We start from the raw sequence: 113,859 nt of genomic DNA on the forward strand, positions 1-113,859 counted from the left end.
AGACAACGAGCTGCACGCCGTCCGGCATGGCCTCGATTTCCCGGATGTAGTCGTGCACCAGCGCACGGCCTTCCGCGGTGCCGAGTTCAGGACCCCAGTGATAGCCGGCGTTTTGCGTGATCGCGGCCATCCGCACCGGCGGGCCGCCGGTGTCGCCGGACAGCCTCAGCGCGCCGCCGCCGAGGCTCAGCACCACGATGATTCCGGCCACGGCGCCGGTGCGCAGCCGCGCGGCTCCGGGCGCGCACATCGCGGCGATCGCGCAAGCGGGCAGCAGCACCAGGAATTCGACGCCCCACATTCCGGCCCACGACGCGGTTTGCAGCACGAGCGGCGCGTCGCCCTGGTCGTTGGCGAGGGAACCCATCATCCCCATCGGGTTCAGCACGGTGATCAGGTACACGAGGCTGGTCCACGCCGCAGGCGCGGCCAGGCTGGCCAGCAGCGTCCGGCGGCGGCGCACCAGCGCCCAGAACAGCCACACCGCGAACGTGAACACCAGCGACATCCCGACGTCGATGGCGGTGCCGAACGGCCACAGCGGTTCGTCGCCGGAATGTGCTTGGTAGGCCCACATATTCGCGGTGCCGAGCAGGAAAGCGCCGAACGCGGTGCCCGCCGTGGTCCAGCCGCCGGCGCGAGTCGCCAGCAGCAGCACCGGAAACGGCGCGAGCCAGGTCAGCGCGGCGACCGGGGCGAGCCCGGTGCCGAAGTAGAAGAGCACCGCCGAAGACAGCAGCGCGGCCGGGATCTGCCAGCGGGCATTACGCTTTGAGTCCATCGAAAACCCTCCGGGAAGTACGCCGGCACAGCGCGCGGAACTCGGGCTCCGCGGTCCCCATCCGTCCGGCGAGGTAGTGCAGCACCATGCCTTGCATTTGGGTGCTGACGGTCAACGCGGCTTCCAGCGGATCGTCGGCACGCAGCACCCCGTCGCGCATGCCCTCTTCGATCAGCCGGACCAGTGCGGTGAACGGCGGCGAGCCGGGCTCGCGGAAACCGTCCGGGTACAGCCGGGCGCGCGCCCAGCTGTCGGTCATCAGGAAGCGGTACAGATGCGGCTGGCCGAGCGCGAAATCCAGGAACCCGTCCAGCAGCGCGTCGTACCGGTCGGTCCATTCGCCCTCGGACATCGGGTCCTTCCACGCCGCGCCCAGTTCGCGCCCGGTGGCGTCGGCGACCGCGCGCAGCAGGACCTCGCGGTTCTCGTAATGCCGGTAGATCGCCATCGCGGTGACCCCGGCGGCTTCGGCGACCCGGCGCATGGTCACCGCGGCGGCCCCTTCGGCGGCGACGATCTCGCGCGCCGCCGCCACGAGCCGTTCAGCAGTCGGAATCTCAGCCATGTCTACACTGTAGACCTCGCTGTCTACGCTGTATACCCCGTCGTTGGTCTCTTCCTGACCTGGACGAACGGGCAGCGATACCGCCTTTCGGCCGTTCGCCGTGCACACTACTGCGCTATGCGTGGTACCTTCTCTCGCGCAGGACCGGGGGAGGAACGCCGTGGAGATCAGTCAGCTGCTCAAGGGAGTGCTGGACCTGGCGGTGCTCGCGGTGCTGCGCGACGACGACGGGTACGGCTACGACGTGCTGCGAAGACTTCGTGTCGCCGGGCTCGAAGAGGTCGGGGACGCATCGGTGTACGGCACGCTGCGGCGGCTGTACAAGGCGGGATTGCTGACGTCGTATGTGGTGCCGAGCGAAGAGGGCCCGCACCGCAAGTACTACAGCCTGAACGACCGGGGCAGGCTGCGGCTCGCCGAATCGGCGCGCACGTGGCACAGCTTCGCGTCCATTATGGACAGTTTGGTGAAAGAGCGGGCCTGACCGCGCGGCAGGCGAAACCGCGGCGCGTCCGCGGCACGAATCGGGGAGAGGCAGCATGAGCACGGACAAGCCGACGGCCGCGCGGGTGTACCTGTCGAGGGTGCGCACCGCGCTCGCGGACCTGCCCGCGAACGAGATCGAGGAACTGCTCGAGGACGTCCGGCCGCAGCTGGCCGAGATGGAGGCGGAGTCCGGGGCGGCGGCGCGGGTCGAGGACCTGGTCGCGCGGCTGGGCACGCCGGAGAGCTACGCGGCCGAACTGCGGGCGTCCGGCGGCTACCCGCCCGCTCCGGAGGGAGCGCCGGCCGCGGCGACCGAGGTGCTCGCGACGACGGCCAAACCGAGCCGGATCGGACCTCGGCTTGCCTTGTGGGGCTTGGTGTTCTGCGCGGCCGGGACGGCGCTGGTCGCGTTCTCCGCCGCGGTGCGGTTCGACGCCGAGACGCTGATCGGGATGCTCGTGCTGGCCCCGGTGTTCGCGGTGAGCCTGGCGTTCCTGTTGCTGCGCGGGGTCGACGCGATGCGGGAGCTGCCGGAGGTCGTCCGCGCGCGGGCGATGGTGAAGTCGATGCGGGAGGACCGGTCGGCCGACCGCGCGTTCGGCTACCTGAACTCGCTGAAGCCGGCGTGGTGGGTGGTGTGCGCGTTCGCGCTGCTGGCGTTCGGGCTGCTGCTGATGATCCGGGACCTGCACGCGGTCCTGCTGCTGCCGGTGCTGCTGGTCGCCGCGGGTCTGGTGATGTGGGCGGGCCCGCGGATCAAGGCCGACGGGCGGATGCTGTGGATCGCGGTGCCGGTGTCGGCGTTCGTGGTGGGCAGCGCGTTCGGCGGCCTCGGCGCGGCGGTCAAACTCGTCCGGGACCGCTCGTACTCGTCGAGTTCCACTCCGCCGTACGCCTCGTCGATGTACCAGGACGCCCACGGCAACGAGTCGCTGCGCTACGGCCAGCGCGAACTGAGCAACCTGTACGCCTTCGACGCGAACGGCAAACCGCTCGAAAACGTCTACCTGTACGACGACCGCGGCCGCCCGCTCACGATCACGCGCTACGGCTGCGAGAAGGACTCCGGCACGAGCCAGATCACCGGGCAGGACAACCAGTTCCCGCGCCCGAAGATCACCCTGGGAACGCAGGACGACCGCGGGAACGTCAACGGCTACAACGGTTATCGCAGCTACTGCCGGGAGGACGCGGGGGTGCCGTTCGCGGCGGTGATCCCGAAGCCGACGGCGACCTCGGGGGCGCCCAGTTCGACCAAGGCTGCTCCGCCGACGAGGTAGCGGGCCTCGTGAGTGCCTATCGCGGTTCTAACCGGGATAGGCACTCACGACCCCCCGGCACGAAACCGGGCGCCCAGGCCGCGAACGGCCCGGACGCCCGGGAGGTGAAACTCAGCGCTTCAACAGCTCAGCGTTGCAACGGCTCAGTGGTTGAACGCCGAACGCGCGGCCAGGTCGGCGAGCAGCTGGCGGCCCTTCTCGGCGTTGCGCGGCTGGGACAGCACGTCGTAGCGCTGCGCCACCAGCTGGCTCTGCGAGATGAACCCGCGCTTGTTGCGGTTCGCCGCGTAGCCCAGCGCGCCGAAGGCCACGTTGAACACGACACCCGCGGCGAGGCCGAGCACGATCGACAGCAGCCCCGCGGCCGGGTTGAGCATGCTCAGCACCAGGCCGAGGAACAGGCCGAACACCGCGCCGGACATGGCCGCGCTGCTGAGCATCCGGCTCCAGCTCATCTTGCCCGCGATGCGCTCCACCAGCATCGGCTGCACCCCGACGATCGTGACGTCGGTGACCGGGAAGTCCGCGTGCGCGAGGTGGTCGACGGCCTGCTGGGCCTGTTCGTAGGACTCGTACGACCCGATCGGCCACCCGGTGGGCAGCGTCGGGAGCTGCGGCCGCGCCTGCTGCTGGCTGAACGTGGTCTGCGTGAATGCTTCAGTCATCCCTCTCACCTCTCTTGCCCGGTCCAACGCACGAGGCGGCGGATTTGGTCCCGGACGCACCCGATTCACAGTATCTTCTCAGCCGGGCAACCCGGACATAGCAGGCGCCACGCGGGTGAAGCTCGGCAACCAGGCGTTTAAAGGTCTAAGAAAATACCTTTCAGTGGATTGACCCGCCCGCGACGGCCCGGTAGGAAGAAGCCGCAAAGGACCTGATCCGAACCTTTGGGGCGATGCGATGCCGGCCAGGCGAGGAATGCTCACGCTCGAAGATCTCCGCGAACGGGTGACGGCGGGCACGATCGACACGGTGCTCGTCGCGCTCACCGACATGCAGGGGCGGCTCCAGGGCAAGCGCTGTTCGGCGGAGTACTTCCTCGAAGAGGTGGTCGGCCACGCCACCGAGGCGTGCAACTACCTGCTCGCGGTGGACGTCGACATGAACACGGTCGACGGCTACGACATCTCGTCCTGGCAAAGCGGCTACGGCGACTTCGTGCTCCGGCCGGATTTCGCGACGTTGCGGCAGATTCCGTGGCAGGAGGGCACCGCGCTGGTGCTCGCGGACGTCGAGCGCGTGCAGGGCGGCCCGGTCTCCGTCTCGCCGCGCCAGGTGCTGCGCCGCCAGCTCGACCGGCTCGCTGAGCACGATCTGAAGGCGTACGTCGGCACCGAGCTCGAGTTCATCGTGTTCGACGACTCCTACGAGACCGCGTGGGACAAGCGGTATCAGGACCTGAAGCCGTCCAATCAGTACAACGTCGACTACTCGATGCTCGGCACCGCGCGGATCGAGCCGCTGCTGCGCCGGATCCGCAACGGGATGGCCGGCGCGGGCCTGTATCCGGAGTCGGCGAAGGGCGAGTGCAACCCGGGTCAGCACGAAATCGCCTTCCGCTACGCCGAAGCGCTCGCGACGTGCGACAACCACGGCATCTACAAGAACGGTGCGAAGGAGATCGCCGCGCAGGAGGGCAAGAGTCTCACGTTCATGGCGAAGTACAACGAACGCGAAGGCAACTCCTGCCACATCCACCTGAGCCTTCGCAGCAAGTCGGGCGAAGCGGTGCTTCCCGGCGACGGCGACCACGGCTTCTCGAAGCTGATGCAGCATTTCCTCGCCGGACAGCTGGAAGCGTTGCGCGAGCTGACGTACTTCTTCGCCCCGAACATCAACTCCTACAAGCGTTACGTCCCTGGCAGCTTCGCACCGACGGCGATCGCATGGGGAACGGACAACCGTACGTGCGCGTTGCGCGTTGTCGGGCACGGTGACGGGTTACGCGTCGAGAACCGCGTACCCGGCGGAGACGTCAACCCGTACCTCGCTGTCGCCGCGATGGTCGCTGCGGGGCTGCACGGCATCGAGAACGAACTGCCGTTGGAGCCTGAGTTCGTAGGCAACGCGTACGACTCCGACAAGCCCACAGTGCCCGTCACGCTCGCTGAGGCAGCTGAAGTCCTCGAAGGCAGCCGTATCGCGCGAGATGCCTTCGGCGCCGAAGTAGTCGACCATTACCTCAACGCCGCGCGGATCGAGCGCGAAGCGTACGAGCGAGCTGTGACCGATTGGGAGCGCATCCGTGGTTTCGAACGACTCTGACCCACCTGTCATCGGCCTCAGCACCTATTCGGAACAGGCGAAATTCCTGGCCTGGGACACCGAAGCGACGCTGCTGCACCGGGTTTACGCGGACTGCGTGGTCAAGGCGGGCGGGATTCCGGTGCTGCTGCCGCCCGTCACGGACCAGTACGCCAGCCTGATCGAGCGCATCGACGGTCTCGTGCTCACCGGCGGTGCCGACGTCGAACCTGCCCGGTACGGCCAGGAGCCGCACGAGAAGACCTACATCCGCCCGGAGCGCGACGCGTTTGAGTTCGGCCTGTTCGCGGCAGCGCGCGCGGCGGGAAAGCCGGTGCTCGGAGTTTGCCGCGGGCTGCAGGTGATGAGCGTCGCGCTCGGCGGCACGCTCGCGCAGCACCTGCCGGAAACCCTGGGCGACGCAACGCATCAGCCGGCCCCGGCGACGTTCGGCACCAGCACGGTCAGCCTGGTCGAAGGCACGCGAGCGGCAGCGATCCTCGGCCAGGAAACGAAGGTCCAGTGTTACCACCATCAGGCGATTGACCAGCTCGGCTCCGGGCTGATCGCGTCCGGGCACGCGGCGGACGGCACGGTCGAGGCCGCCGAGGCGCCGGGGGAGTTCGTGCTCGGCGTGCAGTGGCATCCAGAGCAGGACAGCGACGACGTCCGGCTGTTCGCCGCGCTGGTGAACGCCGCGCAGGAGGGGAAATGACGACGTTCGAGGTGCGCAATCCGGCGACCGCGGAAGTGGTGCGCCAGGTCGAGCTGACCACCGAGGCGGACACCGACGCCGCGATCGCCCGCGCGCACGCCGCGTTCCCGGCCTGGCGGGCGGTCGCCCCGGGCGATCGGGCGCGGCTGCTGCGCCGGTTCGCGGACGCGGTCGACGCCGACCTCGACCACCTCGCCCGGCTGGAGGTCGAGAACTCCGGGCACACCATCGGCAACGCCCGCTGGGAAGCGGGCAACGTCCGCGACCTGCTCGAATACTCCGCCGGCGCGCCGGAACGCCTGCTGGGCAAGCAAATCCCGGTCGACGGCGGCGTCAACGTGACCTTCCACGAGCCGCTGGGCGTGGTCGGCGTGATCGTGCCGTGGAACTTCCCAATGCCGATCGCGGGCTGGGGCTTCGCTCCGGCGCTCGCGGCGGGCAACACGGTCGTGCTCAAACCGGCCGAGCTGACCCCGCTCACCGCGCTGCGGCTGGCCGAACTCGCCCGCGAGGCGGGGATCCCCGAAGACGTCTTCCAGGTGCTGCCGGGCAAGGGATCGGTTGTCGGGCAACGGTTTGTCACGCATCCGGCGGTGCGCAAGGTCGTGTTCACCGGGTCCACCGAGGTCGGCAAGCAGGTCATGGCAGGCTGCGCGGCGCAGGTGAAACGGGTGACGCTGGAGCTGGGCGGCAAGAACGCCAATATCGTCTTCGCCGACGCCGACCTGGAGAAGGCCGCGGCGACCGCGCCGTACGGGGTGTTCGACAACGCCGGGCAGGACTGCTGCGCGCGATCGCTGATCCTGGTGCAGGACAACGTTTACGACCGGTTCCTCGAACTGCTGGAGCCCGCCGTGCGGGGCGTGGTCGTCGGCGATCCGGGCGACGAGGCGACCGAGATGGGCCCGCTGATTTCCGCGGACCACCACGCGAAAGTCTCCTCCTACGTCACCGACGCGACTCCGGTCGCCTTCCGCGGCAGCGCGCCGTCCGGACCGGGCTACTGGTTCGCACCGACCGTCGTGCTCCCGCCGGGACTGGACGATCCGCTGGCCCGCGACGAGATCTTCGGCCCGGTCGTCGCGGTGGTCCGCTTCCGTGACGAGGCGGAGGCGGTGCGGATGGCCAACGACACCGAATACGGCCTGTCCGGCTCGATCTGGACTCGCGACGTCGGCCGTGCCTTCCGGGTCGCGCGCGGCGTCGAATCCGGGAACCTGTCGGTGAATTCGCACTCCTCGGTCCGCTACTGGACGCCCTTCGGCGGCTTCAAGCAGTCCGGCCTCGGCCGCGAGCTGGGCCCGGACGCCGCAGCCGCCTTCACCGAAACCAAGAACGTTTTCCTGAGCACGGAGGAATAGATGGTGCAGCGTTTTGACGGCCGCGTCGCGGTGATCACCGGCGGCGCGAGCGGCATCGGCCTCGCGACTGCGAAGCGGCTGGCGAGCGAAGGCGCGAAGGTGGTGATCGGCGACGTCGCGCCGGAGGAGGGCAAGGCGGCCGCCGACGCGGTGGGCGGGGCCTTCGTGCAGGCCGACGTCACCGACGCGGACCAGGTCGAGGCCCTTTTCCAGACGACGGTCGACGAGTTCGGCGCGGTCGACGTCGCCTTCAACAACGCGGGAATCTCGCCGCCCGAGGACGACTCGATCCTCACCACCGGCATCGAAGCGTGGGAGAAGGTGCAGCGGGTCAACCTGACCTCGGTGTACCTGTGCTGCAAGGCCGTGTTGCCGCACATGCAGCGCCAGGGCCGCGGTTCGATCGTGAACACCGCGTCGTTCGTGGCCGTGATGGGAGCCGCGACGTCGCAGATTTCTTACACCGCTTCGAAAGGCGGCGTGCTCGCGATGACGCGCGAGCTGGGTGTGCAGTTCGCGCGGGAGAACATCCGGGTCAACGCGCTGTGCCCGGGGCCGGTCAACACGCCGCTGCTGAAGGAACTCTTCGCGAAGGACCCGGAACGCGCGGCCCGCCGTCTGGTGCACGTCCCGGTCGGCCGCTTCGCCGAGCCGGAGGAGATCGCCGCCGCGGTGGCCTTCCTGGCGAGCGACGACGCCAGCTTCATCACCGCCGCGCAGTTCCTCGTCGACGGCGGCATCTCGGGCGCTTACGTCACGCCGCTGTGACTGTCCGTGAGGGGAACCCTGAGGGAATCAGAGTCCCTCAGGGTTCCCCTCACGGACCTTCGGCAGGGGTGTGGCGTAGGCCGGGCGCGCTAGACTGGCGCGTGAACCACCAGGTAGGGTCGTTCCACCTGCAGCACCCACAACTGAACACAGGGCCGTTCGAGCCGGAGCGGGAGAGTCCCATGCGAGCAGTGGGACACCGAAGGAGCAAACTCCCCGGAATCTCTCAGGTAACCGCTACCGCTTTCGGCGAGGCCACTCTGGAAAGCAGGCGCACCCGCGCCTCACCCAAGGTGAAAGCCGTGCTGTGCGCGCGGTGAAACTCTCAGGTGCCCATGACAGAGGGGGAGTTCCCAGTGCACCGCCGCGCCCGGTGCCCGTCCCGAGGAGCTCCCATCACCTCCACCCCCTTCGACACCCGCCACATCGGTCCCGGCGAGGCCGAGCGGGCGAAGATGCTCGCCGAATGCGGTTACGGAAGCCTGGACGCCCTCGTGGAAGCGGCGGTGCCCTCCGCCATCCACACGGCCGGTGACCTGGCGCTTCCCGCGCCCGCCTCCGAGGAAGAAGCCACCGCCGAGCTGCGTGCGCTCGCCGCGCGCAACCGGCCGATGACGCAGATGATCGGCCTCGGCTACTCCGACACCGTCACGCCGGGCGTGATCCGCCGCAACGTGCTGGAGACCCCGGCCTGGTACACCGCGTACACGCCGTACCAGCCGGAGATCTCGCAGGGCCGTCTTGAGGCGCTGCTGAACTTCCAGACCGCCGTGTCCGACCTGACCGGGCTGGCGATCGCCAACGCTTCGATGCTCGACGAGTCCACCGCGGCGGCCGAGGCGATGACGCTGATGCGCCGTGCGTCGAAGTCGAAGTCCAATGTGGTCGTTCTCGACGCCGAATGCCTTCCGCAGACCATCGAGGTCGTGCGGACGCGCGCCGCCGGCCTCGGCATCGACGTGCAGGTGCGCGACCTGCTCACCGGGCTGCCCGAGGAGTTCTTCGGCGTCATCGTGCAGTACCCCGGCGCGTCCGGCGTGCTGCGCGGACGCGGCTTCTACCACGCGGTTTCCGAAGCGGCGAAGGCCGCGGGCGCGCTGTACACGGTCGCTGCCGACCTTCTGGCGCTCACCCTGATCGCCGCGCCCGGCGAGTTCGGCGCGGACGTCGCTGTCGGTTCTACGCAGCGCTTCGGCGTGCCGCTGGGCTACGGCGGTCCGCACGCCGGGTACATGGCGGTGCGCGCTGGTCTTGAGCGGTCGCTGCCCGGCCGTCTCGTCGGCGTGTCCGTGGACGCGGACGGAAACGCTGCGTACCGCCTCGCGCTGCAGACGCGTGAGCAGCACATCCGTCGCGAGAAGGCGACCTCCAACATCTGTACCGCGCAGGTGCTGCCTGCGGTGCTCGCGGCGATGTACGCGGTCTACCACGGTCCCGACGGCCTGAAGGCGATCGCGACGCGGGTTCACGAACTCGCGGCTGGTCTCGCGAACGCGCTGCGCGCTGGTGGCGTCGAGGTGGCCCACGAAGCCTTCTTCGACACTGTCGTCGCGAAGGTGCCTGGCCGGGCGGCCGAGGTGCACGCGGCTGCGCGCGAGGCGGGGATCAACCTCGGCCACATCGACGCCGACCACGTCCGCATCTCCTGCGACGAGGTCACGCGTCCCGACACGCTCGCGAAGGTGCTTCGCGCCTTCGGCGTCGACGGTGCGTGGGAAGCCGCGCAGGCGCTCCCGAACGGTCTCGCCCGCGAGAGCGGCTACCTGACGCACGAGGTGTTCAGCACGCACCGGTCCGAGACGTCGATGCTGCGCTACCTGCGCCGGCTCGCCGACCAGGACTTCGCGCTCGACCGCGGGATGATCCCGCTCGGCTCGTGCACGATGAAGCTCAACGCCACCGCCGAAATGGAGCCGATCAGCTGGCGCGAGTTCGCCGGCATCCACCCGTTCGCGCCCGCCGAGGACGCCGAGGGCTACCACGAGCTGGTCCGCCAGCTGTCCGGCTGGCTGGCCGAGGTCACCGGCTACGACCAGGTGTCGCTGCAGCCGAACGCGGGCAGCCAGGGCGAACTCGCCGGGCTGCTGGCCATCCGCGCCTACCACCAGGCGAACGGCCAGCCCGAGCGCGACGTCTGCCTGATCCCGTCGTCCGCGCACGGCACCAACGCCGCGTCCGCGGTGCTCGCTGGCATGCGCGTGGTCGTGGTCAAGTGCACCGGCGAGGGCAACGTCGACCTCGAAGACCTGCAGTCCAAAGTGGACCAGCACAGTGCCGACCTCGCCGCGATCATGGTCACCTACCCGTCCACGCACGGCGTCTACGAGCACGGCATCGAGCGGCTCGCCAAGATCGTGCACGACGGCGGCGGCCAGGTGTACGTCGACGGCGCGAACCTCAACGCCCTGCTGGGCCTGGCGAAGCCGGGCGAGTTCGGCGGCGACGTCTCGCACCTGAACCTGCACAAGACGTTCTGCATCCCGCACGGCGGCGGCGGTCCCGGCGTCGGCCCGGTCGCGGCGCGCGAGCACCTCGCGCCGTACCTGCCGAACCACCCGCTGCTGGCGCAGGCCGGACCGGACACCGGCGTCGGCCCGATCAGCGGCGCGCCGTACGGCTCGGCCTCGATCCTGCCGATCTCCTGGGCGTACGTCCGGATGATGGGCGCGCCCGGCCTCACCGAGGCGACGAAGGTCGCGGTGCTCGCGGCCAACTACATCGCCGCCCGGCTCTCGCCGCACTACCCGGTGCTCTACACCGGACAGGACGGCCTGGTCGCGCACGAGTGCATCCTCGACCTGCGCGGCATCACCAAGGACACCGGCGTGACCGTGGACGACGTCGCGAAGCGGCTCATCGACTACGGCTTCCACGCGCCGACCATGTCGTTCCCGGTCGCGGGCACGCTCATGGTCGAGCCGACCGAGAGCGAGGACCTCGCCGAGATCGACCGGTTCTGCGAGGCGATGATCGCCATCCGGCACGAGATCGACGAGGTCGCCGCGGGCCGCTGGACCGCCGAGACCAGCCCGCTGCGCGGCGCGCCGCACACCGCGTCGTCGATCGCCGGCGAGTGGACCGCGGACTACGACCGCGAGCTGGCGGTGTACCCGGTCGGCGTGGCGCGCAAGACCAAGTACTGGCCGCCGGTGCGGCGGATCGACGGGGCGCGCGGCGACCGCAACCTCGTCTGCTCCTGCCCGCCCCTCGACGCGTACGACGCGTGAGCGTGTCCTCCGCTCGCGACAACGAAAGGCTTCCCGTGACGGAAACCCCCCTGCAACAGGTCCACCAGGATCTGGGTGCGCTGTTCACCGATTTCGCCGGCTGGTCGATGCCGGTGCGCTACGCCAGCGAACTGGCCGAGCACAAGGCCGTGCGCGAGGCGGCCGGTCTGTTCGACCTGTCGCACATGGCCGAGATCTACGTCCGCGGCGCGCAGGCCGCCGACGTCCTCGACTACGCGCTGGTCGGCAACCTGACCGGCGTGAAGCCGGGCCGCGCCCGCTACACGATGATCTGCGACGCCGACGGCGGCGTGCTGGACGACCTGGTCGTCTACCGGCTCGCCGACGAGGAGTACCTGGTCGTGGCCAACGCGGGCAACGCCGCCGTGGTCGCGGACGCGCTGGCCGAGCGCGTCGCCGGGTTCGACGCGGTGGTGGAGAACCGGTCCGAGGACACCGCGCTGATCGCGGTGCAGGGTCCGAAGGCGGTCGAGGTGCTCGCCGCGGTAACCGACGCGGACCTCGCTTCGCTGAAGTACTACGCGAGCGTGCCCGCCGTCGTGAAGGGCCACGAGGTCCTGCTGGCCCGCACCGGCTACACCGGCGAGGACGGCTTCGAGCTGTTCGTGCCGGCGGCGCAGGCTCCGGCGTTGTGGGCGCTGCTGACCGAGGCCGGTCAGGAGCACGGCTTGGTCCCGTGTGGACTCGCCTGCCGCGACACGCTGCGCCTGGAAGCCGGAATGCCGTTGTACGGCAACGAACTCAGCCGCGAGCTGAACCCGTTCGCGGCCGGGCTCGGCCGGGTCGTGAAGTTCGAGAAACCGGGCGACTTCGTGGGCCGCGCGGCCCTGGAGGAGCTGAAGAAGGCCGACGTCCCGCGCGTGCGGGTCGGCCTGCGCGGCACTGGCCGCCGCGCCCCGCGGCACGGGTACGCCGTGCTGTCCGGGGATGCCACTATCGGGGAGATCACGAGCGGCGCGCTGTCGCCGACGCTGGGCTACCCGATCGCCATGGCGTATGTAGACCGGGAGCACTCCGAGCCCGGCACCGCGCTGTCCGTCGACATCCGGGGCCGCGTCGAGCCGGTCGAGGTCGTCGCCCTGCCCTTCTACTCCCGAGCCTGAAAAGGACCCCAGCTGTGAGCATCCCCCAGAACCTGTCCTACACGAAGGAACACGAGTGGCTGTCGGTCTCCGACGGCGTCGCGACGGTGGGCATCACCGCGTTCGCGGCGGGCTCGCTCGGCGACATCGTGTTCGTGCAGCTGCCCGGCGTCGGCGACACCGTCACCGCGGGCGAGGTGTTCGGCGAGGTCGAGTCGACGAAGTCGGTCAGCGAGCTGTACTCGCCGGTCAGCGGCGAGGTGGTGGCGGTGAACGAGACCACATCGGACACCCCCGAGGTCATCAACTCCGACCCTTACACCGAAGGATGGCTGCTGCAGGTGCGGCTCTCGGGCGACGTCCCGGAGCTGCTCGACGCGTCCGCGTACGCCGAGCTCACCCAGGAGAACTGATGACCGCCACGTTCGACGCCCGCCTGTCCGAAGTGGACCCCGAGGTCGCCGCCGCGGTGGCCGCGGAGCTGGACCGCCAGCAGTCGACGCTCGAAATGATCGCCTCGGAGAACTTCGCGCCGGTCGGCGTGCTCGAGGCGCAGGGCTCGGTGCTGACCAACAAGTACGCCGAGGGCTACCCGGGCCGCCGCTACTACGGCGGCTGCGAGCACGTCGACGTCGTCGAGCAGCTCGCGCGCGAGCGGGCCAAGGCGCTGTTCGGCGCGGAGCACGCGAACGTGCAGCCGCACTCGGGCGCGCAGGCCAACGCGGCGGCGATGTTCGCGGTGCTGAATCCGGGCGACACCATCCTCGGCCTCGACCTCGCGCACGGCGGCCACCTCACGCACGGGATGAAGATCAACTTCTCCGGCAAGCTGTACAACGTGGTCCCGTACCACGTCGACAAGGAGACCGGGATCGTCGACGTCGCCGAGCTCGAGCGGCTCGCGGTCGAGCACCAGCCGAAAATGATCGTGGCGGGCTGGTCGGCTTACCCGCGCCAGCTCGACTTCGCCGAGTTCCGCCGGATCGCGGACCTGGTCGGCGCGAAGCTGATGGTCGACATGGCGCACTTCGCCGGCCTCGTGGCCGCCGGGCTGCACCCGTCGCCGGTGCCGCACGCCGACATCGTCACCACCACCACGCACAAGACCCTCGGCGGCCCGCGCGGCGGCCTGATCCTGTGCCGCCAGGAACTGGCGAAGAAGATCAACTCGGCGGTGTTCCCCGGCCAGCAGGGCGGTCCGCTGGAGCACGTCATCGCGGCCAAGGCGGTGGCGCTGAAGATCGCCGCGACCGACGAGTTCCGCGAGCGCCAGGAGCGCACCGTGGAAGGCGCGAAGATCCTCGCCGACCGGCTGTCGCGCACCGACTGCGCCGAGGCGGGCGTGCGCGTCCTCACCGGCGGCACCGACGTGCACCTGGTGCTCGTCGACCTGGTGAACTCGCAGCTCAACGGCCAGGAGGCGGAGGACCGGCTGCACGAGGTCGGGATCACCGTCAACCGCAACGCGGTGCCGTTCGACCCGCGCCCGCCGATGGTCACCTCCGGCCTGCGGATCGGCACCCCGGCGCTGGCCACCCGCGGTTTCGCCGCCGAGGACTTCGCCGAGGTCGCCGACATCATCGCCGAGACGCTCAAGCCGGACTTCGACGCGGCCGCCCAGCAGGCGCTGCGGGGTCGCGTGGAGCTGCTGGCCAAGAAGCACCCGCTGTACGCGGACCTCAGCCGATGAGCGCCCAGCCCGAGGGGCGGAAGTTGTTGCGGCTTGAGGTGCGCAACAGCGAGACGCCGATCGAGAAGAAGCCGTCGTGGATCAAGACGCGGGTGCGGATGGGTCCGGAGTTCACTGAGCTGAAGGGCTTGGTGCGCCGGGAGGGTCTGCACACGGTTTGTGAAGAGGCGGGTTGTCCCAACATTTACGAGTGCTGGGAGGACCGGGAGGCTACCTTCCTGATCGGCGGGGACCAGTGCACGCGGCGGTGCGATTTCTGTCAGATCGACACCGGGAAGCCTGCTGCGTTGGACCGTACCGAGCCGCGGAAGGTCGCGGAGTCGGTGCAGGCCATGGGGTTGCGGTACTCGACGATCACCGGTGTGGCCCGGGACGACCTGGCCGACGGCGGTGCCTGGCTGTACGCGGAGACGGTGCGGCAGATCCACTCGCTGAATCCGGGCACGGGCGTGGAGTTGCTGATCCCGGACTTCAACGCCGAGCCGGATCAGTTGGCTGAGGTGTTCGGGTCGCGTCCGGAGGTGCTGGCGCACAACGTGGAGACGGTCCCGCGGATCTTCAAGCGGATCCGCCCCGGCTTCCGCTACGCCCGCTCGCTGGACGTGATCACCCAGGCCCGCGCGGCCGGGCTGGTCACGAAGTCGAACCTGATCCTCGGGATGGGCGAAACCCCCGACGAGGTCACGACCGCGCTGCAGGACCTGTTCGACGCGGGCTGCGAGATCATCACGATCACCCAGTACCTGCGCCCCTCGCCCCGGCACCACCCGGTCGACCGCTGGGTGAAGCCGGAGGAGTTCGTGGAGCACGCGAAGACCGCCGAGGCGATCGGGTTCCCGGGTGTGATGGCGGGGCCGCTGGTGCGGTCGTCGTATCGCGCGGGCCGGTTGTACGCGCAGACCAAGGCCCATCGGGGCGAGGAACTGCCGGAGAACCTGGCCCACCTGACCGCCGAAGGACCGGCGGCGCAAGAAGCCAGCAGCGTGCTGGCGAGGAACTAAGAGAAGGGGCGGATCAATGGCGATCAGCGTCTTCGACCTGTTTTCGATCGGCATCGGGCCGTCCAGTTCGCACACGGTCGGCCCGATGCGGGCGGCCAAGACCTTTGTGGACGGTCTGGTCGAGGACGGCGTGCTGGACCGGGTCGTGCGGGTGGAGGCCGAGTTGTTCGGCTCGCTCGGCGCGACCGGGTTCGGCCACGGCAGCGACAAGGCGGTGCTGCTCGGGCTGTCCGGCGAGCGTCCGGAGGCGATCGACACCGACACTGTGCCCGCCAAGGTGGCGGAGATCCGCGAGTCCGGGCGGCTGACTGTCGGCGGGACTCATCCGGTGGCCTTCACCGAGGACACCGACCTGACGATGCACCGGCGGAAGTCTCTGCCAGCGCATCCGAACGGGATGGTGTTCCGGGCGTTCGCTTCGGACGGTTCGCTGGTGCGGGAGCGGACGTACTACTCGGTCGGCGGCGGGTTCGTGCGCGACGAGTCGTACGAGACCGACACGGTGTTTGTGGAGGACTCCACGCCGGTGCCTTATCCGTTCCGCACTGGAGCGGACCTGCTGAAGCATTGCGCGGATACTGGGCTGCCGGTCAGCGAGATCATGCTGCGGAACGAGCTTTCCTGGCGCAGTCGTGAGGAGATCCGGGAAGGGCTGCTGGAGATCTGGCAGGTGATGGCCGAGTGCGTGCGGAATGGGTACACGCATGAGGGGGTATTGCCTGGCGGGTTGAAGGTGCCTCGGCGGGCTAAGGCGTTGCATGACAAGCTGCTTGCCGAAGACGGTGCTGATGATCCGTTGTACGCGATGGATTGGGTGAGCCTGTATGCGCTGGCGGTGAATGAGGAGAACGCCGCTGGGGGGCGGGTGGTTACTGCTCCGACGAATGGCGCGGCGGGGATCATTCCGGCTGTGTTGCATTACTATCAGCGGTTTGTGCGTGGGGCGTCTGATGATGGGATTGTGACGTTCCTGCTTACTGCTGGGGCTATTGGGTCTATTCTTAAGCAGACTGGGTCGATTTCTGGTGCTGAGGTTGGGTGTCAGGGGGAGGTCGGGTCTGCTTCTGCCATGGCGGCTGCCGGGTTGACTGAGGTGTTGGGCGGGTCGCCTGCTCAGGTGGAGAATGCGGCCGAGATCGGGGTGGAGCATCATCTGGGCCTCACCTGCGACCCAGTGGGCGGTCTGGTGCAGATTCCTTGTATTGAGCGGAATGCCGTGGGGGCGTCCAAGGCTATTCATGCCGCGCGGATGGCTATGCGTGGGGATGGCAGTCACGTGGTGACGTTGGACAAGGCGATTAAGACTATGCGCGAGACTGGGGCGGATATGTCTGTTAAGTATAAGGAAACTGCTCGGGGCGGGTTGGCTGTCAACGTTATCGAGTGTTGATTGTTGCGTGGGGCACCCCGAAGCCCGATTGTGACTACGGCGCGGGGGTGTTTGTCAAGGCGGGAAAGATGCCTTGACAAACACCCCCGCGCCGCGTTGTGGCTTCGTATCGGGGTGCGGGGGTGGTGTGGGTGCCTCGCTGGTTTGGGGTGCCTCGGTGGCGGTTTTGGCGGGGGCGGGGCTAGCGCCCCAATGTGGCATTGGGTGCATCTGACGCAACGAATGCCACATTGGGTGCATGCGACGCAACCAACGCCACATTGGGGCGCACCAGCGGTGGCGGGGTGGTCCGTGAAGGACTCCTTGAGGGAATCTGATTCCGTGAAGGGGTCCTTCACGGACCGACCGAACCGGGCCGGGCTCGGCGAGGGTAGTGAGGGGAACCCTGAGGGAATCTGGGGCTGTGAAGGTGGCCCTCACGGAACGCGGGCGGTCCGTGAAGGGGGCGTTGAGGGAGTTAGGTTCCTTCAAGGAGTCCTTCACGGCGTTTCGGGGTTGCTAGGCGCAGTCCCAGTTCCATGAGCCACCATCCGACGCGCTGCCGGGCGGGCGCGCGGCGAGGGCGGGGAGCGGGAGCGGGGGAGCGGCGGGCGGCAGCTTGCAGTTCGGCATGTCTCGCGGCGGCTCGGGCGGTCAGGAACGGGTCCATCAGGAGGTTTCCTCGTCTTCGGGTTCGGCGGTGGAGCGCGGGAACGCTGCCCAGTGCGTGATCACCGGCTCGTCGCCGGGGGAGGCGGGGCGGCGGTACTGGTCGATCACCGCTTCGATTTCCTGGACCATCCGTCTGGTTTCGTCCGCGGTGAGCGACAGCTGGGCGCTGCTGAGAGTGGCGCTGTCGCGCCAGGCGTCCGACCAGCGCGGCAGTTCGGCGACGAACTGGGCTTGTTCGCGGTAGCGCCGGTCGACGAGCTGGTGCAGGAAGGTCATGAGCGGGCCGGCCATGTGGGGGTCGTCGGCGAAGTCCGTCGTGCTCATGCGCGTCGAGTCTTGCGCGGCGCGCCACCAGCGTTCGCGTTTCGAGCCGCGGTCGGGGTCTTCCACGACCAGGCCGGTTTCGGCGAGCTGCCGCAGGTGCCACGACGTGGTGCCGGAGCTTTCGCCGACGCGCTTGGCCAGGCCGGTCGCGGTGGCGGGGCCGTCGATGGTGAGCAGGTCCAGCAGCTCCATCCGCAGCGGATGCGCCAGCGCGCGCAGGGTCTGTGCGTCGAGCTGGCGGGTGCGGCGTTCGGAAGGCATGTCCCCAATCTAGACCGCAGAGAAACCTTTGCAAAGACTTCTCTGCAATCGGGGCAGCATAGACTCGGACAGGTGGAATCGACCTCGGTGGTGAGCGCGGACGCGGCCCTGTTCCGGCCGGTGCGCGCCGGGAACGCCTTCGAGGAGACCGTCGAGCGGCTGTTGCAGGCGATCCGGCTCGGGGTTGTCGGCGCGGGGGAGCGCCTGCCGTCGGAGCGGGAGCTGGCCGAGCGGCTCGGGGTGAGCCGGGTGACGTTGCGGGAGGCGATCCGCGCGCTGGCCGACGCGGGGTATGTCGAGTCGCGGCGCGGGCGGTACGGCGGGACGTTCGTGAACGAGAAGCTGCCGGACCCGGCGGAGCGGGCGGTCGGCGAGGTGGACGCGGCGGGGCTGGAGGACGCGCTGTGCCTGCGGCATGTCCTGGAGACCGGTGCGGCCGAGGCGGCTGCGGCGCGGACGTTGAGCCCGGCGGACCGGCAGCATCTCACCGGAACGCTCGCGGAGGCGTCGGCGGCCGGTCTCGCGGATTACCGGCGCAAGGATTCCCGGCTGCACCTGGCGATCGCCGAGGTCACCGCGTCGGCGTCGCTGACCAGCGCGGTCGCCGACGCGCGGACCCGGGTCAACCGGCTGCTCGACCGGATTCCGCTGCTCGAACCCAATCTGGAGCATTCGAACGCGCAGCACGAGGCGATCGTCGACGCGATCCTGGCCGGCGATCCGGTGGCCGCGCGGCAGGCGATGGCCGAGCACGTCGAGGGCACCGTGTCGCTGCTGCGCGCTTTCTTATCGTGATCAATTCACCGGGTCGACAGAACCTTGCCACCGGTTCAGTCGTCCACCAATCGTGGAGTCAACCCCGGAGAGCGACGAACCTGCTGGTGTCCGTAGCAAGTGGTGCCGTATCCGGAGAGGTGCCTACTACCTGACCGGGTGCGCGGTCGGCGTGCCGCTGATCGCGTTCTGGATCGCCTACCTGCTGATGGACGTCCGCAGCCCGCAGGACGTGCTCGCCTCGCTCGGCAAGACCGTCACGCTGAAGGCCGCCGACGGCAGCGAGCTGGCGCGCATCGTGCCCCCGGGCGGCGACCGGCGGTTCGTGCCCTTCGACCAGGTCCCGCAGAAGCTGCGCGACGCCATTGTCGCCACCGAGGACCCGACGTTCTGGGCCAACTCCGGCTTCGACCCGACCGGGATCGGCCGCGCGTTCCTGACCGGCGTCGGCGGCGGGTCCGGGATCACCCAGCAGTACATCAAGAAGTCGACCGGCGACGAGGATTCGACGCTCGGCCGGAAGCTGCAGGAACTCGTGCTCGCCACGAAGATCACCCAGGAGCAGAGCAAGGAGCAGATCTTCGAGAGCTACGTCAACATCATCTCCTTCGGCCGCAACACCTTCGGCCCGGCGGCGGCGATGAATGCGTTCTTCGGCCGCCCGCTCGACGACAGCATCACGTGGAGCGAGGCCGCCTTCCTGGCCGGGATGATCCAGTCGCCGTCGGTGCACGACCCGGCGGCGTCCGGCGACGAGCACGCGGCGAAGCGCTGGCGATACGTGCGCGACAAGCTGGTCGAGCGCGGCTACCTGAAGAACACCGACGGCATGGCCTATCCGGGTGCGGAGATCAAGCCGCCCGCGGAGACCCGGGTGAACCTGAACTACGACCAGTACCACCTCAAACAGCGAGTGCTCGCCGAGCTGGAGACCGCCGGCTTCTCGCTTTCCCGGCTGCAGCAAGGGAACCTGACCGTCCAGACCACACTGGACCCGGGGCTGCAGAACGCCGCGCACGCCGCGCTGAGCGACCGGCTGAAGGGCGAGCCAGCGGAGTTCCGCGGCGCTTTGGTGGCGGTCGATCCGACGAATGGCGCGGTGCGCGCGTACGACGGCGGCAACAACGGCGTCCGGGATTATGCGTCGACCGGACACGCGCTCGGCTCGGCGTTCTACCCGTTCACTGCGGCGGCCGGCCTGAAGAACGGGATGTCTCTGGACGAGAAAGTGGCTGCTCCCAGGGAGATTCAGTATCTGGGCGAGAAGTTCGAGTATCCGCCGAAGTGCCCGCAGACCTGCACCTTGCGCAGTGCGCTGACCTCGGGCGCGGACACGCCGTTCATCACGGTGTCCAGAAAGGTCGGGGTCGACGAGGTGAGCGCGGCGGCGCGTTCGGCGGGGATCCCGGACGAAGTGGACGGCACGCCGACGATGCGCGAACAGGACGGCGCGACGATCGGCTCGGGCGTCGTCGTCGGCCGGTATCCGATGCGGCCGCTCGACGTGGCCGGGGCGTACGCGACGTACGCCGCCAACGGGATGCACGCACCGGTGCACCTGGTCGACAAGGTGCTCGACCGGTCGGGGAAAGTCGTGTGGCAGCACGAAACCGAGCCGGTTTCCGCGGTTCCGGCCAACGTGGCGAAGGACGTGACTTCGGCGTTGCGGACGACCTTGCCGGACGGTCGCGAGGCGGCCTTGCGCACCGGCGAGTTCGAGCACGGCAATTCGCGCGACAACCAGGACGCCTGGGCGGTCGGCTACACGCCGCAGCTGGCGACTGCGGTGTGGCTCGGCTCCGACGACGACCGGCGGCTGATCGACGCGAGTGGCAAGAAGGTCACCGGCGAGTCGGTGCCCGCGGACGTGTGGCGGTCGTTCATGGCCCGCCGTTAGCTCAGGCGGCCCGGCGGCTGACCTTCGGGATCACCATCGGGCTTCCGCTCTCCGGGCACTCCATCACCCGGCACGGCAGCTCGAAAATCCGCTCCACGTTCTCCGCCGTCACGACCTCCTCCGGCGTTCCGGTGGCCAGCACCTTCCCGTCGCGCATCGCGATCAGGTGCGTCGCGTACCGGGCCGCGTGGTTGAGGTCGTGCAGCACCGCGACCAGCGTGCGGCCCTGTTCGCTGTGCAGCGTCGCGCAGAGGTCGAGGATGTCGAGCTGGTGCGCGATGTCCAGGTAGGTCGTCGGCTCGTCGAGCAGCAGCAGGTCGGTCTGCTGGGCCAGCGCCATCGCCATCCAGACGCGCTGGCGCTGCCCGCCGGACAGTTCGTCCACCATCCGTTCGGCGAGGTCGTCGACGCCGGTCGCGCGCATCGAATCGGCGACCACCGCCGCGTCGTCGCGGGACCATTGGCGCAGCAGTTTCTGGTGCGGGTAGCGGCCGCGCGCGACGAGGTCGGCCACGGTGATCCCGTCCGGCGCGATCGAGCTTTGCGGCAGCAGCCCGAGCCGGCGCGCGACCTCCTTCGCGCCGTAGCTGGAGATCACCTCGCCGTCGAGGTAGACCGAGCCCTCGCGCGGCTTCAGCATCCGGGCGAGCGCGCGCAGCAGCGTCGTCTTGCCGCAGGCGTTGGGACCGACGATGACCGTGAACGACTTGTCCGGGATGACCACGCCGAGCCGTTCGGCCACGGTGCGGCCGTCGTAGGCCAGCGTCAGGTTCTCGGCGTGCAGTCGGGTCTCTTCGCTCGTGAGTGCCACACAGGTAAGGCTAACCTAGTGACCCCCGTTCGGGGAGTTCCGGAGGTCGCATTAGCCGTACGTGACCGGCCGGTGCCATGATGCGTCCGGGAGAATCCCGGCAGAGCGAGGGTGGGATGGACGACTACCGCGTCGTCGCGGACGAACTCGCCGCCGACATCGAAAGCGGCCGGCTGCGGCCCGGCGACCGGCTGCCGCCGCAGCGGAGGTTCGCGCGCGACCGCGGCATCGCCGGCTCCACCGCCGCCCGCGTGTATGGCGAACTCGTGCGCCGCGGCCTGGCGATCGGCGAGGTCGGGCGAGGCACCTTCGTCCGCGCGGCGAAACCCGGTCCCGAACCGGCGCTGTCCGAACCCGGCGACGCGCGAGTGGACCTCGAACTGAACTTCGCCGTGCTGCCGAACCAATCGGCCAAGCTCGCCCGCGCGCTCGAACCCGTGCTGCGCGCGGACGTCTTCACCGACGCGCTGCATCCGCTCGGCGCGGCGGGCACCAAAGCGGTGCGCGAGGCGGCCGCCACGATGCTCGCCCGCGGTTCGTGGACGCCGGATCCGGATTCGGTGCTGGTCGCGGGCAACGGACGGCAGGGCATCGCGGCCGCGCTCGCCGCGTTCGTGCCGACCGGCGAGCGGCTCGCGGTCGAATCGCTGACGTACCCGGTGGTCAAGGCCGCCGCGACCCGGCTCGGCATCGAACTGGTGCCGATCGAGACCGACGCGTACGGCCTGGTCCCGGCCGCGCTCGCGGCGAGCGCGCCGGTGCGGGCGCTGTACGTCCAGCCGACCCTGCACAACCCGCTCGGCACCACGATGCCGCCGCACCGCCGTGCCGAACTGACCGCGACCGTGCGCGCGCTGGACCTGCCGGTGATCGAGGACGGCATCTACACCTTCCTCCGCCCGGACACCGAACCGCTCGCCGCGCTGATGCCGGAGCGGACGGTCTTCGTGGACAGCCTGTCGAAACGCGTCGCACCCGGGCTCACCGCGGGCTTCCTCGTGGTGCCGCCGGCCTGGGTCGCGCGGCTGGCGAGCGCGATCCGGTCCGGCGGCTGGGCCGCGTCGCGGTTCTCGGTGGAGGCCGCGCGGCGGTGGATCACCGGCGGCGTGCTGGCGGAGGTCGAAGCCGCGAAGCGCACCGACGCCGGGGCGCGCGCGAGGATCGTCGCCAACCGGCTGGCGGGCTTCCAGGTACACGGCGACGCGGCGGCTTACCACCGGTGGTGGGTGCTGCCGGACCAATGGCGCGCCGAGACTTTCGTGGCCGCCGCCGCTCGCCGGGGCATCGCGTTGTCCCCGGCGGCGGCGTTCTCGGTGGTGCCGGGACACGCGCCGAACGCGGTGCGGATCGCGGTGTCCGCGCCGGCGGAGGAGACGCTGGCGAGCGCGTTGGATGTGCTGGCGGCGCTGGCGAACGGGTCGCCGGACGACACGTTGGTGGAGTAGGGACGTCGTGAGTGGCAATCCCGGTTAGAACCGTGATTGCCACTCACGACCCTTTAGGCATTCCTCCGCCACACCAGCCGCGTCAGCGCCCCCGCCACGGCCGCCGACGCAGGCTGCCGAGGCCGGTTCCGGGCTTCCGGCGCGGATTCCGGCATCACCCGGTACACGAGGTGCGCCGCGAATCGCGCGAGGTCCGGGGTCGCGAGCGAGGCCAGTTCCGCGGCTCGGCCCTCGGGCAGGCTCAGGATCTGCGGCCGCCGTTCGATCGCCTTCACCACCAGCGCCGCGGCGCGTTCCGGCGAGCTCGCGGGCAGCCCGCGGTACGAGCCGGTCGGCGCGATCATGTCCGTGCGCACCAACGGCATCCGGACCGACGAGAACGTGACGCCGTCGGACAGCGTCTCGCGTCCGGCGGTCAGGCTGAACTCTTCGAGAGCCGCTTTTGAGGCCAGGTAAGCGGAAAACCGCGGGGTGTCGGTCTGCAGGCCCTGCGTGGTGACGTTCACGACGTGGCCGAACCGGCGTTCGGTCATCGACGGCAGCAGGCCGAGGATCAGCCGCACTGGGCCGAAGTAGTTGATGGCCATGGTGCGTTCGTAGTCGTGGAACCGTTCCGTCGACAGCTGTACCGAGCGTCGGATCGACCGTCCTGCGTTGTTCACCAAGACGTCCACCGCACCGTGGTCGGCGAGGACGGCCTTCACGAGACCGTCGACCGCGTCGCCGTCTGTGAGGTCGCATGGGTACGTCGCTGCTTCGCCGCCTCCTGCGGTGATCTGGCTACGCACGTCTTCGAGCTCTTCGGCACGGCGCGCGACAAGAAGTACCTTCGCGCCGCGACGCGCGAGAGCGAGCGCCGAAGCACGGCCGATGCCCGAGGAAGCACCGGTAATCAGGACAACGCGTCCTTTGATCCCCGGGCGGCGAGCGTGGTCCGGGTCGAGATGCGCGCGCCAGTAGCGGTACAGCGGTTCGGCGTAGTCGCGAAGCTCGGCAAGGTGGACGCCGCTGCCGTACAGCTCCGAAGTGGTGCGCGCGGTGTCGAACTCCACCTCCATGTTCAGGTGCGGGAGTACTTCGAGCGGAATTCCCAGTTCGGTCAACACAGCTGCGCGCGTCGCACGTCCAGTGGGCAGGCGGTCCACAGCGGTCGCGAGGCGGGACGCTGTGCTGCGAAGCAGGCCAGACGGCACCGTCGTGCGTACGCGGGGCGCTCCGGCGACGCGGGCGAAGGCGTTGTAGACCTCGTGAAGCTGCTGCGGTCGCGGCGAAGCGAGGTGATACGTACTGCCCGAAGGCGCTTCGCGGTGCATGAGGTTTTCCATCGCGGCGATGACATAGTCGACCGGGACGAGGTTGGTGGCCCCGAAATCGGGCGCGACAAGGGGAAGCTGCTTCGGCAGCGCGGCGAGCCGCGAAATGGCGGGCAGGAAGTAGTACGGGCCGTCGATCTTGTCCATCTCGCCGGTGCGCGAATCGCCGACGACCGCCGACGGCCGGTAGACCCGGAACGGCACGTCGGACTGCTCGCGGACCAGCTTCTCGGCCTCGAACTTCGTTGCGTGGTAAGGAGAACTGAAGGACTGGCCGAGGTCGAAGTCGGCCTCGGTGAAGCGTCCGGAATGGTCTCCGGCGACGGCGATGGACGAAACGTGGTGCAGCAGCCCGGCACCGGCGGCCGCGGCGAAGGCGAGCAGGTTCCGGGTGCCCTCGACGTTCGCCGCCCGGTTCGCCGCGTCGCCGGCGGTGAAGTCGTAGATCGCGCCGAGGTGGACGACGTGGTCGATGCCGTCGTAGCCGGCCGGGTCGAGGCCGAGCAGCGGTTCGGTGAGATCGCCGACGGCGGGGACCAGGCGGTCGGCGTTCGGCCAGTCCCGCGCGAGGGCGGCGAGGCGATCGCGCGAGGTGTTGCGGACGAGCACGTGGACGGCGGTCGTGTCCCGCCGCGCGAGCAACCGGGCGACCAGGCGCTTCCCGAGGAAGCCCGTCGCGCCCGTGACGAAGTAGGTGGTCATGGCCGGCACCTTTCGGGGTCTGCGGAGGCCGACTCTACCTACTCATGAGTAGGAACGGTAGTTGTCAGTCGGTTCCGGTGCGCCGGGCCGGCGTCGCGGTGGCCACCACGGCGTCGCGCAGGGCCGCGCGCAGCCGCCCGACCTCCAGCGGCCCCAGCACGGCCGCCTCTCCCGGCGGCGCGACCAGGACGACCTTGTCGTCGCTGCTCACGAACACCGTCACGTCCCGGCGCCTTCCCGCCAGGTCCCGGCAGCTGACCGTCCACTCGTTCCGCACCGCACTGTCGTCCCGCGCTGTCACGGTCCTCGCCCTCCGATCACGTAGTCCCCGCGTCCTTCGTGCGGGGGTGTGACCGGGGGCTCCGGGGCGTCTTACGCCGGTTCACCCGAATTGCCTACTGGCCGGTTTTCCACGGGATGTGACCGGCCGGATACCGGAGTAGCGTCGGCCACCGCACGCCGCGGCCACTCGGGAGGACGGATGTCGGAACCTCGGAAGATCGTCGTCGTCGGATCCGGGCTGGCCGGCGCCACCGCGGCGGCGACCGTTCGGGAGCGGAGCTTCGACGGCGACATCCTGCTGCTGGGCGCGGACCCGCACCGGCCGTACGAGCTGCCGCCGCTGTCGAAGGCGGTTCTGCTCGGCCACGCCGACGAACCCGACTGGGTGCGCGAAGAGGGCTACTGGGCCGAGCGCGACATCCAGCTGCTCTCTGGCACCACCGCGACCCGAGTCGAGCTGGGCGCCCGCCTAGTCCTCGACGACGCTGGCGGCGAACACCGCTACGACCGCCTGGTCCTCGCGACCGGCTCGCGCCCGCGGACGCTGAAGGTGCCCGGCGGCGACCTGCCAGGCCTCTACACGCTTCGCACGCTTGACGACGCACTGCGGCTGCGCGAGGCCTTCGAAGCGGCGAAGCGAGTACTGATCGTCGGCGCGGGCTGGATCGGCACCGAAGCCGCCGCTGCCGCGCGTACGCACGGGGCTGAGGTGACTGTGGTCGCTCCAGAGAAGCTGCCGCTCGCGAACGTTCTCGGCGACGAGGTAGCCGGTGCTTTCTACCGCCTGCACGAAGAACATGGCGTGCAGTGGCGTCTCGGCGAAGGCGTCGCAGCGATCACGGGCGACACGGCAGTGACCGGCGTGCGGCTGTCGAACGGCGAAGAGCTGTACGCCGACGTAGTGCTGATCGCGGTCGGCGCGGCTCCTCGCATCGAGCTGGCGCACGCTGCTGGCCTGGAGCTGGCAGACGACGGCGGCGTCGACGTCGATGCCGGTCTGCGTACAGCGGCACCGGACGTCTACGCGATTGGCGACATCGCTTCGCAGTTCCATCCGCGCTACGGCCGCCGCGTACGCGTCGAGCACTGGGCGACAGCGCGTACGCAGGGCGAGCATGTGGCGGCCAACCTCTTTGGCGCGAACGAGCCGTACCTGAACAGCCCGTACTTCTTCTCCGACCAATACGACCCAGACCGCGGTGGTCCGGCGATCGGCTGCGAGTACCGCGGCCTGCCGGTCCTGGACCGCGACCGCGTCGTGGTGCGCGGCGATCTCGCGGCTTACGACTTCACGGCGTTCTGGGTGACCCCGGACGGCGAGGTCTCGGCCGCGATGAACGTGAACCAGTGGGACGACGGCGACGCGCTGCAGAAACTGGTGGACGAACGGATCGCGGTCACCGACGACCAGCTGCGGAACGGGAATCTCGCCGACTTGGGCTGACCGTGAGCGTCGCGAACGACAGCAGCGCGAGCACCCCGAACCCGGCCATCACCGCGGCCATCGGAGCCGCCGTGCCGGGCCCGCCGAGCCCGACCAGCGGCGTCGCGATCCCGCCGATCGCGAACTGCACCACGCCGAGCAGCGCGGACGCCGATCCCGCCGTGCGCGCGTGTCCGGCGAGGGCGAGCGAACTGGCGTTCGGGCCGATGATTCCGATGCAGGAAACCATGAGCAGCAACGGAATCATCAATGCGGGCAAGGGCAGGCGCAGGAGCGCTGCGGCCAGCGTGGCGAGGCCGGCCAGCGTGGACACGGTCAGCCCGGCGCGCAGCAGCGTCCGTTCGCGGAACCGGCCGACGAGCCATCCGTTGAGCTGCCCGGCGAGCACGATGCCGATCCCGTTGAGCCCGAAGATGACGCTGTACTCCTGCGGGCTCAGGCGGTAGACGTCCTGCAGCGCGAACGACGAACCCGAGATGTACGCGAACAGTGCGGCGAAGTTCAGCCCCGTCGTGAGCGCGTAGCCGAGGAACGTGCGGTCGGCGAGCAGCCGTCCGTACGTACGAAGCACTCCGCCGAGCCGAGCCGGATGCCGGCGCTCGACCGGCAGCGGCTCCGGCAGCGCGAACGCGACCGCGCCGAGCAGCACCGTGCCGACCACGGTGAGGACGACGAACACGCCGCGCCAGGACGTGAACGTGAGCAACTGCCCGCCGAGCACCGGAGCGAGGATCGGCGCGAGGCCGTTGACGAGCAGCAGGAGCGAGAAGAACTTCGTCACCGCGGTGCCGGTGTAGAGGTCCCGGACGGTCGCGCGGGCGATCACGATCCCGGCCGCCGCTCCGAGCGCCTGGATGCTGCGCGCGGCGATCAGCACCTCGACCCCCGGGCTCGCCGCCGCCGCGACGGACCCCGCGATGTACAGCACCAGCCCGATCAGCAACGGCCGCCGCCGTCCGAAGGAATCCGACAGCGGTCCGGCGACGATCTGGCCGACCGCCAGCCCGACGACGAACGCGGTGAGCGTCAGCTGGACGGTGGTGTCGGAGGCTTGGAAGTCGCCCGCCATCCGGGGGAGGGCGGGGAGGTACATGTCGATCGAGAGCGGGCCGAAGGCGGAGAGCCCGCCGAGGATGAGAAGAAGCCGGAGCTTGCTCGCGCCGCGCGGTCCGGCTTCCGTTTCCCGCTCAGCGGTACTCACTTCGTCCTCTTCCCCGCCGCCGCGCGAAGCCCTAGCCTCGGCACCAGCCACTGCCCGCCGTCGCGGTCCAGCCGCATCTTCCGGTCCCCTCCCCGCTCGCGCCGCCTCGTCCTCATCATCCTGACCGGACTTCGTCGCCGGGACGAGTGTCCGATATCCCACTCGCCACCCGGTGATCGGATCAATTTTCGCGGGAAATCCGTGTTCCCTCTAGATCTGCCGCCTGCGGATGCGCTATACATCGGATGTATCGCGAACAGAGAGGGGATCGTCCGTGCGGTTTGTGCGTCTCGGGGCAGCGGGGGCTGAGCGTCCGTTCGTCCGTGCCGGTGACGGCACCCTCCACGACCTCTCCGGGGTCACGCCGGACATCGACGGCGCGTTCCTCGCCGGCGACGGGCCGGCCAGGGCCGCGCGGGCGCTCGCAGCCGGGGAGCTGCCGGTCGCCGACGGGGCCGGGCTGCGGGTCGGCGCGCCGATCGCCGCGCCGGGCAAGATCGTCTGCATCGGCATGAACTACCGCCGCCACGCCGAAGAAACCGGCGCGGCCGTGCCGACCGAACCGGTGCTGTTCATGAAGGCCCCCGACGTGATGGTCGGACCGTTCGACGAGGTGCTCGTCCCGCGCGGTTCCACGGCGACCGACTGGGAGGTAGAACTCGGCGTCGTCATCGGGAAAACCGCCCGCTACCTGGACAGCGCGGACGAGGCGCTGGCGCACGTCGCCGGGTACGTCGTGTCCAACGACGTCTCCGAGCGCGATTTCCAGCTGCACCGCGGCGGCCAGTGGGACAAGGGCAAGAACTGCGAAACGTTCAACCCGCTCGGCCCCGAACTCGTGACCGCCGACGAGATTCCCGACCCGCAGGCGCTCGGCCTGCGCACCTGGGTCAACGGGGAGAAGGTGCAGGATTCGTCCACAAAGGACATGGTGTTCGGCGTCGCCGAGATCATCCGCTACCTGAGCCAGTTCATGGTGCTGCGCCCCGGTGATCTGATCAATACCGGCACCCCGGAGGGTGTCGCGCTCGGCCAGCCCGAGCCGAAGCCGTACCTGCGCGCGGGTGACGTCGTCGAACTGGAGATCGACGGGCTCGGCAAGCAGCGCCAGACCTTCGGGCAGGCCTGACATGGCGAAAATCGTGGCCATGGAGGTCCGCGACGTCCGGTTCCCGACGTCGCGCGACCTCGACGGTTCGGATGCGATGAACCCGGATCCGGACTATTCGGCGGCGTACGTCGAACTGCACACCGACGCCGGACCGGACGGGTACGGCCTCGCGTTCACCATCGGCCGCGGCAACGACGTGCAGGCGGCCGCGATCCGCGCGCTGGCGCCGCATGTGGTCGGCCGGGACGTTCCAGAGGACGCGGAAGCGCTCGGCGCGCTGTCCCGGTCGTTGGTCGGCGACTCGCAGTTTCGGTGGCTGGGACCGGAAAAGGGCGTGGCGCACATGGCGATCGGCGCGATAGTCAACGCCGCGTGGGATCTCGCCGCGCGGCGCGCCGGGCTGCCGCTGTGGAAGTTCGCGGCACGGATGACGCCGGAGGAACTGGTGTCCCTTGTGGACTTCCGCTACCTCTCCGACGCGCTCACCGAAAAGGAAGCGCTCGACATTCTGCGCGCCGCCGAACCCGGCCGGGCGGAACGGATCGCCAAAATCGAGGCCGAGGGCTACCGCGCGTACAGCACGTCGGCGGGTTGGCTCGGCTATTCCGACGCGAAACTGGTGCGGCTGGCCGAACAGGCGGTAGCCGACGGGTTCGAAATGATCAAGCTGAAGGTCGGCGGAAATCTGGAGGACGATGTCCGGCGGATGAAGCTGGCCCGCGAGACGGTTGGCGCGGACATCCGGATCGCGGTCGACGCGAACCAGCGCTGGGATGTCGCGACGGCGGTGTCGTGGATGACCGCGCTGGCGCCGTTCGATCCATATTGGATTGAAGAGCCGACCTCGCCGGACGACGTGCTCGGCCACGCGGCCATCGCGAAGGCGCTCGCACCGATCAAGGTCGCGACTGGCGAACACGTGCAGAACCGCGTGGTGTTCAAGCAATTGCTGCAGGCTAACGCGATCGACGTGCTGCAACTGGACGCCGCGCGCGTCGGCGGGGTGAACGAGAATCTCGCGATCCTGTTGCTGGCGGCCAAATTCGGCGTTCCGGTGTGTCCGCACGCCGGCGGCGTCGGGTTGTGCGAACTGGTGCGGCATCTGTCCATGTTCGACTTCGTGGCGGTGTCCGGTTCGGACGAAGACCGCACTATCGAATGGGTCGACCACCTGCACGACCACTTCACCGACCCGGCCGTCGTGCGCGACGGCCGCTACCTCGCTCCGACCGCACCGGGCTTTTCCGCGCGCATGCACGACGCTACGCTTCGCCGGTTCAGCTTCCCGGACGGTCCTGAATGGACGGAGAACGCGCAGTGAGCGAATTCGACGGCCTGGTCGCCGCGGTCACCGGCGGCGCTTCCGGCATCGGCCTGGCCACCGCGAACCTGCTGGCCCAGCGCGGCGCGCGGGTGGCGGTGCTCGATCTCAAGACCGACGAGGTGCCCGAGCCGCTGGCCGGGTTCCGCTGCGACGTGACTTCGGACGCCGAGGTCCGCGCCGCTGTCGACGCGGTAGCCGAACGCTTCGGACGGCTCGACATTCTGGTCAACAATGCGGGAATCGGCGCACAGGGCGACGTCACCGCGAACGACGACGATGAGTGGCACCGCGCGTACGACGTGAACGTGGTCGGCATGGTGCGCACGGCCCGGGCTGCCTTGCCGCACTTGAAAAACTCGCCCGCGGCGGCTGTCGTGAACACCTGCTCGATCGCCGCCTGGGCCGGGCTGCCCGCGCGTGCGCTGTACTCGGCCACGAAGGGCGCGGTGCTGTCGCTGACCCTCGCGATGGCCACCGACCACCTGCCGGACCGGATCCGCGTCAACTGCGTGTGCCCCGGAACCGCGGACACCCCGTGGGTCGGCCGGCTGCTCGACACCGCCGCGGACCCCTCCGCCGAACGGGAAGCACTCGCCGCCCGTCAGCCGATGGGACGGCTGGTGACTGCGGACGAGGTCGCGAACGCGATCGCGTACCTGGCCAGCCCGCTTTCCGCCTCGACTACCGGCACCGCGCTCGCGGTGGACGGCGGCATGTACGGCCTGCGCCCGCGCGGACCCGTACAGAACTGATCTGCTTAGCCAACAAGGCCTGTCATCAAGGAGGATGCGGTGCGTACGAAGGTGATCCGGCTGGCCGCCGCGGTGGCCGCCTGCGGTTTGGTGCTCGGTGCGTGCGGGTCCACTAAGGACAAACCGGCGGCGGCGGCGGGTGGCGGCACCGGCAAGGTCGGGGCGACGCTGCCGCTGCTGACCTCTCCGTTCTGGCAGGCCTACAACAAATACGTGCCGCAGATGGCGAAGGAACAGGGCCTCGACGCGCTGCCGACGGTGAACGCCGACAGCGACCCGGCGAAGCTCATCACGGACATCGGCACCCTGCTCAACCAGGGCATCAAGGGCCTGGTCGTCACGCCGCTCGACTCGGCCGCGGTAGTCGCCGGGCTGAAGCAGGCCGAGAACAAGGGCGTCCCGGTGGTCGCGGTGGACGTCGCGCCGGAGAGCGGCAAGGTCGCGATGGTGGTCCGCGCGGACAACAAGGCGTACGGAACCAAGGCGTGCGACGAAATCGGCAAGCGCGTGAAGAGCGGCAAGGTCGTGCAGGTGATGGGCGACCTGGCGTCGGTGAACGGCCGCGACCGGTCGGCGGCGTTCCGCGAGTGCATGAAGCAGAAGTACCCGGACGTCAAGGTGCTCGAGGTGGCCGCCGAATGGAAGGCGGACAAGGCGTCGTCCGGTTTGGACAGCCTGCTCACCGCGAACCCGGACATCAAGGGCGTGTACATGCAGGCGGGCGGCGTCTACCTGGCGCCGACCGAGCAGGCGCTCAAGCGCAAGAACCTGTTCTTCCCGGTCGGCGACCCGAAGCACGTGGTGCTGGTGAGCAACGACGGCATCCCGCAGGAACTCACCGCGATCCGCAACGGCGAACTGGACGCGACCGTCTCGCAGCCCGCCGACGCCTACGCCAAGTACGGCATGTACTGGCTCAAGAAGGCCATGGCGGGCGAGAAGTTCAAGCCCGGCCCGACCGACCACGACTCCACGATCGTCGAGATCAGCCCCGGCATCCTGGAAGACCAGCTGCCCGCGCCGGTCGTCACCAAGGACAACGTGGACGACAAAGCGTTGTGGGGTAACAACCTGTGAGCGCGCCGGTAGTGCAGGCGGACGGCGTCGGGAAGCGGTACGGGCCCACCGTGGCGCTGCACGACGTCAGCCTCACCGTGCGTCCCGGCGAGTCGCACGCACTCGTCGGGCGCAACGGGGCGGGCAAGTCCACGCTGGTGTCCATCCTCACTGGACTGTCCGAAACGGACACCGGCAGCGTTTCCTTCGGCGGCGCCCCGGCTCCTTCGCTGTCCAAACAGGACGACTGGAAGGCGCGCGTGGCGTGCGTGTACCAGCACGCGATGGTGGTGCCGCAGCTGACGGTCGCGGAGAATCTGTTCCTGAACCGGCAGGCGCGGGGCGGCTTCGCGATCGGCTGGAAGAAGCTTCGCCGGCAGGCGCGGGAACTGCTGGACTCGTGGGACGTCCGGGTCGATGTGGACACTCCGGCGGGCGATCTGTCCGTTGAGGACCGTCAGTTCGTCGAGATCGCCCGCGCGCTGAGCTACGGCGCCCGGTTCATCGTGCTGGACGAACCGACCGCGCAGCTGGACAGCCAGGCCATCGAGCGGCTTTTCGAGCGTATGCGGCAGATGCAGGAGAACGGCGTCACGTTCCTGTTCATCTCGCATCACCTGCACGAGGTTTACGAGGTGTGCCAAGCGGTTACCGTCCTGCGCGACGCCCGGCACGTGCTTACCGCGCCTGTCGAAGAGGTCAGCCGCGCGGCCCTGGTCGACGCGATGACGGGGGAGCAGGGCGGCCTGGCCGTCCGCGACGCGGCCACTCGCGACCCGCTGGCAACGGACGCCGAAGAGGTGCTCACCGTCGATGACTTGTCCGGCGACGGCTTCCACGACGTCTCGCTGCGGGTACACCGCGGCGAGGTGGTCGGGCTCGCGGGCAGCAACGCGAGCGGCAAACACCAGGTGGCCGAAACTGTCTACGGCCTGCGCCCGGCTACTTCAGGAACCATTGCCGTAGACGGAAAACGACTTCCCTCCGGCGATATCCCCGCTGCCCTCCGCGCGGGCATCGGCTGTGTCCCCCGGGATCGGCACCACGAGGGCCTGGTCCTGGAACACTCCATTATGGACAACGCGACCCTGTCCGTGCTCGACCGGATGGGCCGCGGCGGCCTGGCGTCGCCGAAGATCCGCCGCGAACGCGGATCGCGCGCACTGGCCGACTACGACATCGTTGCCGCCAGCCCGGACCAGCCAGTCTCGGACCTGTCCGGCGGGAACCAGCAGAAAGTCGTGCTCGCGAGAGCACTGGAGAGCGACCCGCGCGTGGTGGTGCTGATCAACCCCACCGCGGGAGTGGACGTGAAGTCGAAGGAGGCCCTGCTCGCGGTCGTGGACCGGGTGCGGGCCGAGGGGAAGGCGGTGCTGCTCGTGAGCGACGAGCTGGACGACCTGCGCCTGGCCGACCGGGTGCTGGTGCTGCGCGCAGGCGCGGTCGCCGCCGTTCACCAGGCCGGCTGGTCCGACGGGGACCTGGTGGCGGACATCGAAGGAGTCGGGCTCCATGACTGACCTGATGAGCGACCCGCAGACGGCGCTGCCCGCGGTCCGGGCGAAGCGCCGGAAGTCGGCATGGCTGCGCGAACTGGCGCTGCTGCCCGCGCTCGTGGTGGTGTTCGTGATCGGCGGCTTGATCAGCGACACGTTCTTCACCTTCGACAACATCATCAGCATCCTGTCGGCGGCGGCCGCGCTGTCGCTGGTCGTGCTGGGCGAATCGCTGGTGCTGCTGACCGGCAAGTTCGACCTGTCGCTGGAATCGACGATGGGCATCGCCCCCGCGATCGGCGCGATGCTGGTCATCCCCGCGGCGTCCTCCGGCTTCGGCACCGAATGGCCCTCCGTGCTCGGGCTGGTGGCGATCCCCGTGGTGGGCGCTTTGATCGGCTTCGTGAACGGCTTCCTGATCGTGAAGCTGAAGCTGAACGCGTTCATCGTGACCCTGGCGATGCTGACGGTCCTGCGCGGCACCCAGATCGGAACGACGAACGGCAAGACGCTGTTCGACCAGCTGGACGCGTTCACCGCCTTGGCGACGACGACGTTCGCCGGACTGCCGATGTCAGTGTGGCTGGCAGCGGTGCTCTTCGTGGTGTTCGGTCTGGGCTTGCGCTACCACCGAGTCGGCCGCTCGCTGTACGCGATCGGCGGCAACCGCGAAGCAGCCCGCGCGGCAGGCATCCGGGTAGACCGAATCTCGTGGGCAGTCTTCGTGGTCGCCGGAGTCCTCGCGGCAATCGGCGGCCTCGCGTACACCGGCTACGTCGGAGCCCTCGGTGCCGACCAAGGCGACGGCCTGATCCTGCAGGTCTTCGCGGCGGCGGTGATCGGCGGTGTGTCCCTCGACGGTGGCCGGGGGACGTTGGTCGGTGCGCTGACGGGTGTGCTGTTGCTGCAGTCGGTGGACAGTTTGCTGCGCATCGCCCAGGTCCCGGCGGAATGGCTGAAGGCGATTTACGGCGGGATCATTTTGATCGCGTTGATCATCAGCCGGTACGCGGGCGGAAAGCCCCAGACCTGATCGGTGGAGGTCCGGTGATCATCCGACCTTCTCGGCTGGCTGATCCGGCTGGTGGTCCGCTGGCTGGTGGTCCGCTGGCTGGTGGTGCGCTGGCTGGTGTGGTGGGTGGCTGGGCGGCGGGGTCGGCGGGCGCCGCGGTGGGCGGCCATGCGGCTGGCTCGGTGGACTGTTCGGCTGTCGGCCGGATGGCTGGCCCGCCGGACGGTGCGGGGAGCGGCTGGACGGATGGCTTGGCGGGCTGTCTCGCGGATGGCTGGGTGGTTCGTTTGGCGAACTGTTCGGAGAGCGGCCGGGTAGCCGATTCGGCGGGTTCTCCGGAGAGCGGTGCGGTGAATCGCTCAGAGGCTGGCCCGGCGGCCGGCCTCGGAGCTGCTCCGGTGATCGGCACGAGGGCTGGCCCGGCGGTCGGCCCCGGAGTTGCTTCGGTGATCGGCACGAGGGCTGGATTGGCAGGGAGGTCCGTGAGGGCTCCCCTCACGGACACTGAGCCCTCCGAAGCTTTCTCCCCTGCCTCGAACGGGATCTCTCCGCTGCCGATCGCCTCTGGACTGCTAGCCGCTTCCCTGCGGCCAGCTACCTCCGCCTACCCAGCTGCCTTCGCATCGGCAGCAACCTCCGCGTCGGCTGCGCTCTCCGGCTCGGCCGTGACCGCCGCGCCCGGGGTGAAGGGTCCCTTCACTCCCGCCGCGAACGCACGAAAGTCCCCTTCGCCCCAGCAGAACAAGCGCGAAAGGTCCCTTCACACCAGTCTGCAAGGAATGAAGGGACCCTTCACCGCGGCAACCGGCTCAGGAACCGCCACCGTCCACTCAGGAAGCGGCGGGCTCGATGTCATCTCCGGCCGCGGCGTCCTCGACCAGCGTGCTGCGCAGCCACTGCTCCACCCCGGCGACGTGCACCGTCGCCCACGAGCGGGCCAGTTCCGGCTCTCGCGCGGCGATCGCGTCGTAGATCGCCGCGTGTTGTTCGCGCGTGCGGGCCACGGCACCCTCTTGGGTGAGGCCGCGCCAGATCCGGGCTCGCGCTGTCGGGCCGGAAAGGCTTTCGAGCAGCGAGCACAGCACCGGGTTGCCCGAGCCGTCCGCGATTTTGCGGTGGAACTGCAGATCGTTGGCCACCAGCGCCTCGACGGTCGGCGCTTCGTCCAGTTCCCCGAGCAGCGCGCCCAGCTCGGCGACGTCCTCGTCGCGCATGTGCAGCGCCGCCATCGCGGTGGCCGCGGGCTCCAGGATCCGCCGTACGGCAAGGAAATCGAGCACGGTGTCGTCGCGGTGGAAGTCGACGACGAAGGTCATCGCGTCGAGCAGCAGGTTCGGCTCCAGGCTGGTGACGTACGTGCCGTCGCCCTGGCGCACGTCCAGCACCCGGATCAGGCACAGCGCCTTCACCGCTTCCCGCAGCGAACTGCGGGAAAGCCCCAGCCGCTGCGCCAGCTCGGCCTCCTTGGGGAGCCGGTCGCCCGGAGCCAGCTCGCCCGAAATGATCATGTCCTTGATCTTGTCGATCGCGACATCGGTGACGGGCATCGGGACCGCCCTCCCTGCAGAGACCTCGGATGTTTACCCCCTACAGCGTGCCACGACTCCCGTCAGGAGGAACGATGACCCACGGTCCGGCGCCGCACACGGTCGCATTGCGCACCCGGCTCAAGCCCGGAATGGAGAAAACGTACGAGGAGGTGCACGCGGTGATCCCGAGCGACTTGGACGCCGCATTGCGCCGTGCGGGGGTGCGGTCGTGGCGGATCTGGCGCGACGGGCTCGACCTGTTCCACTTCGTCGAGGTGGACGATTTCGAGGAGATGCGCGCGAAACTCGCCGGCGACCCGGCCGACATCGCGTGGCAGAAACGGATCAACGAACTGCTCGATCTCGATCATTCCGACGTCGCCCACGGTCTCGGGCTGGTCTGGCAACTCCCGGCGGAGGCGTGACCGTGGACCTTCCTCCGCTGGGACTCGGCGGCGCGCAACTGGGCAACCTCTACCACGCGGTGCCGGACGAAACCGCCGCGGCGAGCGTGCGGCGGGCGTGGGACGAGGGCATCCGCTACTTCGACACCGCGCCGCACTACGGGCTCGGCCTGTCGGAACGCCGGCTCGGGGCTGCGCTGGCGGCGTATCCGCGCGCGGAGTACGTCTTGTCCACGAAAGTGGGACGAGTGCTGGAACCGCGCGCGGTGGTGCCCGGGGAGCGTGACGACGAGGGCTTCGACGTCCCCGGGACTTACCGGCGCCGTTGGGATTTCAGCCGCGACGGAGTGGTGCGCTCACTGGAAGCAAGTTTGGAAAGGCTCGGTCTCGACCGTGTCGATCTGGTGTACGTGCATGATCCGGACGACCATTTCGAGGAAGCGGTTTCGGGAGCGTTCCCGGCGTTGCTGGAGTTGCGCGAGCAGGGCGTGGTGGGGGCGATCGGAGCCGGGATGAACCAGGCGCCGATGCTGGCCGAATTCGTGCGCCGGTTCGATCTCGATCATGTGCTGATGGCCGGTCGCTACACGTTGCTGAATCAACCGGCATTGGACGAACTGTTGCCGCTGTGCGTCGAACGCGGGGTCGGCGTGGTGGCCGGCGGGGTGTTCAACGGCGGAATTCTCGCCACCGAACAGCCAGGCGCCATTTACGATTACGCGGCCGCTCCTGCGGATCTTGTGGAGAAGGCGCGCAAGATCGCGGAAATCTGCGCGCGACACGGTGTTTCGCTGCCGGAAGCGGCGCTTGCGTTGCCGCGCACGCACCCAGCGGTGGTGTCGGTGGTCGTCGGCGCGCACGACGCGGAGCAGGTGTCGCTGAACGTTCGCCGGGCAGCGGCGAGGATCCCGGCCGTACTGTGGGACGACCTCGCCGACGCCGGGCTGCTGCGATCGGCCGCCCGCCCCGTCGTGTCCGGAGGGACGCAGTGATCGATTCGCACCACCACCTGTGGGATCCGGCGCGCCGCGAGTACCCGTGGATGTCCGGCGACGCGCTGGCCCCGATCCGCAAGCCGTACACCGTCGACGATCTGCGCACGGTGACCACCGCGGCGGGCGTGCACGCCACGGTGCTGGTGCAGACCGTGTCGGACGAGGCGGAAACCGAGGAGTTCCTCGCCACCGCGGCGTCCGAGCCGTTGGTGGCCGGCGTGGTCGGCTGGGTCGACCTCGCCGCCCCGGACGTGTCCGACCGGCTGGCACGGCTGCGCGAGCTGGGCCCGCTGGTCGGCATCCGGCACCAGATCGAGGACGAACCGGACCCGGATTGGCTGCTGCGCGCGGAAGTCCTGCGCGGCCTGTCGGCGGTCAGCACCGCCGGCCTGGTCTACGACCTGCTGGTGGCACCGGCGCAGCTCGCCGCCGCCCGGCAGGTCGCCGAACGCTTGCCGGACTTGCGGCTGGTCCTCGACCACGCCGCGAAACCCGGCATCGCGGCCGGCGAATGGCAGCCGTGGGCGGACGGCGTGGCCTCGCTGGCCGCGCACGGCAACGTGCACTGCAAGCTGTCCGGCTTGGTGACGGAAGCCGACTGGCGCGCATGGCAGGTGGGCCACTTGCGCCGCTACGCAGACCACGTTTTCGAGTCGTTCGGCGCGAACCGGGTCATGTTCGGCTCCGACTGGCCAGTGTGCGAACTGGCTGCGGCGTACGAAGTCGTCCTGGACGCGGCGGTGTCGCTGACCGGCGTGCTGAGCGACCCGGAACGGCTGGAGGTCTTCGAGCACACGGCGGCACGCGTTTATGAGTTGAGCTGAGATGCGGCGGGTGAATCCAGAGTGCCGCGCGGATCAGCGCGTGTCGAGCGATTCGGGGGTCCGGGGCGGAGTTCAAGCCGTTCGGGTGACGAAACGGCTCAGAACTCCTGGCCCTGCACCATCTCGCGGAGCTTGGACAGCGCGCGATGCTGGGTGACGCGGACGTTGCCCGGCGAAATGCCGAGCGTCTCGGCCGTCTCGTTCGCGCTGAGGCCGACGACGATGCGCAGCGCCAGTATTTCCTGCTGCAGCGGGGCGAGGCGGGTGAGCAGTTCCTGCAGGCGGCTGCCGAGGTCGAGGCGCAGCGCGTGCGATTCCGGCTCGTTGCCGCCGGCGAGCGGGTGCTCCGGCAGTTCGGGAACCGGCTCGGAACGGTCGCGCGCGACGGCCCGGTAGGCGTCGGCGACCTTGTTGGCCGCGATCGCGTGCACGAGGTAAAGGAAGGAACCGCCGCGGTCCTGGTAATCCGGAAGGGCCTTGAGGACGGCCATGCAGACGTCCTGCGCGACGTCGTCGGCGGCGAGGTAGGAGAGGTCGCGGCCGCCCATCCGCGCCCGGCAGTAGCGGGCGACGACGGGACGGAGCACGTGCAGCAGGTCGGCGATCGCGGCTTGATCGCCCTGTCCCGCGGCGCATACGAGCGGGTCGAGGTCTTCTTTGGTCAGGCGCCCGCCGGACCGGGGCAGCGTCGCAGGGCTCACGTAGCCCGCGACGTCGGAACCCGCGGTACGGGACGTCTTCGACGGTGCTGTCATGGTCGTCTCCCCGGCAACCCTGTGACCGTCGCTGTCTCGGGGTCAACACTCTGTGATGTTGCGGTCGCAGGTACTCCGATCGAACGGGGGGAGTACTGCGATCGTTGCGACGCTCCGTAACCTTAAGCGGCTGGAGGCCGACCGTCCACATTTCAACTACGAATACCCCGTTAGCAGCAGTGGTCTTGACACAAACGAGACCAGCCGACGCACAGTACGAATCCGGCCTCGCAGCATGTGCGGATGTCCGATTTCGTGCGTCACGAAGAGTGATAGCCGGGTAGCGCAACAGAGAGTGGTCGCACTGCGGGTAGAACGGGTTCCACTACCGTTGGTGATCTTGCCGCGCGTCGCCGCGCCGCGTCCGGGCGAAAACCCACCAGCGCAGTACCGCGAACCGGACGACCCCGCCGACGAAGCTGGCCGCGAGAAGCGCGGTCGTTTGCTGCCCGGCCGAGGGATGCGTGACAACGGCGTCGAGGGTGGCGAGGACGACCGATCCGTAGCCGGCGTAGAAGGCGAAAGTGACGAGATCCTGGAAATGCCGCTTGCCTGCGCGGCTGCTCCGGTTGGCGAACGTGACGCGCCGGTGGAATTCGGTGTTGCCGGCCGTCGTGATCGCGAGCGCGGCGAGATTCGCCCATTGCGCGCCGATTTCCGGGCGGAGAGCGAGGAAGAGGACGGCTTGCAGGCCCGTGGTGACGACTCCGGCGGCCAGGTACCACGCGGCGTGACCCCCGATTTCGCGACGGCGGGCGGTGCGATTGCCGGATTGGGCGGGCCGGTTGTCGGCGGCGCTCGGGGGTGCTGGGTGCGCGATCGAGGCGGAAGCCGGGGCTGGGCCGGTCTGGTCGTGGGCGGCGTTGAGGTCGGTCGCGGTTTTTGGCAGGTGGCTAGTTTCTGTGGCGATGCTTGACGGCAGCGGGTCGGCGTTGCCGGTCGCCACTTCGTGGCGAGGGCCGCGAGGATTGGCCGTTGAACGGCGACGGGCGAGCTGGCTGTCGTCTTCCGATGGCTGCGGCTTGGCGCGGTCGTTTGCCGGTTGGAGGCGGTTGGGGTTCGTGCTGGCCGTTGGATGGCCGCTGATGCTGGCTTCCGATCGCGACGGCTGAGCCTCGTCTGTCGCCGGTTCGTGGCGAGGGCCGTGGGGATTGACCGTTGAACGGCGACTGGCGTGCTTGCTGATCTCTGACCGCAGCAGCTCGGCAGCGTCGGTCACCCGGTCGGGGGCGGCGACCTCGCCTCCAGGGTTCGGCGGAGCCCCCGCGTCGTCAGTCGCCGTTCCGCGGCGATTCGCGGTCGCGTTGGCCGTCGAGCGGCTAAGGCCCTCGGTTTCGGGTTCCGGCGGCTGCAGTCCGGCGCCGTTGGCCGTTGAGTGGCGACGGGCGTTCTTCCTGTGACGGTCGGCGTCGTCGGCCAGCGGGTCGCGGCGATGGCCGATCTCGTCAGCGGGCGTGGTCAGGCCGTCGTCAGCCGGGTGGTGCCGGTCGGCCGTCTCGAATGCCGGGGAGCGGTGGTCCGGGGCCTGGTCGCGCGTGCGGAATTCCGCGGTGGCGTCGCCGGGGGCGGCGTCCGGGCCGGTTGTGCGCCGGGGGCGGATTCCGATCCGGCCGCGCGGCATCCACCTTGTGGTGGTCATAGTCCTGACGCTAGCTCCGCTTCGCCCGCTGATGCCCTGGTCGGCCCGAGGAAACCCTGTGATTCCGGCGACAGCCTTTCGGCCCGTTTCACCGGAGGCCGCCTCGGGTAGCTCACCACGAACGATCCGGAGTTTCGGGAGGTGCCCGTGAGCGATCCCGGCGACGACACTCTCCGCCAGAGTCAAGCGCCCGGCATGGACAGCGCTCGCGTCGATTCGTTCTGCCCTCCTGAGCCCCGGTCCGCGGAGCGTCCCGGAGGCGCTTACGCGGAGCAGCGGGCGGGGGAGCAGCCGGAGGTCCAGCCGCCGGTGCCGGGCGGGCCGGTCGTGAGTGTGCCGGCTGAGGTCGGCGACGCTGAACCGGAGCAGACCGGGTGGCCCGCGGAATCCAGCCACGGCGAACGGGTCGACCACGGGGGATGCACGGTCGCCGACGCGATCCGGTCGGCCATGGCCCGAAGATCCTGATCTCAAACGTATTTGTGACAGGTTCCACCGACGCGGCAGCGGTCTGGCGCTCACACTGCGCGACCGTCGTGCCGCCTTTAGCGTGAAAAACCACCCTGCAACCGACCGTGCGCATCCGACTGCGACGAAGGGAAGGCCGAAAGATGCTGACCGTTACCGAAGCCGCCGCCGAGGCGATCACTGCGCTGACCGCCGAGCAAGGCACTGGCTCCGAACAGAGCGGCCTGCGCTTCGCGCTGCAGAGCATGGAAGGCGACGGTGCCCAGCTGGCGCTGTCCGTAGCCCCGGCCCCGGAGGACGGCGACCGCATCGTCGGCGCCGACGGCGGGGCGAAGGTCTTCCTCGAGCCGCAGGCCGCGGCTCTGCTTGACGACAAGGTCTTGGACGTCCAGCAGGACGACACCGGCGACGTCGCCTTCGCCGTTCTGCCGCAGCAGCAGTCCGCCTGACGGCTCTGCGAACGCTCGGCCACGGGGTTCGCGCGGCGATGCTCGTCCGCTGATCCCGTGTGCCGTTCGCCGGTGCCGTCGGATGTCTGAGAACGTCCGGGCTCCGGCGAGGCGAACCATGGCCGATTCCTGAACGGCGACGCCGTGTCCTGGACGCAGTGTTGTCCGGCCGGCGGGGTGGCTGTGCGGAAGCGCTCCCGAGGTTGATCGCGGGGGCGCTTCGTTATTGGGTGCGCAGCCAGTCCTGGACCAGGACTGCGGCTCGCTCGCGCAGCAGTTCCGCGGCGTGGGCGCGGGCGTAGTCCAGCGACGGCGCATGGTCGATCAGCGCGCCGCTGCCCACGACGCCCAGCCCGGCCAGCGCGTCCGCGTCCAGCTGGATCCGCCCGGCGAGCACCAGCAACGGGATGCCCCTCCGCCCGGCGCGAGCCGCGATGCCTGCCGGGGCCTTGCCGGACAGCGACTGCTCGTCCAGCGAGCCCTCGCCGGTGATCACCAGGTCCGCGCCGGTCAACGCGGTGTCGACGCCGGTCAGCGCGGCGATCAGGTCGAAGCCTGATTCGACCGTCGCGCCGAGTCCGGCGATCGCTCCTGCCGCGACCCCTCCTCCCGCCCCGGCTCCGGGGAGGTCGGAGACATCCGATGCGCCGGCCTGCCCCAGCGCCTTCGCCCAGTGCGCCAGTGCTTCGTCCAGCGCCTGGACGTCGTCTGGTCCCGCGCCCTTCTGCGGACCGAACACGGCCGCCGCACCGTTCGCGCCGAGCAGCGGGTTCGTCACATCCGTGGCGACCGCGACTGGCACCGCGCCCAGTCGTTCCCGCGCTGGACCCAGGTCGACGCGCGCGACCTGCGCCAGCGACCCGCCGCCGAGCCCGACCGGTGTGCCCGACGCGTCGACGACGCCAGCACCCATCGCTGCCAGCATCCCGGCACCGCCGTCGGTGCTCGCGGTGCCGCCGACGGTCAGCACGAGCCGCCGCGCGCCGCGGGCGAGGGCGTCGTTCAGCAACTCGCCGACGCCCCACGTGTGCGCGGCCAACGCGACGTCCCGGCTCGGCGTCACGAACTCGATCCCGCACGCTCGCGCCGACTCGACGTAGGCCGTGCCGTCGAGCAGCACGTACCGCGCCTCGACCGGTTCGTCGAGCGGACCGCGCACCGACAAGCGCACCACCGAGCCGCCCGCGTTTTCGAGCACCTCCAGCGTCCCTTCGCCGCCGTCGGCGACCGGGCACGCGGAGATCTCGGCGTCCGGCAAGGCATCGCGCACGCCTTGCGCGATCGCGTCCGTCACCTCGACCGCGGTCAGGCTTCCTTTGAACTTGTCCGGTGCGATCACGACCCGGGTCACCGGCCCACCTCCGTCAGCGGCTCGGCACCGGCGAGCACCGAGACGACGTTGCGCGCGGCCAGCACCGCCATCGCCGTCCGGGTTTCCACCGTCGCCGACCCGAGGTGCGGAGTCAGCACGACGTCGTCGCGGTCCAGCAGCCGCGGCTCGACGTCCGGCTCCTTCTCGAACACGTCCAGCGCCGCGCCCGCGATCTCGCCGGCTTCGAGCGCGTCGGCCAGCGCCGACTCGTCGACCACCGGACCGCGCGTGGTGTTCACCAGGTACGCAGTCGGTTTCATCGCCCGCAACGCATCCGCGTCGACGAGATGCCGGGTCTCGGGAGTCAGCGGACAGTGCAGCGACACGAAGTCGGAACGCCGCAGCAGTTCGCCGAAGGCCACGAACTCGCCGTCGAAGTCCGGTTTCGCCGACCGTCCGGAGTAGACGACCCGCATCCCGAACGCCGCCGCCCGCTTCGCCACCGCGCGGCCGATCTGCCCGAGCCCGACGATGCCGAGCGTCTTGCCCTGCAGCCCGGACCCGAGCAGGAAGCCGAGGTGGAACGACCACGGCTGCCGCGCGCGGAGCAAGCGTTCGCCTTCGCCGAGCCGCCGCGAGACGGCCAGCAGCAATCCGAACGCGAGATCCGCGGTGGCGTCGGTGAGCACGCCCGGCGTGTTGGTGACCACGACCCCGCGCTCGGCCAGTGCACTGACCTGCACGTTGTCGTAGCCCACCGCCACGTTCGCGACGACCTTCAGCTCGGGACCCGCCGCGTCCGCGACTGAGCCGTCGATCCGGTCGTGCAGCATCGACACCACCGCGGCCGATCCGGCGACGAACTTCCGCAGTTCCTCGGGCGTGAGCGGCCGGTCCTCCGGCGAGATCTCGACTTCGCCTGCTTCGCCGAGCACCTGCACGGCCTCGTCCGGGATCCAGCGGGTGACAGCGATCTTCGGCATGCCGAGCAGCCTAATGCCGACCGTGCCGCCCGAGCGAGGTTCGCGGCGCGCTCACCGCCGGACACCCGCCTGAGCTGCGACGGAGCGTCCAACCGCGACAGAACGCCGCCGACGCGGACAGTGCCCGAATTCCGCATTGCGGTACCACGCAACGAAATTCCGGTCTGCCGCCGACCGCGCCGCTCTGTGCCGGCCGCGAAACCCGTTCGCCGACTCCCAGCGCACTGTGTTGTCTTATCGCCTCACCTCATTCCTCTCTCGCGAACCTTCGCCGTGTTCTGTGCCGTCTGTCCGGACGTCCGTCCCGCCGTTCGGGTACTCGCCGCGGGCCGCCGGTCCGTGCTATGTTCTTATGCAGAACGTCTGTGCGCTATGCGAACACGCTAGCACGGAATGACCGAAGCAGGAAGATCCAGACGGAAGGGCTCGTGATGGCAAGGGTGCTGTCGCTCGGCGAGGCGGTCGCCGAGCTGGTGCACGACGGGGACACCGTCGCTCTCGAGGGCTTCACGCACCTCATCCCGGTGGCGGCCGGGCACGAGATCATCCGTCAGGGCAGGCGGAATCTCACGCTCGTGCGGATGACGCCGGACATCGTCTACGACCAGCTCATCGGCGCGGGCTGTGCGAGCAAGCTGATCTTCTCGTGGGGCGGCAACCCCGGGGTCGGCTCGCTGCACCGGTTCCGCGACGCCGTGCAGCATTCGTGGCCGGTGCCGCTGGAGATCGAGGAACACAGCCACGCGGGCATGGCGAACCGTTATGTCGCAGGCGCTTCCGGGTTGCCGTTCGCTGTGCTGCGCGGCTACACGGGCACCGATCTGCCCGCGCAGACGGACACGATCAAGCCGATCACCTGTCCGTTCACCGGCGAACAGCTCACCGCGGTGCCCGCGCTGAACCCGGACGTCACGATCGTGCACGCGCAGCGCGCCGACCGGGCGGGCAACGTTCAGCTGTGGGGCATCGCCGGCGTGCAGAAGGAAGCGGTGCTCGCGGCGAAGCGTTCGCTGGTCACGGTGGAAGAGGTTGTGGACGAGCTGGAGTCACGGCCGGGCGCGCTGGTGCTTCCCTCGTGGGCGGTCACCGCGGTGGCCGAGGCTCCGCGTGGCGCGGCGCCCTCGTATGCCGCCGGGTACTACGAACGGGACAACGCGGCGTACCAGGCGTGGGACGAGATCGGACGGGATCGCGAGGAATTCGGCAAGTGGCTGAACGACCTGACCGGAGTGAAGGCATGAGCGAGTACACCGCCGACGAGATGATGAGCATCGCCGCGGCCCGCGCGCTCGGCGAGGGCATGTCGTGCTTCGTCGGGATCGGATTGCCCAGCACGGCGGCGAACCTGGCTCGTCGCACGCATGCCCCGAACCTCACGCTGATCTACGAATCGGGTTGTCTCGGCGCGAAACCCGGCAGGCTGCCGCTGTCGATCGGCGACGGCGAGCTGGCCGACACCGCCGACGCGGTGGTCAGCGTGCCCGAGGTGTTCAACTACTGGCTGCAGCCCGGGCGGATCGACGTCGGATTCCTCGGCGCGGCGCAGCTCGACAAGTTCGGCAATATCAACACCACGGTGATCGGCTCGGACTACCACGACCCGAAGGTGCGCCTTCCCGGCGCTGGCGGCGCGCCGGAGATCGCCGCGTCCTGCAAGGAAGTGTTCGTCGTGCTGCGCCAAAGCAAGCGGACGTTCGTGGACAAGGTCGACTTCGTGACGTCGTTCGGCCACGGCACCGGCCGGGGAGACCGCGAACGGCTCGGCCTGCGCGGCGCCGGGCCCACGCTCGTGGTCACCGACCTCGGCCTGATGCGGCCTGATCCGGAAACGGCGGAACTCACGCTCACCGAACTGCACCCCGGAGTCGAGCTGGAGCAAGCCGTGGCGGCGACGGGGTGGACACTGAAGACGGCCGCGGACCTCAAGACCACCCCCGCGCCCACCGAACGCGAACTGACCCTGCTCCGTGAACTGAAGAAGGCCGGCGAATGAGCGACGCTTACGTACTCGACGCGATCCGCACTCCCTTCGGGCGCTACGGCGGCGCCCTTTCCGGAGTGCGCCCTGACGACCTGGCCGCGGGCGTGCTGCGCGCGCTGGCCGAGCGCAACGGGCTCGATCCGTCCACAGTGGACGAAGTGGTGCTCGGCGACGCCAACGGGGCGGGCGAGGACAACCGCAACGTGGCGCGGATGGCCGCGCTCCTCGCGGGCTGGCCGACGTCGGTGCCCGGTGCGACGGTGAACCGGCTGTGCGGATCCGGCGTCGAGGCGGCCATGCAGGCGAGCCGGGCGATCCAGGTCGGCGACGCGTCGCTGGTGGTCGCGGGCGGTGTCGAGTCGATGAGCCGTTCGCCGCTGGTGATGCCGAAGCCGGACAAGGCTTTCCCTGCCGGGAACCAGACGCTGTACAACACGGCGCTCGGCTGGCGGATGGTCAACCCGGCGATGCCGTCGCAGTGGACCGTTTCCCTCGGCGAGTCCACCGAACTGCTCGCCGAGCGCTACGGGATCAGCCGGGACGAGCAGGACGCGTTCGCCGCGCGCAGTCACGCGAACGCCGCCCGGGCGTGGGACGAGGGCTTCTACGACGACCACGTGGTGCCGGTCGACGGCGTCGACCTGACCCGGGACGAGGGCATCCGGCCGGATTCCACGCCCGAGAAGCTCGCGAAGCTGAAAACGGTGTTCCGCAAGGAAAACGGCACTGTCACGGCGGGCAACGCGTCGCCGTTGAACGACGGTGCTTCAGCCTTGCTGCTCGGCGACGCGGCCGCGGCCGAGCGGCTCGGCAAGACACCGCTGGCGAGGCTCGCGGGCCGCGGTGCGGCGGGGGTCGACCCGGATGTGTTCGGCATCGGGCCGGTGCGCGCGGCGGAGATCGCGCTCGAACGGGCGGGTATCGGCTGGAGCGACCTGGCCGCGGTGGAACTGAACGAGGCGTTCGCGGCGCAGTCGCTGGCCTGCCTGAAAGAATGGTCGAAGCTCGACCCGGAGATCGTCAACGTCAACGGCGGGGCCATCGCGATCGGGCATCCGCTCGGCGCGTCCGGCGGCCGGATCATCGGCACGCTGGCGCATCAGCTCCGCCGCACCGGCGGCCGCTGGGGCCTCGCGGCGATCTGCATCGGCGTCGGCCAGGGCCTCGCTGTCGTGCTCGAGAATCGCTGAGAAAGGGAGGCATCGTGGCCACACCGACCGAGCGGCGGCTGCCGCAGTACCGGCCCGATCCGGACGGCACGCACCCGCCGCTCGACTACGCGCCGTACCGTTCCACCACGTTGCGGCATCCGACGCAGCCGCTGGTCCTGCTGCCGCAGATGCTCACCGAGGTCACCGGCCCGCTGCTCGGCCCGGGGCGGCTCGGCGAACTCGACAACGACCTCACCCGCCAGCACGCGGGCGAGCCGCAGGGGCAGCGGATCATCGTCACCGGCAGGCTTCTCGACGGCGACGGGCGGCCGATCCGCGATTCGCTCGTGGAGATCTGGCAGGCCAACGCCGGCGGTCGCTACCGGCACACCGGCGACCGCTGGCCGTCCCCGCTCGACCCGAACTTCGACGGGCTCGGCCGCACGCTCACCGACGGCGACGGGCGCTACGAGTTCACCACCATCAAGCCCGGCGCGTACCCGTGGAAGAACCACGACAACGCGTGGCGTCCCGCGCACATCCACTTCTCCGTGTTCGGCTCGGCGTTCACCCAGCGGCTCGTCACGCAGATGTACTTTCCGGACGATCCGCTGTTCTCGCAGGACCCGATCTTCAACTCCATCCCGGACGAGAAGGCGCGGCAGCGGATGATCTCCCGGTTCGACCTCGACCGCACCGAGGAAGAATGGGCGCTGGCGTTCCAGTTCGACATCGTAGTGCGCGGACGCGAACAGTCGGTGTTCGAGGACGAGGAGGAGGACGAGTGAGGCTGGAAGGCACGCCCTCGCAGACCGTCGGGCCGTACCTGTCCATCGGGCTGCCGTGGGACGACGGGCCGTTCGTGGTCCCGGAAGGCACCGAAGGCGCGGTGTGGATCCGCGGCGGGGTGTACGACGGCGCGGGCAATCCGGTGCCGGACGCGATGATCGAGACGTGGCAGGCCGATCCGGACGGCGGCTTCGACCATCCCGACGATCCGCGCGGGAAGCCCGCCACGCCGTTTCGCGGGTTCGGCCGGTGTCCCACCGACGAACAAGGCCAGTACCGGATTCTCACGCTGCTGCCCGGAATCGTGCCGGACGCGTCCGGGTCCGGGCAGGCGCGGCACATCGACGTGTCAGTGTTCGCTCGCGGGCTGCTGAACCGGGTGGTCACGCGTATTTACTTCGAGGATCAGGACAACGCCGACGACGCCGTGCTGGCGAGTGTTCCCGAGGAGCGACGGGATACGTTGCTGGCCAAGAAAGACGGCACCGGTTACCGGTTCGACGTGCGGTTGCAGGGCGAAGGCGAGACGGTGTTCTTCTCGGTCTGACCGGCCGTGTCCATTGTGGAGGTTCAAGCGTGAGCAGTGTCCGGGTGCACCGGGTCGTGGAAGGCCCGGAAGCGGGTCCGGTGGTGGTGTTCTCCAGTTCGATCGGCAGCGACCACCGGATGTGGGAGCCGCAGGTCGCGCCGTTGACCGAACGCGGATTCCGCGTGGTCCGGTACGACACGCGCGGGCACGGGGCGTCGCCGGTGCCGCCGGGTCCGTACGACCTGGCCGATCTGGGCGGCGACGTGCTGGGGCTGCTCGACGACCTCGGTGCCGAGCGCGCGCATTTCGTCGGCTTGTCGCTCGGCGGGATGACCGGGATGTGGCTCGGCGCGCACGCTGCGGACCGGTTGGCGAGCCTTACGTTGTGCTGCACGTCGGCGCTGCTAGGTCCGCCCGAGATGTGGGCTGACCGGGCGCGCACCGTGCGGGCCGAGGGCACCGGGGCCGTCGCGGAAGCCAGTGTCGGCCGCTGGGTCACGCCGGGTTACGCGCAGGCGCATCCGGACCAGGTCGCGTACCTGCGCGAGATGGTCGAGTCCCAGCCAGACGAGGGCTACGCCGGATGCTGCGAGGTCATCGAGCGGATGGACCTCACCGGAGACCTGCCGAAGATCTCCGTCCCGACGCTGGTGATCGCCGGTGCCGACGACCCGTCGACGCCCGCCGACCCGCACGGTCAGGCCATCGCCGACGGCATCCCCGGCTCCCGGCTTGAGGTCGTCGCCTCCGCGGCGCACTTGGGCAGCTACGAACAGCCGGAGGAATTCACCCGGCTGATCCTCGAGCGGATCACGGAGGAGCAGTGACCGAAGACCGCTACGAGGCGGGCATGCGGGTGCGCCGCGAGGTGCTGGGCGACGAGCATGTCGACCGGGCGGTCGCGCGGACCACGGAGTTCAGCAAGCCGTTCCAGGAGTACATCACCGAAGCGGCGTGGGGTTCGGTGTGGACGCGCGAAGGCCTCGACCGGCGGACCCGCAGCTGCATCACGCTGGCCGCGCTCACCGCGCTGCACTGTCACGACGAGCTGGCGATGCACGTCCGCGCGGCGGTGCGCAACGGGCTCACCGCGGAGGAGATCCGCGAGGTCCTGCTGCACACCGGCGTCTACGCGGGGGTGCCGTCGGCGAACGCCGCGATCGGGATCGCCCAGCGCGTCCTCGCCGAGCTGGGAGAACCCACCGCTCAGCCGCCGGCCGGATAGGGTTCACCGCATGGAATCCGACGACCAGGCCGAACGCGGCGCGCACCACGTGCAGTCGCTGGAGCGCGGGCTGGCGGTGATCAAGGCGTTCAGCGCCGAGGCCCCGCATCCGACGCTGAGCGACGTCGCCCGCGTCACCGGGCTGACCCGCGCGGCCGCACGCCGGTTCCTGCTGACGCTCGTCGACCTCGGCTACGTCCGCACCGACGGCAAGTACTTCTCGCTCACCGCGCGCGTGCTGGAACTCGGCTACGCCTACCTGTCCAGCCTGAGCCTGGCCGAGGTCGCGCAGCCGCACCTGGAACGGCTGTCGGCGGAGGTGCACGAGTCGAGTTCGGTGTCGGTGCTGGAGATCGCCGACATCGTGTACGTCGCGCGCGTCGCGGTGTCGCGGATCATGACGGTGAGCATCAACGTCGGCACGCGGTTCCCCGCCCATGCCACGTCGATGGGGCACGTGCTGCTCGCCGACATGGACCGGACCGAACTCAACGCCTACTTCATCGTCGCCGACCTCGACCGGCTGACCTCGCACACGCTCACCCAGCGCACCGCCCTCGAGGCCGAGCTGGCCAAGGTCCGGGAGCAGGGCTGGGCGATGGTCGACCAGGAACTCGAAGAAGGCCTCCGCTCCGTCGCCGCGCCGATCCGCAACCAGAAGGGCCGCGCGGTCGCCGCGGTGAACATCTCCACGCACGCGAACCGGACGCCGGTGGAGACCGTCCGTACTCAGCTCGTCCCGCCGTTGCTCGAGACCGCGGCCGCTATCTCGGCGGATCTCGCCGTGGTCGCGCCGGGGCGAGCGATCAAGGGCTGAGAGGTGCCGATGCCGGAGCCGGTTGCCGGTCTGCTGCTCGCCGCCGGGGCGGGGCGGCGGTTCGGCGGGCCCAAAGCGCTGGTCGAATACGACGGGGAGCCGCTGGTCCGGCGAGCCGTCCGGAACTTGGCCGAGGCTGGTTGCGCGTCGGTGCGGGTGGTGGTCGGCGCGTCGGCTGAGCAGGTCCGGGAGCTGCTGCCGCCGGAGGTGACGCCGGTGCCTGCCGTGCGGTGGCAGGACGGGATGGGGGAGTCGCTCAAAGCCGGGCTGGAGTCGCTGCCCGGGGACTCGGCGGTCGCGGTGCTCGTGCACCTTGTGGATCTGCCCTGGGTGCCTGCCGCGGCGCTCGCGCGGATCGTCGGGGAGGCGTCCGAGGACGCGGTTGTCCGGGCTGCCTACCAGGGTGTTCCTGGGCATCCGGTGCTGTTCGGGCGGCGGTGGTGGGGCGAAATCGCGGCTACGGCGCAGGGCGACCACGGGGCGCGGGATTGGCTGCGCGGGCGGACTGACGTGCGTCTCGTCGAGTGCGGCGACCTCGGCAGCGGCAGCGACGTCGATCGGCCCGGGGACTTGGCTGGGCCTGGCGCGGAGCGGCGATGAGCCACGGGCTCGGTAGCCGGGCGGATCCAAGGTGGACTGGCGGCGGACAGCGAACCAGGCGGTAGCGGTTCTACGATCGAAGGCGTGACAGAGTCCCTCGCCTCGCCCGACGCGCTCGCGGCCGCCCTCGACACCACCGGTTACCTCGCCGACGAGGGGCTGGCCACCGCGGGATTTCTCGCGACGAAGATGCAGCGTCCGCTCTTCTGCGAGGGCGAGCCGGGCACCGGAAAGACCTCGCTGGCGCTCGCGTTGTCCGAGGCGCTGCAGTGGCCGTTGGTGCGGCTCCAGTGCCACGAGGGCATCGACGCCGCGCAGGCGCTCTACGAATGGGATTTCCCCCGGCAGCTGCTGCACCTGCGCGCCCTCGAAGCGGCCGACGGCGGACGGCTTGACGCGGAAACTGCCGAGCGCTCGTTGTACACCGAGCGGTTCTTGCTCGCCCGCCCGCTGCTGCAGGCGCTCACGACGACACCGTGCGTGCTGCTCGTCGACGAGATCGACCGTGCGGACGACGAGTTCGAGGCGTTTCTCTTGCAGTTGCTGGACGAATACACCGTCACGATTCCGGAGTACGGCGAGGTGCGCGCGGAGCAGCCGCCGCTGGTCGTGCTGACGTCCAACCGCACCCGCGAGGTGCACGACGCGCTCAAGCGGCGGTGTCTCTACCACTGGCTCGAACATCCCGATCTCGCGCGCGAAATCAGCATTCTGCGCCGTCGGCTGCCCGGCATCGGCGAGACGCTCGCCCGCCAGATCGCCGACGCGGTGCACCGGCTGCGCGCGATGGACCTTCTCAAACCGCCGGGCGTCGCCGAATCCCTTGACTGGGCACGGGCTTTGCTCGCGCTCCAGCGCGACGAGCTGGACGCCGAGACGGCCGCGCGGACCCTTGGCGCGGTGCTGAAATACAGCGAGGATCTCGATCGCGTCCGGGCGAAGCTGGACACGTTGTTCTCGTGATTATTTGTCCATTGTGGACGGTTGGATAAATCCGTTGCGGCGGTGCGCGGGATCGGGCATGCTTGAAGCATCACTGGAAGACCTCATTGGCTTTGTGACTGTGCCGGAAGGAGGGCTCATGACCGACTTCGCCCGGGCTGCCCTCCTGGTGCTCCGCTGAGTTCCGTTCTTTTCTGAAGGTTCCGCGCGCCCGTCCTGCGCTACCGGGGTTGGCCGCTGCGCGCAACCACGGTCCGCGCACGCCGTCCCGGAGGCGGGATGGCGTGCGCGGCCGCCCTTCGCCGATGCCGTGGTTGGCGCGAGGCGGGGCCTTCGGGAGTCCTTCGGGAATCCTTCAGGAGTGCGGTGCGGCGGGATGCTTGGCTGGCTGCGGTGGGATGCCTTGGCGGCGGTCGCGGCGGGATGCCTTGAGAGCGGCTGCCCTGCCCTGAGCGCGCTGCGATGGGATGTCCTGCGGTGGGACGGAACGTCTCGCCCTGCGCTGTGCTGCGGTGGGATGCCCTGCGGTGCCGTGGGATGCGCTGCGACGGGATGCCTTGCGGTGGGACGGAACGTCCTGCGCTGCCCTGCCCCGCGCGGCGGATGCCCTGCGGTGCGGTGCCGTGGGATGCTCTCTGCGCGGCGGTGGGATGCCCTGCCCTGCGGTGCGCTGCGATGGGATGCGCTGCGACGGGGTGTCTTGCGATGGGCTGTCCCAGCGGCGGTCGCGATGGAATGTCCTGGTGGCGGCCCGCGTGGGATGTTCCGGATGCGGCTGCGGCGCGGTGCCGTGGAGACGGTTGCGCGAGATTGGCTCCTGTCCGATAGGGCTGCGAGGTCTCGTGGAGGCGGTTGCGCGGGATTGGCTGCTGTCCGATCAGGCTGAGAGTTTGTGCGCGCGAGGCCTGATGGGGCAGCGAGCTTGAACCCTCGAGGCGGAATCGCGGAACAGCGGAACATCCGCGGGGCCAGTGTGGTTCACACTGGAATGGCGGTGCGGAGGAACACTGGCGAGCTGGAGCAGCTCAAGCCGGAACCTTCGCGTGCCAAAGAGTCCCAAGGACCCGCCGGGATCGTCGCGAGCGGCTCGCAACCCGCGACCAGGCAACGGAAACGCGAGGACGCCGAGCACCAGGCGCGAGGACGCCGAGCGTCAGGCGGTCGTCGGGTCCGGAGTGCGTGCGCGCGGCCGGAGCGAGGGCAGGTCGGCAGTCGCGGTGCGGGTTCCCGAGGTGGGGTCACAATGGGGGACATGAACACCGAAGTCGCTGATCCGCTCGCTGGGTACGCGGGGTTCGCGGCGGCGTTGCGGGAAGCGGGCGTCGCGTGTGATGCGCGGCGGGTGCAGGCGTATCTGGCGGCTGTCGCGGAGGTTGATGTCGCCCGGCCGACGCAGCTTTACTGGGTCGGGAGGCTGACGCTCTGCTCCGACCCCGATGACCTGCCTCGGTACGAGGAAGCCTTCGCGCGGTGGTTCGAAGGGGATGACAGTCCTAGGGCGGCGTCGGGGACTCCAGTGCGGAAGCAGGCCCGGATTGCTCCCCTGATGGCTGCGGGCGGCGACGGGGACAGTGCGGAGGAATCGCACGACACGCTGCGCGTCGCGGCTAGTGACCATGAGGTTCTCCGGCATCGGGACCTTGCCGAACTCACCAAGGCCGAGCGCGCGCATCTGCGTGAGTTGCTCGCGACGCTGCGTCCGGTGCTGCCCAAGCGGCAGGCGGCGCGGCGGACGCCGGCGCGGCGGGGTGCGCTCGATCCGGCTCGGACGTTGCGGGCCATGCTCGCGGCCGGCGGCGAGCCGGTTCGGCTGGCGCATCACCGGCGGGGGACGCGGGCTCGGAAAGTGGTGCTGCTGATCGACGTTTCCGGCTCGATGAGCCCGTACGCCGACGCGTTGCTGCGGTTCGCGCACGTCGTCGCGCGGGCGGCGCCGATGTCGGTCGAAGTGTTTACGCTGGGTACTCGAATGACTCGGGTGTCCCGGCAATTGCGGCAGCGCGATCCGGAGCAGGCCATGCTCGCCGCCGGTACCGCGGTGCCGGATTTCGCTGGTGGGACGCGGCTTGGCGAGACGCTCCGGGTGTTTCTCGACCGATGGGGGCAACGCGGTTTCGCGCGACGCGCGGTAGTCACCGTGTTCTCCGACGGATGGGAGCGCGGCGACGTCAGCCTGCTCGCCGAGCAGCTCGGCAGGCTGCGCCGTCTCGCGCACGCCGTATTCTGGGTGAATCCGCACGCAGGGCACGAGGGTTATGCTCCGGTCCAATCCGGCATCGTGGCCGCCCTGCCGCACATCGACCGGCTGCTGGCCGGGCACAGCCTGGCGACGTTGGAACGACTCCTCGGGGAGATTGCCGATGCGTGACGTACTGGACGACGTGTACCGCCGCTGGCAGGCGGGCGAAACGGTCGGGCTCGGCACGGTGGTGGCGACGTTCTCGTCGGCCCCGCGGGCGCCGGGCGCGTCGATGATGGTCGCGCCGGACGGGACGGTCGTCGGCAGCGTGTCCGGCGGCTGCGTCGAGGGCGCGGTGTACGAGCTGGCCAACGAGGTCGTCGCCGAGCGGAAGCCGGTGTTGCAGCGTTACGGCGTCAGCGACGACGACGCCTTCGCGGTCGGGCTGACCTGCGGCGGGATCATCGACATCTACGTCGAGCCGGTGGACCGCGAATCGATGCCGGAGCTGGAGCGCGTCGTCGAATCGGTGCGCAGCGGAGAGCCGGTCGCGGTCGTCACGATCGTGGAGCACGAGACGCCCGGGCTGGTCGGCGAGCACATGATTGTGTGGCCGGACCGGGTCGAGGGGTCCCTTGGCTCGTCCCGGATGGACGACGCGGTCGCCGACGACGCGCGCGGGCTCCTCGCCACCGGGCGCACCGGCACCCTCCACTACGGACCGGACGGGCAGCGTCGGGGCGAAGGCATGGCTGTCTTCGTGAACTCCTTCGAACCGCCGCCGCGACTTCTCGTGTTCGGCGCCATTGACTTCGCTGCCGCGATGGCCCGGATGGGTGCTTATCTCGGGTATCAGGTGACGGTCTGCGACGCACGTCCGGTGTTCGCGACCAGCAGCCGGTTCCCGGACGCGCACGACGTGGTCGTCGACTGGCCGCACCGCTACCTGAAGGCCGAGTCCGAGGCGGGCCGGATCGACGCGCGGACGGCGATCGCGGTCCTGACCCACGATCCGAAGTTCGACGTGCCGTTGCTGGAGGTCGCGCTGCGGCTCGACGTCGGGTACGTCGGGGCGATGGGGTCGCGCAAGACGCACGACGACCGGTTCGCCCGGCTCCGCGAGGCGGGCATCACCGAGGGGGAGCTGGAACGCCTGTCGTCGCCGATCGGCCTCGACCTCGGCGCGCGCACACCGGAGGAGACGGCGGTGTCGATCGCGGCGGAAATCATCGCCCTGCGCTGGAGCGGCACCGGGCGGCGGCTGGCGGCGCTGACCGGGCGGATTCACAGCTGACCGGGGGCGGCAGTTAGGTGCCGCGCGACTTGGCGGGGCTAGACCTGGACTTGGGCTGGCCGGGGCGCGGGTGGAGGCAATACACCGGAGCGGTGTCGGCCAGGGTTCGGCGGTTGGCGTCGTTGGGCTGGTCGGGAGGGACGCGGGCGGAGGCGATCCGGCGGTGCGGCGCTGCCGGGTTTCGGTGCCTGGCGGTGTTGGGTTGGCCGGGAGGGACGCGGGTGGAGGTAGTCCGCCGGAGCGGTGTCGGCCGGGTTTCGGCGCTTGGCGGTGCTGGGCTAGTCGGGCGGGACGCGGGTGGAGGTCATCCGGCGGGGTGCTTGGCCGGGCTCGGCGGTCGGCGGTGTCGGGCTGACCGGGGCGGCAGGTGAAGTGCCGCGCGGCTTGGCGGGGCGAGATCTGAACCTGGGAGGGACGCGGGCGGAAGCGATCCGGCGGAGCGGTTCTTGAGGCGGGATCCGGCCGATAGACGGCGTTGCGCTGGCGGGAACCAGCGGGAAGCGACTCGGCGGGGCGCTGGCCAGACTGGGATCCGGACGGCAGCGGTGTTGACCGGGCGCACGCGCGGCTGACAATCCGGCGGACATCGCGCGGAGGGGATTCGGCGGCTGGCCCGACGTGGGATCGCGGCCGTGAGGAAACGGGGTGGGCTGCGGCTCGCTGGTCGCGTTCGGCCAGCCCGCGGCCGTGCACCCTGGCAGGTGCCGGATTCGCCGGGAAACCCCCGTCCAGCAACCGAAACCGGTGAACCCCCGACCCGAAACCCCGGCCCCTCGGGAAGATCCGCCACCAGCCATGGGCAGCCGAAAAATCACCCGTCCGGATTCACGCATCTGCGCCGCCAAAGCAACAGAAACCCCGCATCTGCGGAACAACCTCGGCGACGTGCGACATCAGGACTTGTCCGCGCGCGGAAGGCGTAGCACGCTCCCTGTGAGGCCGATCACGATCGTGCCTTGGCCGTTCCCGAACCGGCCCGCCGCCTCCGCCGGGGCTGGCGGGCATTTGCACTTGGAGGCCTTTGATGCGCATCACCGTCACTGTCGACGGCACGAAATACACCGATGACGTCGAGCCGCGCACCCTGCTCGTCCACTACTTACGGGAACGCGTCGGGAAGGTGGGCACCGTCGTCGGGTGCGACACCAGCAACTGCGGCGCGTGCACCGTCCATCTCGACGGGCACAGCGTGAAATCCTGTTCCGTCCTCGCCGTGCAGGCCGACGGATGCGAGGTCACCACCATCGAAGGGCTGGCCCGCGACGGGCAGCTGCACCCGGTCCAGCAGGCGTTCCACGACAATCACGCGCTGCAGTGCGGGTTCTGCACCCCGGGCATGATCATGCAGTCCATCGACCTGCTCGCGGACAATCCGGATCCGGACGAGCAGGCCGTCCGCGAAGGGCTTGAGGGCAATCTCTGCCGCTGCACCGGGTACCAGAACATCGTGAAGGCCGTGCGCGACGCGGCGAAGCACATGAGTCCCGGGGCGGGGCCGGAGGCCGAGAAGATCGATCAGCCCAACCACGTCGGCGTGGGTGGTGAATGATGACCGCCACGATCGAGCCTGAGGTAGGGAAGTCCCGCCGCCGCAAGGAGGACGAGCGGCTGATCACCGGGCGTACCCAGTGGACGGACAACATCGTGTTGCCGGGGATGCTGCATCTCGCGGTGCTACGGAGTCCGTTGGCGCACGCGAAGATCGTTTCGATCGACACGTCCGCGGCGAAGGAAGCTGCTGGTGTCGTAGCCGTTTACACTGCGGCTGACCTTGATCCCGAGGGTGCGATCGGCATGCCTTGTGCGTGGCCGATCACGCCGGACATGGCTGCGCCGCGGCGTCCGGTGCTGGCGGCGGATCGGGTGAATTTCGCCGGTGAGGGCGTGGCTGTGGTGGTCGCGCGGTCGGCGGGCGAGGCGCATGACGCGCTTGAGGCGATCGAGGTCGAGTACGAAGACCTGCCGCCGGTGCTCGACCTGGAGGTCGCGCTCGCCGAGGACGCGCCGCTCGTCCACGAGGAACTGGGCAGCAACAAGAACGCGTTCTGGGTGTTCGACTCGGCCGACGCGGGCACCGGCGGGAATGTCGAGGAAGCACTGTCCTCTTCGGAGGTCGTGCTGAAACGACGGTTCCGCCAGCAGCGCCTGGTGCCGGCGTTCATGGAGCCGCGCGCGTGCGTGGTCGACCCGACCGGCGCGCAGCTGACCATGTGGTCGGCCACCCAGGTGCCGCACATCCTGCGCGTGATGTCCGCGCTGACGCTGGGCATCCCGGAGCACAAGCTGCGCGTGATCGCGCCGGACGTCGGCGGCGGGTTCGGCGGGAAGATCGGCGTGCTGCCCGAGGAAATGATGTCCGTGCTCGTCGCGAACAAGCTCGGCAAACCGGTGAAGTGGAACGAATCCCGGTCCGAGACCATGCTCGCCGCGCACCACGGCCGCGACCAGATCCAGGACATCACGATCTCGGCGAAGGCCGACGGCACGGTCACCGGGCTCAAGGTCGAACTGCTCGCCAACCTCGGTGCGTACAACGGGCTCGTCGGGCCGGGCGTGCCGATCCTCGGCGCGTTCATGTTCAACGCGATCTACAAGATCCCGGCCTACCACTTCGCCTGCACCAACGTGTTCACCACGACCACGCTCACCGACGCCTACCGCGGCGCGGGCCGTCCGGAAGCGACGTTCGCGATCGAGCGGATCATGGACGAACTGGCCGACGAGCTGGGCATGGACCCGGTGGAGCTGCGCGAAAAGAACTGGATCAAGCACGAGGAATTCCCGTTCACCACGGTCTGCGGGCTCACCTACGACTCCGGGAACTACGAGGCCGCGACCGAGAAGGCGAAGGAGCTTTTCGGTTACGACGCGCTGCGCCGCGAGCAGAAGGAACGCCGCGAGGCGAACGACCCGGTGCAGCTCGGCATCGGGATTTCGACCTTCACCGAGATGTGCGGGCTCGCGCCGTCGAGGGTGCTGGGTTCGCTCGATTACGGCGCTGGCGGCTGGGAGTACGCATCGCTGCGGATGTTGCCGACCGGCAAGGTCGAGGTGACGACCGGGGCCTCGGCGCACGGGCAGGGGCACGAGACGGCGTGGAGCCAGATCGTCGCGGACCAGCTCGGGGTGTCGTTCGAGGACGTCGAAGTGCTGCACGGCGACACCCAGTCGTCGCACAAGGGCCTCGACACCTACGGCTCGCGTTCGCTGGTCGTCGGCGGGATCGCGATCGTCAAGGCGGCCGAGAAGGTCGTCGCGAAGGCGAAGCCGATCGCCGCGCATCTGCTGGAGTGCTCGGAGGACGACCTCGAGTTCTCCGGCGGCAAGTTCACCGTGAAGGGCACGGACACGTCGACGACGATCCAGGACATCGCGCTCGCGGTGTTCGCCGCGCACAACCTGCCGGACGGCGTCGAACCCTCGCTGGACTCCGACGCCACCTTCGACCCGGAGAATTTCTCCTTCCCACACGGCACGCACCTGTGCGCGGCCGAAGTGGACACTGAAACCGGCCGGGTGAAACTGCGTTCGTACGTCTGCGTGGACGACGTCGGCAAGGTGGTCAATCCGCTGATCGTGGAAGGCCAGGTGCACGGCGGGCTCGCGCAGGGCATCGCGCAGGCGTTGTTCGAGGAGGCCGTGCACGACGAGAGCGGCACGCTCACCACCGGCACGTTCGCCGACTATCTGCTGCCCTCGGCGGCCGACCTGCCGTCGTTCACCACGGACCGCACGGAAACGCCGTCGACCACGAACCCGTTGGGGGCCAAGGGAGTCGGCGAGGCGGGCACGATCGCCTCGACGCCGGCCGTGGTCAACGCCGTGGTCGACGCGGTGCGTCACTTCGGGGTGAACGACATCGAAATGCCGCTCACGCCGATGCGGGTGTGGAACGCGGTGCGCACCGGCGCCGCCAATGCCGGCGGACCCGGCGGCGAGGCAGGCGGCGGTCTCGGTTCGATCGATGCCTCCGGAGGTGCCCAGTGATCCCGGCTCCGTTCGACTACGTCGCTCCGTCCACGGTGGACGAAGCCGTGCAGGCGCTCGCCGCGGCGGGCGAGGACGCCAAGGTGCTGGCGGGCGGGCAAAGCCTGCTGCCGGTGCTGCGGATGCGGCTCGCCGCGCCGACGACGCTGATCGACCTCGGGAAGGTCGCCGAATTGCGCGGGGTGCGCGAGGACGGCGACGCGCTCGTGGTCGGCGCGATGACGACGCATTACGAGGTACAGCGCGATCCGTTGATCGCCGAGCACGCCGCGCTGGTGAAGGAGGCGACCGACACCGTCGCGGACCCGCAGGTGCGCCACCGCGGCACGTTCGGCGGCGCGATCGCGCACGCGGATCCGGCGGGCGACCTGCTGGCTCCGGTGCTCGCGCTGGACGGCGAGCTGGTGCTGGCCGGTCCGGGCGGGCGGCGCACGGTGTCCGCGGCGGAGTTCTTCCAGGACTACTTCACCACCGCGCTCGCCCCGGACGAGCTGCTCGTCGAGGTGCGGCTGCCCAATCACACCGGCTGGCGGGCGCACTACGAGAAATTCAACCGGGTCGCGCAAGCCTGGTCGATGTGCGCGGTGGCGGCCACCGTGCGCACCGAGGGCGGCGTGATCGAGGAAGCCCGGGTCGCGCTCACGAACATGGGCGCGACGCCGGTCCGCGCGACTGCCGTCGAACAGGCTCTGCTCGGCGCGCAGGCCAACGCGGAGACGATCCGGGCGGCCGCCGCGCATGCCGCCGAAGGCACCAATCCGGTCGCGGACGGCAATTCCGACGTCGAGTACCGCCAGCATCTCGCGCGGGTGCTGACCGGGCGTGCGGTCGCGGCGGCGGTGGACGCCTGAGCTGACTGGTCGTGAAGGACTCGTTGGGGGAGTCGATTCCCCCAACGAGTCCTTCGCGGCAACGCTCCCCGCGCGACGGCCGTAAGGTGGACGGCAACGGCTCGAAGCAGTGTGCAGGAGAGGAGGTCGGCCCGTGCGGCTCGACCACGAATTCACCGTCCCCGCCCCGATCGGGGAGGTCTGGCAGGCCGTCATCGACCCGGAGCGGGTCGCCCCGTGCATGCCGGGCGCCTCGCTCACCAAGGTGGAGGGCGACACCTTCGCGGGCACGGTGAAGGTCAAGCTGGGGCCGATTTCGCTGCTGTACAAGGGAACCGGCGAGTTCCTGGAGAAGGACGAGGCGGCCCGCAAGGTCGTCATCAAGGCGTCCGGCAAGGATGCCCGCGGCGGCGGCACCGCGGCCGCGACGGTCACCCTCACGCTCACCGAACGCGACGGCGGCACGCACGGCGCGGTCGCCACCGACCTGGCGATCACCGGCCGTCCGGCGCAGTTCGGGCGCGGGCTGATCTCCGAGGTGGGCGGCAAGATCCTGGACACCTTCGCCGGGAACCTCGCGGCCTCGCTGGAGACCCCGGCCGAGGAAGCCCCCGCGCCGAAGGCTGAAGAGAAGCCCGCGGAAGCACCGGCGGCGGAGGAGAAGCCCGCCGCCGACGAGAAGCCGCATCTGCGCAGCGTGCCCGCCGGCGGTTCGACCGGCGAGTCCGAGGCGATCGACCTGCTCGACTACGCCGGGCAGTCCGTCGCGAAGCGGCTGGCCCCGGTGGCCGCGGGCGCGGTCGTGCTGCTGATCGTGCTGGCGATCGTGCGGAAGCTGCGCCGCCGCTGACCGGCCCGGACGCTGCCCGCCCGCGCTACTCAGAGCGTGCCCGGCGGGCAGTTAGCGGGCCGGTTTTCCCTCGGTTCGGCTAGCTCCGGAGCGGACCCGCTACCCTGGGCAACCTCCGTTGGCCGAATTTCGCGTGGGGGCGCCCGTGACGCAGGCACCTGTCCCCGGCGCGGCGACGGCCTGGCGCGGCTGGCCGACGCGCTGGGCGATGTGGGCGGTCGCGCGACGGCGGTGGATCGGCTACGCCGCCGGGTGCGAGGCCGTCGCGGCGATAGTCACCGTGACCGGCCTGGCGACCGGGTTCGGCGGGCCGGTGCAGTTCAGTTCGTTCGGGGTGCTCGTCGGGCTGGGCATCGCGCAGGCGGAAATGTCGCGGCGGATCGAACGCCTGCGCCGGTGGATGAGCGGTCAGACGCACATCAACGTCACGTCCGTCTGGTACCTCGCCGGCGCGTTCCTGCTTCCGCCCGCGTGGGTCGCGTTGCTGGCGCTGGTGCTGTACCTGCATCTGTGGCTGCGAGTGTGGCGACACGTGCGTACGCGCCCCGCGCATCGCTTCGCGGCGAGTACGGCGTGGGCGATGCTGTCGTGCTTCGCGGCGTCTGCGGTGTTGACCATCGGCGATCTGGACCAAGGCCGTCTCGACACTGCGTACGGCGTCCTCGCGCTCGTCTTGGCGGCCGCTGTGTTCGAGTTGGTGAACGTCGTGCTCGTGGCGACGGGCATCTTCCTGTACACGAACAGCCGCTCTCCTGCGGACCTCATCGGTACCTGGGAGGACAACGCCTTCGAGTTGTCGACGCTGTGCCTGGGCGGGCTCGCGGCGCTGGCATTCGTCCATCAGCCGGTGCTGGTGGTCTTCGTGCTGCCGCCGTTGCTGTTGCTGCACCGGTATCTCCTGCTGAAACAGCAGTTGCAGGTGGCGGTCGTGACCGACGAGAAGACCGGGCTGCTCAACACCGGCGGCTGGCACGACCTGGCGACCCGCGAATTCACCCGGGCCCGGCGGCGCGGGGCGGGCAGCGGTTTCGCCGTCCTGATGATCGATCTCGACCACTTCAAGCGCATCAACGACACGTACGGGCACCTCACCGGTGACGAGGTGCTGGCCGCGGTTGCCGTGGCGATCGAGGCTTCGGTGCGGCAAAGCGACACCGTCGGCCGGTTCGGCGGCGAGGAATTCGTGGTGCTGCTGCCCGCGACCGGCGACACGGACGTGCTCGGGATCGCCGAACGGGTGCGCATCGCGGTCCGGGAGCTGACGGTCGCGGTGGGAGGTCCGTTGCGGATCAGCGGGCTGTCGGTGTCCGTCGGGGTGGCGTGTTATCCGCAGGCGGGTGCCACGCTCGACGAGGTGCTGCGGTCCGCTGACGCCGCGCTGTACCGGGCGAAGGACGCCGGCCGCAACCGAGTGGCGGTCTGAGCCGGAAATACCGGGCGCGGGCAATTGTTGAACGTTGTATGAGCACTGCGGATCACGAGACCGACGTCGTGGTGATCGGGGCCGGGCAGGCCGGGTTGTCGGCGGCGTACCACCTGCGCCGCGCCGGGTTCGCCAACGAACGCGGGTTCGTCGTGCTCGACCACGGCAAGCGCGCGGGCGGGGCGTGGCAGTACCGGTGGCCGTCGCTGGTGGTGGGGAAGGTGCACGGCATTCACGACCTGCCGGGCATGGCGTTCGGCACTCCGGACGCGACGCGGCCGGCGAGCGACGCGGTGTCGGAGTACTTCGGGCGTTTCGAGAAGACGTATGACCTGCCGGTGCACCGTCCGGTCGACGTGACCGCGGTGCGGAGCGCGGGGGAGCGGCTGCTGGTCGAATCGCCCGCGGAGACGTGGGCGGCGCGCGCGGTGATCAGCGCGACCGGGACGTGGGACCGGCCGTTCTGGCCGCGTTATCCCGGGACTTTCGCCGGAAAGCAGCTGCACACGGCGGATTACCGCGGCGCGGAGGAGTTCCGCGGCCAGCGCGTGGTGGTCGTGGGCGGCGGGACGTCGGCGGTGCAGCTGCTGATGGAGATCGGCCCGGTCGCCCGTTCGACGGTGTGGGTGACGCGGCGTCCTCCGGTGTGGCGGGACGAGTCGTTCAACGAGGACTGGGGCCGCCAGGCGGTGGCGAAGGTGGACGAGCGGGTGCGGGCCGGGCTGCCGCCGGAGAGCGTCGTGAGCGTGACGGACCTGGCGGTGACGCCGGAGGTGCTCGCCGGGCGCGCGGCGGGGTATCTGGACCGGCGGCCGATGTTCTCCCGGCTGGTTCCCGGCGGGGTCGAGTGGGCGGACGGGAGTTTCGAGCCCGCGGACATGATCCTGTGGGCGACCGGGTTCCGGGCCTCGATCGACCATCTGGCTCCGCTGCATCTGCGGACGTCCGGCGGCGGGATCCGGATGGACGGGACGCGGGTGGTGGCGGAGCCTCGGCTGCATTTGGTCGGGTACGGGCCTTCGGCGAGCACGGTGGGGGCGAACCGGGCCGGGCGCGCTGCGGTGCAGGAGGTTCGGCGGTTGCTGCAGCGCTGAGGGTCCGTGAGGGCCACCTTCACGGACGGTCCAGGTCGAAGGGGCTGGCCGGGGCCGGTGCCGCTCGTGGCGAGCCAGCGGGAGCGGGTTTGGCCGTCCGTGAGGGGAACCCTCACGGACGCTTATTCCCTCAGGGGTCCCCTCACGGACCTTCGGATACGGTCATATGGGCATCAACCGGTCAATTTGCCGGTTCTGGTGTCCTTTGTGGATGGTCCAGCCGGCGTGCGGCCGCCCTGGTCCTGGCATTGGATTTGGGGCGGTGAGGGGAACCCTCACGGAATCAGAGTCCCTCAGGGTTCCCTTCACGGCACGTCACCGGCGCGAGCGGGACGTTCCGCTGATCGGGCGGTCTTGATCGTTTCACGTCCGTTCCGGGCTTGTCGGGAGAAACCGGGCCCGCTACTCTGCCGTTTTAGTTAGGAAACTTTCTTAACGCAAAGAAAACGCAACGAGACGCCGCAGAACCGTAACGCCGCCGCCCTGTTCCCGTCCGGCCCGAAGGAGTGCGACGTGTCCTCGTCCCGTGTCCGAAGTCTCGCCCGGTTCGCGTTACCGGCCGCCGCGGTGGTGTTGCTGCCCGCCGCGGTGTCGCCCGCGCGCGACGCCAGTGCCGCGGCCGCCGATGTGCTGCTGTCCCAAGGGAAACCCGTCAGCACGTCGACGCTCGAAACGTCCACGTTGGGCGGCGAGAACGCCGTCGACGGGAATCTCAAGACGCGCTGGGCCAGTGCGGTCAGCTCCGACGCACAGTGGCTGCGCGTCGACCTCGGGCAGGCCGTCACGGTCCACCGGGTGAAGCTGAACTGGGAAGCGGCGTACGCCAAGAAGTATCGCATCGAGATCTCCGACGACGGCGAGAACTTCAAGTCGATCGCGACGATCACCAACGGCGACGGCAAGACCGACGACCTCACCGGGTTGTCCGGGCACGGCCGGTTCCTCCGCTTCGTCGGCACCGAGCGCGCCACGAAGTACGGCTACTCGCTCTGGGAACTCCAGGCGTACGGCACCCCGGACTCGTCCGGCGACACTCAGGCGCCGACCGCGCCGTCGAACCTCGCGGCGGGCGAAGTCGGCTCGAACAGTGCCGCGCTGACCTGGGCCGCCGCGACCGACAACGTCGGCGTCAGCGGGTACGAGGTCCTCCGGGACGGCAAGTCCGTCGCCACCAGCACGACCACGTCCTACACCGACAACGGCCTTTCGCCGGACACCGATTACACCTACACCGTCCGCGCCAAGGACGCCGCCGGGAACACCTCGCCGGTGAGCGGGCCGGTCAAGGTGCACACGAAGCCGGGGAACGCGGGCACCAGCTTTGTCCTCGCCGCGGCCGGCGACATCGCCGAACAGTGCACCGCCAGCAGTTCCAGCTGCGTGCACCCGAAGACCGCGAAGCTGGTTCAGGGGATGAACCCCGCCGCAGTGATCACCATGGGCGACAACCAGTACGACGCCGAGGACACCGGGCTGACGCTGCAGAACTTCAAGGACTACTACGACAAGACCTGGGGCAAGTTCAAGAGCATCACGCACCCGATCCCCGGCAACCACGAGACCTACGACGACAACAAGCCGTTCGAGGCCTACGAGCAGTACTTCGGCAAGATCGCCACGCCGAACGGGAAACGGTACTACAGCTGGGAAATGGGCAACTGGCACTTCATCGCCCTCGACTCCAACGGCTTCGTCGACGACAAGGACGGCGGCCAGCTGGAAGACACCGACCAGATGAACTGGATCAAGCAGGATCTGGCGAAGAACACCAAGGGCTGCGTCGCGGCGTACTACCACCACCCGCGGTGGAGCTCCGGCGACCACGGCGACCAGCGCGGTTCCAAGCAGCTGTGGGACCTGTTCGCGCAGAACAAGGTCGACCTGGTCCTCAACGGCCACGACCACCACTACGAGCGGTTCGTCCCGCAGAACGCGAGCGGCAAGGCGGACCCGGCGGGCCCGGTCGAGATCATCGGCGGCATGGGCGGGGCGAACCCGTACCCGGTCCACTCCGCGCACCCGACCACGGCGAAGCTGCTCAAGGACACCTTCGGCGTGCTGAAGCTGACGATGACCGACACGACGTTCTCCGAGCAGCTGATCGGTCTCGACGGCAAGGTCCAGGACAGCAGCCCGACCTACACCTGCCACAACTAGGGGCCGGGCATGTACATCGCGGCAAGCCGTAGTTCGGACGTCGCGGCGGGCACCGAGCGCAAGACCGGCCTGCGCCGGGTGTCGGCGAACGTCGTCGCACTCGGCGCGGTCAGCCTGGTCACCGACATCTCCTCGGAGATGGTGACCGCGGTGCTCCCGCTCTACCTGGTGCTCGGCCTCGGGCTGAACCCGCTGCAGTTCGGCCTGCTCGACGGGCTCTACGCGGGAGCCACCGCCGTGGTCCGCGTGCTCGGCGGGCATCTGGCCGACCGGTGGCGCCGGCTCAAGGCGGTCGCCGGGTTCGGCTACGGCTTGTCCGCGGTGTGCAAGCTCGGCCTGGTCGCGGCCGGTTCGTCGGTCGCGGCGATCGGCGTGGTGCTCGCCGCCGACCGCACCGGCAAGGGGCTGCGCACCGCCCCGCGCGACGCGTTGATCTCGCTGTCCAGCGAGCCCGACACGCTCGGCCGGTCGTTCGGCGTGCACCGCGCGATGGACACCGTCGGCGCGTTCCTCGGCCCGCTCGTCGCGATGGCCGTGCTCGCGCTGAGCCTCGGCAGCTACACGTCGGTGTTCTTCACCAGCTTCTGCATCGCGGCGATCGCGGTCATGCTGCTGGCGTTGTTCGTCCGCGACCACAAACAGGAAATCGCCGACCGGGCCGCGGTGTCCGTGCGGGCCGCGTTCGGGCTGTTGCGCGAGCGGGGTTTCCGCCGGGTCGCGGTGTGGGCGGCGCTGCTCGGGTTCGTGACGCTCGGCGATTCCTTCGTGTACCTGGTGCTGCAACGGCGCTGGGACGTCGCGGCGACGTTCTTCCCGCTGCTGCCGCTCGGGACGGCCGGGGTGTATCTGGTGCTGGCCGTTCCGCTGGGCAAGCTGGCGGACAAGATCGGGCGCTGGCCGGTGTTTCTCGGCGGGCACGTCGCGCTCGTCGCCGCGTTGGTCGCGTTGTGCGGGCCGGTGTCGGGATTCTGGCTCGCGGCGCTCGCGTTGGGGCTGCACGGTGTGTTCTACGCGGCTACCGACGGGGTGCTCATGGCGGCCGCCGGGCCGTTGGTGCCCGCTGATCTCCGGGCGACCGGACTCGCGGTGGTCCAAACTGGACAGGCCGCCGCCCGCATGCTTTCGTCTGTCCTCTTCGGACTCGCCTGGACCTTGTGGGACCTGCAGCCCGCGGTCCTCGTGGCGGCCGGAGCGCTCGCTGTCGTGGCGCTGGGCGCCGCTTTCGCAAGGCCGGTGCGTAAATGAAAAAGGCCCTTCTCGCTGTTGTCGGCACCGTGGTGCTCGCGGCTGCCGCGGTTGTCTACACCGTTGCCGCGCGGCCCAGTCCGGCTGAGCCCGCGAAGGTGGAGCATCTTTCGCTCGCGCCCGGGCAGTTGTTCTTTCGTAGCACTAAAACAGGCAACGTCGGCGTCGTTCCGCTGGCGAATCCCGGTGCCGCGCCGAAGTTCAGTGATTTGAAGTGCGACCGGTTCGCGGTGTCCGGCACGACGGGGATGTGTCTCGCGGTGCGTCCGGGAACGTTGCCGGCGGTCAGCGATTTCAGCGTCCTCGACCGGAATCTCGGCACTGTGCACAAGGACTACCTGCCGGGGACGCCGAGCCGGGCTCGTGTTTCGCCGGACGGGAAGCGGGTGTACTGGACGCTGTTCGTCACTGGCGATTCCTATGCTGCGACCGGGTTCTCGACTCGCTCCGGCGTTTACCAGCTGGACAACGGCGAGCTGGAGAAGACGATCGAGGAGCTGCCGGTCCTGGTCGACGGGAAGCGGTACTTCTCCGCCGACGTCAACTACTGGGGCATCACCTTCGCCAAGGACGGCAAGCGGTTCTATTCGACGCTCGGCACCAAGGGCAAGACCTACCTGATCGAAGGCGATTACGACACGTACCGCGGGAAAGCCTTGCGGGAGAACGTGGAATGCCCGTCGCTGTCGCCGGACGAAACGCGGATCGCGTTCAAGAAGAAGGTCGGAGAGGGTGTCTGGCGGCTGTCCGTGCTCGACCTCAAGACGATGCGGGAGACTGCGCTCGCCGAGACTCGCAGCGTGGACGACCAGGCGTTGTGGCAGGACGACCACACCATCCTGTACGGGCTGGAGAACGCCGTGTGGGCGGTGCCCGCGGACGGGTCCGGGGCACCGCGCAAGCTCGTCGCCGACGCCGTGTCGCCGGCCGTCACCCGCTGATTCGACATCTCTTTACGTCGTATAGTACTCTCAGCTCCGGCGATACTTTACGACGTAAAGAGATGAGATGGCTGAAGCTACTCTGCACGACGGCACGCGGATCGAAGCACAGGTGCAGGGGGACGGGCCGGTGCTGCTGCTCCCGGTCGACCCCCGGCCCGCCGAGGGACCGGAAGCCGAGGCGGCCCGGCAGTGGGGAGCCGACCCGGAGCTGGGCCGTTCGCTGATCGCGGGATTCGCCGGGTTCCGGGTGGTGGCCTTCGACTACCAGGGGCACCGGATGGCGCACCCGGCCGACCTGGCGCCGGAGGTGGTCGCGGCCGACCTCCTGGCGGTGGCGGACGCGGCCGGGGCGGAGCGGTTTTCGTACTACGGCTACTCGTGGCTGGCGCTGTCCGGGCTGCAGCTGGCGTTGCGCACGGATCGGCTGGACGCCCTGGTGATGGGCGGGTATCCGCCGCTGGACGGGCCGTATGCGGCGATGCTGGCGGTGACCCGGGCGACGCACGAGATGGCGCTAGCTGGGCCGACGACCGCGTCTAAGGCCGAACCGGGGGACTGGGACTCGGTCGACGTGACGTTGTCCACGGGGCAGACGAAGCAGTTCGTGACGTTGTACGAGGCGTTGCGAGACTTCGACGACCGGGCGGTCGAGCTGTCGTGTCCTCGACTGTGTTTCGCGGGGTCGGAGGATCGGATCGAGTACGGCGAGAGGTGGGGCGGGGTGACCGTCGACATCGCTGGGCCGTTGCTGCGCGAGCGGGCCGAACTGGAGGCGCGCGGGTGGAGTGTGGAGGTGCTGGACGGGCTGGATCACATGAGCGCGATGCAGGCCGCGGCTGTGCTGCCGGTGGTGCGGCCTTGGCTGGAGAAGGTGACCTCGTGAGTGGCAATCGCGGTTCTAACCGTGATTGCCACTCACGACCGCAACTCGTGCTCCAGCGCCTCTAGCTCTGCCCCACCCGCCATCTGCCGGGTCAGCTCGGTCAACTCGATCTCCGCCTTCTCATAAGACCCGAGTGCCGCGCCGCGTTTGAGCAGCAGGAAGCGGTCGGCCACCGGATACGCGTGGTGCGGGTTGTGCGTGATCAGGACGACGCCCAGGCCCCGGTCGCGGGCCTGGGCCACGTACTTCAGCACCACCCCGGCCTGCTTCACGCCCAGCGCGGCGGTCGGCTCGTCGAGGATCAGCACCTTCGCGCCAAAGTGGACCGCACGCGCGATCGCCACGCACTGCCGTTCGCCGCCGGACAGGGTGCCGACCGGTTGTTCGACATCCCGCAGGTCGATGCCCATCTCGGCGAGCGCCTTCTTCGTCAGCTCGCGGCCTTTGCGCCGGTCCAGCGCACGGAACGGGCCGAAGCCGACGGTCGGTTCGGAGCCGAGGAAGAAGTTGCGCCACACGCTCATCAGCGGCACGACCGCGAGATCCTGGTACACCGTGGCGATTCCGCGGTCCAGCGCTTCGCGAGGCGACGCGAACCGCACCGGTGCCCCCTCGACCAGAAACTCGCCTTCGTCGTGCTGATGCACGCCGGCGAGGATCTTGATCAAAGTGGACTTTCCCGCGCCGTTGTCGCCCAGCACGCAGGTGACTTCGCCCGCGTTGACCACTGTGGACACTTCGCGCAGCGCGACCACGGTGCCGTACCGCTTGCCGACGTTCTTCACTTCGAGGAGAGCGTTCATCGCCGGACCCTTTCCGCGCGCCGCCGCAGTGCGTTGTTGACCAGGACCGCCGCCAGCAGCATGATCCCGAGGAACAGCATGAACCAGTCGTTGTCCCAGCCGGCGAACACGATGCCCTGGCGCGCCATGCCGAAGATCAGCGCGCCGATCGCCGCGCCGACGGCCGAGCCGAATCCGCCGGTCAGCAGGCAGCCGCCGATCACCGCGGCGATGATGTACTGGAATTCCAGCCCGATGCCCTGGTTCGCCTGCACGCTCGCGAACCGCAGGATGTTGATCGAGCCGACCAGCCATCCGGCCAGCGCGGTGCCCATGAACAGCAGGATCTTGGTGCGCACCACCGGAACGCCGACCGAGCGGGCGCTCGGGGCGGACCCGCCGACCGCGAAGATCCAGTTGCCGAAACGCGTCCGCACGAGCAGCCACGCGGCCACCGCGATCGCGCCGAGCCACCAGACGATGGAGATCTGGAACGGGGTGCCGCCGATGTCCACAGTGGAGGCGAAGACGAACCCGGCGGACGCGTAACCGTCGGTCGAGCGCATGCCCGAAACCTGCACGGTGCCGGTGACCAGCCGGGTGACGCCGAGGTTCAAGCCTTGCAGGGCAAGGAAAGTGCCGAGGGTGACGATGAAGCTCGGCAGCCCGGTTTTCATCACGAGCCAGCCGTTGAACGCGCCGACCGCCAGCGCGAACGCCAGCGAGACGAGCAGCGCGAGCCACACGTTCCAGCCCGCTTGCGTGGCGAGGATCGCGGTGACCAGCGACGTCGACGCGGTCATCACGCCCGCCGACAGGTCGAACTCGCCGCCGACCATCAGCAGCGACACGGCCACCGCCATGATGCCCAGCGTCGCCGCGTCGTCCAGCCAGGTCGCGGCTCCGCCGGCGCTGAAGAACTCGTCGGTCACGAAGGTGAAGAACAGGAACACCACGACCGCGCCGAGCAGCGCGCCGATCTCCGGGCGCACCACCAGCCGGTCGGTCAGCCGCGGCTTCGCCAGCCGTTCGTCGAGGGTCGTCATCGGGTGCCCCTTTGCACGTACTGGCCGACCTTGTCCACTGTGGATTTGTCGACCAGATCGGGTCCGGTGAGCACCGGTTTGCCGCCGCCGACGACGTTCGCGTTGTCCCGGTACAGCTTCAGGAACTGCACCGGGAGATAGCCCTGTTCGTACTGCTGCTGGTCGACCGCGAACAGCACGTCGCCCGCCTTGATCGCGGCGACGACGTCGGAGTTGAGGTCGAACGTGGCGACCTGCGCCTTCGACCCCACCGACTTGACCGCGCTCACCGCACGGGCGGCGACCTGCGAGTTCAGCGTGAGGACCGCGTCGATCGACGAGTCGGTCTGGACCGCGCCGCGGATGCGCGACTCGGCGTCGGTCGGGTTGGAGATGTCCACCTGCAGCGTCTGGACGGCACCGGCGAACCCGGTCTTCGCGCCGTCGCAGCGCTGCGCCTGCCCGACGTTCCCCGCCTCGTGGATCACGCACAGCAGCTTGTGCTTGCCGAGGTCCTTGAACTTCTTCCCGGCTTCCTCGCCGGCGATCGACTCGTTCTGCCCGACGTGCGTGAGCGCGCCGTACGCCGCGCTCTTGTCCTCGCCGGAATTGATGGTGATCACCGGGATTCCGGCCCGCACTGCGGCCTCAATGGACGGACGCAGTGCTTCCGGGTTCGCCATCGACACCACGAGCCCGCCGGTCCGCTGTGCGACCGCGTTGTCGATCAGCTTCGCCTGTGCGCCCGGATCGCCATCCGAGGTGTATTCCACTTGCACGCCAAGGTCTTTGCCCGCCTTTTCGGCACCGTTCTTCACCACGTTCCAGAACGCGTCGCCCGCGGTGCCGTGCGTGATCACCGAAACCTTCAGCGGCCCGGACGGCGCCGGAGCGGCGGCGGGCGCGGTCGTCTTCGGTTCGGCGGCCGGCCCGGTGCACGCGGCCAGCAGCCAGCCCGCGGCCAGCAGGCTCGCCACTGCGCGGCCGGCGCGCTTCCAGCGATGGGACATCGTTGTCTCTCCTCGCTTGTCAGCCGGTGATGTTCCGTAGGTACGAAAGACTGGCCGCAACGTCCTGGCCGGGGCGGTCGACTGGGCTGTCGTCGCTCAGCGCGGTGTCCTGTTCCAGCACGTACCAGCCGTCGTAGCCCGCTTCGGCGACGGAGCGGACCATGGCTTCGAGGTCCACGTCGCCCTTGCCGAGCGGTACGTAGAGACCCTTGCCGACCGCTTCGGCGTACGGCAGCTTGCCCGCCCGGACGGCTTCGGCCAGCTCGCCGCGGACGTCCTTGAGATGCAAGTGGCCGATCCGCCGCGGGTGCCGTTGCGCGAGCGCGACCGGGTCGGCGCCGCCGATCAGCAGGTGGCCGGTGTCCAGGCAGAGCTGGAGATCGGAGTCGGCGAGGAAGCGTTCGACCTCGGCCTCGGTTTCGACGTGGGTGCCGACGTGGGGGTGCAGCACGGTTTGCAGCCCGTGTTTCGCGGCCACGTCACGGATCTTGCCCGCGGTGCGGACCAAAGTGGACCATTCGGCGGCGGTGAGTGCGGGCCGTTCGTCGTAACCGTCAAGGCCGGTCGCTGCGGCGAGCACGAGCATTCCGCCGCCGCAGGCAGCGAAGAGTGCGGCTGATTCTTCTGCTTCGGCGATCGCAGCGGCCGGATTTTCGTGCAGCGGCACGGCGAGGAAGCCGCCGACGAGTTCGAGCCGGTGGCTTTCCAGAAGCGCTTTCAGCTCGGCCGGTTCGCGCGGGAGATAGCCCGGCGGGCCCAATTCCGTTGCGGTGACGCCTAGTTCGGCCATCTCGCCGAGTACCGACGGGGCGTCGAGCACCCGGCCCCAACCGGGCACCTCGCAGACTCCCCACGAGATCGGGGCGGCGGCGACGCGGATCTTCGCGGTCATGGATCCCTCTCCGGTCGGGGGACACGCCTTGATTAGAGCGCTCTAAGCTTGTAGCGTCCGGACCGTCGCGTCAAGCGCTTCTCCGGGGAGGTTTTCAGATGGGGAAGCCCACGATGGAGGACGTCGCCGCGCGCGCCGGCGTCTCTCGTGCGCTGGTGTCGCTCGTGATGCGCAACGCGCCGAACGTGTCGGCGCGGCGGCGCGCGGCCGTGGTGAAAGCGGCTGAGGAGCTGGGTTATTCGCCGCACGTCATGGCCCGGTCTCTCGCGAGCCGGACCTCCACGGTGCTCGGCGTGATGGTGAACGACCTGCGCAACGCGTTCTTCGCCGATGTGGTGGAAGGGCTGGACGCCGCTGCTCAGGCGGCCGGTTTCGACCTGATTCTCAACACCGGCGGCCGAATGCCTTCGCGGGAAGGCGCGGCGCTGCGCAGTCTGCTGTCGTTCCGTCCGGCTGGCGTGGTGCTGTTGTCGCCGGTGGTTCCGGCCGCTGCGATCGAGGCCGCGGCGCGGCAGTGTCCGGTAGTGCTGGTGTCGCGTACTTCTCGACTGTCCTCAGTGGACACCGTGAACGACGACGGCGAGGCTGGCGCGGCGTTGGCGGTCGAGCACCTGGTACAGCTGGGGCATCGCCGGATCGCGCACCTCGACGGCGGCGGAGCGGCGGGTGCCGCGGCACGGCGGCGAGGCTTCCGGCAGGCGATGCGGTCGCACGGGCTGGAGCCGATCGTGGTGCGCAGCGAACACACCGACACCGCGGGCGAGAAAGCCGTGCAGGAGCTGCTGTCCTCGTATTCGCCGAGGCCGACGGCGCTGCTGGCGGGCAACGACTTCAACGCCGTCGGCGCGATCTCGGCGCTTGAGGAACACGGTTTGCGGGTGCCGGAGGACGTTTCGGTGGTCGGCTACGACAACACGTCGCTGGCTTCTCTCCGGCACATCTCACTGACCACAGTGGACCAGCCGCGCGCCGAAATGGCCCGGCTGGCCTTCGACGCGTTATTGGAACGGGTACGGGGTGAACGCACCGAACCGGTGCGGCATCTGCTTCATCCGTCCCTGGTCGTGCGGGAGACCACGGGGCCGAACTCAGGGGAGGCACAGCGATGAGGTTGGGACTGGCAGGGGCCGGACGGATCGGGGCCGCGCACGCGGAAACGCTCGCGGGCTTTGACGAGGTCACGTCGGTGGTCGTCGCGGACGTGGATCCGGCACGGGCGCAGGCAGTGGCGGCGAACCTGGGCGTGGAGGCGGCCGAGGGCATCGACGCGTTGTTCCAGGCGGGCCTCGACGGTTTGGTGATCGCAGCGGCCACCGACGCGCATCCCGAGCTGATCATCCAGGCGGTCGACGCACGGGTGCCGGTGTTCTGCGAAAAGCCGGTCGCCGCGGACATCCCCGGCACGCTCGCGGTGATCGACCGGATCGCGGACTCGGACGTACCGGTGCAGATCGGTTTCCAGCGCCGGTTCGACGCGGGCTACCAAGCCGCGCGGGCCGCGGTGGAGAGCGGGAAATTGGGCTGGCTGCACAGTGTCCGGGCGACCACTTTGGACCCGGCACCGCCGCCTGCGGCCTATATCGCGCATTCCGGCGGCTTGTTCCGGGACTGCGGGGTGCACGACTTCGACATCCTCCGCTGGGTGACCGGCCGGGAGGTCGAGGAAGTATTCGCGGTGGGACGCAACAAGGGCGAGCAGTTCTTCGCGGATGCCGGAGACGTCGACACCGCGGCGGTGGCGATGACTCTCGACGACGGCACCCTCGCGACGGTTTCGCTGACGCGCTACAACGGCGCGGGCTATGATGTCCGCTTCGAGGCGCTTGGTTCGCTGGGGAATGCGGTGGTGGGCTTGGACGATCAGGCCCCGTTGCGGTCAGTGGAGCCCGGCTTCACGCCATTGCCGGGACCTGCGTATCCCGGGTTCATGGAACGGTTCCGTCCGGCCTATGCCGCTGAGCTGCGGACGTTCCTGGATGTGGCCGCCGGGCGGACCCCCTCGCCAGCCGGGGCGGCGGACGCGCTGGAGGCGTTCTACATCGCCGAGGCGTGCGAGGTTTCGCGGCGGGAGAACCGTCCGGTGCGGGTCGCCGAGGTGCGGCGGTAAGTCAGGCGCGCGGGCGAAGAATGTTCTCCGCCAACGTATCCACCAAATCCCGCGGCACCGCCACCCCGGTCAGTGCACAGTAGACGATCGGCCCGAGCAAAGCGTCCATTGTGGCCTCCGGGCCCAGCACCGGAGATACCTCGCCCGCCTCGGTCGCCCTGGTCAGCATCTCGATTTCGGCGATCCGGCGCGGTTCCAGGTAACGCTCGTGGAAGCTCGCCGCGGTGCCCGGGTCGTGCTGGGCTTCGGCCAGGAGCGTCAGCAGGCATTTGCCGGCCGGGTCCGCGGCGAGGAAGTCCGCGAAGTCGCGCAGATACGCGCGAATGCCGCTGGCTGTCGGCAGTTCCGTGGGGACGGGCAGGCGTTTCGCGGTGTCCTCGATGAGCGTGTCCAGCAGGATTTCGACCTTGGACGGCCACCAGCGGTAGATCGTCTGCTTCGCGACCCCGGCGCGGCGGGCGATCGCTTCGACGGTCAGCGCGCCGAAGCCGTGCTCGACCAGCAGGTCGTCGGCGGCGTGGAGCACGGCGACGCGAGCGGCCTCGTCGCGCCGGTTGCCGGAGCGTGCCCTGCGGGGCTGGGAATTCACGGCGGGCATGCCGGACACCTTACCGTGCTACTGTCTAGACGTGACGTCTCGTCTAGGCAAGGGAGCGGCCATGGCGCAACGCCGGGCATTGGTGGTCGGAGCTTCGCGGGGGCTGGGGTTGGTGCTGGTCACCGAGCTGGACCGGCGCGGGTGGGAGGTCATCGCGACCACCCGGAACGGGACGGTGCACAGGGAAGGGATGCGGACAGAGCAGCTGGAGATGACTGACGACGCGCAGATCGCGGCGCTGCGCGGCAGAGTGGACGGTCCGCTCGATCTGCTTTTCGTGAACGCGGCGATCAATCAGGGGAACCTGCCGATCGGCGAAGTGCCGGCGGCGATGTTCGCCGAGGTGATGATCACCAACGCGTTGAGCCCGTTGAAAGTCCTCGAAGGACTGCACGATCTGGTCAAGCCGGGCGGGACGGTCGCGGTGATGTCGTCCGAGCAGGGCAGCATCTCGATGAACACCGAACCCGGATACGAGCTGTACAAGGCGAGCAAGGCTGCGCTCAACCAGCTCATGCGCAGCTACGCCACCCGGCAGGAGAGTGACGGGCGGACGAAACTGCTCATCGACCCCGGTCACAACCGGACGCGGCTCGGCGGGCCGGACGCGCCGTTGCTGCCCGAGGAAAGCATCCCCGCGGTCGTCGACGTGCTCGAAGCGCGGGCGGGCGAGCCGGGGCTGCAGTTCCTCGACCGCTTCGGCAAGCCCGTTCCGTGGTAACGACTGGGCCGAACGGGTAGCGCTCGGCGGCTTCGCATGCCAAGCTGCGGGGCGTGCCTGGATCCGGAGAATCCGAGATCGTGCTGATCCCGCTCGACGAGCCGGGGCTTGAGCGGCTTTTGGCGGCCGCGGTGGCCGACGCTGAACCGGCCGAGGTCATGCCGCCGGTGGAAGGCCCGGCCGGCTGGACAGAAGCCCGCCGCGAAGCGTTTCTCGCGTTTCACCGCCGACGATCCCTCAACCCGGACACGGCCATCGAGACGACGTGGGTCGTGGAGGTCGACGGCGAGGTCCGCGGAGCGGCCCGGCTGCGGCCGGTCTCGGGACGGTCCGCGCTGGAGGTCGAGGCCGGGGTGTGGCTCGGCCGTTCGGCGCGCGGCCGCGGGATCGGCCGGAAGGTGACCGCGGTGCTGCTGGACGCGGCCCGCGACGGCGGCGCGGCGAAGTTCGTCGCGACGACCACAGTGGACAATGCGGCGGCCCGGCGGCTGCTGAGCGGAACGGGCGCGGAACTGGACGTGCACGGCGCGGAGATCGACGCGCACCTGGAACTCTGACCGCTCGCGGACCTTCGCCTCGCCTACCGGAGCCGCTGGCCGGGCGGAAAACCCCGCGCGCCGCCGGGTTCGCGCGGCCCGGCTCCGGCGGAAGTCCGTGAGGGGAACCCTGAGGGACTCAGAGTCCCCCAGGGTTCCCCTCACGGACATCGAGACCGCACCCGCTACCGAGAAAACCTCAATGCGGCATTGGGACGGTGCGGGCGGAAGGTCAGTCGAGTTCCAGTTCCGGCGAGTACATGTCGAACCAGTGGTGCAGGTCCAGAGCACGGTCCATGCCGGCCCGCTGGGTCGGGCTGATCGCCGCCGGGTCGGTCTCCGCCGACTGCTGCAGCCACTCCCGGCCGACCATCTGGAACATCGGGTTGTCCTTCTGCGCCAAGGCTTCCTTGAGCTGCTGCTGCAGCGCGATCGCGTAGCCCGGGTCCTGAGTGGACGGATACGGGCTCTTCACCCGGTCCCGCACCGACGCGGGCAGCACGTGCTTGGTCGCGTGCCGCAGCAGGCTCTTCTCCCGGCCGTCGTAGGTCTTCAGCGACCACGGCGTGTTGTAGACGTACTCGACGAGCCGGTGGTCGCAGAACGGCACGCGCACCTCCAGGCCCACCGCCATCGACATGCGGTCCTTGCGGTCGAGCAGCTGCCGCACGAAGCGGGTCAGGTGCAGGTTGCAGATGACCCGCATCCGGGAGTCCCGCTCGGATTCGCCGTCCAGCAAGTCCACTTCGGACACCGCGGTGCGGTACTGGTCGGCGACGTACGAATCCACGTCGAGCTTCTTCGCCAGGCCCGGTTCGAGCAGCGAGGCCCGGTTCTCCATCAGGCTGTTGCGGAACGCCAGCCACGGGAAGGTGTCCGCGCTGACCGCCGCCTCGTCGTGGAACCAGCGGTACCCGCCGAACACCTCGTCGGCCGATTCGCCGGACAGCGCGACCGTCGATTCGCCGCGGATCGCCTTGAACAGCAAGTACAGCGACGTGTCCATGTCGCCGAGCCCGGACGGGATGTCGCGGGCGCGCAGCACCTTCCGGCGGATCTCGGGGTCGCTCAAGTCCGCCGGGTTCAGCATCACGTCCTGGTGCGCGGAACCGACGAGCTTGGCGACGTCGCGGATGTAGGGCGAGTCGGGGGTGTCGCGCATTTCGTCGGGCTGGAAGTTCTCCTCCTGCCCGAAGAAGTCGACCGAGAACGTCCGCAGCTGCTCGCCCTCCTCGGCCAGCCGGGCGGCGGCCAGGCCGGTGACGGCGCTGGAGTCGAGCCCGCCGGACAGCAGCACACAGCGCGGCACATCGGCGATCAGCTGCCGGTTGACGATGTCGGTCATCAGCTCGCGCACGCGCTCGACCGTCGTCTCCTGGTCGTCGGTGTGCTGCTTCGCGTCGAGCTTCCAGTACGTGCGGGTGTTGATGCCCTCACGGGTCACGGTGACGACGGTGGCCGGGTCGACCTCGTACATGCCCTTCCACAGCGACCAGCCCGGACGCTTCGTGAAGCCCATCAGCTCGCGCAGGCCGTCGCTGTCGACCACCTTGCGCGCCAACGGGTTCGCCAGGATCGCCTTCGGCTCGGAACCGAACAGGACGCCGTCGCGGGTGGGGTAGTAGTAGAACGGCTTGATGCCCATCCGGTCGCGGATCATCACGAGCTTCTGGTCGCGCTCGTCCCAGATCGCGAACGCGTACATGCCGTTGAGGTGGTCCACGACCTCGGTGCCCCACTGCAGGTACCCGTGCAGCACGACCTCGGTGTCGCTGTCGGTCTCCCAGCGGTGGCCCAGCTTCGTGAGTTCTTCACGGAGTTCGGAGAAGTTGTAGGCCTCCCCGCTGTAGACCATCGCGACCTCGCCGTTCGGCGTCTTGACGCTCATCGGCTGCCGTCCGCCCGGCAGGTCGATGATGGCGAGCCGGCGATGGCCGAGCGCGACCGAGCGGCGGACCCACGTGCCCCGGTCGTCGGGTCCGCGGCAGGCCATGGTTTCGGTCATCGCGTCCGCGATCTCCTGCTGCTGCGTGAGATCGGTGTCGTAGGAAACCCAGCCCGCGATTCCGCACATGCGAGACCTCCCGGAAGTTAGTTAGTTAGCTGATACAACTATTGGTTACTCAGGTGTAACACGAACCCCCGATCCTTGTCTGCCCGAATTGCACTCTCTGTCCTTGATCCGCTACGCGTTGTGCCGCAAGTCACCCACCAACTACGGACAGTCAACTGCCCTGGAGACCCCGATGGGCGCTCGACGTAGTGGCCCGGGTCACCGGCCGTCAAGATCCCGTAAACGCCCCCAGGTCGCGGCGTCAAGGAGGCGTCAGACGCGGGTGCTTACGCTCCGCGACGACCGCACAGTGGCTCTCGACCGACGGTCACCCCGTGCCGGGTGACCCTTCCTGAGAGGTGCCTCGTGGCGGATTTGCTGTACGCCCTATTGCTCATCGGCGTTTTCGTAGTGCTCGCCGGTGTCCTGCGCGGGCTGGAGAAGCTGTGAGCGGCGCGGGCACCGTGGCCAACATCGTCGGCGGACTGCTGGCGCTTGGCCTCCTCGGCTACCTGTTCGTCGCCCTCGTGAGGCCGGAGAAATTCTGAGATGAGTGACGTCGCGGCCGGCTTCCTGCAAGCCGGCGTGCTCCTGGTCGCCCTCGCGGTGGTCTACAAACCCCTCGGCGACTACCTCGCCCGCGTCTTCTCGACCGAGAAGCACCTGCGGGTCGAGAAGGCCCTGTACAAGGTCGTCCGGGTCGACCCGAACACCGAGCAGCACTGGAAGACCTACGCCTCCGGCGTGCTCGGCTTCTCGTTCGTCTCGGTGATCCTGCTGTACCTGCTGCAGCGCCTGCAGTCGATCCTGCCGTGGAACTTCGGCCGCGGCCCGGTGTCGCCCGCCGTCGCGTTCAACACCGCGGTTTCGTTCGTGACCAACACGAACTGGCAGTCCTACACGCCCGAGACGACCATGGGCCACTTCGTCCAGATGGCCGGGCTCACCGTGCAGAACTTCCTGTCCGCGGGCGTCGGGCTCGCCGTGGCGATCGCGGTGACGCGCGGGTTCGTCCGCTCGCGCACCGACCGGCTCGGCAACTTCTGGGTCGACCTGACCCGCGGCACGATCCGCGTGCTGCTGCCGATGGCGTTCGTGTTCGCGATCGTCCTCGTGGCGCTCGGCGTGGTGCAGAGCCTCCGTTCCGGTGTCGCGGTGACGAACCCGGACGGCAGCGGCAGCACGATCGCGCTGGCTCCGGCGGCGAGCCAGGAAGTGATCAAGGAACTCGGCACGAACGGCGGCGGCATCTTCAACGCCAACTCCGCGCATCCGTTCGAGAACCCGAACGTCTGGACCAACGTCATCGAGATGTTCCTGATCCTGGTGATCCCGGTCTGCCTCACCCGCGCCTTCGGGCAGCTCGTGGGCAACCGCAAGCAGGGCTACGTCCTGCTGTCGGTGATGGCCGGGCTGTGGACCGCGATGCTCGCGGTGATCTGGACGTCCGAGGCGCGCACGAACAGCCCGTCCGCACTGGCCGCGGGAGCGAATCTCGAAGGCAAGGAACAGCGGTTCGGCATCGGCGGGACGTCGTTGTTCGCCGACACCACCACCGGCACTTCGACCGGCGCGGTGAACGGCGCGCACGACAGCCTCTCCGGCCTCGGCGGCGGGGGCACGATGCTCAACATGCTCTTCGGCGAGGTTTCGCCGGGCGGTGTCGGCACCGGGCTGTACGGCATCCTCGTGATGGCCGTGATCGCGATGTTCCTGGCCGGGCTGATGGTCGGCCGGACGCCGGAGTACCTGGGCAAGAAGCTCGGCAAGCGCGAGGTCACCTGCGCGGCGATCTCGATGCTGGCGATGCCCGTCGTGGTGCTGCTCGGGTCCGGCATCGCCTTGATGATCCCGAGCACGCGAGACGCGCTCGCGAACTCGGGCCCGCACGGGCTGTCCGAAGTCCTCTACGGCTACACGTCCGCGGGCAACAACAACGGCAGTGCCTTCGGCGGCCTCACCGCGACTAGCGACTGGTTCCAGTCGTCGCTGTCGGTGGCCATGCTGATCGGCCGGTTCGTGCCCATCGTCGCGGTGCTCTGCCTGGCGGGTTCGCTCGCCTCGCAGAAGAAAGTCCCCGAAACGTCGGGCACGCTGCCCACCACCGGGCCGCTGTTCGGGACGCTGCTGACCGGCACCGTCGTCCTCGTCGCGGCTCTCACGTTCATCCCGGCGCTCGCGCTGGGGCCGATTGCAGAGGCGTTGGCATGACCATCACCCAGGAGCGGACTCCCGAAGAGGAGACGCAGCACCACGTAGAAAACGCTGGCCGCGTCGGCGCGGGCGTGTTCAGCCCGAAGCAGCTGTGGTCGTCCATGCCGGACGCGCTGCGCAAGCTGAACCCGCGCCACCAGCTCAAAAACCCGGTGATGTTCGTGGTGTGGGCCGGTTCGGTCCTGACCACTGTCTTCGCGATCACCGACCCGAGCGTGTTCTCGATCCTCATCGCGGTGTGGCTGTGGTTCACCGTCGTGTTCGCGAACCTGGCCGAGGCGGTCGCCGAAGGGCGCGGCAAGGCACAGGCGGAATCCTTGCGGCGGACCAAGAAGGAGACTGTCGCGCGGCGGCTCACCGAGGACGGCTCCGAGGAGCAGGTGCCCGGCGTGGACCTGCGCGTCGGCGACCGCGTGGTGGTCGAGGCAGGCCAGGTGATCCCGGGCGACGGCGACGTCGTCGAGGGCATCGCCACGGTCGACGAATCGGCCATCACCGGCGAGTCGGCCCCGGTGATCCGGGAGTCCGGCGGCGACCGGTCGGCGGTCACCGGCGGCACCACGGTGCTGAGCGACCGGATCGTGGTGCGGATCAGCACCAAGCCCGGCGAGTCCTTTGTGGACCGGATGATCGCGTTGGTGGAAGGCGCTTCCCGGCAGAAGACGCCGAACGAGATCGCGCTGACCATCCTGCTGTCGACGCTGACCATCATCTTCCTGCTCGCCGTCGTGGCGCTGCAGCCGATGGCCGCCTACTCCGGCAGCGAGCAGTCGGTGATCGTGCTGACCGCGCTGCTGGTCTGCCTGATCCCGACCACGATCGGCGCGCTGCTGAGCGCGATCGGCATCGCCGGGATGGACCGGCTGGTGCAGCGCAACGTGCTCGCCACCTCCGGCCGCGCGGTCGAAGCCGCCGGGGACGTGTCGACGCTGCTGCTGGACAAGACCGGCACGATCACCTTCGGCAACCGGCGCGCGACCGAGCTGATCCCGGTCGGCAAGTCCACTGTGGACGACCTGGCGCGCGCGGCCCGGCTGTCCAGCCTCGCCGACGGGACGCCGGAAGGCCGCAGCATCGTCGAGCTGATCGCCGAGCAGCACGGGCTGCCCGGTGCGCCGGACGACAGCGAGAAGCTCGCCGAGTTCGTGCCGTTCACCGCGCAGACCCGGATGAGCGGCGTCGACCTCGACGGCCGCGAGGTCCGCAAGGGCGCGACGTCGGCGGTGCGCCAGTGGGTGCGCGATCACGGCGGCGACGTGCCGGACGAGACCGAACGAGTCGTGGACGAGATCAGCCAGCAGGGCGGGACCCCGCTGGTGGTCGCGGAAGCGGCCGGCGGCACGGCGACTGTGTGCGGCGTGATCCGGCTGTCGGACGTGGTGAAGCCGGGCATGAAGGAGCGCTTCGAGGAACTGCGCTCGATGGGCATCAAGACGGTGATGATCACCGGCGACAACCCGCTCACCGCGAAGGCCATCGCCGAGGACGCGGGCGTCGACGACTATCTCGCCGAGGCCAAGCCCGAGGACAAGATGGCGCTCATCCAGAAGGAGCAGGAGGGCGGCAGGCTCGTCGCGATGACCGGCGACGGCACGAACGACGCGCCCGCGCTCGCGCAGTCCGACGTCGGCGTGGCGATGAACACCGGGACCATGGCGGCGAAAGAGGCCGGCAACATGGTCGACCTCGACTCGAACCCGACGAAGCTGATCGAGATCGTCGGGATCGGCAAGCAGCTGCTGATCACCCGGGGCGCGCTCACCACGTTCAGCGTGGCGAACGACCTGGCGAAGTACTTCGCCATCCTGCCGGCGATGTTCACCGGCATCTTCGCCCAGCTCGGCGCGCTCAACATCATGCACCTGGCGACGCCGAAGTCGGCCATCCTGTCCGCGGTCATCTTCAACGCGCTGATCATCGTCGGGCTGATCCCGCTCGCCCTGCGCGGCGTGCGGTACCGGCCGTCGTCGGCGTCCGCGCTGCTGCGCCGCAACCTGCTCGTCTACGGCCTCGGCGGCATCGTGAGCCCGTTCCTCGGGATCTGGGTGATCGACCTGATCGTGCGCCACATTCCAGGGATTGGCTGACATGAACGTATTGCTCAAGCAGACCTGGGCCGGCCTGCGCCTGCTCATCGCGATGACCGTGCTGCTCGGCGTTGTCTACCCGCTGGGCGTGTGGGCGGTGTCCCGCATTCCCGGCCTCCAGGGGCACGCCGAGGGCTCGGTGGTGACGCAGAACGGCCAGGCGGTCGGCTCGTCGCTGATCGGGATCGACCCGGTGCCCGCCGACCCCGCGCACGACCCGTGGTTCCACAACCGGCCCTCCGCCGGCTCGAAGGACGTGCTCGGGCCGGGTGATCCGTCGACGTCGGGACCGTCCAACAAGGGGCCGTACAACGAGGACCTCACCAAGGCCATCGCGCAGCGGCGGGAGCTGATCGCCAAGCGCGAGGGCGTCAACCCGGGAGAGGTGCCTGCGGACGCGGTGACGGCTTCGGCCTCGGGCCTCGACCCGGCGATCAGCGTCGCGTACGCCGATCTGCAGGTGCTTCGCGTGGCGCGCAACACCGGGCTGAGCGAGGAGAAGGTGCGGCAGGTGGTCGCGGACAACACCACCGGCAACGGAATCGGCGTGCCCGGCGTGAATGTGCTCCAGCTCAACCTTGCCGTGCATTCGGCCGCTCCTGGCGCACACTGAACACTGTGAGCGCACCTGACACACCGCCGAAGCCGCGCCGAGGCGAACTCCGCATTTACCTCGGCGCGGCTCCGGGCGTCGGCAAGACCTTCGCCATGCTCGGCGAAGCCCGCCGCCGCCTCGACCGCGGAACCGACGTGGTCGTCGGCCTCGTCGAGACGCACGGCCGCAAGAAGACCGCCGACCTGCTCGACGGCCTGGAGATCGTGCCGCGGCGCACGGTGCACCACCGCGCGCACGAGTTCGCCGAAATGGACCTCGACGCGGTGCTCGCCCGCGCGCCCGAGGTCGTCGCCGTGGACGAGCTGGCGCACACGAACGTGCCCGGCGGACGGCACGAGAAACGCTGGCAGGACATCGAGGAGCTGCTCGAAGCGGGCATCGACGTGCTGTCCACGGTCAACGTCCAGCACCTGCAGAGCCTGAACGACGTCGTCGAGCGCATCACCGGCGTCACCCAGCAGGAAACCGTGCCGGACGAGGTCGTGCGCCGCGCGGAGCAGCTGGAGCTGGTGGACATCACTCCGGAGGCGCTGCGGCGGCGGCTCGCGCACGGCAACGTCTACCCGGCCGAGCGCATCGATGCCGCGCTGGGCAACTACTTCCGGCCCGGCAACCTCACGGCGCTGCGCGAGCTGGCGCTGCTGTGGGTGGCCGACCAGGTCGACGTCGCACTGCAGCGCTACCGCGCCGAGCAGAAGATCACCGACACGTGGGAGACGCGCGAACGGGTGGTCGTGTCGATCACCGGCGGGCCGGAAAGCGAAACGCTGATCCGGCGCGCCAGCCGGATCGCCAACCGGGCGGGCGCGGAACTGCAGGTCGTGCACATCCTGCGCGGCGACGGGCTGGCCGGGCTCGGGCCGACCGCGATGTCCCGCTGCCGCACGCTGGCCGAGGAAGTCGGCGCGACCTTCCACGCCGTGGTCGGCGATGACGTGCCCACCGCGTTGCTCGATTTCGCGCGCGGGGTCAACGCGACCCAGCTCGTGGTCGGCACTTCGCGGCGCTCCCGGGTCGCCCGGCTCTTCGACGAGGGCATCGGAGCGACGGTGGTGCAACAGTCCGGGCCGATCGACGTGCACATGGTCACGCACTCCTACGCCGGCGGGCGGCTGCGCGCGCGGCTGGGCACGAGCCCGCTGGCGCCTTCGCGGCTCGTGATGGGCTGGGTGCTGAGCATTCTGCTGCCGGTCGTCGCGACCGGTCTCGGCGTGCTGTTGCGCGATGCGGTGGAGTTTTCCACCGATGTGATTCTTTACGTGCTGGCCACCGTCGTCGTCGCATTGGTGGGTGGGCTCGGCCCGGCTCTGGTGGCGGCGATTTTCGGTGCCGGGCTGTTGAATTTCTTCTTCACGCCACCGCTTTACACGTTGAATGTGCACAGCCCGCAGAACGTCGTCACGCTCATTGTGATGATCGTGGTGGCGGTGCTGGTGGCGCTGGTCGTGGCTTCCGCTGCCCGGCGGGGTGCCGCGGCGGCGCGGGCGCGGACGGAAGCGTCGCTGCTGGCGTCGTATGCGCGCACCGTGCTGACCAATCCCAATCCGATCGAGCGGCTGCTGGAAAAGGTGCGGGAGAATTTCGGCCTCACTTCCGTGACGCTGCTGGAAAAACGCAACGGAAAATGGGAAAAGGTCGCGCTCTCCGGCGGCGAGCCGTGCGCCGACCCGGACGAGGCCGATGTGGACATTGCCGTGACTGCCGATGTGCACCTGACCCTGCGCGGTCGCGCCTTGCCCGCGGCGGACCGCCGAGTACTGGAAGCTGTTGCGGGGCAAGCGTTGCTCGCCTTGCGGCAACAGCGGATGGCAGCGGCAGCGGCGGCCGCCGAGCGCAAAGCCGAGGCGACCGAACTGCGCACGACACTGTTGTCCGCGGTCGGCCACGACCTGCGCACCCCGCTCACGTCCATCAAGGCCGCGATCGGCAGCCTGCGCGCGCCGGACCTGTCACTGTCCGATGAGGACACCGAGGAATTGATGGAGGCCGTGGAACTTTCCGCGGACCGGCTCGCCGGGCTGATCGACAACCTGCTCGACTCCTCGCGTCTCGCGACCGGCGCGGTCACCCCGCACCTGCGTCCGGTCGGCTATGACGAAGTGGTCGCGCACGCCCTGTCCAATGTGGACAACTCGCAGGGCGTGCAGGTCTCGGTGGACGCGCGATTGCCGTCCGTGCAAGCGGATCCCGGCCTGCTGGAACGAGTGATCGCGAACGTGCTGGACAACGCGCTGCGACACGGCGGCGGCGACGTTTCGGCACGGGCGAGCGCACACTCGGAATTCGTGGAACTGCGCATCGTCGACCACGGCAAGGGCCTGCGGAAGGGTGCCGCGGAGTCCGCGTTCGCGCCGTTCCAGCGGCTGGGCGGAGACCGGGACTCGACGCCCGGCGTCGGGCTGGGCCTGTCCGTCGCGAAGGGGTTCACCGAGGCGATGGGCGGTACGGTTCGCGCCGAGGACACTCCCGGCGGAGGATTGACAGTGGTGATCTCGCTGCCGGCGTGCACCGGGCGGGAACTGGTGGAAGCTGAGGAGGGCGTGGCGCGATGACTGCCGAACCAACGGCGACGGTGCTGGTCGTCGACGACGAACCGCAGATCGTGCGGGCGCTGCGGATCAACCTCAACGCGCGCGGGTACAAGGTGATCACCGCACACGACGGCACCGCCGCGCTGAAAGCGGTCGCCGAAACGAAACCCGACGTGGTGGTGCTCGATCTGGGCCTGCCGGACCTGGACGGCACCGAGGTGATCGCGGGCCTGCGCGGCTGGACGACGGTGCCGATCATCGTCCTCTCCGCGCGCGGCGACTCGGCGGACAAGGTGCAAGCCCTGGACGCGGGCGCGGACGACTACGTGACGAAACCGTTCGGCATGGACGAACTCCTCGCCCGCCTGCGAGCCGCGGTCCGCCGTTCTTCAGTCGGCGGCACGGACGGCGCGGAAGCCGTGGTGGACACCGGATCGTTCACGATCGACCTGGCGGCGAAGAAGGTGCTGCGCGAGGGCCGCGAGGTGCACCTGACCAAGACGGAATGGGGAGTGCTGGAACTGCTGGTCCGCAACCGGGGCCGGCTGGTGGCGCAGAAACAGCTGCTGCACGAGGTGTGGGGACCGTCGTACGAGACGGAATCCCATTACCTGCGGGTGTATCTGGCGCAGTTGCGGCGGAAGCTGGAACCGGAACCGTCCCGGCCGCGGCATCTGCTGACCGAACCCGGGATGGGCTATCGCTTCGAAATCTGACCCTCGGCCGTAAAGCCGTGAGGGGAACCCTGAGGGACTCTGATTCCCTCAGGGTTCCCCTCACGGACTTCAGGGGTAATGCCGGGGACTTAAGGCGGCGGCTCGGCGGCGTTGAAGTCCTTTATGGACGGTCAGCAGCTCGCGGCGACGCAGCCTAAGTCCCCGGCACAGTGACTTCAGCGGCTGCTCGGCCCAGTCGTGCTGGAGTCCGAAGTGGACTCGCTCGGCGAGGACGAGGACGACGGCTGGCCCCCGGTCGAGCTGCTGCCGGTCGGCTTCGTCGGCGGGGCGTCCGAGGACGTCGGGGGAGTCTGGGACGAGGTGTCCGGCGGAGTGGTCACCGGGGTCGACGGCGGGGTGACCGTCTTCGACGTCGACGTGTCGCTGCGCGGCGGGGTCGTCGAGTCGCCCGGGGTGCCGCCGGGAGGAGGGAGCTGTCCGCCGGGCTGGCCGGCGTTCGGCGGGGGAGTGACGACGCTCGTGGTCGGCTTTCCGTCCGCGCCGACGGCGACCACGGTGGTCGGCGTGGCCGGGGCGGTCTGGCCGGGCGTGGGCGAGCCGGGGACGGTCATCGGGCCGCCGGGGACGGCGTTGCCCGGCACCACGGACTGCGAGCTGTTGTGCAGCCCGCCCTGGCCGCCGCCGGTGCTGTTCGTCGCGGTGTCGGTGGCCGAGCCGGGGCCGGCCAGTTCGGCGACCGCGGCGAAGGCGGTGGCCACCACCAGGCCGCTGACGCCGAGGATCGCGTAGCCGGAGCGGCTGAGTTTCCCGCTCGCGCCCTTCGGCGGGGCGGTGGGGGCAGTGCTCACCGCGACGGCGTTCTCCGGCGCTGAGCTTGGTTCAGGCCCGTCGGGACGGGACATGCAGGCTCCTTAGAAGGGTCAACGCTCAGGTCGAGGGCGGCACGGGGGAGCGGGCTCCGGGCCCGGATGCCAGGCGGGAGGTTATCACCGCTCAGTGCCTGTTCGCGCGACCGAGGGACGGGGCCGTCACGGTCCGCAGCCGGGCGCGTGCGGCAGAATGGGGCCGGTGAACGAGCAGGAAACGCCCGTCCGGCTGGCCGCCTGGGTGCACGGGCAGGTGCAGGGAGTCGGTTTTCGCTGGTGGACCCGGAGCCGGGCGCTGGAACTCGGGCTGACCGGATTCGCCAGGAATCTCCCGGACGGCCGTGTCGAGGTGGTTGCGGAGGGTAGTCGGGACCACTGTGCGCGATTGCTGGCCGCGCTGCGCTCGGGAACCTCACCCGGACGAGTGGATCAGGTGGTGGAACGCTGGACCGCCGCCAAGGGCGGGCTGGACGGATTCGCCGAACGCTGAGAGCCGCGTGGGGCGGCTGCGGCTGATGGGGTGCCTGGGGTTGCCGGGGCGTTCGGACCTGTGCTAGGCGCGCCCGGGCGGCACCGCCTCCCACGGCGCCCGGGAACCGCCGAGTAGCCTGTCCGGACCGGGGGAACCGGTAGCCAACCTGTACCCGTGGCCAGAGGGGTCGGCAGCACGTGCACCTGAAAAGCCTGACGCTCAAGGGCTTCAAGTCCTTCGCCTCGGCGACCACGCTGCGCTTCGAACCCGGCATCACCTGCGTGGTCGGCCCGAACGGCTCCGGAAAGTCGAACGTCCTCGACGCGCTGCGCTGGGTCATGGGCACCCAGGGCGCGAAGGACCTGCGCGGCGGCAAGATGGAAGACGTCATCTTCGCCGGCACCGCGGGCCGCGCCCCGCTCGGCCGTGCCGAGGTCACGCTCACCATCGACAACGCCGACGGCGCGCTGCCGATCGAGTACGCCGAGGTCTCCATCACCCGCCGGATGTTCCGCGACGGCGCGAGCGAGTACGAGATCAACGGCGACCGCTGCCGGCTGATGGACGTCCAGGAACTCCTCTCGGACTCCGGCATCGGCCGCGAGATGCACGTCATCGTCGGGCAGGGGCAGCTGTCGGCGATCCTGGAGTCGAAGCCCGAGGAGCGGCGCGCGTTCATCGAGGAGGCCGCCGGCGTCCTCAAGCACCGCAAGCGCAAAGAGCAGACCCTGCGCAAGCTCAACAACATGCAGGGCAACCTCGACCGGCTCACCGACCTCACCACCGAACTGCGCCGCCAGCTCAAACCGCTGGGCAAACAGGCCGAGATCGCCCGCAAGGCCCAGTCGGTGCAGTCCGACCTGCGCGACGCCCGGCTCCGGCTGTTCGCCGACGACCTGGTCACCCAGCGCGAGTCCATCCAGCGCGACGAGGCCGACGAGCGCACCGCCCGGCAGCGGCGCGCCGAGGTCGAGCAGGCGCTGGAAATCGTGTCCGCCGAGGAAACCGAGCTGGAGGCTTCGCTCGCCGAGGACGCGCCGCGGCTGCAGATCGCCCAGGAGACCTGGTACAAGCTGTCCGCGCTCACCGAACGGCTGCGCGGCACCGTGCGGCTGGCGGTCGAGCGGCAGCGGCACCTTTCTTCGGACGTCTCCGCGCCGACGGGCGGTCGTGACCCGGAGGAGCTGCTCGCCGAGGCCGAACAGGCCGCGGAGCGCGAGCAGGAGCTGACCGAAGCCGTCATGGAGGCCCGCGAGCTGCTCGCGGAAACCGTGCTGCGCCGGGAAGATCTCGAACAGCGGGTGCAGGCCGCGGAGCGCGCGCACTGGGCCGCGGTCCGGGCGATCGCCGACCGCCGCGAGGGCATGGCGAAGCTGACCGGCCAGGTCGAAGCGTTGCGCAGCAAGAACGGCGCGACCGCGGAAGAGGTCGACCGGCTCACCGTCGGCCTGCAGGAAGCGGCCGAGCGCGCCGAGATCGCGGTCGAGGAGCTGGAAGAGGCCAAAGCCGCCGGCGGCACTGAGGAATCCGACGACGCCGAGCTCCGGCAGCGGCACGACCGCGCGGTGGAGGCGAACAACGCCGCCAAGGCGCGCGTCGAAGAGCTGGTGAAGGCCGAACGCGGCGCCGAGCGCGAGATCGCGTCGGAGAAGGCGCGCGTCGAGGCGCTGTCGATGGGGCTCAAGCGCAAGGACGGCGCGGGTGCGCTGCTGGGCGCGTCCGCGGAGCTGCCCGGTCTGCTGGGTTCGGTCGCCGCGCTGCTCACCGTGCAGCCGGGGCACGAGGTGGCGCTGGCCGCCGCGCTCGGGCCGGTGGCCGACGCGGTCGCGGTGTCCGGCGGCGAGAACGCGCTGTCCGCGCTGAAGTACTTGAAGGACACCGATTCCGGCCGTGCCGGGATCGTGCCGGTCGGTGCCGGGTCCACTGTGGACACCAGCTCGTGGCCGATGCTGCCTTACGGCGCGCGCTGGGCCCGCGAGGTCGTCAGCGCGCCGGAGCAGCTGCGGCCCGCCGTCGAAAAGGCGCTGGACCGGCTCGCGTTGGTGCCAGACCTGGACTCCGCGCGGCAGCTCGTCGCGCAGCATCCGGCGGTGCGCGCGGTCACCGCCGAGGGCGATGTCTTCGGGGCGAACTGGATCGCCGGTGGTTCGGCCGCTCGCGAGAGCGTGATCGAGGTCCAGGCGGCGGTCGACGAGGCGCAGGAACGCTTGCGCACGGCCGAACGCGCGCTGGAGCGGTACTCCGCCGAGCTGGAAGGTGCGCGCGCCGAGCAGCAGTCGCGCCGCGAGGAGGTCGGGCAGGCGAAGGACGCGCTGGGCGAAGCCAAGGTGCGCAACGCGCGGTCGTCCGAGCGGCTGAACCGGTTGCAGCAGGCCGCGCGGTCGGCGCAGGCCGAGGTCGAACGGCTGACTCAGCAGCGCGCGAAGGTCGAGCAGAGCCGCGAGCAGGCGCTGGAACAGCTGGCGGAGCTGGAAGAACGGCTCGCCGCGGTCGCCGAGCAGCCGGTCGAGGACGACCCGGACACCGCCGAGCGCGACGAGGCCGCCGAGCAGCTTGCCGTGGTGCGGCAGGAAGAAGTCGAGGCGCGGCTCGCGCAGCGCACCGCTGAAGAACGTGCGCGCAGCATCGCCGGGCGAGCGGAATCGTTGCGCCGCGCGGCATACGCCGAGCAGCAGGCCCGCGAGCGTGCGGCCAAGGCCCGGGAAGCGCGCGAGCGGGGCGCGGAAATCGCGAACGCGGTCGTGAACGCTGGTGAGTTCGCGCTGGAACGGATTGAGCTGAGCGTGCAGCGCGCGGCCGCCGAACGCGACGAAGCCCAGGCACAGCGCCAAAGCCGGGAAACCGCGCTCACCGCGGTGCGTGCGAAGGTGCGCGAGCTGTCCGGCGAGCTGGAGAAGCTGACCGACGCCGTGCACCGCGACGAAGTCCTGCGCGCCGAGCAGAAACTGCGGCTGGAAACGCTGGAAGCCAAGATCGCCGAGGACTTCGGCATCGGGCTGGCCGACCTGGTCGAGGAGTACGGCCCGAACGTGCCGGTGCCGCCGAGCGCGGGCGAGATGGCCGAGTACGAGGCGGCCAAGGAGCGCGGCGAGGACGTCACCCAGCCGCCGCCCATGCCGTACGACCGCGACACCCAGGCCCGCCGCGCCAAGCGCGCGGAGAAGGACCTGACCCTGCTGGGCAAGGTGAACCCGCTGGCGCTGGAGGAGTTCGCGGCGCTGGAGGAGCGCTACAAGTTCCTTTCCACCCAGCTGGAAGACCTCAAGGACACCCGCAAGGACCTCGAAGCCGTCATCAAGCAGGTCGACGAGAAGATCCTGGAGGTCTTCGCCTCGGCCTACGCCGACGTGGCGCGCGAGTTCGAGACCGTCTTCGGCGTGCTGTTCCCCGGCGGCGAGGGCCGGATGGTGCTCACCGAGCCGAACGACCTGCTCGCCACCGGCGTCGACGTCGAGGCCCGCCCGCCGGGCAAGAAGGTCAAGCGGCTGTCGCTGCTGTCCGGCGGCGAGAAGTCGCTGGTGGCGGTCGGCATGCTGGTGGCGATCTTCCGTGCCCGCCCTTCGCCGTTCTACGTGATGGACGAGGTCGAGGCGGCGCTGGACGACACCAACATGCGCCGGCTGATCGGCCTGCTGGAGCAGCTGCGCGATTCGTCGCAGCTGATCATCATCACGCACCAGAAGCCGACGATGGAGATCGCCGACGCGCTGTACGGCGTGAGCATGCAGGGCGACGGCATCACCAAGGTGATCTCGCAGCGGCTGCGCACCGCGGAAGAGGAGCCGGTCCCGGCTTCCTGAGCGGGGTTGCGCCGGTCAGGGCGATCCTGCCCGTTCGGGCAGGTCTGCCCGGACGGGCGTCCGACGGGCCAACTGGTGCCGGAGCTACGCGTCTTCAGAGGTGTTCGAAAGCAACACTTCCTGGAGGGGATTCGACAATGCGCACCATGGTGGCCCGCACCCTGATTTCCGGTTCTCTGCTCGGCGCCGCACTGGCGGTCGCCGCGTGCGGAGGCGGCTCGCCGACCGGGCAGGCCGCAGCGGTGCAGAGTTCGCTCTCGGCCGCACCGACCGCTTCGTCGGTGGCCGCACCGGCTTCCTCCGCCACGCCTGCGCCGTCCACCCAGGCACCGACGCACCAGAGCAAGCCCAAGCCGCGTCCGACTCCGGCCAAGGAGCAGCCCGGAGACCGGTTGCCGGGCAAGGGCGAACTCGGCAAGGGCGCGGACTGCGGCCCGATCGACGGCCCCGGCGGCAAGGTCGACGTCGTGACCGAGGCGATGCCAGCCGGCACGGTCGGCTGCACCGAGGCGATCAACGTGATGTCCGACTACCTCGCGCAAGCCCCGACCAAGGCGCAGGGCACCGGGCGCTTCCTCGACGTGGACGGCTGGAACTGCGGCTACGACGGCGGAAACGGCGGCAGCAAGCAGATTTTCTGCGGCAGCAAGGGACTTTCGTTCCATGGCAAGGCAGTCTGAGCGTTGGTGTCGGCCTCCGGGTACGAACGGGTAGAAGCGGGCGGCGCGGCTGTCGGCCGAGTGTCCGGGGCTGGCACGGTCGATCTCGCCCGGCAGCGCGGTTTCCGCCGGGATCACCTCTGAGGCAGCACTGGGAGAAAGGTTCCACAGCGATCATGCCTTCACTCGTCAAGAGACTCGCGATCGGCGGTGCCGCGGCGCTCGCGCTGGCCGTCACCGTTCCGGCCGGTCAGGCGTTCGCCATCGACCGGGTCGCCTGCAACGGCCGCACCGACTTCGTCCAGCTGCGCCTCGCGGGCGGAAGCCCTTGGGACGGCAGCGATGTCGCCTGCTTCGCCAACAGCGGCGCGACGTACGTGGACCTGGGCGGCGTCACCCGGGTCGACTCCGGCAACAACTCGGTCACCCTGTACTGGGACGGCGGCCGGACCGACCTCGGCCACTGGCAGGGCGGCGACCTGAACTTCGTGCACGTGCGGCAGGTCGTCATCCACTGACGCGTTTCCCGGCGAACGGCTTGGCTTGGGCCGGGCCGTTCGCCGGAGTTCCCTCGGTCACGTTTCCTCCGCCACACTGCCAGCCCGTCGCGGGCCGCTTAAGGTGATCTTGGCCGATCGGCGGCCGCACCAGGGGAGGAAATTCTTCATGCGCACGATGCTGTCCAAGACCGTTGCCGCGGCGGCGATTCTCGCGTCCGGGGCGCTGGTCTCGGCGTGCGGCGGGAGCAGCGACACCGCGGCTCCGCCGTCTTCTTCGGCGGCGGTCTCGACCGCGCCGACCGCCACGTCCGCGCCGGCTTCGAGCACAGAGAGTGCGCCTTCTTCGAGCAAGGCGCGCCACCCGAGCAAACCGGCGACCAGCAGCCCGGACACCGGCGAAACGGTCGGCCCGCCGGTCGACTGCGGCCCGATCGACGCGCCCAACGGCAAGGTCGGCCTGATCGCCACCGAGACCAAGGCGGGCCGTCCCGGCTGCACCGAGGCGATCGACGTGATCACCGAGTACTTCCAGGAAGCGCCGAAGAAGGCCGAGGGCACCGCGCACGTGCTGACCGTGAGCGGCTGGCGGTGCATGGCCGACACCGGCGCGCAGGGCAGCGGCCGGATCGGCTGCGACAAGGACGGCATGGTCTTCTACACCCAGCCGTAAACGGCCTCTGGCCGGGCTCCCGCGGGAACCCGGCCAGAGAAAGCCGTTGCTACGCGGGGGTTTCCGCGGGCTCTTCGACCTTCGCCACGTTCGGGTCCGCCCCGCGCCGCCGCAGCGACAGCAGGCCGCCGACGATCATCGTGATCAGCACCCCGGCGAAGGTGTACCAGTACGTCGCCAGCGGCACGAGCGTCTTCGTCGCCGTGCCGAAGTGGATGTGCACCTCGGTCGTCGCCTTGTCGAATTTCACGAACAGGATCAGGAACGCCATCCCGACCACCGAGCAGGCGAACGCGATCACCGCGTCGGACTGCCGCGCCTTGCGCACCAGCAGGCCGAGGAAGAACGACCCGAGCAGCGCGCCGTAGGTGTAGCCGACGATGCCGAGCCCCTGCTGGATCACCGGGTCCTTCGAGTTGGTGAACATCGAGGCGAACACCGCGAACACCGCCGCCCAGATGAGTGTCCACATGCGACCGTGCCGGAGCAGCTTGGCGTCCTCGATCGACTTGTGCGTGAACCGCTGGTAGAGGTCGGCGATGGTGGACGTGGACAGCGCGTTGAGCGCGGACGCGAGCGCGCCCATGGTGGACGCGAGAATCCCCGCGATCAGCAGCCCCGCCAGCCCGACCGGAAGGTCGTTGACGATGAAGTTGGAGAACACGTCGTCGCCGGACATCTTCCCGGACGCGACCGCGGTGGCCGTCGCGCCGTTCTTGCCGCCGGTGTAGACCCACAGCATCGCGCCGACGAGCAGGAACAGCGCGAACTGGACGAACACCACGATGGACGAGCCGATCAGCGCACGCTGCCCGTCGCGCAGGTTCCGGCACGACAGCAGCCGTCCGACGATCAGCTGGTCCGCGCCGTGCGAAGCCATCGACAGGAACGCGCCGCCGACCACCGCGCAGAGGAACGCGTACGGGTTGGTGAGCAGGTTCGACGCGAAGTCGGTGAGCTGGAACCGGCCCTGGCTCGACGCGATCTGCGTCCAGCCGGACGGCAGCTTCGTGGACAGGAAGATCACCGCGCCGATCGCGCCGAGGACGTACAGCGACCACTGGATGACGTCCACCCAGATCACCGACTTGATGCCGCCGACGAACGCGTAGACCACGGTGAGCGCGGTCAGCAGCACCACGATGTGCCAGTACTCGGTGTGGATGCCGTAGTGGCCGAGGATCGCCTTGATCGGGATCGCCCCGGCGAACAGCCGCAGGCCCTCGGCGAGCAGCCGGGTCACCACGAAGGTGACCGACGCGGTGCCCTGCAGGCCGCGGCCGAAGCGGCGGCCGAGGAATTCGTACGCGCTCACGTAGTTGCCGCGGAAGTAGCGCGGCAGCAGCACGAACGCGGCGATCACCCGGCCGATGATGTAGCCGAAAGCCACTTCCAGGAACAGGAACGCGCTGCCGAAGACGAGCCCGGGCGTGGAGATCACGGTGAGCGTGGACGTCTCGGTGGCCACCACCGAGAGCGTGACCGCCCACCACGGCATGCTGCGCTCGCCGACGAAGTAGTCGTTCGCGGACTTCTGTCTGCGTCCGACCAGCACGCCGATGACCGGCATCGCCGCGAGGTACACGATGACGATCACCAGATCGACTGGATTCATGGGGTTCTCCTACCGTGGTTGCCCGGATTCCGCGACCCGGAGCCGGGTCGCGGCGCCCCCCAGCGGGGCGGGGAGATTCAGGGGCGCCGCACCCGGCGTCAGCGCGCCGAGCAGGCGGGGACCGCTCGCGCCGGTGGCCGACGGCAGCGTCGCCGGGACGCCGCACCAGCTCAGCCAGCCGAGCAGCGCGGTCAGATAGGCCTCCTTGCCGGAGCCGGGGAGGCCGAGGTCGTCGCTGCTGCGGAGCGCGCCCTCGGGCAGGTGCCGCGCCAGCGCCGCCATCGTGGCCGGGTTCGCGACCCCGCCGCCGGACGCGACGACGGTCGCCACGCCGTGCCGCCGGCATTCCGCGGCGACCGTGGCGGCGGTCAGTTCGGTGAGCGTGGCCAGCAGATCCTCCGGGGACAACGGCGGCAGTCCGGACAGGGCTGCGTCAAGGTATCCGCCGTGGAAGTGCTCTTTGCCAGTGGATTTCGGGGGAGCGGCAGCGAAATAGGGGTCGGCGAGCAGACGGCGCAGCAGGTCCTCGCGAACGGAACCGGCGAGCGCGAGCCGTCCGTCGACGTCGGCGGACAGCTTGCCGTCGCTGACATGCGCGGCGGCGAGATCGAGCAGCGCGTTGGCCGGGCCGGTGTCGTACGCGAGCACTGTGTCGGAGTGCGTGACCACGGTGATGTTCGCGATGCCGCCGAGGTTGAGCGCGGCCACCGGATGCCCGGTCTCCTCGGCGAGGCCGCGCAGCCACATCGCGTCGAGCGTGCTCGCCAGCGGCGCGCCCTGCCCGCCCGCGGTGATGTCGCGGATGCGGAGATCGGCGATCACCGGCACCCCGGTGCGCTCGGCGATCCACGCCGGCTGGCCGAGCTGGAGCGTGCCGAGCGCGACGCCGTTTTCGACCCAGTGGTAGACGGTCTGGCCGAGCGAGGCGATCACGTCCACCGGCCCGTACGCCGCGATCCCGCGCGCGGCCGCGTCCGCGAACGCTTGGCCGACGCGGGTGTCGAGGACGGTCAGCTGGCGCGCGCTGCTCGGGCGCGGCGGGAGGGCGTCGAGGAGGTCCGTGCGGAGGTCGGCGGGATAGGGCACGTCGAGTTCGCCGAGCGGGGTGAGGACGACGGTCCCGTCCTCCGCGCGGAATTCGGCGACGGCGACGTCGATGCCGTCCACGGAGGTGCCCGACAGCAGCCCGAGGACGCGGAAACGGTGGCCGGTCGGGGTGGTCATCCGATGTGGTCTAGTCAACGCGGAAGGGGTGGCGCAAGACGCCTCGTGGAGTCTTGGCCGAATCGGAACCGTTCGCGTTACTCGTTGGCCTCGCGGTGGGGTGTCCGGTGGCTTGTGCACACGGATGACAGGATGGTGGCGTGTCGAGCACCTGGTTCTGGATCGTTGTCGTCGCCGTCGTCGTCCTGGTCGCCGTGCTGGTGTCCGGGCTGCTCATCGCGCGCAAGCGGCGGATCAGCATGGCCGAGCCGCGCGAGGTCGAGGAGAAGCCGAAGGGCGGCGGGTACGCCGCGAGCGGCGGGATCTCGCTGGCTCCCGGGGGGAAGACCGCGGAGGCCTCGCCTGCTCCTTCTCCGGAGCCGGAACCGGAGCCCGAGCCGGTGGTCGAGCATCCCGTCGAGGACCGGCCGGAGGTAGACGGCCAGCCCGCGGTCGGCGACGACGCCGCGGTCCCGCGCGACTCCGACCAGCGCACGGTGCGCGACGTCAAGCTCCCCGAGCCGGTCGAAGAGGCCCCCGAGGCGGTCGTGCCGGACACGATCGAGGAAATCGAGTCCCCGTCCGGCCGTCTCGAACGGCTGCGCGGGCGTCTGGCGAAGTCCCGTTCGGTGTTCGGCCAGAGCCTGCTGGGCCTCCTCGGCGGCGGCGACCTGGACGAGGATTCCTGGCAGGACGTCGAGGACACGCTGCTCCTGGCGGACCTCGGCGCCGCCACCACGACGCAGATCGTCGACCGCCTGCGAGACGAACTGAACCGGCGCGCGGTGCGCACGTCGGCGGAAGCCCGCGAAATGCTGCACGAGGTGCTGACCGCCGCGCTGTCGACGGACGCCGAGCGTTCGGTCCGCGCACTGCCGCACGAGGTGGACGGCAAGAAGCAGCCCGCGGTCGTCCTGGTGGCCGGTGTGAACGGCACCGGCAAGACCACGACGACCGGCAAGCTGGCGCGAGTTTTGGTGGCACAAGGCGGAACCGTCGTCCTCGGCGCGGCCGACACTTTCCGCGCCGCGGCCGCCGACCAGCTGCAAACCTGGGGTGACCGGGTAGGCGCGTCGGTCGTGCGAGGCAAGGAAGGCGCGGACCCGGCGGCGGTCGCGTTCGACGCGGTCAAGCAGGGAATCACCGAAGGCGTGGACACGGTCCTGGTCGACACCGCGGGCCGCCTGCACACGAAGACCGGCCTGATGGACGAACTCGGCAAGGTGAAGCGAGTCGTGGAAAAGCAGGCGCGGGTGGACGAGGTGCTGCTCGTGCTCGACGCCACGACCGGACAGAACGGGCTCGCGCAGGCACGAGTGTTCGGCGAGGTCATCGACGTGACGGGCATCGTGCTGACCAAACTGGACGGCACGGCCAAGGGCGGGATCGTGTTCCAGGTCCAGCGGGAGCTGGGAGTGCCGGTGAAGCTGGTGGGGCTGGGCGAAGGGCCGGACGATCTGGCGCCGTTCGAGCCTGGTGCGTTCGTGGACGCGCTGCTGGGCTGATTCCCCCAGATGAGTGAATAGAGATCAAACTGGGCATTCCTTGTAGCGTGGCCTGCCACGGTGGGTAGCGGTGCGGCTACGACTACGAGGGGTGGGCATGTCGGGCGGTTTCGGCGCGGTCCCGGAAGAACTGTTCAGGACCGCGAATTCCATCGGGGATGTGATCGGCGGTGCCGCGGGCCTGCTGTGGCAAGGGCCGAGCGGCGACTACGGGCACCCCGGGGTCCAGGCCGGGTGGGCCGGGTTCATCGAGGAAGTCCGGGCAGAGGTCGCACGGCTGACCGAAAACGCCGACGGACACGGCGACGACCTTCGGACGGCAGCGGGGAAGTATTCGCAATCCGACGCCGCCGCGACCGGGGCGATCGGCAAGTTCGGCGCGGGACTCGGCGACCTCTTCGGCGAAGCCGCCGGGGGCGGCGTGACTCCCTTCGCCGGAGTTGAAGGGCAGGCGGAAGCGAAGATCGGCAGCCGGCTCGACGGCGCTCCTGGCGGAGGTTTCACCGGAGGGCTTACGCCGAGCCAGCTGAACGAGCGTCTCGGCGAGCCCGAAGGCGGGCTGCACGACGTTCCCGGAGGCGGCTGGGCGGGAGGGGCGACCGGGCGGATCAGCGGGTCGATCGACGACGACGGACCCGTGCAGATCATGAGCCCGGAGCGGTCCCGGCAGCTCTTCCCCGGTGCCTCGGGCGATCCGGCCGGACACGACGGCGACGGGCCGGTGTTCTGATGGGGGCGGAGCTGGGGCAGACGACCGACCCCAAAGCCTTGATCCCCGGCGAGCCGCAGCTGCTCTCCGGGGATCTGAAAGACCTGGTGCGCAACATCGACAAGATGGCCGGGATTTCCGAAGGGCTCGGCGGGATCGCGCCCAAGGAGTGGTCCGGCGACGCGGCGGACCGGTTCCGGGAAATCTTCGGGCAGGAGCCGAAGAACTGGATCGACACGATCGGCGTCCTCGGCAAAGGCGCCACCGCGCTCGCCGACTACGGCGACGCGCTGACCTGGAGCCAGGGCGAGGCGCAGCGGGCGATCGAACTTTTCACGCAGGCGCAAGCGGCTTCGCGGGCCGCGGCCGCGGACCACCAGGCGCAGATGCTGCAGGCCAGTTCGATCGGCGCGGCCATCGCTCCGCTGGTGGATCCCGGACGGAGCGCCATGGCCGAGGCACAGCAGATTCTCGAGAACGCGCGCGACAAGCTCGAACAGGTCGGCGGCATGACCGCGGAGGCCCTCGGGTTCAGCCGCGACGAGGACGGCAAGTACTCGAAGGACGTCGGCAAGGGCAAGGAATTCGGCGCCGACCACCGCAAACTGGTCGACCAGTGGGATGACGAGAAAGGCAAGTCGGAGAAGAAGGACCCGGGCGGTTGGCAGAAGGGCCGCTCCGGCAGGAGCTTCAAGGGCGAATTCGGCGACCAGTCGGACGGGATGTTCGGCGACAAGATCGGCAGCCTCCTGGAGTCGCTCGGGATCGACACCCACGAGTCGACTGTTTCGGCGTCGGCGGGCGTGGACCTGCTCGACGGTTCGCTCGAAGGAAAATTCGGGTCCGAGCAGTTCGGCGGCAGCGGAAAGATCGAGGGCGCGGTGCTCGGTGCGAATGCCGAAGCGCACGCGGGCGCGAGCATCCTGGGCGTCAACGCCGGCGCCTCGGCAGAGGCGTATCTGGCGAAAGGCAGCGCCGAAGGCGAACTGCACTTGTCGGACCATGCGGGATTGAAGGGTTCCGCCGAGGGCGAGATCGGGGCCAACGCTTCCGCCGAGGGTTCGATCGGCGTGACCGGTGCGCAGGGCCATGCCGAAGCCTTCGCGGGCGCCCGGGTCGAAGGCGATGCCAGCGCCGAGGTCGGCGGCGTCTCGGCTGGCGTGCACGGCGAAGCCTGGGCCGGGGTAGGCGTGGAAGCGAGCGGTCAGGTCGGCATGGGCGACGACGGCAAATTCCATCTCGGCGCTTCCGTCGGCGTCGGCGTCGGCATCGGCGGCAAGATCGGCTTCGACATCGCGATCGACCCGGGCGAGGTCGTGGACACGGTGAAGGACGTCGCGAACGATGTCGGCGAGGTGGTTTCCGACGTGGGGAACGGCATCTCGAACGCGGCGGGAGCCGTCGCCGACTTCCTAGGCTTCTGAAAAGCAGACCCAGATTCGGAGAAACGCAGTGGCAACCACTATTCCGGTTCCGATCCAGTTCTCGTTGCCCGAGGGCTGGCAGTCGGTGCCGCCGGACGAAGTCGGAGCCCCGGGAGCGGCATTCGTCGCGTTGAACGCGTCGTCGGCGAAGGACGGGTTCACGCCCAACATCTCGATCACCGGCGAAGTACGGGAGAACGCCGTCCTCACCGAGGTCGGGGACGAAGCGGTCGAGAAGCTGCGCGCGGCCGGAGCCGCCGACGTCCGGCTCGGCAGGCGCAACGAGGTCGGCTCGGACTCGGATCCCGCATTGACCCAGGCGGTCAAGCTCACGATCCCGTTGCGGGGAAAGCCCGCTGACCTCGTTCAGTTCCAGGTGTTCATGCTGATGCGGGACCAGCAGGATCCCCAGCGGAGCGCGGTGCTGCACGTGGTGCTCTCCGCGTTGCTCGAAGACCAGTTCGAGCACGTGATTGGCGATTTCCAGAAGTTCCTTGCCACCATCGAGCCGGAGAAGCCCACCCGATGAACGAAACAGCCCGGCACTTGCTCGCCCGGATCGAAGCGATCGATTCCGCGGCGACGGACAACCGGCTGCGCGCCGAGGCGTATCAGCGGATGAACGACGAACTCAAGGAAACGCAGGGACGGGCTACGTCTCCCGACGGCGCGGTCACCGTCGTGGCCGGACCCGGCGGCGGAATCACCTCGATCACCTTCAGCGAGAGTTCGTCGGGAACCGATCGGGAAGTGCTCGCGGCGAATGTGCTGCGGGCGATTTCGGAAGCACAGGCGAACGTCGCGCGGGCGCAGGCCGACGTGGTGCGCCGCGGACTCGGCGACACCGAATTGCTCGACCGCGTCCTGGACTCCGACGAGGAGTTGTTCGGTGCGTCCCGGCCGTCGTCCGCCGGCAACGTGCCCGAGCCCGCCGCGGTCCCGGCCGGTCGGCCGCTGCCCGCTTTCGCCGGCCGGGGCCCGCGGGTGGCGGACGAAGAGTTCGAACCAGTCGACATCTTCGACGACGGGGAAGAGCACCGGCGATGAGCGTCGCGCTGATCTTGGTGATCGTCATCGGCGGGACATTGCTCATGGCCGGGGCGCTGATCTGGTTCCTGGTCTGGAGCGGCCGTTCTTCCGGCCGCAGCCAGGACCAGATCATGGCGCGGCTGCACCAGGAGGCCCAGCTGCGCGGATGGCGTTACGAGGAGCGCAATGACGCCTACTGCGCCCAGTTCCGCGCCGAGGACTGGACGATGGAGCGCACGCCGATGGAACAGGCCATGCACCCGTTGCCGCCCATCAACGACTGGCAGGCTTACGAGGCGCATCGGATCGTCACCGGAACGCACCGGGGCAGGCCTTTTCTCGCCGCGACCTTCAACGTGCGGTCGCGGGTCCGGCTGGAGGCGATCGAATTCCACGCTGTCTGGGTGCAGGCTCCCGGAACCGGTCCGGCACTTCAGATCAGCCGCGTCGCCGAGTTGTCCAGCCGGGTCAACGCGAAGATCGGGCAGCGGGACGTGCAGACCGGTGACGCTGATTTCGACCTCCGCTACGAAGTGAGCAGCGGGAACGCCGATTTCGCCCGTGCTGTGCTCAGCCCGGTTGTCACGGCGTTCCTCAAAACTGATCCGCGGGCGCACCGCGGGTTCACCCTGATCGGCGGCAAGCTCGACTTCTTCGACCAGAGCGGCGACCACCGGGATCCGAAATTCCTGCTGCCCGCTCTCGACCTCCGTTGCGACCTTCTCGACCGCATCCCGAATTCCGTCTGGCGCTAGGAGAACCCCATGCACCCCCGCATCCGCCCCGTCTTCCTCGCCGCCTGCGCGCTCGCGCTCGCCGGTTGTTCCGCGAGCGTGAGCGTCGACAAGCAGGTCTCCAAGGAGAACTTCGAAAAGGGCATCTCCGACGCGCTGCAGCAGTCCATCGGCAAGCGGCCGGACACCGTCTCCTGCCCCGGGCCGATCAAGGCCGTCGAAGGGGAGTCGATGCGCTGCGTCCTCACCGCCGGTGGGCAGAAAGTCGGTCTCACCGCCAAAATCGGCGCGGTGAACGGCACCGATGTGAAGTACAACGTCCAGGTCGATCAGAAACCCATGCAGTGAACCTCCGGCCTCTCACCGAAGCCGACCGGCCCAGGGTCCACGAGATCCTTTCCGCCCCAGACGTCGCGAAATGGTGGGGCGAACCCGGCGAGGAGACCGACGGCCTGCTCGCCAAAGAGGGCGACCAGCAGGCCTACGCCATCGAGCACAACGGCCAGACCGTCGGCGTGATCCAGAGCTGGGAAGAACTCGATCACCGTTACCGGCACGCCGGAATCGACCTCGCCGTGCATCCGGACCACTATGGTCTCGGGCTCGGCGCGCAGGCGATCCGCACGCTCGCCCAGCGCCTGTTCGACCAGGGACACCACCGGATCACCATCGATCCGGCGGCGGCCAACGTCCGCGCGATCCACGTGTACGAGAAGCTCGGCTTCCGGCGCGTCGGGATCCTTCGCGACTATGAGCAGGGAGCCGACGGGAGCTGGCACGACGGCCTGCTGCTGGACCTCCTCAAGGGCGAACTCAAGTAACCGGCAGCTGCTGCGAAAGCCGGTCCGCGATCTTCTGCACCACCGGCGCGATGTGGCTCACCGCGTCCGCCGTCAGCCGTCCGGACGGGCCTGACACCGAGACGGCCGCGGGAACGGGTGCGCCGGGGATCGCGACGGCGATGCAGCGCACGCCGAGTTCCTGTTCGGCTTCGTCGAGCGCGTAGCCCTGGCTGGCGATCTTCTTCAGCTCCACCCCGAGCGCGTCCGCGTCGGTGAAGGTGTGCTCGGTGTACGCGGGCATTCCGGTGCGTTCCAGCAGCGACGCGACATCGGCGGCGGGCAGTTCCGCCAGCATCGCCTTGCCCACGCCGGTGCCGTGCGGCAGCAAGCGCCTGCCGACCTCGGTGAACATCCGCATCGAGTGCTTCGACGGCACCTGTGCGACATACACCACCTCGTCGCGTTCCAGCACCGCCAGGTTCGCCGTCTCGCCGACCTCCTCGACCAGCTCCACCAGCAGCGGCCGCGCCCACGCGCCGAACTGCATGCTGGCGTTCTCGCCGAGCCGGATCAGCCGGGCGCCGAGCGCGTAGTGCCGGTTGGTGTTCTGCCGCACGTAGCCCAGCGACACCAGCGTGCGGATCAGCCGGTGGATCGTCGGCATCGGCAGCCCGGACAGGGTCGCCAGCTCCGACAGGCTGGCCTCGCCGCCGGTGTCCGCCAGGTGCTCCAGCAGCTCGAACGCGCGCTGCAGGGACTGGACGCCGCCGTCCCGTCCGCTCTTCTCAGCTGCCACCAGTGGTCCTCCTCACAGACCCGATTGATGTTCCGCTATGCAGAAACTATAGTCCGTCAGGTAAAAACCGTAGGGACGTTATCCAAAGCACTACTCGGGGTGTTGCGCATGTCTGAGGTCCAGGTTCTCGGCGGGTCTGTCGAGCGTGGGGACGAGATTCTGACGCCGGAAGCCCTCGCTTTCGTGGCGGGCTTGCACGACGAGTACGCCGCGCGGCGTGACGAGCTTCTCGTCGCGCGGGGCAAGCGGCGCGAGGAGGCCCGGACCACCGGCCGCCTCGATTTCCTGGCCGAGACCAAGGAAGTCCGCGAAGGCGACTGGCAGGTGGCCGGCGCTCCGGCCGCGCTGCGCGACCGCCGCGTGGAGATCACCGGTCCGACCGATCGCAAGATGACCATCAACGCCCTCAACTCCGGCGCCAAGGTGTGGCTCGCCGACTTCGAGGACGCCAACACGCCGCACTGGGCGAACGTCGTGGGCGGCCAGGTCAACCTGTCCGACGCGATCCGCGGCACCATCACGCTCGACCAGAACGGCAAGCACTACGAGCTGAAGCCGGACGTCGAGCACGCGACGATCGTGGTCCGCCCGCGCGGCTGGCACCTCGACGAGCGGAACCTGACCTTCGGCGGGCGCAAGGGCGTCGGCGCGCTGGTCGACTTCGGCCTGTACTTCTTCCACAACGCCCAAGAGCTGCTCAACCGCGGCAAGGGCCCGTACTTCTACCTGCCGAAGATGGAAAGCCACCTCGAAGCGCGGCTGTGGAACGACGTGTTCACCCACGCGGAGAAGGCGCTCGGCATCCCGCACGGCACCGTCCGCGCCACCGTGCTGATCGAGACCATCCCGGCCGCGTTCGAGATGGAAGAGATCCTCTACGAACTGCGCGAGCACGCCTCCGGCCTCAACGCGGGCCGCTGGGACTACCTGTTCAGCGTCATCAAGTACTTCCGCGACGCGGGCGAGAAGTTCGTGCTGCCGGACCGCAACTCGGTCACCATGACCGCGCCGTTCATGCGCGCCTACACCGAACTGCTCGTGCGCACCTGCCACAAGCGCCGAGCGTTCGCGATCGGCGGCATGGCCGCGTTCATCCCGAGCAAGGACCCGGAAGCCAACAAGGGCGCCTTCGACAAGGTGCACGCCGACAAGTCGCGGGAGGCCGGGGACGGCTTCGACGGTTCGTGGGTGGCGCACCCGGGCATGGTCGCACTCTGCAAGGAAGAGTTCGACAAGGTCCTCGGCGACAACCCGAACCAGCTTGAGCGCACCCGCGACGAGGTGAGCGTGACCGCGGACCAGCTGCTGGACGTCGCCTCGACGCCGGGCAGCGCCACTGCGGCCGGCCTGCGCGCGGCGGTCGACGTCGGCATCCGCTACCTGGCCTCGTGGCTGGGCGGCAACGGCGCGGCGGCGATCCACAACCTCATGGAGGACGCCGCCACGGCCGAGATTTCGCGGTCGCAGGTGTGGCAGTGGGTCAAGAACGGCACGCAGCTGGACAACGGCGAGAAGGTCACCGCGGAGCTGGTGCGCGGGGTCGTCGCCGACGTCCGCGGCGAGCTGGCGGCAGAGGTCTCCGACGACCTGCTGAAGCCCGCGGTCGAGCTGTTCGAGCAGGTCGCGCTGGCCGACGAGTTCCCGGACTTCCTGACCCTTCCGGCGTACGAGCACATCCAGTAATGGGCGGCGGACGGCTCGCCGAGGACGTCTACCGCGCCGCCGACACGCGCTTGGCCGAGGCCGACGCGCGCGTGGCGGCGCGGTACCCCGGCGAGTCTCCGGGCCGTCGTCCGGTGCACACGGTGTACGTGCCGGCGTCGCAGTACCGCACGCGCCTGGTCGCTGACTGGGGCAAACAGGCCATGCGGGTCTTCGTCGAACACGGCGACCTGCTGAACCTAGACCCGGCGGTGGCCGAGCGGGTCCGCGAGAAGCTCCTCACCGAGCCGATCGAGGACCTCCGCATCGACTTCGAAGACGGCTACGGCCATCCCGGCGACGAAGCGGAGGACGCGGCCGCGGAGGCCGCGGGGCGCACCCTTGCGACCACCGGCGGCACTCCGTTCGTCGGAATCCGGTTCAAGAGCTTCGAAGCCGCGACACGGCGGCGGGGCATCCGGACCCTCGACCTGTTCCTGTCCGGGCTGCTGTCCGAAGGATCGCTGCCGGACGGATTCGTGGTGACGCTGCCGAAGGTCACTGCGGTCGAGCAGGTCGAAGTCGCCGCGGAAGTGTTGGGGCGGCTGGAATCCGCGTACGGACTGGCGGACCGCGCGCTGCGGTTCGAGGTGCAGATCGAGACCGCGCAGTCGATCCTGTCGACCGACGGCACGGTCTCGGTGGCGCAGATCATCCAGGCCGCGGACGGCCGGTGTTCCGGGCTGCACTACGGGACTTACGACTACAGCGCGGGTCTCGGGATCAGCGCGGCGTACCAGAGCATGGCGCACCCGGCGGCGGACTTCGCGAAGCAGTTCATGCAGGTCGCGGCTGCGGGGACGGGCGTGCGGCTGTCCGACGGGTCGACCAACCGGCTTCCGGTGGGGGATGACCTGCCGGGCGCGTGGGCGGAGCATCTGCGGCTGGTGCGGCGGTCGTTGGAAAACGGGTTTTACCAGGGCTGGGACCTGCATCCGCATCAGTTGCCGACCCGGTATGCGGCGACGTACGCCTTCTATCGCGAAGGTGCTCCGGCGGCGGCTAAGCGCTTGCAGGACTACGCGTCGAAGACTGCCGGGGGCGTGCTGGACGAGCCCGCTACGGCGGAGGCGTTGGCGCGGTACTTGCTGGGCGGCTACAACTGCGGGGCGTTGGCGGAGGCGGAGTTGCCGTTCGAGGTGGCTCGGCTGGACGCGTATGCGCGGAGGCAAGCCTAGGTCGTGAGTGCCTATCACGGTTAGAACCGTGATAGGCACTCACGAGGCCTCAGCTGCGGCAGGCACTCGCGATCGCCGCCGTGTCCCAGTAGAACGGCCACACCTCGGCGATCCGCCCGTCCTCGATCCGGAGCGCCTGCAGGATCGGGAACTCCAGCTCCCGCCCGGTCGCCCGCGTCCGGGCGCGGACCTGGGTGCGCACCACCGACGTCGTGCCGAGGGCGAGGAACTCCTGCTCGCCGATCTCGAACGACTCCCACGTCCGGCTCATCGCGAGGAAGAACTCCGCCATGCCGGAGTGGCCGCGCCAGTCGCCGCCGAACGGCAGCCCGCCGGCCTGGTGCAGTACGACATCCTCGGCGAAATACGGGGCCAGCGGGGCAAAAGACGCCGTACCGGGGCCACCGGCGGCGAAATACTCAGCTTCGGCGCGATACATGCCGTTGAGCACGGCGGCGGGGTCAGTCATGGGTGCCAGCCTCTCCGTCCAGGGGCGGCGCCGCTGGCGGCAATCGGACTTCGCGGTCTCCCCTCCCGCCGCCGCGCGGCGTGGGTAGACTTCACGCCGGTCTTTTCGAGGGCGGGAAAGGAAACACGAAAGCCATGGCTGAGGAAACCGGGACGGTCGAAACGCTGGAGTTCCAGTCCGAGGCGCGCCAGCTGCTGCAGCTGATGATCCACTCGATCTACTCGAACAAGGACATCTTCCTGCGCGAGCTGGTTTCGAACGCCTCCGACGCGCTGGACAAGCTGCGCCTGGAGACGTACCGCGACAAGGACCTGCGGGCCGAAACGGACAACCTGCACATCGAGATCCTCCTCGACGCCGACGCGCGCACCCTCACCGTGCGCGACAACGGCATCGGGATGAGCCGCGACGACGTCGTCAACCTGATCGGCACCATCGCGAAATCCGGCACCGCCGACTTCCTGCGCAAGCTGAAGGAGTCGAAGGAATCCGCCGGGCAGGACCTGATCGGGCAGTTCGGCGTCGGCTTCTACTCCAGCTTCATGGTCGCCGACAAGGTCACCCTGGTGACCCGGCGTGCGGGCGACGGCGAGGGCGTCCGCTGGGAGTCCACCGGCGAGGGCACCTACACGATCGAATCGCTCGCCGACGCCCCGCAGGGCACCTCGGTGACGCTGCACCTCAAGCCCGCCGACGACGAGGACCACCTCTACGACTACACGTCGCCGTGGAAGGTCCGCGAGATCGTCAAGCGCTATTCCGACTTCATCACTTGGCCGGTGCAGATGGCCAAAGAAGGGGATGAAGAAGGTCTGGAGACCGTCAACTCCATGAAGGCGCTGTGGGCGCGTTCGAAGGACGAGGTCTCCGACGAGGAGTACCACGAGTTCTACAAGCACATCAGCCACGACTGGACCGACCCGCTCGAGACGGTCCGGATGCAGGCCGAGGGCACCTTCGAGTACCAGGCGCTGCTGTTCCTGCCCTCGCGCGCGCCGGTCGACCTGTTCATGCGGGACGCGAAGCGCGGCGTGCAGCTGTACGTCAAGCGCGTGTTCATCATGGACGACTGCGAAGCGCTGATGCCGAACTACCTGCGCTTCGTGAAGGGGGTCGTCGACGCGGCGGACCTGTCGCTGAACGTGTCGCGGGAGATCCTGCAGCAGGACCGGCAGATCCGGGCGATCCGGCGGCGGCTGGAGAAAAAGATCCTCTCCACGGTCAAGACGATGATGACCGAGGAGGCCGAAAAGTACGCGACGTTCTGGTCCGAGTTCGGCCGCGCGGTCAAGGAAGGCCTGATCGACGACCCGGAGAACCGCGAGCAGATCCTGGAGATCTCGTCGTTCGACTCGACGCACCACGCGGAGAAGCCCACCTCGCTGCGCGACTACGTGTCGCGGATGAAGGAGGGTCAGGAGCACATCTACTACCTGACCGGCGATTCGCGCACCGTCATCGAGAACTCGCCGCACCTGGAGGCGTTCCGCGCCAAGGGGTACGAGGTGCTGATCCTCACCGACCCGGTGGACGAGATGTGGACGGAGTCGGCGAGCGGCTTCGACGGCAAGACGTTCCAGTCGGTCGCGAAGGGCGAGGTCGACCTCGGCGACGAGACGTCGGACGAGAAGAAGGCCGAGTACGAGGACCTGCTGAAGTGGATGTCGGCGACGTTGACCGACACCGTCAAGGAGGTCCGGCTGTCGTCGCGGCTGACGACGTCGCCGTCCTGCATCGTCGGCGACGCGGGCGATCTGACGCCGACGCTGGAGAAGATGTACCGCGCGATGGGGCAGGAACTGCCGCCGGTGAAGCGGGTGCTGGAGCTGAACCCGGAGCACGCGCTGGTGACCGGCCTGCGCAAGGCGTTCGCCGAGCATCCGGAGGACGCCTCGCTGGCCGAGACGGCGGAGCTGCTGCACGGGATGGCGTTGCTCGCCGAAGGGGGCGAGTTGAAGGACCCGAGCCGGTTCTTGGGGCTGGTGGCGGATCGGGCGGCTAAGGCGTTGTGACGGTCGTGAGTGGCAATCCCGGTTCTAACCGGGATTGCCACTCACGAGCTTGAGGAGGTTCGCATGCGGACAGTCATCGAACACGCCGCGATCGCCACCGTCAGCGGCCCCGAATACCGCGACGGTCACGTCGTCCTCGATGACGACCGCATCACCGCCGTCAACGACGGCCCCTTCTCGGGGACCGCGGACCACCGCGTCGACGCCACCGGCTGCCTCATCACCCCCGGCCTCGTCAACACCCACCACCACCTCTACCAATGGGCCACCCGCGGCCTGGCCGCCGATCACTCGCTCTTCGACTGGCTGGTCGCGCTGTACCCGGTGTGGGCCAAGCTGAACGAGGACATCACCCACGCCGCAGGCACCGCCGGAATGGCGCGGCTCGCGTTGACCGGCTGCACCACCGTCGCCGATCACCACTACGTCTTCCCGGCCGACGGCGGCGACCAGGTAGCCGCCCTCGTCGCCGCGCGGGAGCGGATCGGGCTGCGGCTGCACCTGGTCCGCGGCTCGATGGACCGCGGCGAATCGGACGGCGGGCTGCCGCCGGACAGCCTGGTCGAGACCGTCGAGGACGCGCTGCTCGGCACCGAGGCGGCGATCGACCGGTACCACGACGCCTCGCCGGAGGCGCACCTGCGGATCGCGGCGGGCCCGTGCTCGCCGTTCACCGTCACCGAGCGGCTGATGACCGGCGCGGCCGAACTGGCCCGGCGCAAGGGCGTCCGGCTGCACACGCACCTGGCCGAAACCCGCGACGAGGAAAAGCAATGCCTCGCCGAAACGGGTCTCACGCCGGCTGAATACGCGGACAAACTGGGCTGGCTGGCCCCGGACGTCTGGCTCGCGCACACCGTGCACCTCGCCCCGGACGCGATCCGCCGGTTCGGCGCGACGGGCACCGGCTCCGCGCACTGCCCGACGTCGAACGGCAGGCTGGGCAGCGGAATCGCTCCGGTGCGCGACCTGCTCGACGCGGGCGCGCCGGTCGGGCTGGGCGTGGACGGCGCGGCTTCCAGCGAATCCGGCGGGCTGGCCGAGGAACTGCGCCAGGCGTTGCTGCAGGCCCGGCAACGCGGTGGGCCGACCGCGCTGACCACCCGGGAAGCGTTGTGGCTGGGGACAATGGGCGGCGCGCGCTGTCTCGGCCGGGAGCGCGAGATGGGCTCGGTGGAGGCCGGGAAGCTCGCGGATCTGGCGGTGTGGGACCTGAACGGGCTGAACTACGCGGGCATCGACGACCCGGTCGCGGCGCTGGTCCTGGCCGCGCCGCCGCCGCTGCGGAAGCTGTTCGTGGGCGGGAAAACGGTGGTGGAGCAGGGACGGCTCACGACGGCGGACGAGCAGGCGATCGCGGTCGAGCTGGCGGAGGCGAGTGCCCAGCTGCGGGCCTGACCAGCACGGTCCCCGTCTCGGCCAGCGGCACCCGCACCGCCTGCACCGGATCGGTGGCGCTCGGCCTGCGGGCCGCGTCCGAGATCCGCAGCAGCAGCGCGACCAGGATGTAGTTCGCCAGCAGCGACGAACCGCCCTTGGACAGGAACGGCGCGGTGATGCCGGTTTCCGGGATCAGCTTCGTGACCCCGCCGACGACCACGAAAATCTGCATCACGACCGTGAACGCGAGCCCGCCGCCGAGGAGTTTGCCGAAGCTGTCGCGGACGGCGAGTGCGTGCCGCATGCCGCGCAGCGCGATCAGCAGGTACAGCAGCAGCACCGCGGCCAGCCCGAGGAAACCCAGCTCCTCGCCGAGGCTGGCGGTGATGAAGTCGCTGTTGGCCTCGGGCACGATGTCCGGCCGTCCGGCACCGAGGCCGGTTCCGCCCATGCCGCCGGTGCCGAGGCCGAACAAGCCCTGCGCGATCTGGTATCCGCCGCCCGCCTGGTCGTAGGTCGCGAGCGGGTCGATCCAGTTCGCGACCCGCTGCCGCACGTGGTTGAACAGGAAATACGCCAGCATGCACCCGCCGGCGAACACCGTCAGCCCGGCATACACCCAGATCGGCCGCTCGGTAGCCAGGTAGATCATCACCAGGACGATCCCGAAGAACAGCAGCGAGGCGCCGAGTTCCTTCTCGAACGCCAGCACCGCCACACAGCCGAGCGCGGCGACGACGATCGGCCCGAGATCGCGCGCCCTCGGCAGTTCGACGCCGAGCACTTTCCGCCCGGCCACCCGGAACAGCTCCCGCTTCGCCACCAGCGTCGTCGCGGCGAACACGATCAGCAGCAGCTTCGCGAACTCGCCCGGCTGGATCGACAGCGGGCCGAGCTTGATCCACACCTTCGCGCCGTTGACCTCCGACAGCGCCGACGGCAGCAGCGCGGGCAGCAGAACCGCGACGATCCCGGCTAATCCGGCGAGATAGCCGTATCGGGCCAGCACGCGGTGATCGCGCACAAAACCCAGCACGATAAGGAACAGCGCCAGCGCCACCACCGTCCACAGCACCTGCTGCCCGGCGACGGCCGAGTACTGCTTTCCCCGCTGCATCGCCTGTTCGGCGAGACCGAGGTCGATCCGGTGGATCAGCACCAGGCCAAGGCCGTTCAGCAGCACGGTGCACGGCAGGATCAGCGGATCCGCGTGCGGGGCCCAGCGCCGGACCGAGAGGTGCGCCACCACCGCCACCGCGGTGAACGACGCGCCGTAGCCGAGTGCCGAACCGGTGATTTCGCCCAGCGCGTTCGCGTCTACGAGAAGGAACGCGCACCACACGATCGCCACCGCGAACAGAAGCAGCCGCGATTCCGTACCGCGCGCGGCAGGCATGGATTTCCCGTCTTTCGAAAGCAAGCGAACGGGCGCGAGGGTAGTCGCGATTTCTGGCAGGACGCTGAGAATCATCGGCAATTCGGTCGGACTGTCCTAAAGCGACTAGCGCACGGCCGGGATATGCTTTCGGGAAAGCGGACGGGTGAGCGGAGAGCGTGCGGTGGCGACAGAACTGACCCCGGTGCCGATCCAGGCGCCGGCGCCAGCCCCGTCGGCGAAGGGAACGAAACGCGCGCTCGGCGTCGCGGTGGCCGCGGTGCTGGTCGCGGCGGCGTTCCTGACAGTGCTGCACGTCGACCGCTACTGGGGCCCGATCGACCCGGTCAGCGCGATGCTCAGCGACTACGCCTGGACGCCCGGCTGGTGGATGTGGGCGGCGGCGATGCTGCTGACGTCGGCCGGTTCGGTGGTGGTGGCCGTGGTCCTGCGCCGCCGGGGGATCCTGCGCGGGCCGCTGACGCTCGTCGCGATGACCGCCTGGTGCGCCGGGCTCGCGGCGGTGGCGTTGTTCACGAAGGACCCGCAGGGAAATGCGGTGACGTGGGTCGGAAAAGTCCATCTCGGCGCGACCGGGATCAGCTGCGTGAGTTTGCCGCTGGCCGGCTGGCTGCTCGGCTGGGCACACCGGAAAACGCCGCGGTGGCGGGTTTATGCCCGGTGGTCGCGTATTCTGGCGTTGACAGCCGTGCCGTTCTTTCTGCCGTTTCTCATTCCGTTCGCGGCCAATGTCGCATTCGGGCAGCATCTGCCGACCGTCGCGACCGGGCTCGTGGAACGGCTGATGGCGGCGCTGGAACTGGTCGAACTGCTGGTGCTCGCCGGATGGGCGTGGCGCGCGGCGGAGTAGCTCAGGTGGCGTCGGGATCGACCGGCGGCCGCTCGTTCGCCCGCAACGGAACCGGGGCCGGGACGGGGGACGGGGTCGAGACCGGGCTGGCGGGAGCGTCGTCGAGCAGATATCGCGTCACGGCCGCGCGCGGGCTGCCGATCCGCAGGGACTGCAGTTCCTGCAACGGTTTCCGCAGCTCCTGGTACTCCGGGCCGAGTTCCGTCTCAAGCTGGGCCTTGGCGCCCGTGGCGAACTCGCGTGCCCGTTTCAAGCCCGAAGAGACCCAGCGCGCCGCCTCGGGCAGCCGTTCCGGGCCGAGGATGAACAACCCGGCGAGCAACAGAATCACGATGTGGTCGATGCTGAGACCGAACACCGGCCACCTCCTGCGGACACGGACGCTGTCTCCCACCTTAGCCGCGTCAGGGGCGTCGTTTCCCGTCGTCACCCAGTTCGCTCAGCAGCCGCCGTGCGACATCGACCACTGCCGCGCCCGCGACCGCCATCGGCTCGGTCGTCCGCATGGAGCGGCACAGCACGAACGCGCCCTCCAGGCTGGTGACCAAGGCGAGCGTGAGCGTGCGGGCCTGCTCTTCAGGAAGCCCGAAGGCGGCGAACCCCCTGGTGCCCGCTTTCGTCCAGGCCTCGAACACGTCCGCGGTGGCCTTGCGCAGGGGTTCGTTCGTGGTCGCCACTTCGAGCGCGACGGTCGCGATCGGGCAGCCCTCGACGTAATCCGTGTCGAGCAGCGTGGTGACCGCGCCCGCGAAGAACGTTTCGAGCCCGGTGATCAGGTCCGGCGCCGGCGTGATGAAGACCTCGAACAGCTGCCCGTATTGCATCCCCGAGGTGCGTACCACTTCTTCGCCCAGCTGCTCCTTGCCGCCGGGGAAGAAGTGGTACACCGACCCGAAGGGCGCGCCGGCCTTTTCGACGATCTGCTTCATGCCGGTGCCGGCGTACCCGCCTTGCCGGAACAGCTCCGCCCCGGCGGCGAGGATGCGGTCCTTGGTGCCTGTCACGACACCGAGGATAGCTCCTGGACAGTAGAGCGTTCTATCAAGCGAGGCCGGAGCACCAGGTTCAGCACCACCGCGGTCACGCAGCCCGCGCTGATCCCGGAGTTGAGCACGACCTGCAGCGCCGCCGGGAACCCGGAGTAGAAGTCCGGCATGGCGATCGGGATCAGCCCGACGCCGAGCGACGCGGCGACGATCGCGACGTTCACCGGATGCTCGAACGACGCCTTCGCCAGCGTCCGGATGCCGCTCACCGCGACGCTGCCGAACAGCACCAGCCCGGCCCCGCCGAGCACCGGCTGCGGCACCAGCGCGACGATCCCGCCGGTCACCGGGAACACGCCCAGCAGCACGAGCACCACGCCGCTGGCCGCGACCACGTACCGGCTCACCATGCGGGTGAGCGACACGAGTCCGATGTTCTGCGCGAACGCCGTGCAGGCGAATCCGCCGAAGATCGTGCCGACGGCGGTGGAAAGCCCGTCCGCGCGCAGGCCGTCGGCCAGGACGC

General features: G+C 69.5%; 106 protein-coding genes and 1 riboswitch (2 of these 107 cut by a window edge). Of the genes, 77 read left to right on the forward strand and 29 right to left on the reverse strand.

Annotated features, from left to right (window positions below; translation table 11 throughout):
- Window positions 1–781, reverse strand: the 5' portion of a protein-coding gene (locus ACFSVL_RS19335; protein WP_378306026.1) for a nitrilase-related carbon-nitrogen hydrolase. 710 nt of this gene lie to the left of the window's left edge; only the first 781 of its 1,491 coding nucleotides appear in the window; the start codon lies at window positions 779–781; its stop codon lies off the left edge, out of view.
- A complete protein-coding gene (locus tag ACFSVL_RS19340; RefSeq protein WP_378306028.1) occupies window positions 765–1,346 on the reverse strand; it encodes a TetR/AcrR family transcriptional regulator in 582 nt (193 codons plus the stop codon). The genes ACFSVL_RS19335 and ACFSVL_RS19340 overlap by 17 nt, the downstream gene beginning before the upstream one ends.
- Before the next feature lie 160 nt (window positions 1,347–1,506).
- Here ACFSVL_RS19340 and ACFSVL_RS19345 point away from each other — a divergent pair, with 160 nt between their 5' ends.
- Window positions 1,507–1,830: a PadR family transcriptional regulator gene (locus tag ACFSVL_RS19345; protein WP_378306030.1), complete on the forward strand. Its 324-nt coding sequence runs from the start codon at window positions 1,507–1,509 to the stop codon at window positions 1,828–1,830.
- 55 nt (window positions 1,831–1,885) lie between these two features.
- The gene (locus ACFSVL_RS19350) at window positions 1,886–3,112 is read left to right on the forward strand and encodes an HAAS signaling domain-containing protein (RefSeq protein WP_378306031.1); all 1,227 of its coding nucleotides are present in this window, start codon (window positions 1,886–1,888) and stop codon (window positions 3,110–3,112) included.
- A 143-nt stretch (window positions 3,113–3,255) separates the two neighbouring features.
- Here the strand turns inward: ACFSVL_RS19350 and ACFSVL_RS19355 are convergent, their stop codons facing one another.
- Entirely contained in the window at window positions 3,256–3,777 is a 522-nt protein-coding gene (locus ACFSVL_RS19355) for a general stress protein (RefSeq protein ID WP_009074217.1), read from the reverse strand.
- A gap of 256 nt (window positions 3,778–4,033) precedes the next feature.
- Between ACFSVL_RS19355 and ACFSVL_RS19360 the strand changes: the two genes are divergently transcribed.
- The 10 genes from ACFSVL_RS19360 to ACFSVL_RS19405 all read left to right on the forward strand — a co-directional run bounded on the left by ACFSVL_RS19360 (window position 4,034) and on the right by ACFSVL_RS19405 (window position 16,614).
- Window positions 4,034–5,380 (forward strand): glutamine synthetase family protein, encoded by a 1,347-nt coding sequence (locus tag ACFSVL_RS19360; protein ID WP_378306033.1) that lies wholly within the window; start codon window positions 4,034–4,036, stop codon window positions 5,378–5,380.
- Window positions 5,361–6,074, forward strand: coding sequence for a gamma-glutamyl-gamma-aminobutyrate hydrolase family protein (locus tag ACFSVL_RS19365; RefSeq protein ID WP_378306035.1), 714 nt, complete (start codon window positions 5,361–5,363; stop codon window positions 6,072–6,074). The genes ACFSVL_RS19360 and ACFSVL_RS19365 overlap by 20 nt, the downstream gene beginning before the upstream one ends.
- Window positions 6,071–7,435 carry an aldehyde dehydrogenase family protein gene (locus ACFSVL_RS19370; protein ID WP_378306037.1) on the forward strand — a complete coding sequence of 455 codons (1,365 nt, stop codon included), beginning with the start codon at window positions 6,071–6,073 and terminating at the stop codon, window positions 7,433–7,435. Before ACFSVL_RS19365 ends, ACFSVL_RS19370 begins: the two co-directional genes overlap by 4 nt.
- The gene (locus tag ACFSVL_RS19375) at window positions 7,436–8,203 is read left to right on the forward strand and encodes a 3-oxoacyl-ACP reductase (protein WP_378306039.1); all 768 of its coding nucleotides are present in this window, start codon (window positions 7,436–7,438) and stop codon (window positions 8,201–8,203) included. It begins immediately after the preceding gene.
- A gap of 250 nt (window positions 8,204–8,453) precedes the next feature.
- A riboswitch (glycine riboswitch) is annotated at window positions 8,454–8,555 on the forward strand.
- A gap of 43 nt (window positions 8,556–8,598) precedes the next feature.
- The gene (gene gcvP / locus ACFSVL_RS19380) at window positions 8,599–11,430 is read left to right on the forward strand and encodes an aminomethyl-transferring glycine dehydrogenase (protein ID WP_449224382.1); all 2,832 of its coding nucleotides are present in this window, start codon (window positions 8,599–8,601) and stop codon (window positions 11,428–11,430) included.
- A 35-nt stretch (window positions 11,431–11,465) separates the two neighbouring features.
- On the forward strand, window positions 11,466–12,554 hold the full coding sequence (gene gcvT, locus ACFSVL_RS19385; RefSeq protein ID WP_378306043.1) for a glycine cleavage system aminomethyltransferase GcvT: 1,089 nt from the start codon (window positions 11,466–11,468) through the stop codon (window positions 12,552–12,554).
- A gap of 14 nt (window positions 12,555–12,568) precedes the next feature.
- Window positions 12,569–12,946, forward strand: a complete 378-nt coding sequence (gene gcvH, locus ACFSVL_RS19390) for a glycine cleavage system protein GcvH (RefSeq protein ID WP_378306044.1) — start codon at window positions 12,569–12,571, stop codon at window positions 12,944–12,946.
- Window positions 12,946–14,223: a serine hydroxymethyltransferase gene (glyA, locus tag ACFSVL_RS19395; RefSeq protein WP_378306046.1), complete on the forward strand. Its 1,278-nt coding sequence runs from the start codon at window positions 12,946–12,948 to the stop codon at window positions 14,221–14,223. Before gcvH ends, glyA begins: the two co-directional genes overlap by 1 nt.
- Complete coding sequence (gene lipA, locus ACFSVL_RS19400) at window positions 14,220–15,224, forward strand: lipoyl synthase (RefSeq protein ID WP_378306048.1); 1,005 nt, start codon at window positions 14,220–14,222, stop codon at window positions 15,222–15,224. The genes glyA and lipA overlap by 4 nt, the downstream gene beginning before the upstream one ends.
- 16 nt (window positions 15,225–15,240) lie before the next feature.
- Window positions 15,241–16,614: an L-serine ammonia-lyase gene (locus tag ACFSVL_RS19405; RefSeq protein ID WP_378306050.1), complete on the forward strand. Its 1,374-nt coding sequence runs from the start codon at window positions 15,241–15,243 to the stop codon at window positions 16,612–16,614.
- A gap of 648 nt (window positions 16,615–17,262) precedes the next feature.
- Here ACFSVL_RS19405 and ACFSVL_RS19410 read toward each other — a convergent pair.
- Entirely contained in the window at window positions 17,263–17,850 is a 588-nt protein-coding gene (locus ACFSVL_RS19410) for an ArsR/SmtB family transcription factor (RefSeq protein ID WP_378306052.1), read from the reverse strand.
- A 72-nt stretch (window positions 17,851–17,922) separates the two neighbouring features.
- Between ACFSVL_RS19410 and ACFSVL_RS19415 the strand changes: the two genes are divergently transcribed.
- Entirely contained in the window at window positions 17,923–18,645 is a 723-nt protein-coding gene (locus ACFSVL_RS19415) for a FadR/GntR family transcriptional regulator (RefSeq protein WP_378306054.1), read from the forward strand.
- A 151-nt stretch (window positions 18,646–18,796) separates the two neighbouring features.
- The gene (locus ACFSVL_RS19420) at window positions 18,797–20,521 is read left to right on the forward strand and encodes a transglycosylase domain-containing protein (protein WP_449224381.1); all 1,725 of its coding nucleotides are present in this window, start codon (window positions 18,797–18,799) and stop codon (window positions 20,519–20,521) included.
- A gap of 1 nt (window position 20,522) precedes the next feature.
- On the opposite strand, the gene ACFSVL_RS19425 is transcribed toward ACFSVL_RS19420, so the two are convergent.
- Window positions 20,523–21,332 (reverse strand): ABC transporter ATP-binding protein, encoded by an 810-nt coding sequence (locus ACFSVL_RS19425; protein WP_378306058.1) that lies wholly within the window; start codon window positions 21,330–21,332, stop codon window positions 20,523–20,525.
- 116 nt (window positions 21,333–21,448) lie between these two features.
- Between ACFSVL_RS19425 and ACFSVL_RS19430 the strand changes: the two genes are divergently transcribed.
- The gene (locus tag ACFSVL_RS19430) at window positions 21,449–22,777 is read left to right on the forward strand and encodes an aminotransferase-like domain-containing protein (protein WP_378306060.1); all 1,329 of its coding nucleotides are present in this window, start codon (window positions 21,449–21,451) and stop codon (window positions 22,775–22,777) included.
- Window positions 22,778–22,830: 53 nt separating this feature from the next.
- Here the strand turns inward: ACFSVL_RS19430 and ACFSVL_RS19435 are convergent, their stop codons facing one another.
- Window positions 22,831–24,792: an SDR family oxidoreductase gene (locus tag ACFSVL_RS19435; RefSeq protein WP_378306062.1), complete on the reverse strand. Its 1,962-nt coding sequence runs from the start codon at window positions 24,790–24,792 to the stop codon at window positions 22,831–22,833.
- Window positions 24,793–24,856: 64 nt separating this feature from the next.
- A complete protein-coding gene (locus ACFSVL_RS19440) occupies window positions 24,857–25,093 on the reverse strand; it encodes a hypothetical protein (protein WP_378306064.1) in 237 nt (78 codons plus the stop codon).
- 180 nt (window positions 25,094–25,273) lie between these two features.
- On the opposite strand from ACFSVL_RS19440, the gene ACFSVL_RS19445 reads away from it, so the two are divergent.
- The gene (locus ACFSVL_RS19445; RefSeq protein WP_378306066.1) at window positions 25,274–26,518 is read left to right on the forward strand and encodes an NAD(P)/FAD-dependent oxidoreductase; all 1,245 of its coding nucleotides are present in this window, start codon (window positions 25,274–25,276) and stop codon (window positions 26,516–26,518) included.
- On the opposite strand, the gene ACFSVL_RS19450 is transcribed toward ACFSVL_RS19445, so the two are convergent.
- Window positions 26,472–27,719 (reverse strand): Bcr/CflA family multidrug efflux MFS transporter, encoded by a 1,248-nt coding sequence (locus ACFSVL_RS19450; RefSeq protein ID WP_378306068.1) that lies wholly within the window; start codon window positions 27,717–27,719, stop codon window positions 26,472–26,474. The two genes, ACFSVL_RS19445 and ACFSVL_RS19450, sit on opposite strands and share 47 nt — an antisense overlap.
- A gap of 274 nt (window positions 27,720–27,993) precedes the next feature.
- Between ACFSVL_RS19450 and ACFSVL_RS19455 the strand changes: the two genes are divergently transcribed.
- From ACFSVL_RS19455 to ACFSVL_RS19465, 3 genes are read left to right on the forward strand one after another with little or no spacing between them, the layout of a single operon-like run.
- Window positions 27,994–28,848, forward strand: coding sequence for a fumarylacetoacetate hydrolase family protein (locus tag ACFSVL_RS19455; protein WP_378306070.1), 855 nt, complete (start codon window positions 27,994–27,996; stop codon window positions 28,846–28,848).
- Between the two features lies 1 nt (window position 28,849).
- Window positions 28,850–30,151, forward strand: coding sequence for an enolase C-terminal domain-like protein (locus ACFSVL_RS19460; protein ID WP_378306072.1), 1,302 nt, complete (start codon window positions 28,850–28,852; stop codon window positions 30,149–30,151).
- Window positions 30,148–30,906 (forward strand): SDR family NAD(P)-dependent oxidoreductase, encoded by a 759-nt coding sequence (locus tag ACFSVL_RS19465; protein WP_378306074.1) that lies wholly within the window; start codon window positions 30,148–30,150, stop codon window positions 30,904–30,906. Before ACFSVL_RS19460 ends, ACFSVL_RS19465 begins: the two co-directional genes overlap by 4 nt.
- Before the next feature lie 5 nt (window positions 30,907–30,911).
- On the opposite strand, the gene ACFSVL_RS19470 is transcribed toward ACFSVL_RS19465, so the two are convergent.
- On the reverse strand, window positions 30,912–31,061 hold the full coding sequence (locus tag ACFSVL_RS19470) for a hypothetical protein (protein ID WP_378306076.1): 150 nt from the start codon (window positions 31,059–31,061) through the stop codon (window positions 30,912–30,914).
- Between ACFSVL_RS19470 and ACFSVL_RS19475 the strand changes: the two genes are divergently transcribed.
- Genes ACFSVL_RS19475 through ACFSVL_RS19485 form a run of 3 tightly spaced genes read left to right on the forward strand, consistent with a single transcriptional unit; the run spans window position 30,994 to window position 34,491 of the window.
- Window positions 30,994–31,983, forward strand: coding sequence for a sugar ABC transporter substrate-binding protein (locus tag ACFSVL_RS19475; protein ID WP_378306078.1), 990 nt, complete (start codon window positions 30,994–30,996; stop codon window positions 31,981–31,983). The genes ACFSVL_RS19470 and ACFSVL_RS19475 overlap by 68 nt on opposite strands.
- Window positions 31,980–33,482: a sugar ABC transporter ATP-binding protein gene (locus ACFSVL_RS19480; RefSeq protein ID WP_378306080.1), complete on the forward strand. Its 1,503-nt coding sequence runs from the start codon at window positions 31,980–31,982 to the stop codon at window positions 33,480–33,482. Before ACFSVL_RS19475 ends, ACFSVL_RS19480 begins: the two co-directional genes overlap by 4 nt.
- Window positions 33,475–34,491, forward strand: a complete 1,017-nt coding sequence (locus ACFSVL_RS19485; RefSeq protein WP_344285916.1) for an ABC transporter permease — start codon at window positions 33,475–33,477, stop codon at window positions 34,489–34,491. Before ACFSVL_RS19480 ends, ACFSVL_RS19485 begins: the two co-directional genes overlap by 8 nt.
- A gap of 809 nt (window positions 34,492–35,300) precedes the next feature.
- Here the strand turns inward: ACFSVL_RS19485 and ACFSVL_RS19490 are convergent.
- The gene (locus ACFSVL_RS19490) at window positions 35,301–36,017 is read right to left on the reverse strand and encodes a FadR/GntR family transcriptional regulator (protein WP_378306083.1); all 717 of its coding nucleotides are present in this window, start codon (window positions 36,015–36,017) and stop codon (window positions 35,301–35,303) included.
- Window positions 36,018–36,091: 74 nt separating this feature from the next.
- Between ACFSVL_RS19490 and ACFSVL_RS19495 the strand changes: the two genes are divergently transcribed.
- The 3 genes from ACFSVL_RS19495 to ACFSVL_RS19505 are packed head-to-tail and all read left to right on the forward strand — an operon-like array spanning window position 36,092 to window position 38,222.
- Entirely contained in the window at window positions 36,092–36,424 is a 333-nt protein-coding gene (locus ACFSVL_RS19495; protein WP_378306084.1) for an L-rhamnose mutarotase, read from the forward strand.
- Window positions 36,421–37,395, forward strand: a complete 975-nt coding sequence (locus tag ACFSVL_RS19500) for an aldo/keto reductase (protein WP_378306086.1) — start codon at window positions 36,421–36,423, stop codon at window positions 37,393–37,395. The genes ACFSVL_RS19495 and ACFSVL_RS19500 overlap by 4 nt, the downstream gene beginning before the upstream one ends.
- A complete protein-coding gene (locus ACFSVL_RS19505; protein ID WP_378306088.1) occupies window positions 37,392–38,222 on the forward strand; it encodes an amidohydrolase family protein in 831 nt (276 codons plus the stop codon). The genes ACFSVL_RS19500 and ACFSVL_RS19505 overlap by 4 nt, the downstream gene beginning before the upstream one ends.
- A gap of 98 nt (window positions 38,223–38,320) precedes the next feature.
- Here the strand turns inward: ACFSVL_RS19505 and shbA are convergent, their stop codons facing one another.
- Both shbA and ACFSVL_RS19515 read right to left on the reverse strand, forming a co-directional pair.
- Window positions 38,321–38,977 carry an RNA polymerase sigma factor ShbA gene (shbA, locus tag ACFSVL_RS19510; protein ID WP_378306090.1) on the reverse strand — a complete coding sequence of 219 codons (657 nt, stop codon included), beginning with the start codon at window positions 38,975–38,977 and terminating at the stop codon, window positions 38,321–38,323.
- Between the two features lie 325 nt (window positions 38,978–39,302).
- Window positions 39,303–39,719, reverse strand: a complete 417-nt coding sequence (locus tag ACFSVL_RS19515) for a GtrA family protein (RefSeq protein ID WP_378306495.1) — start codon at window positions 39,717–39,719, stop codon at window positions 39,303–39,305.
- Between the two features lie 1,044 nt (window positions 39,720–40,763).
- Here ACFSVL_RS19515 and ACFSVL_RS19520 point away from each other — a divergent pair.
- Complete coding sequence (locus tag ACFSVL_RS19520) at window positions 40,764–41,084, forward strand: hypothetical protein (protein WP_378306092.1); 321 nt, start codon at window positions 40,764–40,766, stop codon at window positions 41,082–41,084.
- Between the two features lie 143 nt (window positions 41,085–41,227).
- Complete coding sequence (locus tag ACFSVL_RS19525; protein WP_378306094.1) at window positions 41,228–41,533, forward strand: iron-sulfur cluster biosynthesis protein; 306 nt, start codon at window positions 41,228–41,230, stop codon at window positions 41,531–41,533.
- A gap of 223 nt (window positions 41,534–41,756) precedes the next feature.
- Here ACFSVL_RS19525 and ACFSVL_RS19530 read toward each other — a convergent pair whose 3' ends face one another.
- Both ACFSVL_RS19530 and ACFSVL_RS19535 read right to left on the reverse strand, forming a co-directional pair.
- Window positions 41,757–42,884 carry a glycerate kinase gene (locus ACFSVL_RS19530; RefSeq protein WP_378306096.1) on the reverse strand — a complete coding sequence of 376 codons (1,128 nt, stop codon included), beginning with the start codon at window positions 42,882–42,884 and terminating at the stop codon, window positions 41,757–41,759.
- Window positions 42,881–43,828, reverse strand: coding sequence for a 2-hydroxyacid dehydrogenase (locus ACFSVL_RS19535; RefSeq protein WP_378306098.1), 948 nt, complete (start codon window positions 43,826–43,828; stop codon window positions 42,881–42,883). Before ACFSVL_RS19535 ends, ACFSVL_RS19530 begins: the two co-directional genes overlap by 4 nt.
- Window positions 43,829–44,259: 431 nt before the next feature.
- Between ACFSVL_RS19535 and ACFSVL_RS19540 the strand changes: the two genes are divergently transcribed.
- The 22 genes from ACFSVL_RS19540 (at window position 44,260) to ACFSVL_RS19645 (ending at window position 68,748) form a co-directional block, all read left to right on the forward strand.
- The gene (locus tag ACFSVL_RS19540) at window positions 44,260–45,069 is read left to right on the forward strand and encodes a CoA transferase subunit A (RefSeq protein WP_378306100.1); all 810 of its coding nucleotides are present in this window, start codon (window positions 44,260–44,262) and stop codon (window positions 45,067–45,069) included.
- A complete protein-coding gene (locus ACFSVL_RS19545; protein ID WP_378306101.1) occupies window positions 45,066–45,821 on the forward strand; it encodes a CoA-transferase subunit beta in 756 nt (251 codons plus the stop codon). The genes ACFSVL_RS19540 and ACFSVL_RS19545 overlap by 4 nt, the downstream gene beginning before the upstream one ends.
- A complete protein-coding gene (locus ACFSVL_RS19550; RefSeq protein WP_378306103.1) occupies window positions 45,818–46,999 on the forward strand; it encodes a thiolase family protein in 1,182 nt (393 codons plus the stop codon). The genes ACFSVL_RS19545 and ACFSVL_RS19550 overlap by 4 nt, the downstream gene beginning before the upstream one ends.
- 14 nt (window positions 47,000–47,013) lie before the next feature.
- On the forward strand, window positions 47,014–47,748 hold the full coding sequence (gene pcaH / locus ACFSVL_RS19555; protein ID WP_378306104.1) for a protocatechuate 3,4-dioxygenase subunit beta: 735 nt from the start codon (window positions 47,014–47,016) through the stop codon (window positions 47,746–47,748).
- Entirely contained in the window at window positions 47,745–48,296 is a 552-nt protein-coding gene (pcaG, locus tag ACFSVL_RS19560; RefSeq protein WP_378306106.1) for a protocatechuate 3,4-dioxygenase subunit alpha, read from the forward strand. The genes pcaH and pcaG overlap by 4 nt, the downstream gene beginning before the upstream one ends.
- A gap of 29 nt (window positions 48,297–48,325) precedes the next feature.
- Window positions 48,326–49,105, forward strand: coding sequence for a 3-oxoadipate enol-lactonase (pcaD, locus tag ACFSVL_RS19565; RefSeq protein WP_378306108.1), 780 nt, complete (start codon window positions 48,326–48,328; stop codon window positions 49,103–49,105).
- Entirely contained in the window at window positions 49,102–49,503 is a 402-nt protein-coding gene (gene pcaC / locus ACFSVL_RS19570) for a 4-carboxymuconolactone decarboxylase (RefSeq protein ID WP_378306110.1), read from the forward strand. The genes pcaD and pcaC overlap by 4 nt, the downstream gene beginning before the upstream one ends.
- 10 nt (window positions 49,504–49,513) lie before the next feature.
- Window positions 49,514–50,320 carry an IclR family transcriptional regulator domain-containing protein gene (locus tag ACFSVL_RS19575; protein WP_378306112.1) on the forward strand — a complete coding sequence of 269 codons (807 nt, stop codon included), beginning with the start codon at window positions 49,514–49,516 and terminating at the stop codon, window positions 50,318–50,320.
- A gap of 9 nt (window positions 50,321–50,329) precedes the next feature.
- Window positions 50,330–50,920: a nucleotidyltransferase family protein gene (locus ACFSVL_RS19580; protein ID WP_378306114.1), complete on the forward strand. Its 591-nt coding sequence runs from the start codon at window positions 50,330–50,332 to the stop codon at window positions 50,918–50,920.
- 84 nt (window positions 50,921–51,004) lie between these two features.
- Window positions 51,005–51,883: an AAA family ATPase gene (locus ACFSVL_RS19585; RefSeq protein WP_378306116.1), complete on the forward strand. Its 879-nt coding sequence runs from the start codon at window positions 51,005–51,007 to the stop codon at window positions 51,881–51,883.
- 1,231 nt (window positions 51,884–53,114) lie between these two features.
- Entirely contained in the window at window positions 53,115–54,230 is a 1,116-nt protein-coding gene (locus ACFSVL_RS19590) for a vWA domain-containing protein (protein ID WP_378306118.1), read from the forward strand.
- Window positions 54,223–55,335 carry an XdhC family protein gene (locus ACFSVL_RS19595; RefSeq protein WP_378306120.1) on the forward strand — a complete coding sequence of 371 codons (1,113 nt, stop codon included), beginning with the start codon at window positions 54,223–54,225 and terminating at the stop codon, window positions 55,333–55,335. The genes ACFSVL_RS19590 and ACFSVL_RS19595 overlap by 8 nt, the downstream gene beginning before the upstream one ends.
- Before the next feature lie 1,024 nt (window positions 55,336–56,359).
- Complete coding sequence (locus ACFSVL_RS19600) at window positions 56,360–56,884, forward strand: (2Fe-2S)-binding protein (RefSeq protein WP_378306122.1); 525 nt, start codon at window positions 56,360–56,362, stop codon at window positions 56,882–56,884.
- Entirely contained in the window at window positions 56,884–59,322 is a 2,439-nt protein-coding gene (locus tag ACFSVL_RS19605; RefSeq protein WP_378306124.1) for a xanthine dehydrogenase family protein molybdopterin-binding subunit, read from the forward strand. Before ACFSVL_RS19600 ends, ACFSVL_RS19605 begins: the two co-directional genes overlap by 1 nt.
- Window positions 59,319–60,173 (forward strand): FAD binding domain-containing protein, encoded by an 855-nt coding sequence (locus ACFSVL_RS19610; protein WP_378306126.1) that lies wholly within the window; start codon window positions 59,319–59,321, stop codon window positions 60,171–60,173. The genes ACFSVL_RS19605 and ACFSVL_RS19610 overlap by 4 nt, the downstream gene beginning before the upstream one ends.
- Before the next feature lie 133 nt (window positions 60,174–60,306).
- Window positions 60,307–61,002: an SRPBCC family protein gene (locus ACFSVL_RS19615; RefSeq protein ID WP_378306127.1), complete on the forward strand. Its 696-nt coding sequence runs from the start codon at window positions 60,307–60,309 to the stop codon at window positions 61,000–61,002.
- 208 nt (window positions 61,003–61,210) lie between these two features.
- Window positions 61,211–62,425: a GGDEF domain-containing protein gene (locus tag ACFSVL_RS19620; protein WP_378306497.1), complete on the forward strand. Its 1,215-nt coding sequence runs from the start codon at window positions 61,211–61,213 to the stop codon at window positions 62,423–62,425.
- 38 nt (window positions 62,426–62,463) lie between these two features.
- Window positions 62,464–63,519: an NAD(P)-binding domain-containing protein gene (locus ACFSVL_RS19625; protein WP_378306129.1), complete on the forward strand. Its 1,056-nt coding sequence runs from the start codon at window positions 62,464–62,466 to the stop codon at window positions 63,517–63,519.
- A 513-nt stretch (window positions 63,520–64,032) separates the two neighbouring features.
- Entirely contained in the window at window positions 64,033–65,676 is a 1,644-nt protein-coding gene (locus ACFSVL_RS19630) for a discoidin domain-containing protein (RefSeq protein WP_378306131.1), read from the forward strand.
- 9 nt (window positions 65,677–65,685) lie between these two features.
- Complete coding sequence (locus ACFSVL_RS19635; RefSeq protein ID WP_378306133.1) at window positions 65,686–66,921, forward strand: MFS transporter; 1,236 nt, start codon at window positions 65,686–65,688, stop codon at window positions 66,919–66,921.
- Complete coding sequence (locus ACFSVL_RS19640; RefSeq protein ID WP_378306135.1) at window positions 66,918–67,862, forward strand: hypothetical protein; 945 nt, start codon at window positions 66,918–66,920, stop codon at window positions 67,860–67,862. The genes ACFSVL_RS19635 and ACFSVL_RS19640 overlap by 4 nt, the downstream gene beginning before the upstream one ends.
- A gap of 67 nt (window positions 67,863–67,929) precedes the next feature.
- On the forward strand, window positions 67,930–68,748 hold the full coding sequence (locus ACFSVL_RS19645; protein ID WP_378306136.1) for an alpha/beta fold hydrolase: 819 nt from the start codon (window positions 67,930–67,932) through the stop codon (window positions 68,746–68,748).
- 32 nt (window positions 68,749–68,780) lie between these two features.
- Here the strand turns inward: ACFSVL_RS19645 and ACFSVL_RS19650 are convergent, their stop codons facing one another.
- From ACFSVL_RS19650 to ACFSVL_RS19665, 4 genes are read right to left on the reverse strand one after another with little or no spacing between them, the layout of a single operon-like run.
- The gene (locus tag ACFSVL_RS19650) at window positions 68,781–69,551 is read right to left on the reverse strand and encodes an ATP-binding cassette domain-containing protein (protein WP_378306138.1); all 771 of its coding nucleotides are present in this window, start codon (window positions 69,549–69,551) and stop codon (window positions 68,781–68,783) included.
- Window positions 69,548–70,576 (reverse strand): ABC transporter permease, encoded by a 1,029-nt coding sequence (locus ACFSVL_RS19655; RefSeq protein WP_378306140.1) that lies wholly within the window; start codon window positions 70,574–70,576, stop codon window positions 69,548–69,550. The genes ACFSVL_RS19650 and ACFSVL_RS19655 overlap by 4 nt, the downstream gene beginning before the upstream one ends.
- Window positions 70,573–71,565, reverse strand: a complete 993-nt coding sequence (locus tag ACFSVL_RS19660; RefSeq protein ID WP_378306142.1) for a sugar ABC transporter substrate-binding protein — start codon at window positions 71,563–71,565, stop codon at window positions 70,573–70,575. Before ACFSVL_RS19660 ends, ACFSVL_RS19655 begins: the two co-directional genes overlap by 4 nt.
- A 19-nt stretch (window positions 71,566–71,584) precedes the next feature.
- Complete coding sequence (locus ACFSVL_RS19665; RefSeq protein WP_378306144.1) at window positions 71,585–72,457, reverse strand: sugar phosphate isomerase/epimerase family protein; 873 nt, start codon at window positions 72,455–72,457, stop codon at window positions 71,585–71,587.
- 98 nt (window positions 72,458–72,555) lie between these two features.
- Between ACFSVL_RS19665 and ACFSVL_RS19670 the strand changes: the two genes are divergently transcribed.
- Window positions 72,556–73,566: a LacI family DNA-binding transcriptional regulator gene (locus ACFSVL_RS19670; protein WP_378306146.1), complete on the forward strand. Its 1,011-nt coding sequence runs from the start codon at window positions 72,556–72,558 to the stop codon at window positions 73,564–73,566.
- Window positions 73,563–74,564 (forward strand): Gfo/Idh/MocA family protein, encoded by a 1,002-nt coding sequence (locus ACFSVL_RS19675; protein ID WP_378306147.1) that lies wholly within the window; start codon window positions 73,563–73,565, stop codon window positions 74,562–74,564. The genes ACFSVL_RS19670 and ACFSVL_RS19675 overlap by 4 nt, the downstream gene beginning before the upstream one ends.
- Before the next feature lies 1 nt (window position 74,565).
- Here the strand turns inward: ACFSVL_RS19675 and ACFSVL_RS19680 are convergent, their stop codons facing one another.
- Window positions 74,566–75,162, reverse strand: coding sequence for a TetR/AcrR family transcriptional regulator (locus ACFSVL_RS19680; RefSeq protein WP_378306149.1), 597 nt, complete (start codon window positions 75,160–75,162; stop codon window positions 74,566–74,568).
- 61 nt (window positions 75,163–75,223) lie between these two features.
- On the opposite strand from ACFSVL_RS19680, the gene ACFSVL_RS19685 reads away from it, so the two are divergent.
- Entirely contained in the window at window positions 75,224–75,883 is a 660-nt protein-coding gene (locus ACFSVL_RS19685) for an SDR family NAD(P)-dependent oxidoreductase (RefSeq protein ID WP_378306499.1), read from the forward strand.
- Between the two features lie 53 nt (window positions 75,884–75,936).
- Window positions 75,937–76,440 (forward strand): GNAT family N-acetyltransferase, encoded by a 504-nt coding sequence (locus ACFSVL_RS19690; protein ID WP_378306151.1) that lies wholly within the window; start codon window positions 75,937–75,939, stop codon window positions 76,438–76,440.
- 211 nt (window positions 76,441–76,651) lie between these two features.
- On the opposite strand, the gene asnB is transcribed toward ACFSVL_RS19690, so the two are convergent.
- On the reverse strand, window positions 76,652–78,493 hold the full coding sequence (gene asnB / locus ACFSVL_RS19695) for an asparagine synthase (glutamine-hydrolyzing) (protein WP_378306153.1): 1,842 nt from the start codon (window positions 78,491–78,493) through the stop codon (window positions 76,652–76,654).
- A gap of 425 nt (window positions 78,494–78,918) precedes the next feature.
- On the opposite strand from asnB, the gene kdpF reads away from it, so the two are divergent.
- Genes kdpF through ACFSVL_RS19725 form a run of 6 tightly spaced genes read left to right on the forward strand, consistent with a single transcriptional unit; the run spans window position 78,919 to window position 86,636 of the window.
- On the forward strand, window positions 78,919–79,020 hold the full coding sequence (kdpF, locus tag ACFSVL_RS19700; protein WP_037358287.1) for a K(+)-transporting ATPase subunit F: 102 nt from the start codon (window positions 78,919–78,921) through the stop codon (window positions 79,018–79,020).
- Between the two features lies 1 nt (window position 79,021).
- Window positions 79,022–80,683: a potassium-transporting ATPase subunit KdpA gene (gene kdpA, locus ACFSVL_RS19705; protein ID WP_378306155.1), complete on the forward strand. Its 1,662-nt coding sequence runs from the start codon at window positions 79,022–79,024 to the stop codon at window positions 80,681–80,683.
- Window positions 80,680–82,773: a potassium-transporting ATPase subunit KdpB gene (gene kdpB, locus ACFSVL_RS19710; RefSeq protein ID WP_378306157.1), complete on the forward strand. Its 2,094-nt coding sequence runs from the start codon at window positions 80,680–80,682 to the stop codon at window positions 82,771–82,773. The genes kdpA and kdpB overlap by 4 nt, the downstream gene beginning before the upstream one ends.
- 1 nt (window position 82,774) lies before the next feature.
- Window positions 82,775–83,386: a potassium-transporting ATPase subunit C gene (locus ACFSVL_RS19715; RefSeq protein WP_378306159.1), complete on the forward strand. Its 612-nt coding sequence runs from the start codon at window positions 82,775–82,777 to the stop codon at window positions 83,384–83,386.
- 5 nt (window positions 83,387–83,391) lie between these two features.
- On the forward strand, window positions 83,392–85,941 hold the full coding sequence (locus tag ACFSVL_RS19720) for a DUF4118 domain-containing protein (RefSeq protein ID WP_378306161.1): 2,550 nt from the start codon (window positions 83,392–83,394) through the stop codon (window positions 85,939–85,941).
- Entirely contained in the window at window positions 85,938–86,636 is a 699-nt protein-coding gene (locus tag ACFSVL_RS19725; RefSeq protein ID WP_378306162.1) for a response regulator, read from the forward strand. The genes ACFSVL_RS19720 and ACFSVL_RS19725 overlap by 4 nt, the downstream gene beginning before the upstream one ends.
- Window positions 86,637–86,812: 176 nt before the next feature.
- Here ACFSVL_RS19725 and ACFSVL_RS19730 read toward each other — a convergent pair whose 3' ends face one another.
- The gene (locus ACFSVL_RS19730; protein WP_378306164.1) at window positions 86,813–87,499 is read right to left on the reverse strand and encodes a hypothetical protein; all 687 of its coding nucleotides are present in this window, start codon (window positions 87,497–87,499) and stop codon (window positions 86,813–86,815) included.
- A gap of 157 nt (window positions 87,500–87,656) precedes the next feature.
- On the opposite strand from ACFSVL_RS19730, the gene ACFSVL_RS19735 reads away from it, so the two are divergent.
- The 5 genes from ACFSVL_RS19735 (at window position 87,657) to ACFSVL_RS19755 (ending at window position 93,564) form a co-directional block, all read left to right on the forward strand.
- The gene (locus ACFSVL_RS19735; protein WP_378306166.1) at window positions 87,657–87,953 is read left to right on the forward strand and encodes an acylphosphatase; all 297 of its coding nucleotides are present in this window, start codon (window positions 87,657–87,659) and stop codon (window positions 87,951–87,953) included.
- Window positions 87,954–88,132: 179 nt separating this feature from the next.
- Window positions 88,133–91,735, forward strand: coding sequence for a chromosome segregation protein SMC (smc, locus tag ACFSVL_RS19740; RefSeq protein WP_378306168.1), 3,603 nt, complete (start codon window positions 88,133–88,135; stop codon window positions 91,733–91,735).
- A 137-nt stretch (window positions 91,736–91,872) separates the two neighbouring features.
- The gene (locus ACFSVL_RS19745) at window positions 91,873–92,415 is read left to right on the forward strand and encodes a hypothetical protein (protein WP_378306170.1); all 543 of its coding nucleotides are present in this window, start codon (window positions 91,873–91,875) and stop codon (window positions 92,413–92,415) included.
- 155 nt (window positions 92,416–92,570) lie between these two features.
- Complete coding sequence (locus ACFSVL_RS19750; RefSeq protein ID WP_378306171.1) at window positions 92,571–92,912, forward strand: beta/gamma crystallin domain-containing protein; 342 nt, start codon at window positions 92,571–92,573, stop codon at window positions 92,910–92,912.
- A gap of 148 nt (window positions 92,913–93,060) precedes the next feature.
- Complete coding sequence (locus ACFSVL_RS19755) at window positions 93,061–93,564, forward strand: hypothetical protein (RefSeq protein WP_378306173.1); 504 nt, start codon at window positions 93,061–93,063, stop codon at window positions 93,562–93,564.
- 49 nt (window positions 93,565–93,613) lie between these two features.
- Here ACFSVL_RS19755 and ACFSVL_RS19760 read toward each other — a convergent pair whose 3' ends face one another.
- Both ACFSVL_RS19760 and ACFSVL_RS19765 read right to left on the reverse strand, forming a co-directional pair.
- Window positions 93,614–95,179, reverse strand: a complete 1,566-nt coding sequence (locus tag ACFSVL_RS19760) for a sodium:solute symporter (RefSeq protein WP_378306174.1) — start codon at window positions 95,177–95,179, stop codon at window positions 93,614–93,616.
- Between the two features lie 9 nt (window positions 95,180–95,188).
- Complete coding sequence (locus ACFSVL_RS19765; RefSeq protein ID WP_378306176.1) at window positions 95,189–96,403, reverse strand: anhydro-N-acetylmuramic acid kinase; 1,215 nt, start codon at window positions 96,401–96,403, stop codon at window positions 95,189–95,191.
- 140 nt (window positions 96,404–96,543) lie between these two features.
- On the opposite strand from ACFSVL_RS19765, the gene ftsY reads away from it, so the two are divergent.
- The 8 genes from ftsY (at window position 96,544) to ACFSVL_RS19805 (ending at window position 102,604) form a co-directional block, all read left to right on the forward strand.
- On the forward strand, window positions 96,544–97,887 hold the full coding sequence (ftsY, locus tag ACFSVL_RS19770) for a signal recognition particle-docking protein FtsY (RefSeq protein ID WP_378306178.1): 1,344 nt from the start codon (window positions 96,544–96,546) through the stop codon (window positions 97,885–97,887).
- A gap of 97 nt (window positions 97,888–97,984) precedes the next feature.
- The gene (locus ACFSVL_RS19775; protein WP_378306179.1) at window positions 97,985–98,617 is read left to right on the forward strand and encodes a hypothetical protein; all 633 of its coding nucleotides are present in this window, start codon (window positions 97,985–97,987) and stop codon (window positions 98,615–98,617) included.
- Complete coding sequence (locus ACFSVL_RS19780) at window positions 98,617–100,020, forward strand: putative T7SS-secreted protein (RefSeq protein ID WP_378306181.1); 1,404 nt, start codon at window positions 98,617–98,619, stop codon at window positions 100,018–100,020. Before ACFSVL_RS19775 ends, ACFSVL_RS19780 begins: the two co-directional genes overlap by 1 nt.
- 28 nt (window positions 100,021–100,048) lie before the next feature.
- A complete protein-coding gene (locus tag ACFSVL_RS19785) occupies window positions 100,049–100,549 on the forward strand; it encodes a hypothetical protein (protein WP_378306182.1) in 501 nt (166 codons plus the stop codon).
- Window positions 100,546–101,067 (forward strand): YbaB/EbfC family nucleoid-associated protein, encoded by a 522-nt coding sequence (locus ACFSVL_RS19790; RefSeq protein ID WP_378306184.1) that lies wholly within the window; start codon window positions 100,546–100,548, stop codon window positions 101,065–101,067. Before ACFSVL_RS19785 ends, ACFSVL_RS19790 begins: the two co-directional genes overlap by 4 nt.
- Window positions 101,064–101,804 carry a hypothetical protein gene (locus ACFSVL_RS19795; RefSeq protein WP_378306186.1) on the forward strand — a complete coding sequence of 247 codons (741 nt, stop codon included), beginning with the start codon at window positions 101,064–101,066 and terminating at the stop codon, window positions 101,802–101,804. The genes ACFSVL_RS19790 and ACFSVL_RS19795 overlap by 4 nt, the downstream gene beginning before the upstream one ends.
- A 9-nt stretch (window positions 101,805–101,813) precedes the next feature.
- Complete coding sequence (locus ACFSVL_RS19800) at window positions 101,814–102,131, forward strand: DUF4333 domain-containing protein (RefSeq protein WP_378306187.1); 318 nt, start codon at window positions 101,814–101,816, stop codon at window positions 102,129–102,131.
- Window positions 102,128–102,604 carry a GNAT family N-acetyltransferase gene (locus tag ACFSVL_RS19805; protein ID WP_378306189.1) on the forward strand — a complete coding sequence of 159 codons (477 nt, stop codon included), beginning with the start codon at window positions 102,128–102,130 and terminating at the stop codon, window positions 102,602–102,604. Before ACFSVL_RS19800 ends, ACFSVL_RS19805 begins: the two co-directional genes overlap by 4 nt.
- Here ACFSVL_RS19805 and ACFSVL_RS19810 read toward each other — a convergent pair.
- Entirely contained in the window at window positions 102,597–103,361 is a 765-nt protein-coding gene (locus ACFSVL_RS19810) for an IclR family transcriptional regulator (protein WP_378306191.1), read from the reverse strand. The genes ACFSVL_RS19805 and ACFSVL_RS19810 overlap by 8 nt on opposite strands.
- 108 nt (window positions 103,362–103,469) lie before the next feature.
- Between ACFSVL_RS19810 and aceB the strand changes: the two genes are divergently transcribed.
- Both aceB and ACFSVL_RS19820 read left to right on the forward strand, forming a co-directional pair.
- The gene (gene aceB, locus ACFSVL_RS19815; RefSeq protein ID WP_378306193.1) at window positions 103,470–105,044 is read left to right on the forward strand and encodes a malate synthase A; all 1,575 of its coding nucleotides are present in this window, start codon (window positions 103,470–103,472) and stop codon (window positions 105,042–105,044) included.
- Window positions 105,044–106,240 (forward strand): DUF6986 family protein, encoded by a 1,197-nt coding sequence (locus ACFSVL_RS19820; protein WP_378306194.1) that lies wholly within the window; start codon window positions 105,044–105,046, stop codon window positions 106,238–106,240. Before aceB ends, ACFSVL_RS19820 begins: the two co-directional genes overlap by 1 nt.
- Before the next feature lie 49 nt (window positions 106,241–106,289).
- Here ACFSVL_RS19820 and ACFSVL_RS19825 read toward each other — a convergent pair whose 3' ends face one another.
- Entirely contained in the window at window positions 106,290–106,709 is a 420-nt protein-coding gene (locus ACFSVL_RS19825) for a nuclear transport factor 2 family protein (protein ID WP_378306196.1), read from the reverse strand.
- 134 nt (window positions 106,710–106,843) lie between these two features.
- Between ACFSVL_RS19825 and htpG the strand changes: the two genes are divergently transcribed.
- Both htpG and ACFSVL_RS19835 read left to right on the forward strand, forming a co-directional pair.
- Window positions 106,844–108,721: a molecular chaperone HtpG gene (htpG, locus tag ACFSVL_RS19830; protein ID WP_378306198.1), complete on the forward strand. Its 1,878-nt coding sequence runs from the start codon at window positions 106,844–106,846 to the stop codon at window positions 108,719–108,721.
- Window positions 108,722–108,784: 63 nt separating this feature from the next.
- The gene (locus ACFSVL_RS19835; protein WP_378306200.1) at window positions 108,785–110,119 is read left to right on the forward strand and encodes an 8-oxoguanine deaminase; all 1,335 of its coding nucleotides are present in this window, start codon (window positions 108,785–108,787) and stop codon (window positions 110,117–110,119) included.
- Here ACFSVL_RS19835 and ACFSVL_RS19840 read toward each other — a convergent pair.
- On the reverse strand, window positions 110,052–111,497 hold the full coding sequence (locus ACFSVL_RS19840; protein ID WP_378306201.1) for an FtsW/RodA/SpoVE family cell cycle protein: 1,446 nt from the start codon (window positions 111,495–111,497) through the stop codon (window positions 110,052–110,054). The two genes, ACFSVL_RS19835 and ACFSVL_RS19840, sit on opposite strands and share 68 nt — an antisense overlap.
- A gap of 163 nt (window positions 111,498–111,660) precedes the next feature.
- On the opposite strand from ACFSVL_RS19840, the gene ACFSVL_RS19845 reads away from it, so the two are divergent.
- Window positions 111,661–112,347, forward strand: a complete 687-nt coding sequence (locus ACFSVL_RS19845) for a DUF998 domain-containing protein (protein WP_378306203.1) — start codon at window positions 111,661–111,663, stop codon at window positions 112,345–112,347.
- A 1-nt stretch (window position 112,348) separates the two neighbouring features.
- Here the strand turns inward: ACFSVL_RS19845 and ACFSVL_RS19850 are convergent, their stop codons facing one another.
- The 3 genes in view from ACFSVL_RS19850 to ACFSVL_RS19860 are tightly spaced (at most 46 nt apart) and all read right to left on the reverse strand, a layout consistent with a single transcriptional unit that may run on beyond the window.
- The gene (locus tag ACFSVL_RS19850; protein WP_378306205.1) at window positions 112,349–112,705 is read right to left on the reverse strand and encodes a twin-arginine translocase TatA/TatE family subunit; all 357 of its coding nucleotides are present in this window, start codon (window positions 112,703–112,705) and stop codon (window positions 112,349–112,351) included.
- Window positions 112,706–112,751: 46 nt separating this feature from the next.
- Window positions 112,752–113,351, reverse strand: coding sequence for a TetR/AcrR family transcriptional regulator (locus ACFSVL_RS19855; RefSeq protein ID WP_378306206.1), 600 nt, complete (start codon window positions 113,349–113,351; stop codon window positions 112,752–112,754).
- Window positions 113,348–113,859, reverse strand: the end of a protein-coding gene (locus ACFSVL_RS19860; protein ID WP_378306208.1) for a nucleobase:cation symporter-2 family protein. The gene runs 835 nt beyond the window's last position; only the last 512 of its 1,347 coding nucleotides appear in the window; its start codon lies off the right edge, out of view; it ends in the stop codon at window positions 113,348–113,350. Before ACFSVL_RS19860 ends, ACFSVL_RS19855 begins: the two co-directional genes overlap by 4 nt.

It is taken from the genome of Amycolatopsis silviterrae, assembly GCF_042684085.1.
GTDB classification, from domain to species: domain Bacteria; phylum Actinomycetota; class Actinomycetes; order Mycobacteriales; family Pseudonocardiaceae; genus Amycolatopsis; species Amycolatopsis silviterrae.

Coding starts and splice junctions, on each gene's coding strand:
- ACFSVL_RS19340 (WP_378306028.1), bottom strand. CDS start 1,346: ATGGCTGAGATTCCGACTGCTGAACGGCTCGTGGCGGCGGCGCGCGAG.
- ACFSVL_RS19350 (WP_378306031.1), top strand. CDS start 1,886: ATGAGCACGGACAAGCCGACGGCCGCGCGGGTGTACCTGTCGAGGGTG.
- ACFSVL_RS19355 (WP_009074217.1), bottom strand. CDS start 3,777: ATGACTGAAGCATTCACGCAGACCACGTTCAGCCAGCAGCAGGCGCGG.
- ACFSVL_RS19360 (WP_378306033.1), top strand. CDS start 4,034: ATGCTCACGCTCGAAGATCTCCGCGAACGGGTGACGGCGGGCACGATC.
- ACFSVL_RS19370 (WP_378306037.1), top strand. CDS start 6,071: ATGACGACGTTCGAGGTGCGCAATCCGGCGACCGCGGAAGTGGTGCGC.
- ACFSVL_RS19375 (WP_378306039.1), top strand. CDS start 7,436: ATGGTGCAGCGTTTTGACGGCCGCGTCGCGGTGATCACCGGCGGCGCG.
- glyA (WP_378306046.1), top strand. CDS start 12,946: ATGACCGCCACGTTCGACGCCCGCCTGTCCGAAGTGGACCCCGAGGTC.
- lipA (WP_378306048.1), top strand. CDS start 14,220: ATGAGCGCCCAGCCCGAGGGGCGGAAGTTGTTGCGGCTTGAGGTGCGC.
- ACFSVL_RS19405 (WP_378306050.1), top strand. CDS start 15,241: ATGGCGATCAGCGTCTTCGACCTGTTTTCGATCGGCATCGGGCCGTCC.
- ACFSVL_RS19410 (WP_378306052.1), bottom strand. CDS start 17,850: ATGCCTTCCGAACGCCGCACCCGCCAGCTCGACGCACAGACCCTGCGC.
- ACFSVL_RS19430 (WP_378306060.1), top strand. CDS start 21,449: ATGGACGACTACCGCGTCGTCGCGGACGAACTCGCCGCCGACATCGAA.
- ACFSVL_RS19435 (WP_378306062.1), bottom strand. CDS start 24,792: ATGACCACCTACTTCGTCACGGGCGCGACGGGCTTCCTCGGGAAGCGC.
- ACFSVL_RS19445 (WP_378306066.1), top strand. CDS start 25,274: ATGTCGGAACCTCGGAAGATCGTCGTCGTCGGATCCGGGCTGGCCGGC.
- ACFSVL_RS19460 (WP_378306072.1), top strand. CDS start 28,850: ATGGCGAAAATCGTGGCCATGGAGGTCCGCGACGTCCGGTTCCCGACG.
- ACFSVL_RS19485 (WP_344285916.1), top strand. CDS start 33,475: ATGACTGACCTGATGAGCGACCCGCAGACGGCGCTGCCCGCGGTCCGG.
- ACFSVL_RS19490 (WP_378306083.1), bottom strand. CDS start 36,017: ATGCCCGTCACCGATGTCGCGATCGACAAGATCAAGGACATGATCATT.
- ACFSVL_RS19495 (WP_378306084.1), top strand. CDS start 36,092: ATGACCCACGGTCCGGCGCCGCACACGGTCGCATTGCGCACCCGGCTC.
- shbA (WP_378306090.1), bottom strand. CDS start 38,977: ATGACAGCACCGTCGAAGACGTCCCGTACCGCGGGTTCCGACGTCGCG.
- ACFSVL_RS19525 (WP_378306094.1), top strand. CDS start 41,228: ATGCTGACCGTTACCGAAGCCGCCGCCGAGGCGATCACTGCGCTGACC.
- ACFSVL_RS19535 (WP_378306098.1), bottom strand. CDS start 43,828: ATGCCGAAGATCGCTGTCACCCGCTGGATCCCGGACGAGGCCGTGCAG.
- ACFSVL_RS19540 (WP_378306100.1), top strand. CDS start 44,260: ATGGCAAGGGTGCTGTCGCTCGGCGAGGCGGTCGCCGAGCTGGTGCAC.
- ACFSVL_RS19545 (WP_378306101.1), top strand. CDS start 45,066: ATGAGCGAGTACACCGCCGACGAGATGATGAGCATCGCCGCGGCCCGC.
- ACFSVL_RS19550 (WP_378306103.1), top strand. CDS start 45,818: ATGAGCGACGCTTACGTACTCGACGCGATCCGCACTCCCTTCGGGCGC.
- ACFSVL_RS19575 (WP_378306112.1), top strand. CDS start 49,514: ATGGAATCCGACGACCAGGCCGAACGCGGCGCGCACCACGTGCAGTCG.
- ACFSVL_RS19580 (WP_378306114.1), top strand. CDS start 50,330: ATGCCGGAGCCGGTTGCCGGTCTGCTGCTCGCCGCCGGGGCGGGGCGG.
- ACFSVL_RS19590 (WP_378306118.1), top strand. CDS start 53,115: ATGAACACCGAAGTCGCTGATCCGCTCGCTGGGTACGCGGGGTTCGCG.
- ACFSVL_RS19595 (WP_378306120.1), top strand. CDS start 54,223: ATGCGTGACGTACTGGACGACGTGTACCGCCGCTGGCAGGCGGGCGAA.
- ACFSVL_RS19600 (WP_378306122.1), top strand. CDS start 56,360: ATGCGCATCACCGTCACTGTCGACGGCACGAAATACACCGATGACGTC.
- ACFSVL_RS19605 (WP_378306124.1), top strand. CDS start 56,884: ATGACCGCCACGATCGAGCCTGAGGTAGGGAAGTCCCGCCGCCGCAAG.
- ACFSVL_RS19620 (WP_378306497.1), top strand. CDS start 61,211: ATGTGGGCGGTCGCGCGACGGCGGTGGATCGGCTACGCCGCCGGGTGC.
- ACFSVL_RS19625 (WP_378306129.1), top strand. CDS start 62,464: ATGAGCACTGCGGATCACGAGACCGACGTCGTGGTGATCGGGGCCGGG.
- ACFSVL_RS19635 (WP_378306133.1), top strand. CDS start 65,686: ATGTACATCGCGGCAAGCCGTAGTTCGGACGTCGCGGCGGGCACCGAG.
- ACFSVL_RS19640 (WP_378306135.1), top strand. CDS start 66,918: ATGAAAAAGGCCCTTCTCGCTGTTGTCGGCACCGTGGTGCTCGCGGCT.
- ACFSVL_RS19645 (WP_378306136.1), top strand. CDS start 67,930: ATGGCTGAAGCTACTCTGCACGACGGCACGCGGATCGAAGCACAGGTG.
- ACFSVL_RS19650 (WP_378306138.1), bottom strand. CDS start 69,551: ATGAACGCTCTCCTCGAAGTGAAGAACGTCGGCAAGCGGTACGGCACC.
- ACFSVL_RS19655 (WP_378306140.1), bottom strand. CDS start 70,576: ATGACGACCCTCGACGAACGGCTGGCGAAGCCGCGGCTGACCGACCGG.
- ACFSVL_RS19660 (WP_378306142.1), bottom strand. CDS start 71,565: ATGTCCCATCGCTGGAAGCGCGCCGGCCGCGCAGTGGCGAGCCTGCTG.
- ACFSVL_RS19665 (WP_378306144.1), bottom strand. CDS start 72,457: ATGACCGCGAAGATCCGCGTCGCCGCCGCCCCGATCTCGTGGGGAGTC.
- ACFSVL_RS19670 (WP_378306146.1), top strand. CDS start 72,556: ATGGGGAAGCCCACGATGGAGGACGTCGCCGCGCGCGCCGGCGTCTCT.
- ACFSVL_RS19675 (WP_378306147.1), top strand. CDS start 73,563: ATGAGGTTGGGACTGGCAGGGGCCGGACGGATCGGGGCCGCGCACGCG.
- ACFSVL_RS19680 (WP_378306149.1), bottom strand. CDS start 75,162: ATGCCCGCCGTGAATTCCCAGCCCCGCAGGGCACGCTCCGGCAACCGG.
- ACFSVL_RS19685 (WP_378306499.1), top strand. CDS start 75,224: ATGGCGCAACGCCGGGCATTGGTGGTCGGAGCTTCGCGGGGGCTGGGG.
- asnB (WP_378306153.1), bottom strand. CDS start 78,493: ATGTGCGGAATCGCGGGCTGGGTTTCCTACGACACCGATCTCACGCAG.
- kdpA (WP_378306155.1), top strand. CDS start 79,022: ATGAGTGACGTCGCGGCCGGCTTCCTGCAAGCCGGCGTGCTCCTGGTC.
- kdpB (WP_378306157.1), top strand. CDS start 80,680: ATGACCATCACCCAGGAGCGGACTCCCGAAGAGGAGACGCAGCACCAC.
- ACFSVL_RS19715 (WP_378306159.1), top strand. CDS start 82,775: ATGAACGTATTGCTCAAGCAGACCTGGGCCGGCCTGCGCCTGCTCATC.
- ACFSVL_RS19725 (WP_378306162.1), top strand. CDS start 85,938: ATGACTGCCGAACCAACGGCGACGGTGCTGGTCGTCGACGACGAACCG.
- ACFSVL_RS19730 (WP_378306164.1), bottom strand. CDS start 87,499: ATGTCCCGTCCCGACGGGCCTGAACCAAGCTCAGCGCCGGAGAACGCC.
- ACFSVL_RS19735 (WP_378306166.1), top strand. CDS start 87,657: ATGGGGCCGGTGAACGAGCAGGAAACGCCCGTCCGGCTGGCCGCCTGG.
- ACFSVL_RS19745 (WP_378306170.1), top strand. CDS start 91,873: ATGCGCACCATGGTGGCCCGCACCCTGATTTCCGGTTCTCTGCTCGGC.
- ACFSVL_RS19750 (WP_378306171.1), top strand. CDS start 92,571: ATGCCTTCACTCGTCAAGAGACTCGCGATCGGCGGTGCCGCGGCGCTC.
- ACFSVL_RS19755 (WP_378306173.1), top strand. CDS start 93,061: ATGCGCACGATGCTGTCCAAGACCGTTGCCGCGGCGGCGATTCTCGCG.
- ACFSVL_RS19760 (WP_378306174.1), bottom strand. CDS start 95,179: ATGAATCCAGTCGATCTGGTGATCGTCATCGTGTACCTCGCGGCGATG.
- ACFSVL_RS19765 (WP_378306176.1), bottom strand. CDS start 96,403: ATGACCACCCCGACCGGCCACCGTTTCCGCGTCCTCGGGCTGCTGTCG.
- ACFSVL_RS19775 (WP_378306179.1), top strand. CDS start 97,985: ATGTCGGGCGGTTTCGGCGCGGTCCCGGAAGAACTGTTCAGGACCGCG.
- ACFSVL_RS19780 (WP_378306181.1), top strand. CDS start 98,617: ATGGGGGCGGAGCTGGGGCAGACGACCGACCCCAAAGCCTTGATCCCC.
- ACFSVL_RS19790 (WP_378306184.1), top strand. CDS start 100,546: ATGAACGAAACAGCCCGGCACTTGCTCGCCCGGATCGAAGCGATCGAT.
- ACFSVL_RS19795 (WP_378306186.1), top strand. CDS start 101,064: ATGAGCGTCGCGCTGATCTTGGTGATCGTCATCGGCGGGACATTGCTC.
- ACFSVL_RS19800 (WP_378306187.1), top strand. CDS start 101,814: ATGCACCCCCGCATCCGCCCCGTCTTCCTCGCCGCCTGCGCGCTCGCG.
- aceB (WP_378306193.1), top strand. CDS start 103,470: ATGTCTGAGGTCCAGGTTCTCGGCGGGTCTGTCGAGCGTGGGGACGAG.
- ACFSVL_RS19820 (WP_378306194.1), top strand. CDS start 105,044: ATGGGCGGCGGACGGCTCGCCGAGGACGTCTACCGCGCCGCCGACACG.
- ACFSVL_RS19825 (WP_378306196.1), bottom strand. CDS start 106,709: ATGACTGACCCCGCCGCCGTGCTCAACGGCATGTATCGCGCCGAAGCT.
- htpG (WP_378306198.1), top strand. CDS start 106,844: ATGGCTGAGGAAACCGGGACGGTCGAAACGCTGGAGTTCCAGTCCGAG.
- ACFSVL_RS19835 (WP_378306200.1), top strand. CDS start 108,785: ATGCGGACAGTCATCGAACACGCCGCGATCGCCACCGTCAGCGGCCCC.
- ACFSVL_RS19840 (WP_378306201.1), bottom strand. CDS start 111,497: ATGCCTGCCGCGCGCGGTACGGAATCGCGGCTGCTTCTGTTCGCGGTG.